This window comes from Burkholderia crassaminum (assembly GCF_964265005.1).
In the GTDB taxonomy this organism is placed as follows: domain Bacteria; phylum Pseudomonadota; class Gammaproteobacteria; order Burkholderiales; family Burkholderiaceae; genus Burkholderia.
Genome location: NZ_OZ183800.1, coordinates 1,649,666 through 1,765,008, shown reverse-complemented (window position 1 = coordinate 1,765,008; position 115,343 = coordinate 1,649,666). Strand labels below are relative to the sequence as shown.

Sequence of the window (115,343 nt, the reverse complement as noted above, 5' to 3'; positions counted from 1 at the left end):
CGGACCACGCCGCGACCGTCTCGACGGCGAGCAGCAGCAGGTTGATCGCGAGGCTGACGGCGAGGGCGCGGGACGTGGCCGTATAAACGTGGGGCGTGGCGCGCGACGTGCGCTGCATGGCGGATTCGTCTGTCGATAGCGTGGGTCAGACCCGAACGCTACCGGGCGACGGTGGCAGATCGGTGACACGGGCGGAATCGCCGAATCCGCGCGGGATGCGTATGCACGTGTCCGGGCCGCCCGCCGAAATGGCGACGCGCCGCGAAGGCGACTGGCCGCACCGTGTCCCGCGCAACCTGCCAACCTCCACCGCGCCCCCCATCGTCCGCGGCTTCTCCCTTTCGTCGAAATCGTCGATGCGGCCGCGCCCGTTTCAGCTCAAAGCGTCTCGATCGCCAGCGCGATGCCCTGGCCGCCGCCGATGCACAGCGTGACGATGCCGCGCTTGATGCCATCGCGCCGCATCGAGTGGATCAGGCGCGTCGTCAGCACCGCGCCCGTCGCGCCGATCGCATGGCCGTGCGCGATCGCGCCGCCTTCGACGTTGACGATTTCCTCGGCGATGCCGAGCTGGCCGGCCACCGCGATCGGCACGACCGCGAACGCTTCGTTGATCTCGAAACGCTCGACGTCGGCCACCGCCCAGCCCGCCCGCTCCAGCGCGATCTTCACGGCCGGCACCGGGCCGAGCCCGAACATGCCGGGCTCGACCGCGGCCACGCCGAACGCAACCAGCCGGGCGCTCGGCGCGATGCCGTGCGCATCGGCGAACGCACGATCGGCCACCAGCATCGCGGCTGCGCCGCTGTTCAGGCCCGGCGCATTGCCCGCGGTAATCGTGCCGTCCGGGCGGAACGCGGGCTTCAGTTTCGCGAGCGCTTCGAGCGTCGTGTCGGGGCGCGGCGTCTCGTCGCGCGCAAACGCGACGCGCGCCTTGCGCTGCAGGACCTCGACCGGCACGAGTTCGGCGTCGAACTTGCCGTCCGCCAGCGCGGTGGAAAAGCGCTGCTGCGAGCGGAGCGCCCAGCGATCCTGGCGGTCCCGCGAGATGTCGAGCTGGCTCGCGAGATCCTCGGTATGCCAACCCGAATGCTGGTCGGAAAACGCATCGACGAGGCCGTCGCGCAGCATGCTGTCGCGGATCGGCGCGTCGCCCATCCGGTACCCCCAGCGTGCGCCGTCGAGCAGGTACGGCGCGCGCTCCATGCTTTCCATGCCGCCGGCGATCGCTGCGTTCGCGTAACCCAGCAGGATCTCCTGCGCGGCATTGACGACCGCCTGCGCGCCGGAGCCGCAGACACGGTTGACCGTCAGCGCCGGCACCTTGACCGGCAGGCCCGCGCCGATGGCGGCTTGCCGGGCGGGGTTCATCTTGTTGCCGGCCTGGATCACGTTGCCCAGCACGACCGTGTCGATCGCCGCGCCGTCGAGGCCGCTGCGCCGCAAGGTTTCGCGCACGGCAATCGCCCCGAGTTCGGTGGCCGGGGTGTCCTTCAGGGCGCCGTTGAACGTGCCAATCGGTGTCCGGACGGGATGGCAGATGACGATTTCGCGTGTACTCATGATGCATTCCTGGATCGCGTTGCAAGCTGCGCGGACGAGTCAATTGCGAACGGGGCACGCCGCGCCATTCGCGTCGCCGGTTCGATTGCGCCGTGACGCCGGCAGGACCGCCGACGCCGCGCAACGCGGCCGCCTCCGATGCCCGGATCACGCGCCGCCATGTGACTGAACGGTATCTATGCATATGCATACTGTCAACGGGGGCTTTGCGCGCGAGATGAAGGGACAGGGCGTGTGGAGCAGGCGGAACGGCGCGTTCGCCCGTTGCCGCCGGTCGACGGCGGCAGGGCGATGTCAGTCGCCTGACGTGGCGCGGCCGGTCAGCGCTGCGCGTCCGCCGACGGCAGCAGCGCGGCGAAGCGATCCGCGAGCGTCGGGCGCGACCGCGCGGGCCAGATCGCGCTGAGTTCGAACCGCGGCAGCGCTCCGCCATCGCGGATGGTGCTGTAGGCGACGCCTTCGAACGCGAAGGTATGGATCGAATGCGGCAGCAGCGACACGCCGCACCCGGCGGCGACGCACGAGATCACGGTCAGCGTGCGGTTCACGTCGAGCACGATGTCGACCGGGTGTCCGGCCTGCCGGAATGCACTCAGGATGCCCGCGCGGATCAGCGGCAGCTGGTCGTGCGGAAACCATACGAGACCGGTGCCGGCGAGGTCCTGCAGCGTGACCGTGCCGTCGGGCTGGCGCCGGAAATCCTTCGGCAACACGGCGACGAGCGGGTCGCGCCGGATCAGCTTCTCGCGCATCCGGCCATTGACCGCGACCGGCGTATGCAGCAAGCCGATGTCGATCTCGCCGCGCTCGAGCGCGATCGCCTGTTCGGCATTGCTCATTTCGCGCATCACGAGCTCGACGTCGGGCGTGTTTTCGCGCAGCGCGCGGATCGCGCGCGGCAGCGTGTCGAACAGCGCGGCGCTGACAAACCCGATCGTCAGGCGCCCGGCGCGCTGCGCGCCGATCTCGCCGGCCCGGTGTGCGGCTGCGTCGAGGCGCGCGAGGCTCAGGCGCAGGTCGTCGACCATCGCCAGGCCGGCCGCCGTCAGCGTGGCCCCGCGCCGCGAGCGGTCGAACAGCCGCACGCCCAGCTCCTTCTCCATCCGGTTCAGCGCCTGGCTGAGCGCCGGCTGCGCAATGCCGAGCTCGTTGGCCGCGCGCGTGAAGCTACCCGTATCGACGATCGCGAGGAAGTAGCGAACGTGCCTGATTTCCATAAGCTCACGTTATGAATAATTATTCAAAACATGGTAGCGAATTATCGCCACGCTTCATAGGATGCTCATCGGGCCACAACATCCGGCGCATGACGACGGAACGACCACACGAGGAGACCTGCATTGAACTGGACCCGCGAGCTCTCGACGACCGAACGGCGCACGTTGCGCGGCTGCTTTGCCGGCTGGGCGCTCGACGGGCTCGACACGCAGATGTTCAGCCTCGTGATCCCCGCGCTGCTCACGACCTGGGGCATCGGCAAGGGGCAGGCCGGCCTGATCGGCGGCGCGACGCTCGTGGCGGGCGCGCTCGGCGGGCTGCTGGCCGGCGTGATCGCCGACCGCTACGGGCGCGTGCGTGCGCTGCAGATCACCGTGTGCTGGTTCTCGCTGTTCACGTTCCTGAGCGCATTCGCGCAAAACTTCGAGCAGTTGCTGGTGCTGAAGGCGCTGCAGGGGCTCGGGTTCGGCGGAGAGTGGACCGCCGGCGCGGTGCTGCTCGCCGAAACGGTCGGCGCGCGCCATCGCGGCAAGGCGATGGGCATCGTGCAGAGTGCCTGGGGCTTCGGCTGGGGCGGCGCCGTGCTGCTGTACATGCTGGTGTTCGCCTGGCTGCCGGCCGAATGGGCGTGGCGCGTGCTGTTCGCGATCGGCGCGCTGCCCGCGCTGCTGGTGCTGTATATCCGTCGCGCGATTCCGGAGCCGCCGCGCGCGACGCCGGCCGACGCGACGGCGCAGGCAAAGGCGAGCGCAGACGAAGGGCCGACGATCGGCATCTTCGACCGCTCCGTCGTGCGCGCGACGGTCGTCGGCGGGCTGATCGGCGTCGGTGCGCATGGCGGCTATCACGCGATTACGATCTGGCTGCCGACCTACCTGAAGACCGAGCGGCATCTGTCGGTGCTGGGCACCGGCGCGTATCTCGCGGTCGTGATCGTCGCGTTCATCTGCGGCTGCTTCCTCAGCGCGTACCTGCAGGACCGGATCGGCCGCCGCCGCAACGTGATGCTGTTCGCCGCGTGCTGCGCGGTGATGGTGAACCTGTATGTGTTCCTGCCGCTGAACGACATCGCGATGCTGCTGCTCGGTTTTCCGCTCGGGCTGTTCTCGGCCGGCATCCCGGCGACGCTCGGCACGCTCTTCAACGAGCTTTACCCGCGCAACGTGCGCGGCCGCGGCGTCGGCTTTTGCTACAACTTCGGCCGCATCGCGTCGGCCGGCTTCCCGGTGCTGGTCGGGCGGATGGGCGAGTCGCTGCCGCTCGGCACGGCACTCGGCATCGACGCGGGCATCGCGTACGGGCTGGTCGTGATCGCGGTGTGGTTCCTGCCCGAAACGCGCAGCCGGCGGCTGTCCGACGCGGCGCCGGGCGGCGAAGCGGATGCCGAAACCCGGCCGCGCGCCGAGGCGTCGCTGTAGGGTTCACCGCCTCCCGTCATCGAATCGCCCGGCGCAGCGGCCGGGCGCCTCTTGCAGACTCGTCATGGATCGCCTCGTGAATCACCTCGTCGAACAGGTTCCGGCCGCGCCGTCAGTGGACGCGTGGTACGCCGGGAACCCTGCCGTCGCCGCCATCGATGCGCATGCGCACGTGTTCACGCACGGCCTGCCGCTCGCGCCCGTGGTCCGGCATGCACCCGACTACGATGCGTCGCTCGACGCGTACGTCGCGCACCTCTCCGCGCACGGCATCACGCACGCGGTGCTGGTGCAGCCGAGCTTCCTCGGCACCGACAACACGTACTTCGTCGACGTGCTGCGCCGCTACCCGCGCCGCTTCCGCGGTGTCGCGGTGGTCGATCCGGAAATTTCGGACGGCGATCTCGACGCACTCGACCGGGCGGGCGTGGTGGGGATACGGCTGAACCTCGTCGGGCTGCCGATCCCGGATTTCTGCGCGCCCGCGTGGCGTGCGCTGTTCTCCCGCATCAATGCGCTCCGCTGGCATGTCGAGATCCATCGCGGCATCGAGGATCTGCATGCGATCACCGCGCCGTTGCTCGCGCAGTCGTGCACGCTCGTGATCGACCATTTCGGCCGCCCGTCGCCCGCGCTCGGCGAGCGCGCGCCGAGCTTCCGCCGCCTGCTGCTGCTCGCGGATACCGGCCGCGTCTGGGTCAAGCTGTCGGCCGCGTATCGCAACAGCGTGGCCGGCGACGGCGCGATCGACGCGTTCGGTGCCGCACGCGCGCTGCGCACCGCGTTCACGGCCGAGCGGCTGGTGTGGGGCAGCGACTGGCCGCACACGCAGCACCGCGAGCGCGTCGATTTCGATGCCGCGTATGCGGCGCTCGTGCGCTGGCTGCCCGACACCGGCGAGCGCATGCGCGTGTTGCGCGATGCGCCGCGAACCCTGTTTCGTTTCGACCAATGAGGCCCACTATGTCCGATCACACCGCACTTCGTCGCGCCGGCTTCCGGCGCAGCATCGCCGCCCGCCAGGGGCTGCTCGTCGCCGGCACGTTCAATGCGCTCAGCGCCCGGGTCGCGGCCGATCTCGGCTTCGGCGCGCTGTACCTGAGCGGCGCCGGCGTCACCAACATGTCGCTCGGCTTGCCCGATCTCGGCTTCGTCGGGCTCGGCGAGCTGGCCGAGCACACCGCGCGCGTGCGCGATGCGGTGGAGCTGCCGTTGATGGTCGATGCCGATACGGGTTTCGGCAATGCGCTGAACGTGCTGCACACCGTGCGCACGCTCGAGCGCAGCGGCGCCGACGCGATCCAGCTCGAGGATCAGGTGCTGCCGAAGAAATGCGGCCATTTCGCGGGCAAGGAGGTGATTCCGGCCGGCGAGATGGTCGGCAAGCTGAAGGCGGCCGTCGACGCGCGCGTGGATCCGAACCTGCTGATCGTCGCGCGCACGGATGCGGCCGCCGTCCACGGCATCGACGACGCGATCGAGCGCGCGCACCGCTACGCGGAAGCCGGCGCGGACGTGCTGTTCATCGAGGCAATGGAAACGCCGGAGGACGTCGAGCGGCTGCCGGCGCTGTTCGATACGCCGCAGCTCATCAACATCGTGATCGGCGGCAAGACCCCGACGCGCTCGCGCGACGAGCTGGCTCGCCTCGGCTACGGCGTGGTGCTGTACGCGAACGCGGCGCTGCAGGGCGCGGTGCGCGGGATGCAGGCCGCGTTGACCACGCTGCGTGATACGGGCCGGCTCGACGAGGATCCCGCACTCGTCGCGCCGTTCGCCGAACGGCAGCGGCTCGTCGACAAGGCGCGCTTCGACGCGCTCGACGCCCGCTACGGGGCCGATCGCGCGTAAGCGCGCCGGTACACGGGTACTCAGGCGGCAAGGACGGCCGCCCGACCCGTACACGCCAGAACAGAACAGGACAGGAGACAACCCGTGGCAATTTCCCCTACCGGAGCGGCCGGCGAGCCGCCGCGCATTGGTTCGATCGTCGGCGGGCTCGCCGGCAACCTGATCGAGTGGTACGACTTTCTCGCATACAGCATCTTCTCGATCTACTTCGCGCCGGCGTTCTTTCCGGCCGACCGGCCGACCGTGCAACTGATGAACACGGCGGCCATCGCGGCCGTCGGGTACATCGCGCGGCCGGCGGGGAGCTGGCTCATCGGCGTCTATGCGGACCGGCGCGGACGCAAGGCCGCGTTGACGAAGTCGGTGCTCGCGATGTGCGCGGGATCGATGCTGATCGCCGTCACGCCCGGGTATGCGACGATCGGCGTGCTCGCACCGGCGCTGCTCGTCGCCGCGCGGCTGCTGCAGGGGCTCAGCATGGGCGGCGAATACGGCACCAGCGCGACCTACCTGAGCGAGATCGCGCCGCCGAACCGGCGCGGGTTCTATGTCGGCTTCCTGCAGGTGAGCGTGGTCGCCGGCCAGCTCGTCGCGCTCGGCCTGATGCTCGCGATGCAGCGCATCTTCGCCGGCACGCACGACCTCGAGCGCTGGGGCTGGCGGATTCCGTTTTTCGTCGGCGGCTTGCTCGCGCTGTTCGCGCTCTACATGCGCCGCAACGTCGTGGAGAGCGACGCGTTCATCGCCAGCCGGGCGCGCGCGGCGAAGATACGCATGACGGCCGACCTCGCGGCCCACTGGCGCGAACTGCTGCTCGCGATCGGCATCACGGTCGGCGGCACCGTGGCGTTCTACACGTACACGGTCTACATGCAGAAATATCTCGTCAACTCGGTCGGGCTGCACAAGGAAACGGCAACGTGGATCTGCACCGCCGCACTGCTGCTGTACATGCCGCTGCAGCCGCTGTTCGGCCTCGTGTCGGACCGCGTCGGCCGCCGGCCGGTGCTGCTGTGGTTCGGGATCGGCGGCACGCTGCTGTCCGTGCCGATCTTCACGACGCTCGGGCACGTGCACGAACCGCTCGCCGCGTTCGCGCTCGTGTTCGCTGGGCTGGTCGTGCTCAGCGGCTTCACGTCGGTGCACATGCTGGTCAAGGCCGAGCTGTTTCCGCCGCAGATCCGCGCGCTGGCGGTCGGGCTGCCTTATGCGCTGACGACGGCGATCCTCGGCGGCACGACCGAATTCGTCGCGCTGCGGCTGAAGGCGAGCGGCAACGAGACGATGTTCTTCTGGTACGTCGCCGCGTGCGCGGCGATTTCGCTGCTCGTGTACTGGCGGATGCCGGAGACACACCCGGCGAAGCGCGGACGCCCGTCCCGGGCGGCAGTCGCCGCGCCGGCCCCGCGCTGAACCGCGCGGGCGCGTTACTGCGCCCGTTGCGCCACGACTGGCGCGGCAGGTGTCACAGCGTGGGCCGCGCCCGTTTCCGGCGTGCCGTCCGGCCAGGACGCGGCGCACTGCATTCCGGGTGGCGGCGCCGGCAAGCCGCCGGGCATGACGGGTTCGTTGCCGTCACGCCCGCAGCCGGGCAGCCAGCCGGACACACCGAGGCTCCAGATCAGGGTCGCGAAGAGGCGCATCGTCACGCTCCGGTGCCGGGGCAGCGATAGACGCTGCCGGTCAGCGTGACGCCGGTCTGCCGCAGGTAACCGCCTTCGCCGCCGTCGAAACTGCCGCTTTGCGCGGCGCGCTGCGTGAGGAGCACCACGACATTGCCACCGAGCGCGGCGGCGCGGTTCTTCAGGTCGTTGCGCGCGCCTGTCTCGAGCGATGTGTCCGGGATGAAACCGCCGGTCAGGAAGTTGCCCTGGCTGCCGGTCACGTCGCCAAGATGGCGGCACGTGCCGCCGGGGTCGGTCGTGACGATGCGCACGCCGCTGCCCGCGGACGAGAGCGCGAGCGGCACGCATGCCGCCAGCGCGACAGGAAGGAACAGCAGGCAGGCAGGTCTCATGTTTCCGCCGTCTCGAATGCGCACGATCGCGCGACAGCGCCACTTTAGGGACGCCGCCGCGTCGGCACATCGGGCGAAGGTCGTGCTGGAAACGCGGAAAGAATGCGACCAAAGTCGCAGACGTGGCGTATCGGTTCGGCGAAGCGTGCGCCGCGTGCGAAGCGGGAATGCGACGCGACGAGGGCGGACAGCGTGGGCGACGCCGGCCGTGCGTGGATATCAGGATTTCGGCGCCATCAGTCCTTCCCGCCACGCGAGCGCGACGGCCTGCGTGCGGTCGGACAGATGCAGCTTCGACATCACGTTGCCGAGATGCGTCTTGACGGTCTTTTCCGTAATGCCGAGCGTCGCGGCGATGCGCGCATTGCTGCCGCCTTCGGCCAGGCAGCGCAGCACTTCCAGTTCGCGCGCGGTCAGTGCGGCGAACGGGCTGCGCGGCGGCTTGCGCCACGCGCCGATCATGCGCTGCGCGATGCCGGGGTGCAGCGTCGGTTCACCGTGGACGGCCGCGTGGATCGCCTGCAGCAGACGCTCGCCGCGCATCGATTTCAGCAGGAACGAATCGGCGCCGGCATCGATCGCGGCGAGTGCAAGCGCATCGTCGTCCGACGAAGTCAGCACCATGATGTGCGTTTCGGCGCTGGCCGCCCGGATCGCACGAATGACGGCGGGCACGCCGGCGTGCCCCATGCCGGGCATCATCAGGTCGAGCAGCAGCACGTCCGGACGATGCACGCGCACCTGCTCGACCGTCGACGCGCCGTCGTCGGTTTCCGCGACGATCTCGAACGACGCATCGAGCCGCAACAGCCCGCGGATGCCTTCGCGCACGACCGCGTGATCGTCGGCAATCAGGATCGTGGTCATGCCGTCTCCATCGGATTGAAATGGACGGTCACGCGCGTGCCGTCCGCGCCCGACGCAATGTCGAGCATGCCGCCGGGCAGCGCGTCGGCGCGCCAGCGCAGGTTACCGAGCCCCATGCCGACGGGCACGGCAACCGGATCGAAACCGGTGCCGTCGTCGCGTACGGTCCATCGCCAGCGCGACGTCGACGAGCCGGACGCCGCGTGCGCGGCGCTGCCCGGTTCGCACGCGATGTCGATCCGGCGGCAGCCGCTGTGGCGCAGCGCATTCGCGGTCGCCTCGTGGGTGATCATCAGCAGTTCGTGTGCGGCCGCCGGGTGGGCGTCGAGCGCGCGCTCCGCGACTTCCGGCAGATCGAGCGACCAGTCGATGCCCGATCCGGCCAGCAGGTCGTGCACCGCCTGCGAAACGGCGGCGTGCAAGCCGTCCTCGGCAATCGCGGGCAGGCTGAAACCGGTCACCACGTTGTCGAGATCCTGCTGCAGATGATCGGCCAGGCGCCGCGCGGCGCCGACAGTCGGCAACAGATCGGGATGGCGCCGCGCCTCGTATTCCAGTTCGGTCAGCTTGAGGCCGAGCACGAAGCTGCGCTGCTTCGCGGTGTCGTGCAGGTCGCGCGCGATGCGGGTGCGCTCGACCGACACCGCGAGGGCCTTCTGCGTGCCGAACGCGCGCGCAAGCGCATCGGCCATCCGGTTGAAATGCGCGGCCAGCGCGCCGAGTTCATCGCACGAGGTATCGGCGATCCGGGCCGACAGGTCGCCGGCCGCCCAGCGGTCGGCCGCGGCCGTCATCCGCCGGACGCGGCGCACCAGCAACCAGACCAGCAGCCCCGCGAAGCTCGCGCCCATCGCGCCGAGATACAGCACGGTGCGGATCAGGTCGTAGGCCGACGCATCGTCCGCGATCTCGTAGTGGAGTTGCCAGCCGGGCCAGTAATGGACGCCGATCCGCGCGATCGCGCCGCCGGGCATCACGACGCGCGTGACGATGGCCCAGTCGTCGTCACGGCGCAGCATCGTGTCGGGTGCCGACGGATCGGCCGGCGTCGCCGCGAATGCATCGGACAGCAACGGCGACGCGGCGGGCGACGTTTCACATCCGGCGCCGTCAGGTCGCGCAATGCGCACCTGCAGCCGGCCGGCGGCGAAGAAGCCCATCATCGGCGCGAAATCCATCACGTCGCGCGCACCGATTCGCGCGATCTGCCAGAACATGGCGTCGGCCGCGGCGCGGCAGGCAACCGGGTCGCGCCAGTCGACGGCGCCGGTCGCAGCGGCGAGTGCAGGGCGGTCGACGTTGCCGAGAAAACGGCGGATATCGCTTTCGGCATGCGAGCGCCACAGCACACTCGTCAGCACCGACGACAGCACCATCGCCACGAACCCCACGACGATGAACGTCGGCACGAGCTTGACGAACAAGCCGCGGAAGGGGATCCGGAATGTGCGCAACGCGGGCTCCTCGTTCTGCTGTTTTCGTCACGGATACGCCGGATGGATGCCGACGACGCGGCAAGGCAGCCGGCTTTCAATTCCGCAATGGTGACGGTTTTCCGAGGCGGTTGCAGGGGCGTTTCTGCAGGGGGAGGATGGACGCCCGCGACGGCATTCAATAACGGTGCGGCCCCTTCACCAGCAGTCCGTCGGGTGTCCGCCGTCCGGCGTCAAGAGTCCCCAGAAGCATCGTGCGCGCGGGCGGCCCCTCCGGGTCGTTGTAATGAACGATGCGTTGCTGGATGCCCGTGATGACGATCACGTGACCGATTTCAGGCTGGTCCGGCCTGTCCAGGAAATGCCCCGCGGCCCAGATCGGACCGAAGTCCGTCAGTACCGCGGCGAGCCACTCGGGCGTAATGACCGTCGGCTGATTGAGCGGCACGAGACCTTCGACCGCGCACAAGTCGGGGATCCTTGACGGGAGAAGCCCCTGGTCGGCCCGCCATAGCTCCGGAATGCCCAGACGCGGCCCGGGGCGGTGGAAGTACGAAACCATGCACGCCGCCGCATACCAGCATGCGTTTTTCAGTGCCTTGGATCCTGACTTGGTCTTCCTGATGCCGCTCTGATCGACCATCGGCACGTTCAATCTGACGTCCACCATTTCGGGTCTCCGGGCAGGAGTGATCCCTAAGCGTATGAAGAATCGGGCACGACGACAACCATCCTGACGGGAGATTGCATCAACACAGCCGGCGTGCGCGGGGAATGCGGAAGGGGCAAACGGACGGCTGCGATTCACACGCCGTCCCGACACACATCGATCTCGACATTATAGAAATAATGTCAAATCAAAGAATAGGGATAATTGGATATCTAACGGTTTACGTTATATTATTTACGAAATCACCAACGAAACCCGCCATGTCCGATCTCGCCGCCGACGAATCCCGCCTGACCGCCGAAATCGAGCGCCTCAAGGCCGACTTCCCGAAAACCCGCGAGCTGTATCGCGAAGCGTGCGCGCTGCTGTTCTTCCGTTTCGGCATCACGCCCACCGCGAACCGGCTGTACCAGCTCGTTCGCAAGGGCAGCATGAGCACGCCGACGGCCGTCCTCGGCGAGTTCTGGGCCGAGTTGCGGGAAAAGAGTCGCGTCCGCATCGAGCATCCCGACCTGCCGGCCGATCTGCAGGCGGCCGCCGGCGAACTGGTTGCGGCGCTTTGGAATCGGTCGAGCACCGATGCGGCCGCCGCGCTCGACGCATTGCGCGCGGAAGTCGAAGCCGAACGGGCGACGGCAAAGGCGGAAGTCTCGGCGCTACAGGCTGAGCTGGCCCGCACCGAAACCGCGCTGGAGCAACGCACGGCCGCACTGCTGGCCGCGCAGGTGCGCATTCAGGAACTGGAACAGGCGAGGGCGGCCGACGACGCATCGCGGCAAGCGCTGCAAGCGGATATCGAGCGCCTGACGGCCGACAACGCGGAAGGCGACCGCGCACTCGCGCAGGCCCGCGCGGATTTCACCACCCAGCTCGACCGGCTGCGCGACGACGCCGGCCGGGCCGAGGAACGCTTGCGTGCGTCGGAGAAGCGGGCGCTTCAAGAGATCGATCGCGAGCGGCTCGCGGCCGCGCGACTGCAAAAGGAGCTCGATGCAATGACATCGCGCACGGAGCAGCGCGATGCGCAGCAGCGGAAAGACACAGCCGCGCTGCAGGCGCAACTGGGCGACGCGCTGCATCGATGCGGCATGCTTCAGGGGCAGCTCGACGGCGCGCAGACGACCGATGCGGCGCGCGGCAAGGAACTCGACGCGCTGCGGCGCGAGATGACGGTGCTCGCGCGCAGGGCGCCGCTGCGCGGTGCCAAGGCGGCACCGGCCGCGCAACGTGACGAGCGAAGGGCGCGTACGCGAAAGCGCGCAGACGAAGCGCCGCGCTGACGGCGAAACCGCAAGCGTGCTTCAGCCGATGGCAACGCACGCCGTAAGCCTTGACAGGCTGTTGAAGTTCTCCCGCGAGGGCCACCGCAGAAAATAGTCGATCTCGTAGAACGCTCTATAAGCCGCTCACGCGACCTCGGCAGGGGGCAGACGCCCCCTTGAACCGTCTGTGAGCACCCCGCGGATCAGTTTTCCACAGCCTCCCAAGCAGGCAAGCAACCGAGACCGCTATACCCCCGATCGCTCGCCCGCCCACCGACACAGATCAACTCGACACATACCGCGACGGCAGCGCCGGCGCGTCCGCCGGAATCGTGACGAGCGACGTGTTCAGCCAACCCTGCGGCGTACCGTTCGACTGCGCATAGGCACCGACGTACGGCATCATCCGCGTCGTCTGATAGACCTGCGGCGTCCACCCGGCGGGCGCGAGGAAGATCGACGTCGCGCGCTTTTCGCTATATGCGGACGCGCCGTACGTCGAGATGTTCCACAGCGTCTGCTGATACGTCGCATAGTCGGCGTTGTGCCGCGAACCGCCGGCCTGCCAGCCTTCGAGCTGGATGAACGTGTTGTACGTGCCGGCGCCCGCGAGCAGGTTGTTCACCGTGCGTCCGTACAGGAACGACAGGATCAGCCCGCAGTTCGCCGGCGCGAAATCGCTGCCGACGCTCAGGTAATAGCGACCCGTCGTGTTCAGGACCGACGCGTAGTGCGAGTTGCCGATATCCGTCGACGTCGTCAGCCCGCTCGCGCCCATGAAGCTGTCGAACGCCTGCATCGTGACACCCGCCGGCAGGTCGCTCGTCGCGCTGATCGCGACGATATGCGAGCCGGCCGCCAGCAGCGTCAGGAACGCTGAGAGTGAGCCCGCGATCCAGTTGCCCTGCGCGTCGACGAACGGAAACGCGCGATAGCCCGTCAGCGCGAACACCGCTGGATCGGAGCCCGCCTGCCACGCGATCTGCGGCACCCACATCGTCAGCGGGCCGGCGTTCGATGCGCCGGACACATACTGCTTCAGCGCATCGATCAACTGCGCATCGGCAGCGGGCAGCACGCCATACGCCGAGCCGTTCTGCCAGCGCTGCACCCATTGCGCGACGAAGCCAGCGAGCTGGCCGCCGGTGAAGTCGGCAGGCGGCACGTAGCCGAGCGGGCCCGTACTTTGGTAAGCAGACTGGATCGCCGCGGCCGTGCGCACGTTGCTGCCGAACATGCTGTTCGCGAAATCCTGGCCGTTGTTGCCCGGCGGCGTCGCGAGTTGCGCGAGCGGGACGACCCAGGCGCCGTTCGCGGTAGCGACGCCGCGATACAGCGTGAGATTCGCGACCGAATCGTGACCGGGAAACGTGGCGGCGTCGGCGCCCGACACGTAGCCGGCCGACGGCGTGACGCTGACGGTGGTCGGTTGCGACCCGAACGGATGCGTGTACGCGATCGCAAACGACGCGTCGCCGCCGGCAAGGCCGAACGATCCGGTGCAATCGCCCCAGCTGTTCGACGCGCTGACGGCGGTCGATTGCCCGGTCGAAACCTGCGATTGCGACGCCTGCGGCAGGGAGCCGCTCTGGCTCGCTGCATTGCCGTACGCAAGCGTCGTCGACGGAATCGCATTGACGACGTTGATCGTGATCGAGCGGTCGGCGATGCCGTAGCTGCGTGTGGCGGCATTTGCAGCGCCGGCGGCGGCGAACGACGACGCCGCAGTCGGGTTGCCGTCACCGCCGCAGGCAGCCAGGGTGCCGACGAGCGGCGACAGGGTCAGCGCGGCGCCGCGCTGGATGAAGCGCCGGCGGTTCGGCGCGGACGGGCGTTCGGGTTTCGAAGCGGTCATGGGCGTTCCTGGTCTCGGTTTCGGGAGGCGACAACGACGATCCGGCGTAATGCACACGTGTGCAATGCCGGTCGAAAGTGCGCAGTCGCCGGCGCATGCGCCGCGCGTATTTATGCGGGAGATCGATGAAACGCCCGCGACGAAACAAAGTCGTGCGTGTGACGCCGCGGGGAACAGGAGCGAGGAGCGCCGGCGCAACGTTTGGGCGCCTGGCGGGGATCGGGTAAAGTGCCGCTCAACATGCCGGATCGACGTTACTAGACGACCGGTCTAATCGTTGCTAACATACGCCACCATGAATGCATCTTCAGGCGCGGAAGTCCGCCAGCACATCCTGAATATCGCCAAGCCGATCATGCTCCACAAGGGGTTTTCGGCGGTCGGCCTGAACGAGATACTCGCTGCGGCGGGCATCCCGAAAGGCTCGTTCTACCATTACTTCGGTTCGAAAGAGGCATTCGGCGAAGCGCTGCTCGAATCCTATTTCGACGGCTATCTCGCGCATCTCGACAACCTGCTCAAGCTTCAGGCCGGCACGGGCGCCGAGCGCCTGATGACGTACTGGCGCAACTGGCTGCACACGCAATGCGCGGACGATCCGGAAGGCAAGTGCCTCGCGGTGAAGCTCGGCGCGGAAGTGTCGGACCTGTCTGAAGCGATGCGCGCGGTACTGCGGCACGGCACGGGCCAGATCATCGAGCGCCTCGCGGGCGGCATCGAGGCAGGTCTGACCGACGGTTCGCTGAACGGAGTCGCCGATCCGTCGCACACGGCCGCGATCCTCTACGAGCTGTGGCTCGGTGCGACGCTGCTGGAAAAGATTCACCGCAACCGCAAGCCGCTCGAAAGAGCGATGGTCGAAACGAGACGCATGCTGAACCTGCCGCCGGCCGAGCATGGCGGCGCACAGTCGTAACCCGGGCGCGCATCGGCGCGCCTTGTTTTTACCCTGACTCTAGACGACTGGTCTACTCAAACCCGCATGACGAACGTGCCACGCCGCGTTACGCTGTTCCCGATTGTTTCAAGCGCACGCACGCAGCTGCGACGGCCTGACCGCCGACGTTGCCGTGCGCGCGTCTCCCGCTGGTCCATCCCTGATCCGATCGTGCCCACGAAGCACGTCCATTCCTGTTGACGGAGGCTCACATGCCGCAAAGCAAGACCGCAAATCGCCAGATCATCCTGAATTCGCGCCCGGTCGGCGCGCCGACGCCGGGCAACTTCCGCAGCGAATCCGGTGACGTGCCGACGCCCGGCGCCGGCCAGGTGCTGCTGCGCACGGTCTGGTTGTCGCTCGACCCGTACATGCGCGGCCGGATGAGCGACGCACCGTCCTATGCGCCGCCCGCCGAGCTAGGCCAGCCGATGGTCGGCGGCACCGTCAGCCAGGTCGTCTCGTCGAACCTGCCCGCGTTCCGCGAAGGCGACCTCGTGGTCGCGGGTGCCGGCTGGCAGGACTACGCACTGTCCGACGGACGCGACCTGATTCCGCTCGGCCGCGACGTCGCGCATCCGTCGTACGCACTCGGCGTGCTCGGCATGCCGGGCTTCACCGCCTATACGGGGTTGCTGAAAATCGGCGAGCCGAAGGCCGGCGAAACAGTGGTCGTCGCGGCCGCGAGCGGCGCGGTCGGCGCGGTGGTCGGCCAGATCGCCAAGCTGAAGGGCTGCCGTGTGATCGGCGTCGCGGGCGGCGCCGACAAGTGCGCATACGTGACCGATACGCTTGGTTTCGACGCGTGCGTCGATCACCGCGACCCGGCATTCGCCGCGAAGCTGAAGGACGCGTGCCCGAACGGCATCGACGTCTATTTCGAGAACGTCGGCGGGGCCGTGTTCGACGCGGTGTGGCCGCTGCTCAACGATCACGCGCGCGTGCCGGTGTGCGGGATCATCGCGCATTACAACGACGCGGCATACGACGACACCGCTGTGTCGACCGGCCGTGACCGCGTGCCGGCGCTGATGGGCACGATCCTGCGCAAGCGCATCCGGATCCAGGGTTTCATCATCCTCGACCACTATGCGACCGGTTATGCGCCGTTCCTGAAGGAGATGAGCGAATGGGTCGCGCAGGGCAAGGTGAAGACGCTCGAGGATGTCGTTCCCGACCTGGCCGACGCGCCGCAAGCGCTGATCGGCCTGCTGGCCGGCAAGAACTTCGGCAAGGTCGTCGTGCGCGTGGGCCCGGACGAACTGGCCTGATCTCGCGGCACTGCAACACATGACGCTTGCACGCCGGCGCCGCGCGACGCCGGCTTGTGGCATGCTCGATTTCGATTCAAAAGGAGTGACAAGATGGCGCTTCACGTGATTGCTTCGCTGTTCCTGAAACCCGAACACGCGGAGGCGGCCGAGGCCGAACTGCGCAGCATGGTCGCGAAGACGCGCGCCGAGCCGGGCAACCGGCGCTACGACCTGTTCCGCGAACAGGACGGCTCGCCGAACCTGCACCTGTACGAGATCTACGACGATCAGGCCGCAGTCGACGCGCATCTCGCCAGCCCGTATTTCGGCGAATTCCGCGTGAAATCGGCGGACTGGTTCGCGTCGCCGCCGGTCATCAAGGTGCTGTCCGGCATCGACGTGGCCGAGTAACGCAGCAGAACCCACGCCGCGGCCCGCGCCGACCCGGGCCGCGCGGCACCCGTCGCATCCGGCGACGGCGACGACAACGAAAAACCCGCGCGGCGTGCGATGCGCGCCGCTTCCCCAATACACCGGCCCCGGAGGCTGAATGGTCACCCTCAACATCAACGGCGAAACCCGCTCGGTCGACGCCCCCGACGACATGCCCTTGCTCTGGGTGCTGCGCGACATCGTCGGCCTCACCGGCACGAAGTTCGGTTGCGGGATCGCGCAGTGCGGCGCATGCACCGTGCATCTCGACGGCGTCGCCGCGCGCTCGTGCGTGCTGCCGGTCGCGGCCGTCGCGGGCCGCAAGATCACGACGATCGAAGCCGTCGGCGCGACGCCGGCCGGCCACAAGGTCCAGCAGGCGTGGCGCGAGCTCGACGTCGTCCAGTGCGGCTACTGCCAGTCGGGGCAGGTGATGGCCGCCACCGCGCTGATCGCGTCGAACCCGAACCCGAGCGACGCCGACATCGACGCGGCAATGGCCGGCAACATCTGCCGCTGCGGCACGTACAACCGGATTCGCGCGGCCGTCAAGCAAGCCGCGAAGGGAGCCTGAGATGAAACAGCCCCCACGCTCACTTCGTTCGCTGCCCCTCACAGAGGTGGTCAGCTTCCTTGAAACGACTCTGCGGAGGCTGACATGTCACGCGGACTGATCGAAGCAGGTCGGGCCGGCGCGGGCGTGTCGCGCCGTTCGTTCCTCAAGTTAGGCATGTCGCTGGGCGCGGCGGCGGGCGGTGGCCTGCTGCTCGGCTTCAGCCTGCCGGCCGTCGGCGACGATGCGCGCCGTTCGGTGATCGGCGGCGACGGCGATGAAACCGCACGCGCAGGCGTGTTCGCGCCGAACGCGTTCGTGCAGATCGACCGTGCCGGCAAGGTCACGCTGGTGATGCCGAAGGTCGAGATGGGGCAAGGCGTCTACACGGCGCTGCCGATGCTGATCGCCGAGGAACTCGAAGTGCCGCTGTCGAGCGTGACGCTCGACCATGCGCCGCCGAACGAGAAGCTGTTCCTCGATCCGCTGCTCGGCGGCCAGCTCACCGGCGGCTCGACGTCGGTGCGCTACGCATGGGAACCGCTGCGCCGCGCGGGCGCGACCGCGCGCACGCTGCTGGTCGCGGCCGCCGCGAAGCAATGGAATGTCGATCCGGCATCCTGCCGCGCGGCGAACGGTGAAGTGCAGCATCCGCCGAGCGGCCGGCGTGCGTCGTACGGCCAGCTCGCCGACGCCGCGGCGAAGCTGCCCGTGCCGAAGGATGTCGCGCTGAAGAAGCCGGCGGATTTCAAGCTGATCGGCACGCCCGCGAAGCGGCTCGATTCGCCGGAGAAGGTCGACGGCACCGCGCAGTTCGGGCTCGACGTGCGCCTGCCCGGCATGCTGTACGCGGTGATCGTGAACAGCCCGGTGTTCGGCGGTACGGTCGCGAGCGTCGACGATACCGCCGCGAAGAAGATTCCCGGCGTGCGCCAGGTCGTGCGCGCGGACAACGCGGTAGCGGTGGTCGGCGATCACACCTGGGCGGCGAAGCGCGGCGCGTCGGCGCTCGTCGTGAAGTGGAACGAAGGTGCGGATGCGAAGGTGTCGATGAAGGACATCGTCGCCGATCTCGCGCAGGCCGCGGCGAACGGCAAGGGCGCGGTCGCGCGCAAGGACGGCGACGTCGGCAAGGGTTTCGCGAATGCGAAGACGCGCGTCGACGCGGTGTACGAACAGCCGTTCCTCGCGCACGCGACGATAGAGCCGGTGAACTGCACGGTGCATGTGCGCAGCGACGGTTGCGAAATCTGGGTCGGCACGCAGGTGCCGACGCGCGCGGTCGATACCGTGCAGCGGCTCACGAGCTTTCCGCCGGAGAAGATCGTCGTGCACAACCACCTGCTCGGCGGCGGCTTCGGCCGGCGCCTCGAGACGGACATGATCGGCCAGGCGGTGAAGATCGCGAAGCAGGTCAACGCGCCCGTGAAGGTGATCTGGACCCGCGAGGAAGACATCCAGCACGACATGTACCGGCCGTACTACTACGACCGGATCTCGGCCGGCCTCGACGCGAACGGCAAGCCGATCGCGTGGCAGCACCGGATCGTCGGCTCGTCGATCCTCGCGCGCTTCGCGCCGCCCGCGTTCCAGCACGGCGTCGATCCCGACGCGGTCGAGGTCGCCACCGACCTGCCGTACGACCTGCCGAACCAGCTGATCGACTACGTGCGCCAGGAGCCGCGCCACGTGCCGACCGCGTTCTGGCGCGGCGTCGGCCCGACGCGCAGCACCTTCGTGGTCGAGAGCTTCATAGACGAACTGGCTGCGCAGACCAAGACCGACCCCGTGCAATACCGCCGCGCGCTGCTGGGCAAGACGCCGCGCGCGCTCAACGTGCTCGACGTCGCGACGAAGGCGGCCGGCTGGGGTGCGTCGCTGCCGACGGGGCAAGGGCGCGGCGTATCGGTGATGCACGCGTTCGGCAGCTTCTTCTCGATCGTCGTCGACGTCGCGGTGGACGGCGGTGAGGTGCAGGTCAAGCGTGTCGTGTGCGCGGTCGATTGCGGGATGGTCGTCAACCCGAACACGATCGAGGCACAAGTGCAGGGCGGCATCATCTTCGGGATCACGGGCGCGCTGTACGGCGAGATCACGATCGAGGACGGCCGTGTCGTGCAAAGCAACTTCACCGACTACCGGATGCTGCGGATCAACGAGACGCCGCCGATCGAGGTCCATCTGGTGAAAAGCGGCGAAGCGCCGGGCGGGATCGGCGAACCAGGCACGGCCGCGACGGCCGCGGCGCTGTCGAACGCGATCTTCGCGGCGACCGGCAAGCGGCTGCGCAAGCTGCCGGTCGGCGACCAGTTGAAGACGGCTTGAGGGGAGGCGACGATCATGCGAAACCTCACCCTGACTACGCTCCGCGCGTCGCTGCTCGCGCTGTCCGCCATGCTGGCCGGCCCGACCGCGCATGCCGCGCAGGCTGCACCGGCCGACAGCGCGCTCGTCGCGCGCGGCGCGTATCTCGCGAAAGCCGGCGACTGCGTCGCGTGCCACACCGCGCCGCGTGGCACACCGTTCGCCGGCGGCCTGAAGATGGTCACGCCGATGGGCGCGATCTACACGACCAACATCACGCCCGACCCCGAGACAGGCATCGGCGGCTATACGGAAGCAGAATTCGCGAGCGCGCTGCGCGCGGGCGTCGCGAAGGACGGCCATCATCTGTATCCGGCCATGCCGTACCCGTCGTACGCGAAGCTGAAGGACGACGACGTGAAGGCGCTGTACGCGTACTTCATGCACGGCGTCGAACCGGTGAAGCAGGCGAACCGGCCGTCCGACATCCCGTGGCCGCTCAACATGCGCTGGCCGCTCGCGTTGTGGAACGCGGTGTTCCTCGATACGACGCCTTATGCCGACAAGCCGGCCAAGGACGCGATGTGGAACCGCGGCGCGTATCTCGTGCAGGGGCTCGGGCACTGCGGGTCGTGCCACACGCCGCGCGGCGTGGGCTTCCAGGAGAAGGCGCTCGACGAAGGCGGCGCGGCGTTCCTGTCGGGTGCGCCGATCGACAACTGGTTCGCATCGAACCTGACCGGCGAGCCCAACACGGGGCTCGGCCGCTGGAACGAGGCGGAAGTCGCGCAGTTCCTGAAAACCGGCGCGAACCGGCACGCCACGGCATTCGGCTCGATGGTGAGCGTGATCAACCACAGCACGCAGGCATTGACCGACGACGATCTGGCAGCGATTTCCCGTTACCTGAAATCGCTGCCGGCTGCGGGCGGCACGGGCGCGCCGCCGTACAGCTATGATCCGAAGGCGACGCAGGTGGTGCTGGGCCGGCCGGCGGCCGATCCGGGCGCGAAGGTGTATAACGCTTACTGCCTGCATTGCCACGGCGCGGACGGGCGCGGCTACGCGCCGCTGCTTGCGCCGCTCGCCGGCAATCCGAACGTGCTCGAAGCCGATGCCGCATCGCTGATCAACGTGACGCTGAACGGCAGCGAGACGCTCGTGATCGATGGCGTGCCGTCGGCGTATCCGATGCCGGCGTTCTCGAACCAGTTGAACGACCGGCAGATCGCCGACGTGCTGACGTTCATGCGCGCCGGCTGGAACAACGGCGCGCCGGCCGTGCAGGCGGCGGACGTCGCGAAACTCCGCAAGGCGACGGCGGCCGCGCGCTGAGCGCGGCCCCATGCGGAACGATGGCGGGCCGGCGTGCCTGCCGTCGACGCCGCCGGGCGCGTGCCTGCCCCGGCGGTGTGGCTTTTTCTGTCAACCGGCGCGCGGCCGTTCGCGGCAGCGCGCGTTTATCGACGCAATGTAGGGGTGTCTGGATGGCTAACGTGACTTATACGGATACGCAACTGCTGATCGACGGCGAGTGGGTCGACGCCGCGAGCGGCAAGACGATCGACGTCGTGAACCCGGCGACCGGCAAGGTAATCGGCAAGGTGGCCCACGCGGGCATCGCCGATCTCGACCGTGCGCTCGCCGCCGCGCAACGCGGCTTCGAAGCGTGGCGCAAGGTGCCCGCGCACGAACGCGCGGCGACGATGCGCAAGGCGGCCGCGCTGGTGCGCGAACGCGCCGACGCGATCGCGCAGCTGATGACGCAGGAACAGGGCAAGCCGCTCACCGAAGCGCGCGTCGAAGTGCTGTCGGCGGCGGACATCATCGAATGGTTCGCGGACGAAGGCCGCCGCGTGTACGGCCGGATCGTGCCGCCGCGCAACCTCGGCGCGCAGCAGACCGTCGTGAAGGAGCCGGTCGGCCCGGTCGCCGCCTTCACGCCGTGGAATTTCCCGGTCAACCAGGTCGTGCGCAAGCTGAGCGCCGCGCTGGCAACCGGCTGCTCGTTCCTCGTGAAGGCACCCGAAGAAACCCCGGCGTCGCCGGCCGCGCTGCTGCGCGCGTTCGTCGACGCGGGCGTGCCGTCCGGCGTGATCGGCCTCGTGTACGGCGATCCGGCGGAAATCTCGTCGTACCTGATCCCGCACCCGGTGATCCGCAAGGTCACGTTCACGGGTTCGACGCCGGTCGGCAAGCAACTCGCCGCGATGGCCGGCCTGCACATGAAGCGCGCGACGATGGAGCTGGGCGGCCACGCACCGGTGATCGTCGCCGAGGACGCCGACGTCGCGCTCGCGGTGAAGGCTGCCGGCGGCGCGAAGTTCCGCAACGCGGGGCAGGTCTGCATTTCGCCGACGCGCTTTCTCGTGCACAACAGCATCCGCGACGAATTCACGCGCGCGCTGGTCAAGCATGCGGAAAGCCTGAAGGTCGGCAACGGCCTCGAGGAAGGCACGGCGCTCGGCGCGCTCGCGAACCCGCGCCGCCTCACCGCGATGGCGTCGGTCGTCGACAACGCGCGCAAGGTCGGTGCGAGCATCGAAACCGGCGGCGAGCGGATCGGCTCGGAAGGCAACTTCTTCGCGCCGACCGTGATCGCGAACGTGCCGCTCGAAGCCGACGTGTTCAACAACGAGCCGTTCGGCCCGGTCGCGGCGATCCGCGGCTTCGACAAGCTCGAAGATGCGATCGCGGAAGCGAACCGTCTGCCGTTCGGTCTCGCCGGCTACGCGTTCACGCGTTCGTTCGCGAACGTGCACCTGCTCACGCAGCGCCTCGAAGTCGGGATGCTGTGGATCAACCAGCCGGCGACGCCGTGGCCGGAAATGCCGTTCGGCGGCGTGAAGGACTCGGGCTACGGCTCGGAAGGCGGGCCGGAAGCGCTCGAACCGTACCTCGTCACGAAGTCGGTGACGGTGATGGCCGTCTGACGGCCGATCGATCGCGTGCGCGACGCCGTCGGTGTCGTGCGCGCGATCGGTGCGGGCCGGGCCGCACTCACGTTGCGCAACCCGCAACGGCGCGCCCGGTCTCCCGCCAGCTTTTACCGTCGGCCGTGCATTCGCATGGCAACCGGACGGGAATTTCAATGCGCGTACCACTGCGAACGGATTGTTTCGATTCCGTCATCGGCAGCGACGCACGTCACACCACGCGACGCCCCCCCGGTGAACGAGCGCCGGCACCCGCTGCCGGCCCGAGCGAAACACGATTCGCTCGACACCGTTCAGGCCACGTCGTCAGCCACCTGGCAAGTACGGACTGCACCTCGTACCCGGATGTCACACTTTTTGGTATAGGTTATTCAGAACAAACCATAACAACCGGTGCGTCAGCGCCGGGCCAATCTGAGAGGACACGGATGCATCCGCGGTCGGCAGCGCCGTACTACGTTGTGCTGGCGGGGACCTTGATAGCGTGCGCGCTGATGGGCCTCTGCGTGTTGCAGTTGTTTCAGAGCCGTCACGATGCGCTCGATCGCGCGCGCGACACGTCGCGGAATCTGGCGCTCGTCGCCGAGCGCGACATCGAACGCAACATCGAGCTGTACGGCCTGTCGCTGGAGGCGGTGATCCAGGGTCTCCAGCGGCCGGACGTCATGGCGGCCTCGCCGGCCTTGCGGCGCGGCGTCCTGTTCGATCACGCGATGACGGCGAAATTTCTCGGCTCGATGCTCGTGCTGGATTCGGCCGGCAACATCATCCTCGATTCGGCGAACGACGTGCCGCGACAGGGCAATTTCGGCGACCGCAAGTACTTTACGGTTCACCGGGACAATCCGGACGCCGGGCTGTTCATCAGCGATCCCTATGCGTCGCGCCTGCGTGGCGGCTCGCTCAGCGTTGCGCTGACGCGCCGCGTGTCGAATCCGGACGGCTCGTTCGGCGGCATCGTGATGATCGCGGTCAATCTCGAGTATTTCCACACGCTGTTCGCCGGCCTCGCGCTCGGCTCGCACGGCGCGATTTCGCTGGTCGGCACGAACGGCATCATGTTCATGCGCCAGCCGTACGACGTGCACACCATCGGTCGCGACATCAGCAAGGCGGCGACGTTTCGCCACTTCCTGACGGCGCCGGAAGGCTCGTTCGTCGACACCTCGACGATCGACAACGTGCGCCGCCTTTACTACTTCAAGACGCTGCCGCACCTGCCGCTGATCATCATGGTCGCCGAGGCGGAGCAGGACATCTACGCCGCGTGGCGGCGCCGGGCCATCACGATCGGCGCGCTGGTGGCGACCTTCGGCGCGGCGTTCATCGTGCTGTCCTTTTTGCTGGGCTCACAGCTGCGGCGCAGGATGCGGGCCGAATCCGAGCTGGTCATGCTCGCGCGCACCGACGGCCTCACCGGGCTCAACAACCGCCGCTCGTTCGGGGAGGTGCTGGACCTCGAATGGCGCCGCGCACGCCGGGCCCGGTCGGTGTTTTCGCTGCTGTTCGTCGACGTCGACCGCTTCAAGTCCTACAACGACACGTATGGCCACCAGGCCGGCGACGACGCGCTGGCGGCGGTTGCGCGATGCATCGGCGACAACATCCGGCGCCCCGCGGACACCGCGGCCCGCTATGGCGGCGAGGAATTCGTCGTGATCCTGCCCGATACGCCGGCCACAGGCGCGACCGAGATCGCCGAAAGGATTCGTGCGGCCATCGACGGGCTGGCGATCGAACATGCGGAAAGCGAATTCGGGCGCGTGACCGCGAGCATCGGCGTGGCAAGCTGGGCGCCAGAGCAGGAAGGAGAGGTGGAGTCGGTGATCAAGGCGGCCGACGAAGCGTTGTACCACGCGAAGGAAACGGGGCGAAACAAGGTCGCCTCGCATGACACCTGACACCTGACACCTGACACCTGACGCCACCGCCGGCACGCATCGCCCGCTACCGGCGGCGGGCGTGACGTTCGACGCTCAATGCCGGCCGCTGCCGCGATAGCTTTCCACCTCGGCGTCGTACGCCGCCAGAAACGCCTTGCCGAACACCGACGCGAAATCGTCCTCGATCGCGAACACCGTGTCGCGATGGGTCGCCGCGTAGCGATCCCACATCCTCGCCTTGTACAGCACGGGCACGCGCTTCTCGTACCAGCGCATCGCGTCGCCGCGCTCGCGCAGGCGTTGCGGTGAAAAGCGCGTCAGCAGGTCCATCAACGCGGCGCGCATGCCGGCGACCATGCCGATCTGGTGCGCATGCAGATCCTGGAATGCATCGCTGACCGCGCTCTGCGGCGACATGAAGCCCGGCAGCGGCAGCCCGAACATCTGGCGCAGCACCGCGCCGCCGTCGGGCAGCAGCTTCAGCGGGTTGTTCTCGCGATCGAGCAGCATCGTCATGTGCGCCTTCACCTCGCGCTTCAGGATGCTGCGCGATGACAGCAGCTCGACCGTGCCGTTCGCGAACAGCGCCAGCAACTGGCCCGCGATGTACAACTGCTCGGCCGACCACTGATGCGATTCGGCGGCCGTATCGAGCCCCGCGCCTTCGAAGAACGCGCTCAGCAGTTCCTCCGGCGTCGGCGCGCGCGCCGCATGCTGCGCCGGTTCGTCGGCCGGCCGCGACTCGGTGCGCGCGGCGGCCGGTTGCACGCGCACGTGCTGCGTCCACTCGGGGGCATGGTCGGCCTGCGTCGCGGACGACGCTTCGCGATCCGCGTTGCCGCGATCTGCGTGCGCCGCCGTGCCCGCTGCGCCGATATCGCCCGACGACTGCGCGAACAGGTCGAGCGGATCGGTCGACAGCTGGTTCAGGTCGCGCTGCGACGGCGCGGTCGGTGCAGCGTGCGCAGGGGCGGGGCCGCCTGGCCGTGTAGCGGCGTCCGCCGCCTTGCCGCGCGGCGCGAGGCGATCCTGGAGGAGGCCCCACAGCCGGTTGCCGGCGCCTTTCGTATCGACATGCGAAGATGATGCGTGCGCGGGTGCCGCTGTCGCTGCCGCCCGAGCCTGCGCTGGTGCGTCGACGTGCTTGCCGGCATCGGTCGCCATGTCGATGACCGATGCATCGCCACCGTCGCCGCCGTCGTCACGTTCGGCGCGCAGCACGTACGGCCCGATCCGGATGATGTCGCCGGTGTTGAGCGGGCGCTCCTGCGCATAGCCGACGGGCTCGCGATTCACCTCGATCGTCGATACGCTGCTCAGGTTCTTCAGCAGGCAGGCGTCGTCGCCGACCTGCAGCAGTGCCTGCAGCCGCGAAATCTGCCGCGTGTCGTCGCGCAACACGAGATGGTTGTCGCTGGCCCGGCCGATGGTGCCGCCCGGCGGATGAAACACGACGGCGTCGTAGGAGTCGTTTTCGACCGGCTCGCCGGCATGTTCGATCACGATCAGTTGCATGTCATACGTCGCTCGGTGAAGCGCTCGCGTGGAAACCGGTTCGTTCAGGATGACGACGCATGCCTGCGGCGCGCGAATTCGAACGCGGGCCCCCAGATCGGATGCCCCTTCTCGGCAGGGGACAAGTCGAAGCGCGGGTTGAGGTCGAGAATTTTCGAGAACTCGGCGCGGCACGGCGTGATGCGGTTCGTCACGCAATAGCTGAACGCGAGGAGCTTGTGCGCGGCCACCTGCGTGTCGGTGTCGGCGCCGTCGATCTCCTTCGCGTGGCTCAGCAGCGCGATCGTGCGCCCGTAGTCGCCGCTGTCGTACGCGGTGCGCGCGCTATCGATCGTCGCGCGTGCAGCCGACTGTGTCGGGGACGTACTGCACCCGCCGGCCCCCAGCAACAAGGCGCCGAGGCAAATAACGAGCGATGAACGACCTTTCATTATTGAAATTAAAAATTGGCGTAATTGGAAGGTGGCACACAAGCGCTGTTGGATTCTAGTGCCAATCATCGACACCGAACCGCCTGTTACTTTTTGTTTCATTTAGTCGATCCATTTCCACCTGAATGCCGAATCGACTACGAATTTCAGTGCTTGAGAATCCGTAAAAACGGCCTATAGTTCGCTGTGTTTTTCGGATTCGTCAGTTGTTTGGTCAGCGCGCGTCAATGCACGAAAAACCGGATCGTCCGTTCGTGCAAAACGAATAGCCTGGCACACCATCAGCGTCGCGAGCGTCCCTTGCTCGGTGGCCGGCCGGCTTGCGCCCCGGGCCCGTCCGACAGGTGTCCACGCCACAGAACCGGGCCGCCAGCGGCGCGCCGGTCGGATTAACTTTTGCCATTAATTTACCAATCAAAATTCAATTGCCCATCATCTCGCCAAATCTACTTTCAAAAACCCTGAATGATACGACCCGGCTTTTCACAAGAATAATTTGCCGACATTGATTGCGATGGATGGATATGCTGGTTACACAATTACCGATCAATTAATTGTCCCTTTTTTCAATCAGATCATCCGGTTTCGCAGTCGAAAACCGGCGAGTGGTTATTGGGTGGCGAGGGTGGAATATGCAATGGCGGTCGAGCAGTTTCATCGTATGGGGATGCGTGATGCTGTTGCCGGGATGCGGCGCGACGGAGCACGCCGCGGCGGTACCGTATGCGATCACGGTTGACGTCGCGCCCGACGTCAACCCTGACATGAACCGCAAGCCGTCGCCGATCGTGCTGAAGGTGTTCCAGCTCCGCGCGGCGGCGTCGTTCGACAGCGCGGATTTCTTCTCGCTGCAGGACAAGCCGGAGAACGTGCTCGGCGCGGACCTGCTCGGCACCGACCGTGTGATCCTGCGGCCGGGCGAGTCGCGCACGCTGCACTATCGCGGCAACGTCGAGGCCGGCGCGATCGGCGTGGTCGCCGAATACCGCATGCTCGAAAAGAACCGCTGGCGTCTGACGGTGCCGCTGCCGCGCGCGAAGCAACTCAATCTCTACAAGTTCTGGCAAACGTCGCCGGGCGAGCTGAAGCTGTCGATCGCCGTACGGAATGGCGGCCTCGCACTGAACGATGCGAAGGGGCGCCCATGACCGAACCGACGATGTCCGCGACACCGGTCGCGGCGCTCCGCCAGCGGGTGGTGTGGACCGAGGGGATGTTCCTGCGGCCGCAGCATTTCCAGCAACTCGAACGGCACTGGGAACGCTACGTCGCGCTGCGCTGCCTGCCGCTGCAAGGCTTCTACTGGGGCTTCGACACGCTGGAGCTCGATCGCGAGCAACTGGCGCTCGGCAAGGTCGCGCTGCGCACCGCGTCGGGCGTGATGCGCGACGGCACGCCGTTCGACCTGTCCCATCCGGACGATCTCCCCGAACCGCTCGACGTGCCGGCCGATGCGAAGGACCAGCTCGTCGTGCTCGCGCTGCCGCTGTGGCGCGGCGGCGGCGAGGAGGTGTCGTTCGGTGCAGGCGGCGTCAATGCCGCGAACGGCGCGAACGGCAATGGCGAGGTCGCGCGCTACGTCGTGCGCGAATACGAAGTGGCCGACGCGAACGCGGTCGCGCTCGGTCCCGCACTGCTGCAGACGGGGCGCCTGAACGTACGGCTGATGCTCGAAGCCGAGCTGACCGGCGACTGGCACGCACTCGGTGTCGCACGGATCGTCGAGCGGCGCACCGATGCACGGCTGCTCGTCGACGACGGCTACATTCCGCCGCGTCTCGTCGCACAGCGCGACGCCGTGCTGCTGGCCTACGCGCGCGAGCTGCACGGACTGCTCACGCAACGCAGCGAAGCGCTCGCGGAACGGCTGTCGGAGCCCGGCCGCGGCGGCGTGTCGGAAGTGGCGGACTTCCTGCTGCTGCAGCTCGTGAACCGCTATCTCGCGCTGACCTGGCATGCGCAGCAGCACGTGTCGACGCACCCGGAAGCGCTGTTCTGCGACTGGCTGAAGCTCGCGTGCGACCTGAGCACGTTCACGGCGGCCGGACGGCGCCCGCAGTCGCTCGCCGTCTACGTGCACGACGACCTGCGCACGAGCTTCGCGGCGCTGATGACCGAACTGCGGCGGTCGCTGTCGACGGTGCTCGAGCAAAACGCGATCCAGATCGAGCTGCGCGATGCGGGCAACGGCATCCGCGTCGCGACGCTGGCCGACCCGGCGCTGCGCGACACGGCCGGCTTCGTGCTCGCGGTGCGCGCGGACGTGCCGGCCGACAGCCTGCGCGCGCGTTTTCCCGCGCAGGCGAAGCTCGGGCCGGTCGAGCGGATCCGCGATCTCGTGCAGTTGCAGCTGCCGGGCATCACGATGCGCCAGCTGCCGGTCGCGCCGCGGCAGATCCCGTATCACGCGGGCCATACGTACTTCGAGATCGACAAGGGCAGCGACCTGTGGAAGCAGCTGGCGCGCTCCGGCGGTCTCGCTTTTCATTTCGCCGGCGAATTCCCTGGACTCTCGATGGAGTTCTGGGCGATACGCGGGTGAGGGCGGGGCGACGCGATGAATTCCACCTCCGATTCGATCTCCCCCGGCGCAGGCGGTTTCGTGCCGCCGAATCCGGGCGGCATGCATCCGGCCGCGGCGGGCGCGGCCGGCCCGACCGCGACGCAGCCGCGCCCCGGGCGCTGGGCCGCGAGCGGCACGAACCCGCTCGTCGCGGCGGCGAATCCCTTGCTCAACCTCGTGCCGCAGATCCGCTCGACCGTCCATCACCCGAATCCGGCGTGGCTGCGCGAGCATCTCGTCGTCGAGATCCGGCAGTTCGAGGCACGCGCGCAGGAGGCCGGCGTGCCGTCGGAAGCGATCATCGGCGCGCGCTACTGCCTGTGCACGGCGCTCGACGAGGCGGCCGCGCTGACGCCTTGGGGCGGCAGCGTGTGGTCGTCGCACAGCCTGCTCGTGTCGTTCCACAACGAGACCTGGGGCGGAGAGAAATTCTTCCACCTGCTCGAACGCCTGTCGCAGCAGCCGCGCCAGCATCTCGACCTGCTCGAGCTGCTGTATTTCTGTCTCGCGCTCGGCTTCGAGGGCCGCTATCGCGTGCTCGACAACGGTCACGCACAGCTCGACGCGCTGCGCCACCAGCTCGCGTTGACGATCCGTTCCGTGCGCGGCGAATTCGAACCGGCGCTGTCGCCGCACTGGCGCGACATCGTCACGCGCGACGTTGCGCGCCGGTTCGTCGTGCCGCTGTGGGTGTGCCTGGTGCTCGCGCTGCTGATCGGCTTCGGCGTGTTCGTCGGGCTGCGGATCGCGCTCGCCGGGCATTCGGACCGGCTGTTCGCGTCGATCGACGCGCTGCACGTGCCGAAGCTGCAGCCCGCGCAAGCGCCGCCGCGCCCGGCGCCGGCGCCGCGCATCGCGAAGTTCCTGGAACCGGAGATCGCGGCCGGCCTCGTATCGGTGCGCGACGACGCCGATCGCAGCGTGATCGTGCTGCGCGGCGACGGGTTGTTCAAGTCCGGCTCGACGTCGGTGATCGACCGCTACGTGCCGGTGCTCGCCCGCGTGGCCGATGCGCTGAACAAGGTGCCCGGCAACGTGCGCGTGACCGGCTATACGGACGACACGCCCGTGCATACGGCGCGCTTCGCGTCGAACTGGGATCTGTCGCGCGAACGTGCGGAAGCCGTGCGCGGCATGATCGCCGCGCGGCTCGACCATCCGGAACGGCTCGCGGCGGAAGGGCGCGGCACGCTCGATCCGGTCGCGCCGAACGATTCGCCCGCGAACCGCGCGCTGAACCGGCGCGTCGAGATCACGCTGCTGCCGGCGCCCGGCAGTGCCGCCGTCGGTGCGAGCGCAACGCAGGGGGCCAACTGATATGAACCAGGCTGTCGCGCGTTTCGTCCGGCCATTGCCGTCGCGGGAGATCTGGACCTTCGCGGGTCTCGTCGTGCTCGCATGCTTCGTGTGGCTCGCGGGCCCGCTGTTCGCGTTCGCCGAAGTCCGGCCGCTCGAAAGCGGCTGGGCGCGCGGGCTGACGATCGCGGTGCTGTTCATCGTGTGGGGCGCGCGTGTCGCGTGGCGCAGCTGGCGCGCCGGCCGGCTCAATGCGCAGTTGCTGAACCAGCTGCGCGAAGCGGCGCCCGGGCCCGCCACCGCCGACGATCCGGCAAAAGCGCAGCTCGACGAGTTGCGCAGCCGCTTCGATGAAGCCGCAACGCTGCTGAAGAAGGTTCGCTTCGGGCAGGCCGACACCGTGCGCAAGGGCCTGCCGCGCTGGTTCGACCGGATGTCGCGCCAGTATCTGTATCAGTTGCCGTGGTACGTATTTATCGGCGCGCCGGGCTCGGGCAAGACCACCGCGCTCGTGAATTCCGGGCTCAGCTTTCCGCTCGCCGAGCAGTTCGGCCGCGCGGCGATTCGCGGTGTGGGCGGCACGCGGCATTGCGACTGGTGGTTCACGAACGACGCGGTACTGATCGACACGGCCGGCCGCTATACGACGCACGAGGGCAACCGTGCACTCGATGAAGCCGAGTGGAAAGGCTTCGTCGACCTGCTGAAGAGATACCGTACGCGCCAGCCGCTGAACGGCGCGATGCTGACGATCAGCGTCGCCGACCTGCTCGGCGCGTCGGAGACCGAACGCACACAGCACGCGATGGTGCTGCGCAAGCGGCTGCTCGAACTGCGCGCGCAGCTCGGCATCCGCTTTCCCGTGTACCTGCTCGTGACGAAGGCCGACCTGCTCGCGGGCTTCGCCGAGTATTTCAGCAGCTACGGCCGCACGGAATGCGCGCAGGTGTGGGGTTTCACGTTCCCGCTCGCGCAAAGCGAGGCGCCGGGTTTCGACCTGCGCGCGGCGTTCGACCGCGAATACCGGTTGCTGCACCAGCGGCTGAACGACGGGCTGCCCGAACTGCTCGCCGCGCAGACCGACGCGCGCCAGCGCGAGATGACGTACTTGTTGCCGCAGCAGATCGCCGACCTGCAGGACATGCTCGGCCAGTTCGTCGCCGAGGTGTTTTCCGTATCGAGTTACGAGCCGATGCCGATGCTGCGCGGCGTCTACCTGACGAGCGGTACGCAGGAGGGCACCGCGTTCGATCGCGTGATGAGCGGCATCAAGCGCTTCCTGAAGATCGAGGGCGTGCCGCCGGTCGCGCAGGTCGGCTCGACCGGCCGCAGCTTCTTCCTGAAGTCGCTGCTGCAGGAACACATCTTCCGCGAGGCCGCGCTCGCCGGCAGCGACCTGCGCTGGCATCAGAAGCGGCGCGTGCTGCAGATCGCCGGCTACGTGCTGCTCGCGCTGGCATGCGTGGCCGTGCTGGCCGCGTGGCTGCGCAGCTATTCGAACAATCGCGCATATCTCGACCAGATCGCCGCGCGCGTGCCGGCCGTCGATGCGCAGATCGCCGGGGCGAAATTCTCCGACGCGGCCGACGTCGCCCGCCTGCTGCCCGTGCTCGACGCACTCGGCGGCCTCGCGAATACCGGCGGCGTCGACCTGCAGCATCCGCCGCTCGCGTACCGGTGGGGGCTGTTCCAGGGAGAGAAGATCGACGAAGCCGTCGACGCCGTGTACCGGCGCGCACTCGAAGACGTGCTGCTGCCGATCGCCGCGAGCCGGATGGAGGCCGCGCTGCGCGACGCGCGGCCCGACGAGACCGAATTCGCGTATGCGGCGCTGAAGGCGTACCTGATGCTGTACGACAGCGCGCACTACGATCCGGCCTTCGTGCAGGCCGTCGTCGATCTCGAAATGGAACGCGCGCTGCCGCCCGATTTCTCGCCGGCCGAACGCACCGCGCTGCGCGCGCATCTCGCCGCGCTGTTCGGCAATCGCGTCGCGGTGTCACCGTATCCGATGAACGAGCGGCTCGTGGCCGACGTGCGCGACCGGCTGCGGCAGGTGCCGTTCTCGCAGCGGCTGTACCGGCAGCTCACGCTCACGCTGCGGCCGGCCACTTCCGCGTTCGACTTCAGCGTCGCGCGGGCAGTCGGCCCCGACGCGTCGCTGGTGTTCCGCCGCCAGGGCGGCAAGCCGCTGTCGGAAGGCGTGCCGGGCCTCTATACGCGCAACGGCTATCGCAACGTGTTCGCGCCGCGCCTGGCCAGCGAGGTCGACGCGTACGGGCGCGAGGAAGTGTGGGTGCTGAACCTCGGGCTCTCCGAGATTCCCGGGCCGAACGACGCGGCCGCGTGGGCGCGCGATATCCGCCAGCTGTACCTGAACGACTACCTGAAGATCTGGGATGACTATCTCGCAGACATCAAGCTGCAGCGCACCGCGACGCTCGCGCAGAGCATCCAGGTGGCGCGCGCGCTGTCGTCCGCCGATTCGCCGCTCACGCGGCTGATGGTCGCGCTCGCCCGCGACACGGCGCTCGGCGATGCGCCGGGCGGGGCGCGCAATCTCGCCGGGCGCGCGCAGGACAAGGTCGACGAGGCGCGCAGCTCGCTGTCGCAGATCTTCGCGAGCCAGGGCAGCGATGCGAACGCGTCCGCGGCGGCGCCCGCGAGCCCCGAGCAGATCGTCGACAGCCACTTCGCCGGGCTGCGCACGTTCGCGCCGGGCAGCGGCGACCAGGCCCAGGCGTTCAATGAGGTGCTGAAGTCGATCGATGCGCTGTACACGTACCTGACGGCCACCGACGACGCGCTGCGGAGCGGCGCACAGCCGCCGCCGTCCGACGCGCCTGCCAAGCTGCGCGCCCAGGCCGGCCGTCTGCCGACGCCGTTCCGCGAAGTGCTCGACGACCTGTCGAACGTCGCGAACGGCAGCGTGGCGACCGTCGAACAGCGCAGCGTCGCGACGCGGGCCGGCGCGAATGTGGGCGACTTCTGCCGGCAGGCGATCGCGGGGCGTTATCCGTTCGCACGCGGCTCGTCGCGTGACGTCGCGCCGGCGGATTTCGCGCAGATGTTCGCGCCCGGCGGCCTGATGGACGACTTCTTCCAGAAGAACCTGCAGTCGATCGTCGATACGACGTCGCACCCGTGGCGCTTCGCGAACCGCAATGCCGATGCCGATCCGTCGGCGGCCGCGATGCTCGCGTCGTTCGAGAAGGCCGCGGTGATCCGCGACGTCTATTTCGGCGGCGGTGCCCGCACCGCGCAGTTGAAGGTGCAGGTCCAGCCGCTCGACATGGACCCGTCGATCACGGAGATGGTGCTCGACGTCGACGGGCAGATCGTCCGCTACGCGCATGGCCCGCTCGTGCAGAGCGCGGTGGACTGGCCGGGCCCGCGCGGCAGCAACCAGGTGCGGCTGCAGGTGTCGGGGCAGGCCGGCACGACCGACGGCTTCACGACCGACGGGCCGTGGGCGCTGCACCGGCTGTTCGACCGCGCGGGCGTATCGGCCGGGCGCGGCTCCGACCAGATGATTGCGCGCTTCACGGTCGACGGCAAACCGATCGTGCTGCAAGTGAATGCGGGCAGTGTCCGCAACCCGTTCAGGCTGCCCCAGATGGAGTCCTTTACATGCCCTCCGAAGCCATGAGCCCGACACCGCCGTTCACGCGTACCGACGGCGATGCGCCGGCCTGGTACGGGAAGATTCCCGGCGCCGGCGACTTCGTGAACAGCCGGCTGCCGCATGCGCTCGCGCTGTGGTGGGAGCGCTGGCTCCAGCAGGGAATGGCCGCGATGCGCCAGCGCGGCGCGGACGAGATCGAGCGCCATTACACGGTCGCGCCGGTCTGGAATTTCCTGATCCCGGCAGGCGCCGGCGCGTCGTGCGTGCAGCCGGGCTGCCTCGCGCCGAGCTGCGACCGCGTGGGGCGCTACTACCCGGTGATCGTCACGCTGCCGATGCGCGCGGCCGATTACTGGAGCGGGCTGCCGGACGCCGCCGACACGTTCTACTGGGAGGTCGGCCAGGCGCTGCTCGACGCGATCCGCCATGCGCGCGCGCCGGGCGATCTCGAGCGGACCCTCGAACGCGTGCGGCTCGCGCCGGGTCACGACAACCACGCGGACCTCGCCGACGGCACGCCGACGCCGCTGCCGGAGCGGCCGGCACCGGCCGCGTGGCCGGGGCTGTCCGGTTACTTCGACCCGCATGGCGGCACCAGCTTCTGGTGGACCAACCGCGCGGACGGATCGCCGCTGCGCACCCACGCGCACACGGGCTCGCCCGACAACGCGCTGTTCCTGACGCTGTTCGGCGGCGGCTAGCGGCCTGGCTGAAGGACGGCGGGCCGCCGGGCGCGGCGGGCGGAAAGGACGCGGTTTCGAGAGGTGGTGGAGATGAAGGACGCTGGATCGAGAGACAACGAGCACGACACGGCGACACGCGGCGACGCATCCGAATTCACGGTGCGGCCGCTGCCGCTCGGCCATCGCCTGGGCGAACTGCAGCTCGACGAGGTGCTGGGCATCGGCGGCTTCGGGATCGTCTATCGCGCGTTCGACCGCACGTTGCGGCGCGCGGTCGCGATCAAGGAGTACATGCCGTCGATGCTGGCCACGCGCGGCGGCGACTATACGGTGTCGCTGCGCTCCGAGCGGTTCGCGCAGGCCTTCGACGCAGGGCGCGGCGCGTTCCTCAACGAGGCGCGCCTGCTCGCGCAATTCGACCATCCGGGGCTCGTCAAGGTCCTGCACTTCTGGGAAAGCCACGGCACTGCGTACATGGTGATGCCGTTCTACGAAGGGCGCACGCTCAAGCAGCTGCTCGACGGCGGGATGCGGATCAGCGAGACGCAGTTGCGCCACATCGTCGGCGCGCTGCTCGGCGCGCTCGACACGCTGCATCGCGCGCAATGCTTCCATCGCGACGTCGCGCTCGACAACGTGCTGATCCGCCCGAACGGCAGCGCGATCCTGCTCGACTTCGGTGCGGCGCGCAAACGGATCGGCGATCTGGTCGACGACGGCGCGATGATGATCAAGCCCGGTTACGCGCCGATCGAGCAGTACACCGACGATCCCGCGTTCAGCCAGGGGCCCTGGACGGATCTCTATGCGCTCGGCGCGGTGATGCACGCGATGATCACCGGCGAGTTGCCGCCCGCGGCCGTCGTGCGCAGCATCAAGGACACCTACCGGCCACTCGCGTCGCGTGAGCTGCCGGCCGGCGAGGTGTACAGCCCGGCCTTTCTCGCGGCCGTCGACCATGCGCTGCAGTTGCGGATTCCGGACCGACCCGAATCGGTCGCGGCATTCGCGGCGGAGCTCGGGTTGCGGGATTTCGACCGGACGGGTGGCGGGTATGGCGCGGCCGCCGTGCCGCGCGTGAGCGATGCGGGCAGGGGCGGGGAAAGGAAAGGGGAGGCTTCTGCCGGGGCTGGGGCTGGGGCCGGGGCTGGGGCTGGGGCCGGGGCTGGGGCCGGGGCCGGGGCTGGGGCTGGGGCCGCGTCGGCTGTCGCCGCGACTTCGACCGGCGCGGGCGGGGCTGCTTCGGGCAGCGCTGTGCCGGGTGGTCGGCCGCCGATTCAGGCAGGTGCGAGCCATGTGTCGACGCCCACGGACACGGCATCCGCATCGTCTGGTGTGTCCGGCACCAAGCTTGAAGCCGATGAGGCGTCTTCAACGTTCAACGCGGCCACGCAAGGCGCCGCCATGGCGGCTGCGGGGACGCTCGCAGCGTCTGCATCACATGGGCCCCAGCCGACTGCGAAACCGGTTGAATCCGATGCACCGAATGGAAACGTCGAACGCGCGACAGAAACGGCCGCTGCACGAACTGACTCCCACGACGAAGCCGGTATGCGATCCGCAAGTACCGACACGGACATCGGTGCGCGTGGTGCAGCAGATTCCGGCAATGCGAACGCGTCCGCGGCTGCTGGTGCTGGTGCTGGTGCTGGTGCTGGTGCTGGTGCTGGTGCTGGTGCCAGCGCTGCCAGTACGACCGCGCCGTATCCCGCCGCATCGTCATCAGGTGGTGCGTCCGTGCCGACCGGCGCCCAACGCGGCCAGGCACCCGCCGGATCGCGCAAGCGCCGGCTGCCTGTCTACGCTGGTAGCGCGGCCGTCGTGCTGATCGCCGTCGGCCTCGCCGCGACCTACCTGTCGCGTCCCGCCCGCGTGCCCGACGAACCCGCGCCCGTCGCGAGCACGCCGCAGGCCGGCACGACGCCGCCCGCGAACACGCCGGCTGCCGCGCTGGCCCAGCAGGGGCCGACACCGACCGTCGTGCCGCCGTCCAGCCTGCCGGCCGGATCGTCCGCGCAGGTGCCGCCGCCCGTCGCCGCCGAGCCTGCCAGCGCGCCCGACGTCGGGGCCGCCGCGCCCGCACCGCAGGTTGAGACCACCGTGACGAACACGGCCCCGCCGCCGGCCGGCTCCCGTTCCGCCATCGCGCCCGCCGGCAGCCTCGACGCGTCGGAGCGCGTCGTCAACGTACCGCCGTCGGAAGCCGCCGCAGCGCCGCTTTCGACACCATCCCCGGCGCCGAAGCCGCCGGAAAGCCAGACGGCCATCGCCGCCGTGAACGTGCTGCCTGCCGAGCAACAGCCGCGTCCGCCGAAGGCGCAGGAAACCGTGCAGGTGCGTTTCAACGTGCGGCCATGGGGCGACGTCTACGTGAACGGCGCGCGGCGCGGCGCGAGCCCGCCGCTGCGTTCGGTATCGCTGACACCAGGCGTCTACGTGATCGAAATCCGCAACGGCACGCTGCCGCCGTTGCACCGCACCGTGGCGATCGACTTCGGCAGCAAACCGGTCAACATCGACTATGCATTCGAATGACGTCAGCCAGGCGGCGCTGGCCGCCGCCGCATTGTCCGCGGTGCCCCCCGGCATGCCGGCGACACCGCGCGCCGGCCTGATCGGCCAGCTACTCGCGGATGTCGCGCCCGATGCGCCGTGCGGCGCGAACCTCGAATACGACGCCGAGTTCCTGCAGTTGCAGGAGCGTGCGACGCCGCGCGCCGAGCAGCAATACGGCGACACCGTGATCCCGGCCGAAGCGCCCGACTGGCGTGCGGTCGAGCGGCTCGCGCTTGCGCTGTCCGCGCGCACGAAGGACCTGCGTGTGATCGCCTGTCTCGCGCGAAGCTGGACCGAGCAGCACGGCATTCCGGGCTATGCGGATGCGCTCGCGCTCGTCGCGAACCTGCTCGAGCGCCGCTGGGAAGCCCTGCATCCGCGGCTCGACGCGGACGGCGAAGCGGACCCGACGCCACGGATGAACGCGCTCGCCGACGTGGCCGGCGCGCACGACTGCGCGCGCGCGGCGCGCCGCCAGCCGCTGTTCGAAGGCGGGCCGAGCGTGCGCGACGCCGAACGGCTGCTCGACGGCCGCGACGACACCGGCAATCCCGTGGCCGGAAACCGCGAAAGCCTGCTGGTCGCGCTGTCGGCCGCAAGCAGTGACGGCACGACGCCGCTCGACGCGGCGCGCGCGGCACTGCACGCGCTGAATGCGATCCGCGTGTGCGTGACGGACCAGTTGGGCCGCGAATGGGCACCCGACGAAGGCGATGCGGAGAAGGCGCTGCAGCGGATCGTGCGCGAAGTACCGCTGCCCGAGCCGCAACCGTTCTCCCCCGCCATGCAGCAGGCCGTTCCCGGCGACGCATCGCAGGCCGGCCCCGCACCGATCGCGCCGGCGGCGATGCCGAACGCGCACGCATGGCGCGATGCCGAGCTCACGAGCCGCGACGACGTGCGCATCGGTCTCGACAAGATGTGCCGCTATTTCGAGCAGCACGAGCCGAGCCATCCAGCGCCGCTGCTGCTGCGGCGCGCCCAGCGGCTGCTCGCGCTCGACTTCTACGAAATCATCCGCGATCTCGCGCCGGAGAGCCTGGCGAAGCTGGACCTGCTGAGCGGAGAGCGGAGCGAATGAACCAAACGGAACCAACGAAAGGCGCCGCCATGCAGGCGGCGACGGACTGCGCAACCTGATCGATGTGAAGGAGTGGACGATGACGGACAGAACCAAGGCGGCGGGCAGCGGACAGAAGTTCATCGCGCGCAATCGGGCGCCGCGCGTGCAGATCGAGTACGACGTCGAGACCTACGGCGCCGAACGCAAGGTGCAGTTGCCGTTCGTGATGGGCGTGATTTCGGACCTGGCGGGCAAGCGTGCCGAGCCGCTGCCGGACCTGCCGGAGCGCAAGTTTCTCGAGATCGATGTCGACAACTTCGACGAGCGGATGAAATCGGTCGCGCCGCGCGTCGCGTTCCAGGTGCCGAACACGCTGACGGGCGAAGGGATGCTCAACGTCGACATGACGTTCGAGCAGATCGACGATTTCTCGCCGGCCGCGATCGCGCGCAACGTCGACGCGCTGCGCCGGCTGCTGGAGGCGCGCACCGAGCTGTCGAACCTGCTGTCGTACATGGACGGCAAACACGGCGCCGAGCAGTTGATCGAGCGCGCGATCAACGATCCCGACCTGCTGAAGACGCTCGTGCGCGAACCGCACGCGCAACGGCAGGGCGGCGTCGCGACCGAACCGGAGACCCGCGATGAATGAGCCCGCCCAATCCCGCACCGACGCGCGCGAGGCCGCGCAGCCCGAGATCGCGCACGACGCGTTCGCCGCGCTGCTGCAGAAGGAGTTCAAGCCGAAGACCGCCGAGGCGCGCGAGTCGGTCGAGCGCGCGGTGCGCACGCTCGCGCAGCAGGCGCTCGAACACTCGACCGGCATGACGACCGATGCGTACGGCAGCGTCAAGCAGATCATCGCGGAGATCGACCGCAAGCTGTCCGAGCAGATCAACCAGATCCTGCATCACAACGAGTTCCAGACGCTCGAAGGCGCGTGGCGCGGGCTGCATTACCTCGTCACGCACACCGAGACCGACGAGCTGCTGAAGATCAAGGCACTGCCGGCGTCGCGCAACGAGGTCGCGCGGATGCTGAAACGCTACAAGGGCGTCGCGTGGGACCAGAGCCCGCTGTTCCGCAAGATCTACGAAGAGGAATACGGGCAGTTCGGCGGCGAGCCGTTCGGCTGCCTCGTCGGCGATTTCCATTTCAACCACAGCCCGCCCGATGTCGAGATGCTCGGCGAGTTGTCGAAGATTGCGGCGGCCGCGCATGCACCGTTCATCGCCGGCGCGTCGCCGGAGCTGATGCAGATGGATTCGTGGCAGGAACTGTCGAACCCGCGCGACCTGACGAAGATCTTCCAGAACACCGAATATGCGGCGTGGCGCAGCCTGCGGCAGTCGGAGGATTCGCGCTACATCGGGCTCGCGATGCCGCGCTTTCTCGCGCGGCTGCCGTACGGCGCGCGCACCAATCCGGTTGACGAATTCGACTTCGAGGAAGACACCGACGCGGCGAACCACGACCGCTACACGTGGGCGAACTCGGCGTACGCGATGGCCGCGAACATCAACCGCTCGTTCAAGCAGTACGGCTGGTGCTCGTCGATCCGCGGCGTCGAATCGGGCGGGGCGGTCGAAGGGCTGCCGAGCCACACGTTCCCGACCGACGACGGCGGCGTCGACCAGAAATGCCCGACCGAGATCGCGATCAGCGACCGCCGCGAGGCCGAGCTCGCGAAAAATGGCTTCATGCCGTTCGTACACCGGAAGAACTCGGATTTCGCGGCGTTCATCGGCGCGCAGTCGCTGTACCAGCCGGCCGAGTACCACGATCCCGACGCGACCGCGAACGCACGCCTGTCCGGCCGCCTGCCGTACCTGTTCGCGTGCTGCCGCTTCGCGCATTACCTGAAGTGCATCGTGCGCGACAAGATCGGCTCGTTCCGCGAACGCGACGACATGGAGCGCTGGCTGAACGACTGGATCATGAACTACGTCGACGGCGACCCCATCAACTCGTCGCAGGAAACCAAGGCGCGCAAACCGCTCGCAGCCGCGCAGGTGGTCGTCGACGCGGTCGAGGACAACCCCGGCTACTACACGTCGAAATTCTTCCTGCGCCCGCACTACCAGCTCGAAGGGCTCACCGTGTCGCTGCGGCTCATTTCGCGGCTGCCGACCGCGAAGGCGGCCAACGAGTGAGCGGCGGAGCACACGACGATCGGCATTCAACGCGGCATTCATCCTGACATCGCACTGAAACGGAGACGGCAATGGGCGTGGCAATGTTTATGAAGGTGGACGGCGTGACCGGCGAATCGGCGGACGCGCAGCACAAGGGCTGGACCGACATCCAGTCGTTCACGTGGGGCGCGAGCCAGCCGGGCGCGATGGCGAGCGGCAGCGGCGGCAACGCGGGCAAGGCGAGCTTCAACGACCTTGTCGTCGCCGCGTACATGGACAAGGGCGCGCCCGCGATCATCAAGAACTGCGCGAACGGCAAGCATCTTTCGTCGGTCGAGATCTCCGCGTGCAAGACGGGCGGCACGCAGGTCGAGTTCATGCGCGTGACGCTGCAGGAGGTACTCGTCACGTCCGCGCAGGTCGCGGGCATCGATCCGGGCGACGTCGCCGACCGGCTGATGATGCACTACGGCTTCCAGGCCGCGAAGGTGAAGAAGCAGTACTGGCAGCAGAACGACAACGGCGGCAAGGGCGCGGAGGTGACCGTCGGCTGGAACATCAAGGAAAACACCGAGATGTGACCGCGCGGAGATGACCATGGACGACCCGCGAACCCGCGACGGCCGGGAGGGCAGCCTGCGCGACCGGCTCCAGCCCGCGCTGCTCGATCGGCTCACCGACGACACGCCGCAGCGAGCGAGCGAAGCGCCCGGTGCGCAGTGGATCGGCACCGAACGCCTGCGCGCGGCCGTGCTGCGCGATCTTGCGTGGCTGCTCAATACACGCAACGCCGAGGACGGCTTCGTCGACTGGTCGGCGTTCGCGCACGCGCAGGCGTCGGTGCTCAACTACGGGATGCGGCCGCTCGTCGGCAAGCCGATGTCGGGCGTCGAGCGGATGTCGGTCGAGGCATCGATCCGCGACGCGATCGTCCGCTTCGAGCCGCGCATCGCGCCCGACAGCGTCGATGTCCGCAGCGTCATCGATGCGCCCGGCGGCCGCGCCGGCGAACGGCGCCACAACGTGTTGCTGTTCGAGATCCGCGGCACGCTGTGGTCGATCCCGCATCCGCTCGAATTCGTGCTGCGCTCCGACCTCGATCTCGAGACGGGCGCGATGTCGCTGCAATCCGTGGCGGGGGCCTGACGCGATGGATACACGCCTGCTCGACTACTACAACCGCGAACTCACGTACCTGCGCGAGCTCGGCGGTGAATTCGCACAGCAGTTCCCGAAAGTGGCCGCGCGGCTGCGGCTCAACGAATCGGGGCCGCCCGACCCGTACGTCGAGCGGCTGCTCGAAGGTTTCAGCTTTCTCACCGCACGCGTGCAGCTCAAGATGGACGCCGAGTTTCCGCGCTTCACGCAGGCTCTGCTCGATGCCGTGTATCCCGGCTATATCGCGCCGCTGCCGTCGATGGCGATCGTGCGGTTCGCGCCGATGCTGAACGAAGGCAGCCTCGCGCAAGGCTGGCGGCTGCCGGCGGGCACGGCGCTGCGCGCGCGTCCGGCGGCGTCCGAGCAAACCGCGTGCGAATTCCGCACCGCACACGACCTGACGCTGTGGCCGCTCGAACTGACCGATGCGACCGTCACCGGTGCGCCGTCGTGGCTGCCGCGTGGCGCCTTCGCCGCGCGACAGGACGTGCGCGGCGCGCTGCGCATCCGGCTGAAGGCGCGCGGCGGCGCCAAACTCTCCCAGTTGCCGCTCGAGCGCCTGACCTTCCATCTCGCGGGCCCCGAGCGCGACGCGCTGCATCTGCTCGAACTGATCGCCGCGCACGCGCTCGGCGTCGTGTGCCACGATCCGGCGCAGCCGCCGCGCTGGCTGCATACGCTCGATGCCGACGCGATCGTCCACGAGGGATTCGACCCGGCGCAGGCGATCCTGCCCGACGACGGCCGCAGCTTCCACGGCTACCGGCTGCTGCGCGAGTATTTCGCGTTTCCTGCGCGCTTCCTGTTCTTCAGCATCGGCGGACTGCGTGCCGCGCTCGCACGTGCGACCGGGGACGAGTTCGAATTGACGGTGCTGTTCGACCGCCACGATGCGGCGCTCGAAGCGGCCGTCAGCGCGCGCCACCTCGCGCTGAACTGCACGCCGGCCGTGAACCTGTTCGCGCGCCGAGCCGATCGCATTGCGCTGCAGCCGGGCGCCCGTGAACACCATGTCGTCGTCGATCGTAGCCGGCCGCTCGACTACGAGGTCTATGCGGTGCAGCGGCTCGCGAGCGAGCAGCGCGACGACGGCCAGTCACGCGAATTCCGGCCGTTTCACGCGTCGTTCGCCAGCGACGACGGCAATCATGGCGCGTACTACACGGTGCGGCGCGAGCCGAGGCTCGTCTCCGCCCAGGCGCGCGCGAACGGCACGCGCACCGGCTACGTCGGCAGCGAGACCTACGTGTCGCTCGTCGACAGCCAATGTGCACCGTACGACGAGACGATGCGCTACCTGGCCGCCGACACGCTGTGCACGAACCGCGATCTCGTGCTGCTGCAGCCGCCCGGCGACGCGAACACGTTCACGCTGCGCGTGTCGGCCCCGGTCGACAGCATCGTCGCGATTCGCGGGCCGTCGCGGCCGCGCCCGCCGATCGCCGACGCGCAAACCGCGTGGCGGCTGATCCGCCATCTTGGGCTGGCCCGCCACACGCTGACCGATCTCGACGACGACGAGGGCGCGCATGCGCTGCGCGAACTGCTCGGCCTGCATGCCGACCCGGCCGATGCCGCGATGCGCCGGCAGATCGACGGCGTGCTGCGCGTGGCGTTCTCGCCGGTGTTCCGCCGGCTGCCGGCGTCCGGCCCGCTGATGTTCGGGCGTGGCGTGCAAGTCGACGTAACCGTCGACGACCATGCGTTCTCCGGCGACAGTCCGTTCCTGCTCGGCGCGGTGCTCGAACAGTTCTTCGCGCGCCACGTGTCGATCAACGCGTTTGCCGAATGCGTGCTGACCAGCGCGCAGCGCGGCACGCTCGCACACTGGCCGGCGCGCATCGGCAGGCGGCCCGCGATATGACGCGCGACACGTCTCCGGGCGCAGGGCCGGCCGCCGAAGCCGCACGCCGCGACGCGTGGTGGGCGCGCCTGCGTGCCGCGCCGCACGGTTACGACCTGTTCCAGGCGCTGCGCTGGCTCGATGCGCTGTCGCCCGGCCGCGCGCCGCTCGGCCATGCCACGCGGCCGCGCGACGAGCCGGTGCGGCTCGGGCAGCAACCATCGCTCGCGTTCGCCGCGTCGATGCTGGCCGGCGTGAGCGACGAGGGCAGTGGCATGCCGCCGCGCATCGCGATCCACGGGTTCGGGCTGTTCGGCCCGAACGGGCCACTACCGACACACCTGACCGAATACGCGCACGAACGCGCGGCGCAGTACGACGACCCGACGTTTGCCGCGTTCGCCGACCTGTTTCATCACCGGCTGATCCTGCTGTTCTACCGCGCGTGGGCCGACGCGCAGCCGACGGTGAGCCTCGATCGCCCGGAACGTGCGCGGTTCGACGGTTATGTCGCGAGCCTGATCGGGCGGGCGGCACATGGCGACAAACCGGCCGCGCAGGCCAACGCCGACACCGACACGCTTGCACCGCATGCGCGCTATTTCCATGCGGGCCATCTGGTGCGGCACACGCGCAACCCGGAAGGGCTCGTGCAGATCCTGCGCCGGCATTTCGGTGTCGAGGCCCGCATCGTCGAGCACGTGCCGCAGTGGGTCGCGATCGAACGGTCGCAGCGCTGCACGATCCGCGCGACGCGGCCGACCTTGCGAGTGGGCGCTGTCGCGCTCGGCATCGCGGTGCGCGATGCCCAGTCGCGCTTCCGGATCGTGCTCGGCCCGCTGTCGCTCGACGCGTACCGCCGTTTCCTGCCGGGCGGCCCGCATGCCCGGCAGCTCGCGCAATGGGTGCGCGAATACGTCGGCATCGAGTTCGACTGGGACGTGCAGCTCGAACTGGCGGCCGATGCGGTACCGGCGATCGCGCTCGGCGCGCCGCAGGGCATCGGCCGCACCGCGTGGCTCGGGCAGCGGCTCGAGCCGGGCCCCGCGCGTGACCTTGTCGTCCGCTACGACGTGCGGCGCGCCGGCGCACCCCTTCATCGCGAAACCGCCTAACCGGGAACCGTCATGTCCGATATCGGCCGCGTCAACCTGTTCGGAAAGCTGAATCCGTTCCTCTACGAGACGCTCGAGCAGGCGACCGGCTTCTGCCGGCTGCGCGGCAATCCGTACGTCGAGCTCGCGCACTGGTTCAAGCAGATGCTGCAGCGGCCCGACGGCGACCTGCAGCGCGTGCTGCGCCACTTCGGGATCGACGATGCCGCGATCGACCGCGGGCTCGTTGCCGCGCTCGACAAGCTACCGCGCGGCGCGGGCTCGGTGTCGGATCTGTCCGTGCATATCGACGATGCGGTCGAACGCGCATGGGTCTATTCGACGTTGAAGTACGACGCGACGCGCATTCGCGGCGCGGTGCTGCTACTCGCGATCCTGAAGACGCCGCAATTGCGCAACGTGCTGGTGGCGATCACGCGCGAATTCGAACGCATCGTGCCGGACGTGCTCGCCGACGCGCTCGAATCGATCGTCGAAGGCTCGCCGGAAGCGCCACCGGCCGGGCAGGCTGCGCCGGGCGGCGACACGGCGATGCGCGGCGCGGCAGCCGCCGCCGACGGCTCCGCGCTCGCGCGCTTCGCCGTCGACCTGACTGCCCGCGCGCGGGCCGGCGAGATCGACCCGGTCGTCGGGCGCGACGCCGAGATTCGCCAGATCGTCGACATCCTGCTGCGGCGCCGACAGAACAACCCGCTGCTGGTCGGTGAGGCAGGCGTCGGCAAGACGGCCGTAGCGGAAGGTTTCGCGCTGCGGATCGCCGCCGGCGACGTGCCGCCGTCGCTGCGCGACGTCGCGCTGTACCTGCTCGACATCGGGCTGCTGCAGGCCGGCGCAAGCGTGAAGGGCGAGTTCGAGAGCCGGCTGCGCGGCGTGATCGACGAGGCGATGTCGTCCGAGCGGCCGGCGATCCTGTTCATCGACGAAGTCCACACGCTCGTCGGCGCGGGCGGGGCCGCCGGCACCGGCGACGCCGCGAACCTGCTGAAGCCCGCGCTCGCCCGCGGCCTGCTGCGCACCATCGGCGCAACCACGTGGTCCGAGTACAAGCAGTACATCGAGAAGGATCCGGCGCTGACGCGGCGCTTCCAGCTCGTGCACGTGCATGAACCGGAAGAAGCGGCCGCGCTGACGATGCTGCGCGGCCTGGCCGGGAAGCTCGAGGCTCACCACCGCGTGCTCGTGCTCGACGACGCGTTGCAGGCCGCCGTCACGCTGTCGCACCGTTACATTCCCGCCCGCCAGTTGCCGGACAAGGCGATCAGCCTGCTCGATACGGCCTGCGCACGCGTCGCCGTCAGCCAGCACGCGGTGCCTGCGCCGATCGAAGACGCGCGCCGCCGCATCGACAGCCTGTGCGTCGAGCAGGAGCGGATCGGACGCGAATGCGCGCTCGGCACCGGCGATATCGCGCGACGCGATGCAATCGAGCACGACATTGCCGCCGCCCGAACCGAACTCGACCGTCTCGACACCCGCTGGCAAACCGAACGCGACGCATTGACGGCGATTGTCGATGCCCGCGCGTTGCTGCTCGACGACGATCCCTCGCATGTGCTCGACGCCGATGCACGTACCGCGGCACAGACCCGTCTGTCGGCCGCGCAGCAGGCGCTGGCCGACCTGCAGGGCGATGCGCCGCTCGTGCTCCCCGCCGTCGACACGCACGCCGTGGCTGCCGTCGTCGCCGACTGGACCGGCATTCCGCTCGGCCGGATGGTGCGCGACGAAACGCAGGCCGTGCTGAAGCTCGCCGATACGCTCGGCGAACGCGTCGTCGGCCAGAAGCACGCGGTCGAACTGATCGCCGAGCGCATTCAAACCGCGCGCGCCAGGCTCGACGATCCGAAGAAGCCGCATGGCGTGTTCCTGCTGTGCGGGCCGTCCGGCGTCGGCAAGACCGAGACCGCGCTCGCGCTTGCCGACACGCTCTACGGCGGCGAACACAACGCGATCACGATCAACATGAGCGAGTTCCAGGAGGCGCATACCGTGTCGACGCTGAAGGGCGCGCCGCCCGGCTATGTCGGCTACGGGCAGGGTGGCGTGCTCACCGAGGCTGTGCGCCGGCGCCCGTACAGCGTCGTGCTGCTCGACGAGATCGAGAAGGCGCACCGCGACGTGCACGAGATTTTCTTCCAGGTGTTCGACAAGGGCTGGATGGAGGACGGCGAAGGGCGCGACATCGATTTCCGGCATACGGTGATCCTGCTGACGTCGAATGTCGGCGCCGATCGCGTGATGCAGCTGTGCCGTGACCCCGAGCGCCTGCCTGACGTGCAGACGCTCGCCGATGCACTGCGCGCGCCGCTGCTCGACGTGTTTCCCGCTGCGCTGCTCGGCCGGTTGACCGTCGTGCCGTACTACCCGCTCACCGATGCGACGCTTGCGCGGATCGTCGCATTGCAGCTGCGGCGGATCGAGCAGCGGATCGATGTACATCACGGCATCCGGCTGCATTGCACCGACGCAGCGAGCGCGCTGGTCGTCGAACGCTGCCGGACGATCGAGTCAGGCGGCCGGATGGTCGACGCGATCCTCACGCATACCGTGATGCCGCGCATCGGCCGCGCGATCCTGCAGGCTACGCTCGAAGGCCGCACGCTGTCGTCGATCGAGCTGAGCGCGGCCGGCGGCGAATTCTCATACCGGTTCGACGGGGAGGAAACGACTTGAATCGCGTATTCACACTCGACAGCCCGCACGGCGACGATCTCAAGTTCCATACGCTCGACGGCAGCGACGAACTCGGCCGCCTGTTCGAATTCCGGATCGAGGCGCTCGCCGACAGCCACAGCCTGTCGCTGAAGGACATGCTCGGCAAGCCGGTGACGGTGCGGATCGAACAGCAGGACTTGTCCACGCGCTACCTGAACGGCATCGTTGCGCGCGCGTCCTTGGCCGGCCGGCGCGCCGAGCGGTACTACGGCTACGAGTTGATCGTGCGGCCATGGTTGTGGCTCGCGACGAGACGCTCCGATTGCCGGATCTTCCAGAACAAGACCGTGCCGGAGATCGTGCAGGACGTACTGTCGACGTACGGCTTTCCGATCGAGAACCACCTCGCCGAATCATATGTGCCGCGCGACTACTGCGTGCAATATAACGAGACCGATGCCGCGTTCGTGTCCCGGCTGATGGAGTTCGAGGGGATCTACTTCTGGTTCCGGCATGCCGAGGATACGCATACGCTGATGCTGGGCGACGCAATGTCGTCGCACACCGTGCTGCCCGGCTACGAGACGATTCCGTACATCGCGCGCGACCGCACCGCGATCGCCGACGAGGAGCACATCGACGGCTGGCTGCCCGCGCAGGAAGTGAGCATCGGCCGGCACCAGACCACCGACTACGACTATACGAAGCCGCGCGCCGATCTTTCGTCGCAGAAGGTCGATCCGCGCGGGCACGATCACGACGGTTTCGCGTCGTTCGAGTGGCCCGGTGGCTATCGCGACGATGCGCCCGGTGCGCATTACAGCCGCGTGCGGCTCGAGGAACAGCAGGCTGAACATGAGCGGGCGAGTGCAGATACCGACGTGCGCGGTGTCGCGCCCGGTTACCTGTTCACGCTCGAACATTGCCCGCGCGCCGACCAGAACCGCGAGTACCTGATCGTGCGGTGCCAGTACCGCTTTCAGGAGAACGCGTATGCGAGCGACCCGGGCGCGGAGGCTGTGGTCCATCAGACGATGATGCTCGTGCAACCGTCGAGCCTGCCTTACCGGTCGCCGCGCGATACGCCGCGGCCACGGACCAACGGGCCGCAGACGGCCACTGTGGTCGGGCCGCCGGGGGAGGAAATCTGGACCGACCAGTATGGGCGCATAAAGCTGCAATTCCGCTGGGATCGGTATGGGCAAAGCAACCAGGATTCGTCGTGCTGGGTGCGGGTGTCGAGTCCTTGGGCCGGAGGTGGATTCGGGGGCGTGCAGATTCCGCGGGTGGGCGATGAGGTTGTCGTGGATTTTCTGAACGGCGATCCGGATGAGCCGATCGTCACCGGGCGGGTTTACAACGGCGAAAAGATGCCGCCGTGGGGGCTGCCGGGGAGTGCGACACAGAGCGGATTGTTGTCGCGGTCGTCACCGGGCGGGACGACTGACCATGCCAATGCGTTCCGGTTCGAGGACAAGAAGGGCGCCGAGCAACTCTGGATGCACGCGGAAAGGAATTTCGATGCGGAGACGGAGCTCGATCATTCGCTTTCGGTCGGGAACAACCACATGCATACCGTCGGGAACGACGAGACGATGCAGGTGAAGAACAACCGGCTACGGAGTGTGGGGCAGAACGAGACGGTGAATATCGGGCAGAACCGGGTCGCGCAGATCGGGGCGAACGAGACGCATGGGGTGACGGGGAATCGCAGCGTGTCTGTCGATGGCAACAGTTCGCATACGGTGACGAAGGGGAATCACAACCTGGCGGTGGTTACCGGCACGCATGACGTCTTCGTCGAGGGGAACAGCACGCACGTCGTCGGTACCGGGTCGTATGCGACGAAGGTCAATACGGGAAGCCATTCCGTCGACGTGGCCCAGGTCGCGTCATTGGCGGCAGGGAAATATATCGACTTGGGGGCGGGGGAAAGTGGCGTGTCGATCAACAAGGAGAACGTCGGGGTTTCGGTTATCGGTGAAGGCGGCGATATCGGTGTTGGCGTGACAGGTTATGGTGGTGGCGTAGCCATAGCCGGATACAACAAGGGCGTGGGAATAGTCGGCTATGTCGAAGGTGTCTCGATCTACGGCGAAAACGATCTGAATCTCGCGGGAAAAACCACTGCGAATCTTCAAGCGCCGACGGTGAACATTAATAACGGTCAGAGCAGTTGCATCGTCAATATCGATGCGACAAAGATCGTTCTGGCGACCGGTGGCGGCTCGATCACGCTCGACGGATCAGGTGTGACGATCCAAGGGACGATCGCTCACATCAATTGATTTCGACCCGCGGCCTTTCGGCTGCCCGATGGCATTCGAAGCATGGGAGACATTCGATGGAAAACGAATCGGATCAGATGATGGCTGATGAAACGCTCGAAGCGGAAACGGTCGAGGCGTTGCGCCGGTTGTTCGCCAACGATGCGACGGCGGATCGCACGCTGCCTGCAGAACGCCGTGAATCGTTGACGATGATCGGCGAAGTGACCGATACGCACCATCCCGACGCGATGGGACTTATTCGCGTGAAGTGGACATTGCAGGACGACACCCCATGCGAACGCTGGCTCGAATGCGTGGATGGCGTGAAGCCCCGCATCGGCGATCGCGTGCTGCTGCAATCGCCGGCAAACTGGCCCGAGTATCTGATCGCCGGGCTGCTGACGCGGACAGGGCATGGTGAACCGGTCGAGCCGGTGGTCGAGCCCGCGATGGCGATTTCGCTTGAGGCCGACAAGTGCGTGCAGATCGCGGATGCATCGGGCTGCCCGCTGCTGCAGGTGCGGGCCTCGCCTGACGGACCTGTCGTGACGCTGCTGAACCGGAACGTGAACATCGAAGTCGCCGGCAAGCTGCGGTTGAGTGCACAGACGCTCGAACTGGAAGGCGGGCGAGGCGGTGTCGATATCCGGACCGAAGCTGACACCGTCGTGCGCAGCCGGTACGTTCGCCTGAACTGAGAGGCAGTCGCACGCCATGCATCGCGAATTCGCCGCCATCGAATTGTCGATCGAAGCGTTCATCGATCAACCCGACGATCCAACGCTGTTGATCGAAGCAACTGACAACGACGTCGTGCCTGTTCTAAAGATGATGCAATCGCTCGACGAACGCGTCGGAGATGCGGTTTTCCTGAATTTCCCGTTTCCGTGCGACTCTGTCGATGCGTATTTGCAGACATGCATGGAGGCGCTTGCACGTCAGATCGACGAGGCAAGCAGCGCGCGTGTCGAGCGTGGCGAAACAGGCTGGCCGCCGTTGCCGTTGACATGCGTCGACCCGAGGCTCGCGCCGGCGACACGGCTGCGCGATGCCGTCATGCACGTACGCACGCTGATGCCGGAGGGCACCAAGGTCGTCTGGGCATGGTTGCCGTCACCGGTTGGCGATTTCGGCGGCTTCGCGAAGCTGGTGCTGCAATGCCTGGCGCTGAACGGCTTTGAGGAATGGATGGAAGGACATCGATTCTGTATCCGCGATGACCGGAAACATCCGTGCCTGATTCCGCTTGCGCGCGACAGAAAGGCCGAGCATGTACTAATTCTTCCAGTCGATTTCTCGTCAGAGAAGGCGATCCGCCATCTGGTCGACATTGCGAACGATGCGGCCCATCCGATCGAGCAGCGCATGGACGCCTTGATGCAGATTGCCGGGATCGACCTTGCGCACGGCAGGCTGCCCGACGCGCAGCGCAAGTACTACGCGCTCTTTTCATTTCATGCGGAGCGGAAGGATTCGACCGGTTGCGCGGTCGCATTGCACGGCCTGGGTGACGTGGCGCTGCGTCACGGGTCGCCGCGTGATGCAAAGGACTGGTACCTGCGCGCACTGCCTGCCGCGCTCGATGGCCGGAATCTGCTGGTCGTGCTCAATGCGCTGATGGCGACGGGTGGCTGTTGCAACACGCTCGGCGAGCATGCAAAGGCGACGACTTATTTCGATCTGGCGAGCGGGGCGGCAGGCAGGCTGATGCTCGTGCATACGAAGATCGAGGCGATGGAGAAGGGCGGTGTCGCGTTGCTGGCATGTGGGCAAGCGGCGGAAGCCGCGAAAAGCTGGATCGCCGCGAAGGGATTGTGCGAGCAGTTTGGCTGCGAGCGGCAGCGCATCAGCATTCTGGATCGACTCGTGTCGCTTTATGGAAATGCCGGGCTGAAAACCGAGGCGAGGGCGTATGAGCTGGAAAAGGATCCGCAGTACGTGGCCCGGTTGCGGGGAGCCATTGCGCCGGGCATACGCGACGCGACGGCTGGATACGAGAAAGTACGACCATGAGTGAAACGGTAAGCCGTTTGACGCGTGCGTCCGAACCCATCGAGACTCATACCGCGTCGTCTGAATCGAAGACGGACACAGCGTGCGATTCGCTGCTCGGTACGGTCAAGTCGACCTTCGATCCGTTCAAGCAGACGTTCTCATCGGAAGGTGGCGCATTCCACCACGTCAGTGAAGCGGTGAATGCGCTTGCTTCCGTACAGGGCATGCCGTCGCAGTTACTGAATACCGGTATTGCGAAGATCCCGCTTCTCGACAAGATGCCGGGGATGCCAGCGGCGACGATCGGCGTTCCCCATCTCGGCACGCCGCATGCGCATGCCCATCCGCCGAGCAACGGCTTTCCGTTGCCCAGTGTCGGCCTGACGATCGGCAGCGGTTGCCTGAGCGTGTTGATCGGCGGTATTCCGGCCGCCCGCGTGCTGGATATCGGCTATGCACCGACTTGCGGCGGGTTGACGCCTTATTTCGACATTCAGACGGGATCGAGCAATACGTTCATCGGCGGAATGCGTGCCGCGCGCATGGGCATCGACATGACACGGCACTGCAACCCGATGGGGCATGTCGGGAAGTCCGGTGGTGAGGCGGCGAGTGCTGCAGAGAAAAGCGAGGAGGTAGCGAGCGAGGCGACGCAGGTGACTGGCCGGGCGAAAGCGTTGGGGAGAGCAAGGAAGGCTTGGTCGGTTGGTAACGCGGCGCTCGGACCTGCGTCGGGGGTGACGACTGCGGCCGATGACGCATCGCAAGGAGAGATCGCCACGGCGGCGATGATGGCCGCGCAGACGGCCGCAGATCTCGTGTTCATGATGCTCAGCAATCTGATGGGCAAGGATCCCGGTGTCGAGCCGAGTATGGGGACATTACTGCTGGGGAATCCGACGGTGTTGATCGGTGGGTTTCCGCTGCCAGACTCCCAGATGATGTGGCATGGAGCCAAGCACGGGATCGCGAAGAAAGTCAAAACTCGAATCGCAACCAGACGAAAAGCGGCTGCTCCATGCAGGAATGGTCATCCTGTTGACGTCGTCAGAGGCACGTCGGAAAACGAATTCGTCGACTATCAAGAATCCACGCCCCCCGGATTCAGTTGGGAGCGCTTTTACTGCAGTGGTTGGCGCAACCAGAACGGTGCCATTGGTTTTGGCTTTCGCCACAGCTTCCAACATGAGTTGTACCTGTTTCGCACGCGAGCCGTGTATGTCGACTCACTGAATCGGGAATATCAGTTTCCGAGAAATCCAGATGGACACTATTCAGGCGATTCTGGAGGCTACAGGCTGGCGCAGCGGGATGACCGCAGATTTACGATATGGCATGAAGCGGCCGGAGTCCTGGACTTCGAGCGCCATGGCGCAACGGGCTCGTTGGTTCGACTGGTCAGCCATGCCAGAGGACGCGTCAGGAGCGAACACCACTACGACGTGACGGGTGTATTGAACAGCATTTCACTGACCGACGAAGACGGACAGGCATTGCGTCTGATTCGTTTCGTGTACGACGATCACGGCCACATCGTACAGATCGTGATGACGGGTACCGATGGCGTTCGTCGATGCATCACCCGGTATGCATACGATTCCCATGGGTGCCTGTCCGCGGCAACGGACCCGCTTGATGCAGCGATGTTTTACGAGTATGACAACCGGCGAAGGATGGTTCGCGAAACGGATCGAAACGGCTTTTCCTTTATCTACCGATACGATGTCGAAGATCGCTGCATCGAGACGGCAGCGCAAGACGGTTTGTGGCGGGTTACCTTCGATTATCAACCTGGACGAACCATTGCCACTCATCCGGACGGCGGAATCTGGACGTTTCAATACGACGATTCGCAAACTGTGACCTGCATCGTGGACCCCTATGGTCACGCGGTAGATCGTGTAACTGGCGCCGATGGACGCATTCTGCTCGATGTCGATGCCGTTGGACGCGAACTAAGGTGGGTCTACGACAACCTTGGTCGTAGCATAGGTCGCGTCGATCACTGGGGTAACTGCTGGCCCCCCAACTCGCAGGTACCGGTGAGGCAGAGCCCCAAAGAGCATGTGCTACCTGCCACATCGCTAGATCAGCAGTGGGGGGCAGTTGAACCTCACCGCCTGCCGGCGACGTTGCTCTTGCCGATCAGCATCGAGCGATATGCCGCGTTGCTGTTCAGAGCAACTGCATCCGATCGGGCGAGTCTCCCTGAAGAGCACGATACTGCCGGGCGAGTCATGATTCGCAGGGCGGCAACCGGTGGCATCAACCACCTGGCTCGCGATGCAGTCGGCAACGTCGTTCGGAGGCGCGATAACGGCGGTAGCGAATATCGCTACGCCATAACGTCGTGGAATCTGTACGAGAGCACAACTGACCCGCTCGGCCAAGTCACCCGGTACCGCTATACAAGCAAGGCCCAAATTTCAGCGGTCATCGATCCTGTCGGCAACGAAAGCAGATATGACCACGATTTGCGAGGGCGACTCGTTCGTGTTATCCGTCACGGCGCCATACGCGAAACCTACAAGTACGATGGCGGGGACCGGCTCGTTGAAAAGTGCGATGCAACTGGCGAATGGCTGTTGCGCTTTGAGTTCGGCGACAACGGGTTACCGAGTAAACGGCTGTTGAGAAGCGGCGAAACGCATTACTACCAGCACGATACTCAGGGGAATTTCACAAATGCATCCACCGATCGGTTCGAGGTAACCCTGAAATGGGACTCGTTCGGTCGAATGGTTTCCGACAAACGTGACGGCTTCGGTATCGAGCATCAGTACGCGAACACGAAGCGCTTAAGCACGACCTGGTTTGAACGATTTTCTGTCTCTTACGGGTCGGATGGTGCTGGCGAAACCGTGATCCGCACTCCGACGGGCAGCACACACCGGATCGCCCGTTCATCAGATGGTGATGTACTCGTGCAGTTAGGAAATGGAACAAACGTGCTGCGTCGATTCGACGCCAATGGCAAGTGTGAAGGTCGTATCGTGTGGCGTGACGAGGCTCATGAGACCATTGATGCAACACAATACACATACAGTGCGACTGGCGAGCTGCTCACTGTCACAAGCACGTCAGGGGATGCGATTGAATACCAGTACGATGCTGCACATCGACTAATCCACGAGAAGCGAGCAGGGTGGCCGGCACGCCGATTCGCTTACGATCCGTCAGGAAATCTGATATCGACTCCGGAATGTGCGTCGATCCGTTATGGCGAAGGGAACCGCCTCGCTACCGCGTCAGCAATGCAGTTTCACCATGACAACCGAAATCACATTGCTAGGCAAGTCGACGAGGGCGGCAACCACACGAACTACGCCTACAACAGCATGGATCTGTTGACACTTGTCGAGTGGAGCAACCGAGCCGACACGTGGACAGCAGACTACGATGGCCTTTGCAGGAGACTCTATCAAGCCTACGGAGGAACATGCACATTTTACTATTGGGACAATGATCGTCTGGCGGCTGAAATACAATCCGATGGGTCGGTTCGCCTCTATATTTACGGAGATGAATCGGCGATTTTGCCTTTCATGTTCATCGATTATGTTTCGATAGACGAAAAACCGGAAAATGGCGCCGAGTATTTCGTGATTTCAAACCAGGTCGGCATGCCGGAATGGATCGAAAGCGATACGGGTGAAGTCGTGTGGTACGCGGAAAGCATCGACCCATATGGCCAAATCGAAGTAAGGCCCGGAAATTCGCTTACCTATGACTTGCGGTTTGCCGGCCACCAGTATGACCAGGTAACGGGATTGCATTACAACCGGTTCCGTACTTACAGTCCAGCCTTGCGGCGTTACCTGCAATCCGACCCTATCGGTCAAGCAGGAGGGGTGAATGTCTACGCTTACACTGCGAATCCTCTTGTGCAGGTCGATGTACTCGGATTGTCATGCGATCCGTCCGCCGGAAAAGCTTCGGAAGGCCCCGAAGGTCACGCCGTAGAAGATGAGCCGGTCATCGTTGAAAAAGATGAACACGGGCAATATAAATCAACGGGAGAATTGTTCCCGAGATATCCAATACGGCCCGGTGCCTTTTTCCCAAAGGACCTCATCAATGTTCCAGAAAATGAGCGCCCCGAATTCGACAAAGTACGCAAAGAAGCAAACAAGATGAGCGAAGATTTTCACAATGCCATGGGCGAATACGACAGAAGAAATGTGACTCTTTTACCATTTATTTTTAAAAAGAAAGACGGCTCATACCACATAGGTGTTGCCGCGAGCCAGGAATGGTCAGAATTGCAGAAAGGGTTAGATAAGGATGTATTTAGCAAATTGGAAAGCATCTCCAAGGGGCATGTTATTGCATCCGGCACTGGGGATATCCCTGCGCCAGAGTCCTACTATCGAGTCGTCAACTACAAGGAACCGGAGACAACCGACCACCACGCGGAACAACGAGCACTCCGCTGGGCGGATTCGCAACCGGACATCGCAGGATGTGCTTATTTCGCGCCGACCTTGCCCGTGTGTGAGGGATGCCTGCAAGCCATCTATAACCGGATCCCCCCCGGGAAAGAACGTTTTGACCCTGACGATCCCAGCACTCCTGCCATTTCGGATAAGGGACAGAAGAGTGTTTTTTATAAAAACGATCCTCATCCCAGCAAAATCAAAAAGAACGAACCCAGCAAAAACAAGAAAAATGCCTTGCCACGGGGGATCATCGATGACAACGCCAAGGAGGAGGCTATCAATGACGTCTTTGCGGGAAATCTCGACAACAACGGGAAACCGGACAAGTCAAAGGTGCTCGATCCAACCAGACTGGGGGATATCGCAAAGAAGTGGGATCTACGAAAACCTGCGCTGAAAAACTGGGCTCAACGGGAGGGAGCGGCCCTGGAGGCTCTCGCGGGACGGACGGATGAAGAAAAGCAAAAGAAGAAGATGCCTGACAACAACGCACTTAAAGCAGCCGCAAAGACGTGGGAGGTCAAGGAAGAACAGTTGAAGACTGTAGTAAAAAAATTTCTGAAAAAACTATGATCCGATACAAACCCCTTACGGCAGCCGCAGGATGTCCAGGTCGGATGAGCCAGTCGATTCGACGGAAGCCCAGTGAAGATCGATCACCCACGCATGTTATTTTACATAACGTGAATTATCGATATGACTGGTACATTTGGAGGTGTTGCGTCCCGCGCCGCAGATCAGCCGATTCAGCGCAACACTGAACTCTGTAAATGGTACTTATCGGCGTTGCGCTAAGGTTCTATCGACATACGGCAGTCTCGTTAGAGTCATGAAGTCCAGCCGCACCGTCTTCACTCCGCCCAGAGTCTTGACGCAGTCTGAGTTACCGATTGCCCCAACGGTTGGAAGCCATGCGCAACAGCGCTGCATTGGCAGCACGCAAATCGAACAATTCCGCGTCGAAGCCGGACCCGATCCAGTTTCGACAACGCTCTGCCTTTTCACTGTCCGGCTCGTTGGATAGCGTATTCAGGAACCTCTCATAACCCGATGGCCCGCCAACGTCCTCCGGCGGACAAGCACGGGCGCCGCCAATGACTTGGGCTTCTCCCCAAGGTTGGCCCTCGATTGTTTCCATCTTCTCGACGGCGACGCTGTGATTCCAGCCGTCCCCAAAGTCGTATCGGTAAACGAAGTGCGAACCTGGCTTCAGGACCGCCTGCAGACGAATCTTTCGGTCATCCGCAGTCGTGCCCGCGTCAGCAAAGTCCACCACATCGTCGATCTCGAACATGGCGTAGGTCATGCCGTCGATCAGGAAGTCGTGGAGATGGGCGTCTTCCCACCCGAAAGCTGCTTGCAGAATGTGATGCAGCTTGCGCAGCGATTCAGTTCCTTCGACCTCGATCCGACGCCAGATGGGCGGATCGAGGTGCTGAAGCGCCACTTTGAGGGTGAAGCGCTGGAACGATTTCGGCATTCGATCTCCGGAGAACGAGAATCTGCACTATTATCGCCCTAGGATGATTCGCCAGGATCTACTTGCGAGCGAGAATCCAACATCGTTTCGGTTCGGCTTGGTTTCCGAGAATCGCTTAATTCGTTAGATTCTCTTATGTAAAATAGAAAAAGATATCTGTTCGATACCCACTCGCTCGAAATTGCCAGCTTGGCTCGCAGCACGGGCAATCAGGACATGGTCTGATCTGTCCACCGGTCAGAGCAATCTGGCCTCTCACTCCGACCAACCGTCAGGTCCAGGCGCACTGAGACCAAGCGACATTCCGGGGAGAAATCCGCCTATATGGCCGATGTCTCGGCAAAGATCAAATCCGACAAAAGGCCAGCGACATTCTCCCGTTACAGTAATCGGCAGGTGCCTGACATCATAATGGGACGCTGCGCATAGCTGCAGATATCCACCGATTGAATCGATTTCGTCCTCACGAAGAACTGCTGCAAGCGTCGTAATTGGTGCTCTCCGCCAGTTTGGGGAACCGACTTGGAATTTTTCTCGCAGCGAGAGAATGTGCTCACGGATAAATACTCTTTGATCTCCGAGAACCACGAATTTGCTGTCGCTGACGGGACACTCAGCGACATTTACAGATGCCGGGGTTTCAGGGCTGTTGAGTATCTTAAATATTCTAAATTTTTCACTCTTTATACAGAAACCAAAGATGATCAGTTCACATTTCGCGTTGGTCGGGTAATGGACGCCGATGCTCTGGATGTATTTCTCGGCCAACTTCCGTGCCAGCTCCGCGATATCGGCCAGTGTGGGCCTTCGTTCTTCGAACGTATAGTTGGGTGCATCGTAGTAATGTAACTCCTGGAGATCACCCAAAACAGTTGCAAGCATCTCCTTGACGTTGGCGCCTACAAGTGTACTGCCCGCGAACCCGAAACCGAAAGAGAGGACGCGCTTCGGTCGCCTACGTGAATAGTCACTCTTGGAGTCAAAGCAGTTGGCATGTATTGAAAAAAGCTTGGGACAATTGTCTGTCCAAACACCTCCCGCACCGGACACTCGAGAGTCGCTTACGGCCCACACACCACTGAAAAAATCTTCCTGATTCAGCCAACACACTATTGACGTCAAATCTCCCCCTCCCCTATAGCCCTATGTCCCGACGAAATCGAATCCAATCTAATGCTTGCTCATTCGATTACGACGTAGAACGGCGCTGATTTTCCATACAACCTTCCATCGCTCTTTCCAACGAGGAAAGCTTCGACGAAATGCACTCCGCGATAGCGCAGATCTTCCGTTCTGGAAAAACCTGCATCGCTACTATAGAAACCTCCACGCAACGAGTTCGCGTTATACGCTGCTTTGTCGGTATTGGTGATCCGCCATTCGACCTTATAGTTGCTCGGAAACGGAACACCGACGCTGTTCGTCGCGGTAAACCGAATGGCACGGCCGGACGTCAACGGGTCGAGTGATGTGACCTGGCCGAGATTCGTTCCGTTCCTTGATGTCAACAGTTCGGCCCCTACCTTGATGGTGATCTGCTGGGTTGCCGTACGCCACTTAGGCCGTTGTACATAAGGCAAACTAGCCATGCGTCCCGGGAGGGCTGCGTGACCTTTTTGCTTAATCAGATCAACTAGGTCGCGAATCTGGCCGGCAACGACAACGGCTGTGCTTTTTGCAACAACGGATTCGCTTATGCGTGCCGATTCCTTGGCCTCGGCGGCGGCAAACTCGTCACCGAAGACACGACGCCACTTACCGATAGACTCATCGCGATCTGCCTCGTCATATGCGTCATCGATCCAGCCGCGATAGAGATTGATTTTTTCGCGAAAGTTGGAGTACTGCGTTTGGTCCCAGACACGACTCTGCACCTCCGAGCTCAGTACGGGATTACGAATTTCGGGTAACACCTCGCGCTGCTGAAGCCAGTTATCGAGGCGGCCGACGACCGTTCTCAAGCACGTCGGCGTGTCCGCGAATGCTGCGCTGTCCTTGTCCCCATCAAAAATATGCGAACCAACCAGCGTAGTAAAAAGGAAGGACGGGCAGGTAAAGTTCGTCTTAATGTCCCGCAGATACTTCAGCAATCGTGTGACCTTCTTGAGATCGTTACCACCAGCGACGGCGTTTCGGCCCGTTACCCAGGTTGTGTACGCCAATGGCGAAGACGCCTCAAAAGTGTTCGATCCCCGATTGCAGACTTCATAAGTATTCCCACCGAGTCGCCCCTTTACACACGGAGCGATATCGATGCGACGATCGCCCGCATATTCGATGGTCACGCAGTGTGAATAGCGACGCACTTTGTCCTTGTAGGTGCTGTGCCCATCGAATAAGCCTCCCAACTTGTTAACGTAGTCTTTCGCTTCCCAGCCGGAAACGGGCTCAACGAAAACCACCAAATCAGCATCGAATTCGTCGCCCGAAAGAGGCTTGATGATGGTCCCGTGAGCCCAGGAGCCGTGCGCTGCGAAGCTTACGATCTTGGGCCCCCAGGCTGAGCCCTTGATGGCCATTTTCACCGCCTCAACACTGCCTTCAAGCAGGTCGACGCGAGTCTGATTGAGGTTGACCTCGTCGCGAAGGAAAGTATTGAATAGGTCTATGAGTTTCATGTTTTTGCTCCCTTCTCGATCACCATCTTGGCACCCTCCACCACGTTCCTGGCCGCGTGATGCGCTTGGTCTTCGCTCACTGCTCTCATGCGTTCGTACGCCCACCTGCACACAAGAGGAATTCGCCCTCTGTGCTGGTAGATGGTGTTTTACTCAACTCGACGAACGAAAGCTCAACTCCGAAAAACACCGTGATGAATAAGAGCGCCTACCATACTTGCGGCATAGGCATGCGCCCCCTCTCCTGTCAACCACATGTATCGAAACGCAATCTGCAGATGCCGGTTTCATATCTGCGCTCAAGTGGCTCGATGCGTACTGGAGGGCTACAGCCCATATACTCTGTGATGGACTTGCGACATTAGATATTCAGAGCACGACGCCGCGCTTCCCATTCAATGGTCAACGCATCATTCATTTTACTGAAAATTCGACTGGAAAGCGTAACCGCTGCAACAGACTTGGTTGATTCATACACATTGAATTGCTCTATCGCAGTTGCGTTAAAAATCGTATCACCAGGTTTATTTAAAAATAGCGAATAAAGTCTTTCGTACACCATTTCGCACCGCGATCTAAAATACTCGAGTCGAATACAGCGGACGACGATCTGCTCACCAAAGATCGTAGCCGCGGCGATTGCCGCGAAAGCCAAATCATCCTCTCTGAGCATGAAAATAAAAACAACTATCGCCGCCAAAGCTTGAACCCGCGTCCACAAACACATTTCTTTCACAATTTCCATGCTAAAAAAGCAATTTTCAAGCGTGGTAGCCGCCAATCTACTATGCCCATTAGCAAGTGGATTGTTGTAATATCCCGTGGTCGAATGCTGAGCTAGCGGCACCCCAAAACTATTCGAAAGCTGGTCTGCCGCTCGCGCCTGCGTCGCACGCGGGAAAAAATACAACCTTGCAACGACGCCTATTGAAAAACTAACAAACGCTAATACAACCAGCATCATCTGAAGAAGATTGTATAATTTAATATTACTCTCTCGACTCACCGTGACAAGGAAAATGGAAATCCCTGTCGCAAAAATAAAAATTAAATTACCCCAAAATTCCGCTCGCTCCAGGGGGCTATAATATCGCTCGCGAATAGGGTCCTGCCGATTTACGTTAGCCATACGATGGAAATTGACTCCAAAAAATGCTACGCCATTGACTTATTGCTTGATCAGCAGCCCCCAACACCCCCATAAGCCAGGCAGTATTGGCAGCATCCCGAGCCTGCACAAGTTTTCTGTAGAGTATCAAGCGATTCTCAAGGGTGACATAGTCATCGACTTGATCACCACGGTAATAGTATGGCGACAGCACTGTGCTGGACAGTACTCGAAAAAAATTTGCCAGCGCCTGCGGCAACGTCGCCAAATCTCCAGGCGCAAGTTGCTGCAGTGCGACGCACTCAATATAGTAATTGCGAAGCAAGTGCCCGTGATGCGCATTCCAGTGCTTCAAAATCTTTACAGCCTTTCTAAAGTTTTGCCCACAACTCACTGCCTGTGCGTCAATGGCATCAACATGATCCTTTGGACGAGATTTTATCCATGTCTCGGTGTTCATATCCGGAACATTCAGAAACTGAGCCTCATCGTACCTCATCCCGTCGTGGCTCGTAAAGAATACCGGCACCACGTCTACGTCGGGAAACGAAGTATATTTCAACGTGACGGCTTGGCCGTTTCGTCGAACGCTAGGCTTCGCATTCAACGCCTGACGCACCGCAAGAAGAACCTCTGACGGAAGCTTGTTATAGCAGTGCTTTCTAAAATGTAGCACCACGAATATGTCAAGATCCGCCTTCTTTAAAGCCGTGAATTTTGGAATCGATCCGCCCGCAAAGCTATCAATCACGTCAAATCGCTTTCCAAGCAATCCGACAATGTGATTCCGCCGAATTGCCGCCAACGCACGAAAATCACCTGGGAGATTGATCGTTTGATAGAAATCCGAGAACGCACCATCTACCGTGTATGTCACGCTTTCCCCACCCTTGGTGTGATTTCACCCCTTCTGTGCTGTCACCGTTCGCCCACCGCCGCACGTGTACGCCATCCTCTAGCAATTGATGCACGTGCACATATTTGTTGAGAGCGTGTAGTTCGGACCGGATGGGTCCCCCCGCCGGCCCACTCCCCAGTCAGCAACCACTCTTCGAAATATCCAAGCCACTCTACCGCCCACGCGACGTGAGTTCCTGCTAGGTCCATCTGAGGCGCCCACTCGCGGTACTGGGGCGAAAACAGACAAAGGTGGGTACCACGACCTTTGTGTCGGTAAGTGTGCGGTAGACGGCGACCAGAGGCCAAGATCGACAAATCCGGCTGCAGCACGAATACGTCTGGCGCGACATATCCTTTCCGAACCGTGAGTAAACACCGATAGAAACGTGAGAATTCGCCCGGCGCAACGGAAAAGCAATACCGCAGTTCACGCCCGGAAAAAATTTCGACGACAGCATCTGGCAACGCGAGGCGCTCAAGCTCCATTCGCCTCTGGGTGAGCGATGGGATAATCACCTGTCCGGGTCGCATCAATCACCATGGAAATTGTGGGCTCGTGCCGGCAACGTCCGCGTCGCTGCCGTCGCCGTCACTAGAGCAACCCGTCCTGCCACACGATTACTCTCTCGCGCGCTCGTCAGTTCAGCTTTCAACGTGCTCGCAGACCGTGCGCCGAACGCACTACCGACGATGCTAATCAGTACATCGTTGCCCAAGTTGCGGTCGACCGCCTCATGCAGTTTGCCCAGGTCGTGCGCCAGGACACCTATCCAACCTTCGAACGCCTCTTGCTTGCCTTGATTGTTCATAGCGCTCGCCAAGTTGTCCTTGGGGGCCGACGGATTAGGCAAATTCCACTCTTCCGCGCCATTCAGTAACGTGGTTCGATGAAACAAGTTCGGCATCATCTTGACCATATCAAGGAGCAGGTCCAGCGGACTATCGTGCTGAACCGGTGCAAGCCGCGCGTAGGCCAACGCCGCCAAGGTCGTGACGAACACCGATGTCGGTGTAAGCTTCTTCAGTTCTGCGCTGACCGAGAATTTGCTGTTCCGGTGCAGCTTGAGCAGTTGCACGAAACGACAAAGCAGCCGATTAAACACTTCGTCGGCGTTTGCGAGTGGCACAACCTCCGCCCTATCAGCAGAATCCATTGCTTTCGCGACTACGATGCGCTCTCGGAAGACTGGTGAAATCGCGGCTGCCTGATCGAAATGTTTTGCATATCCCTGCGGATTAGTCGACTCGTACTTCATCACCGCGCGATCCGGGATCAGTGCATGGGTGTCGCCAAACGGTGCCGACAAAAGCGGCGCCTCAATCACCGGCGCGATATCTGCACTCATGCCATCCGCATACCCCAACGTGACACACCTCTCCCATCGTCGGATCGTCATACCATGGTAGTCGGCATAGCCTTTTAAGGCCCAGTAAAAATCGTTGATGAGTGAAGCCGGGCCGCCGTGCGTCAAATACCGACCACGAGCGTCGGAGCTCAACAACGCAATCAGATCGACGTCGAAGCCGTCAGTTGAGGTTCGCAGCGGGCGCACCATAGTGCCAAGCTGTCGAGAACCATGCGGATGGATTTTGATCAGCAAGTCGGCAAATTCATCCCGGCTCGCGAGGAAATCGGCGGTGCCTTCGTAGGAAGACGCCAGTCGCTCAAGTTGGGTCGCAGTGGGCTCATGGTCACGCGCAATCGCATCGACCAGAAAGAAAAAGCGCCGAGACAGATCGGATGCCGCGGGACGGTGAAATCGCGCTGCCAGGGAATCGGAAATTGCGGTAGACCCAGCCATCTTCTCTCCATTTCCTTAAAAAGAGCCGGCACCCCAAAAAAATACTAGATCTAGTGTCGACTAGAATGATTCACCCCAAGTGTAGTGCCTTTTCTGGGGAGCACCATTCCAACTAAACACGAGCGGCAGTATTTTTTGTAACAAAACAACAAGCAATCGTTTGCGCGTGGTAGCCCGTGATTTCTCGTGCAAAGAGGCGGGATGAACAGGGTAAGTGCAATTTCCCACCATAATCCTTGTGGTTATGAAGGGTGGTCGACTTATGCTTGGATCGCTATAAGCGTTTAGCCGCCTAAATGCCAGGACACCATGGCAATCCCAGTGCTTCCTCGTCAATAGCTTGAATCAAAGCGGGTGTTGGCGTCCATTGACGGCGTTTTATGGCAAAGCCGGCCGACGCATCGACAACCTTCGCAGCGCCTTCCTTGTCGTCACGGTGGTCTGAGGAACCGGTACACGCGCATGCCGCTGCGCCCCGATTCCGTCGGAGACGGCGTAAATGCTCACCGTCTGAATGGCAGACCGCGCTGATGGGATCTCCCGCCGTTCGACTGCCACATCAGCCGACGGCACCACCCGCCGACGAGGACGCAGCGGTTCGACTGCCCTACCTGAATCCACGCTGGCGTGTATCGCTCCCCGTCGTGCAATTGACGGTGTCTGCAATCCAGACAGGCGGCACGGCCGATTCATCGGCGTTCGACGCACTATTGATGACCGGAGCGCACGAAGGTGCGGAGGCTAGGCGCATTTTCCAGTCGATCAGTTTTGCGAATAAATCATGCTATAGTGATAAGATTAATTATCTTTCCACATTGATAAGACGCTACAGGTACGAGGAATTTGGGAACTCTTACTTCGCGCTGCGCACTGATTGCATCATGTCCAGAGCGGTCCGGAGCGCCCTGAGACGGGCTAGCGGCGTTGACGCCGGAAGACTTTCAACACAGCGGCGACCACGCTTCCGGCAAGCAAATCGTCGAGGTCGCCTGCTCGATCTGTTGCGGGCCGCCCTTGGGCGGCCACAGTCCTTCGGCGTAGTGGCGTGCCCTCAATGTCATGCGTTCCTCGAGGCTCGCGAATCCCCAGATATGCGTGATTCGCGGCAGGCCGTCGATCGCGTACATGTTCGCGACGAGGTGAGACGTGTAGGCTTCGGCAGGCCCGACAGCTTCCTTCCATGCAGCGATCGTCGGCGCCAGCCCTGCTGGTTTGAGCCAGTAGCGGCGAAGCTCGTAGAAGCGGCCCAGTTTCATTGGCGTGATTTCGCGCAGAAAGGGAAACAGCGCGTGGCTTTCCATCGTGATGCCGACGTCGTGGCCGCCGATATTGAATGGCCCGTCACTCATCAACGCGCGACGGCGTTCCTGCTGCAACTCATCGGCATGCTCGAAGCCGCGCAACACGACGATCCGCCCCAGTTCGCCGATCTCCGAGCGCCAAGCGCCAAGGAGGCGACCCGCGGCGCCTGCATCCGACACCCAGCGATGCGCGCCAGCGGAGATGGCGTCTTGCTCCAGCAGCGGACATGACAAGGTCGTCAGCTCATATAGCATTTCGATACTCCTTCGTCCCGTGAATGAGACCCGGCCGCTTCGATGCAACGCGTCCGGCCCGCGTGCCGCATTCGAAGAATGCGCCGCTTCTGCGCAGCCCCGGAAGAGAAGCGTTCGTTGATGTACGTAGTCAACCCGCCCCAGGGAAAAGTGACCAGGAGAGGGCGGTTCGCTTAACCCCTGCTCCGGCCGTAGCAATCAGCGGGCCAAACCAGGCTGAAAATTCGATTTGACAACCGCCGCTTGCACATCGCTCGCCTACCTAAAGATTCTTTGAGCGTGGCCAAAACCTCCACTGTTCCTCGCCTCCAGAACTGGTTACCTACACCATCGGTAGCTGCCGGACCGACTTGCCGGTGAGTTGAGCGACGGCGTGTGCCACGGCTGGCGCGACCGGAGGCACGGTAATTTCACCGACTCCGGTCGGTTCGGCTGTGCTCGGGACGACATGGGTTTCGATCACTGGCGCCTCCGCCATCTTCAGCACCGGATAGTCGGGGAAGTTGGATTGAATGACCCTTCCGTCCTTGATCTCAATCTGGCTGTACAAGGCTGCGCTCAGCCCGAAGATGATCCCGCTTTCCATCTGCTGCGCGACGATACCGGGGTTGACCACCGTTCCGCAGTCCGCCACGCAGACGACGCGATGCACGCGTGGCTTGCCATCCTTGAGCGACACCTCCACCACCTGTGCCACCACTGAGCCGAATGAGTTGTGCAGCGCCAGCCCGCGCGCACGCGGTGCGCCATCGGCGGCGGGCGCGAGCGGCTGGCCCCAGCCTGCCGCCTGCGCCGCGATGTCGAGCACGTTCAGCTCACGCGGATGCGCTTTGAGCAGGTCGCGCCGCATCGCCAGCGGATCGAGCTTGGCGGCAGCCGCCACGTCGTTCAGGAAGCCTTCCAGGAAGAACCCCGCGTAGGAGTGGCCGACGCTGCGCCAGAATCCGATCGGCACCGGCAAGTCAACCACCAGATGCGCAATGTGTTCGTGCTCGATCTCGTACGGCTGGTCGAACAAGCCTTCGGCCGTATAGCGGTCGATGCCGAGCGACGGCGCACCGAACAGGCGCTCCAACTCGCCGGCCAGGATCGACTGGCCGGCACTTCGCGAGGCGATGGCCGTCACCTTGCCATTCTCGACGCGGGCCTTCAGCCGCGCGATGGCCTGTGGGCGGTAGAAGTCGTGCTTGATGTCATCTTCGCGCGCCCAGATCACCTGCACCGGGCGGCCTTCCGTCCTGGCGGCGATCGTCACCGCCTGGCCGACAAAGTCCGACTCCAACCGCCGCCCGAAACCGCCGCCGATGAGCGGGATATCGATGTGCACCTTGTCCCGGCTCACGCCTGCCGCCCGGGCCGCGACCAGTTGGGCCAGCGTGGCGACCTGCGTGGGCGCCCAAAGCTGCACCCGATCCTTGGTCACCTGCGCCGTGCAGTTGATAGGCTCCATGGCGGCATGCGCAAGGTACGGCGCACTGTATTCGGCCTCGACAATGGTCGCACCCTGTGCATTCTCAAAGGCCTTCAGCCCATCACCCGTCGAACGGTAGGTGAAGCCACCCTTGTCACTGTCCAGTGCACCGACAAGCTGTTGGTGGATGCCAGCCGAATCGAGGGTGGCATGCGGCCCGTTGTCCCACTCGGGTTCGAGCGTCACCAGGGCCTGACGTGCCTGCCAGTAATGGTCCGCGACCACGGCGACGCCAGGAGCGCCGCCCGTCGAGCCCTCAAACGGCACGACATACCGCACGCCGGGCATCACAAGGGCTGCTTTCGACTGGAAGGTCTTGAGCTTGCCGCCAAATACCGGACACATGACGACGGCCGCATACAGCATGCCGGGTGGCCTCATGTCGATGGCAAAGCGGGCACTGCCATCCGTCTTGGCGGCGATGTCGTTGCGCGGCGCAGGCTTGCCCACCAACTGGTATTGCGAAGCGGGCTTGAGCGTGACATTGGACGGCGGAGCAATCTCGCGCGCCTTCTGCGCGACGGCGCTGAAAGGCATCTGCTTGCCGCCCGGGCCAATAAGTTGCCCTTCCCGCACCGTCACCAGCGTTGACTGCACGCCCCATTCTCGCGCGGCCGCCTCCACTAGCGTGGCGCGCGCGGTTGCGGCGGCCTCGCGCACCGGTTGCCAGCCGTCGGCCATGCTGCTGCTGCCACCGGTGATGATGAGGCCGATCTCGCGCGCACTCTTGGCCATGATCCAATGCAGTGCGCGCGCCCAGATCTTGTCCGCGTCGTCCGGATGCAGCGGCAGCGAGCTGTCACCCATGGCAACGACATTACCGTAGATGCGTTCGATGGGCGACGACTCGATGCTCACCCGCGCCAGCGGAATATCAAGCTCCTCTGCGGCCAACATCGACAGCCCCGTGTGGATACCCTGCCCCATCTCGACACGCGGCATTGCCAGGATCACATTGCCTTCCGACGTGATCTTGATCCAGCCATTCAGGGCAATCTGATCAGACGTTTCGGGAAACACCGCGGGATCACCGAGCCGGCTGCGCGGAGGCATCACACCCCAGCCCACCACCAGCGCACCGCCAAGGCCAATCGCCCCCAGCAGAAATCGGCGCCGCCCGGGGCGTGCAATCGTGGTGTCGGCACTCATGCGTGACCCTCCCGCAGCGCTTTCGCCGCACGCTTGATGGCGATGCGCACGCGCGGATACGTCCCGCAACGACACAGGTTCGTGATGGCCGTGTCGATATCCGCATCACTCGGGTCAGGTTGCCTCGTCAACAAATCTGCCGCCGCCATTAGCATGCCCGACTGGCAATAGCCGCACTGCGGTACCTGTTCGTCAACCCATGCCTGCTGCAACGCATGGCGCTTGCCCGAGGATTCGGCCAGCCCTTCGATCGTGGTGATGCGCTTGCCTGCGACCGCTGCCACGGGCAGGACACAAGATCGCACCGCCGTACCATCCAAATGCACGGTACACGCGCCGCAAGCAGCGACGCCGCAGCCGAATTTCGTGCCCGTCAGGTTCAGGTGGTCACGCAGCACCCACAGCAACGGGGTGGCCGGGTCGCAATCGATGTTGACCCGTTGGTGGTTGACGTCAAGATCCATGTATTGCTTCCTTGCCTCATATCACGATGGCTTAGCCGACTACCCGCACCTTAAGGTCAAACCAAACTTTAATGTCAAGCACCCGGATGCGAATAACCTGGGTTGGCTGTCTGGTGACCAGTCAGAATACGCAATCCGCGAGAACAGCAGCCGAGCAGGCTGCGGCTCCTCTGTAACGGCAGGCCAAAGCCGGCACTGCGCGTCCCGGAAGGCGACTGTTGCGTCCAGTGTCCCTGTCACGGACAAAGCGCGTCTATCGAACACTCGGCCGATCCAAGAGAGGTTGCATAAATTTTGCTCTTTCTCCCGGTCGAGCAGTCCAATCCGAAATTCGCACGCAATCAGCGCGCAAATTTCTCCTGTGTCGCACTGCCATATACGGCATACACCGAGGCGATCAATACCGAGGTGATCAGGCCGACGGTCAGGGCAACGCGATAGAGACTGGCGATTTCGATGTAATGCTGTAGGTACGGGACGGCAAGAACACCATAGAGCCAACCGAACACCGGCAAGAAGCCGTAGAAGCTCGGTAACGCCAGAACACAGGCAATTGCAAACACGCTCCACTCCTTGACCAGCACGTCGCGCTGACGAAGCACCGCGCTTAGCAGCAGCACGGCGAAGAAAAGCTCGGAAGCGCCGTTCATCATATAGGGCGCCCCACCAGAAACGGACGTGGTTGTCGGCCCACCAAGCAGCACACTCCAGTGCAGCAGCGTCAGACCATTCACTGCTGCAAACAAGCCAAGAAGTGTGGCCAGAGCGAATACCCGATTGCGCTTATATGCCTGCCCGGACCAGAAAGCCAGATAGAACAGGATCGGCGTGATCACGCAGGCACCAATGGCTGTGATTGCATAGATCCAGCGGGAAGCGAATGCGTGACCAAGTACCCTGCTCTGGAATGCGATCAGACCTTGCGGAAGCAACGCTTTTCCGGCGGCGTATTGATCCAGCCCAGGCGCTACCAGATAGTGATTCGCCACGGTGAGTAAACCAGCAACACAGAGTGCGCCCAATGCTACGACGCCGGTGCGGGAAATCGCTCGTCCAAGTGTCGGCGGCAGCGCGGGGCGCACTTGCGTGACGGGACGCGATTGCTGCAACCACCGATTCATGCAAAGCAGCAGATACCCGAGCAGGAGGCACTGTGCGATTAATACTGCCGTCGCCGCATAGTTCGAAGTATCCTGACTGATCCCCGGATAGGTCAACGCGGCCCAGGTCCAGTCGATGCGAGTGAACGGCGCCGTCAACAAGAGACCATAGTTGATGCTCATATAGGCTTGGTGCTGCGCATATTCCCGACGGACCAGATGGAAAATCGACATCCACAAGGTAAGCGTCACTCCGATCGCGAGGAACCACAGGCCCGTTACGAAGGTGATGGTGTCGTAGATGCGCGCGACAGGTGTGCGCGCCATGTAAATCATCGACATGATCATCGCGAGCTGTGCCGTGATCATATAAAACAGGCCGGCACCACGATGCCAACGCGGATAGTTGCGACGCAGGGCTGGCCAGAATTGCAGAGCACCGAACGTCATGCACATGCCGCCCAGCATACTGTGGAACGAGAGGATGACGTTGTTGCTCCTCGGCATCTGGGCGTAGTAAACCATCGTTTCCCAGAAGCTGTTGCTGCCAAAGACGGATCGCTGTCCGGTCACGGCGGCCATCAGGTACATCCACCAACCGCTAACCGAGAACGCCTGATGCAGACTGACCACCTGTCCTGCGTCGACGGTTTGCTGAATGGCGAGCCTCTGCGACAGAAGCGACGAACTCGAGGTCGTGATCAGGTTCAGGTGCCCGGTTTCGACTGCGATCAGGCCGAAGAGGCCCATCGCAATCGCAAACAGTGTAAACAGGCCGATTACTCCGGTACGCAGCCGGCTCGAGGTGCCCGACGATTGCGCGCTGCGCGGCAGTGTTCTCGGGTAGGTTGGATTCTTCATCAATCACTCCTTTGCGGCACGGCTTGCGTGCCCGAATTCATCGTTGGGTTCAAAGCCAAGCCATGCCCTCACGCACAAGCGCGCGGGCGTCATGAAGCAAAGGTTCGCCGTGAGCGATCACCACGCGCTCGAACGGCCACTCCAGCAGCCTGTCCACGCTGGCTCGGGCTGCTGCGCGATCGCGGTACACGACGCGCAGCAGCGGATGCCAGCCGACCTGACCGAGCAGTCCGCCGAGCCGAAGGTACTGACGTGTGAGCCAGTGCGACGCCTGGTGAAAGTTCTCGACTAGATCGCTGGTAATCAGCGTGCGGGTGGCGGGATGAAAGAACACCGTCTCCCGCAGCAGGCATCCCTGGATAGTCAATGGCAGCAGTACCCCCTTCCAGTCCGGGTGCGGCGTCTCCGACAACTCGGCGCCAAACGGCAGGTCACGTCGCTTGCGCCACAAGTCGGCCGGGCCGTGTAGCAAGGCGGCAGGAAACGCGGCAACGGCTTCCGCCGCATACATGTGATGAAACAGGTTCGGGCAAACGATATGCGCGACGGGCCCCAACTCAGCAATCGCAGCTCGCGTTGCTATCGACGTCGGTACTGGCGAATGGAGCACGAGTTTTCCCGATGGCAGGCGAATCACGGTCATGCGCGTGCCGACATGAAGCCCCAGAAAGCTGTGCGGCGCCGATACAATCCAGATGCCTTCTACAAATTCCTGAAGATCGTCGTCCATGGCGAATCGATAATGTTTCCAGTGATAACATCATCGACCGTTACATCAACCAATGTAAATGAGTGTGAACCCTAGGAATCCATCATCTTCCAGCTACCACCATGGCAACCTTCGTCAGGTCGTGCTGGAAACCGGGCTGTCACTAATTGAACAAAGCGGGGAACCGGATTTTTCGGTTCGGGAACTGGCAAGCCTGATTGGCGTGACGCCTCCTGCCGTCTACCGTCATTTCGAGAACAAGGACGCGTTATTGGTCGCGCTGGCCGTTGAAGGATTCAGCCGGCTGACCGCAGCTCAAGCCGACGCCTATCGCGCCGTTACAAAGCGCGAGCGCTCGCCACGGGCAGCGTTTGTCGCAGGGGGCTCTGCCTATGTGGAGTTTGCAAAGGCGCATCCGGCGCTATTCAAACTGATGTTTGGAAAACTTGCGCTGGATCACCGCGGCGACGGACTGCTCAAAATGGCTCGGCAGGCAAACCTCGACGCGACGATTGCGGGCATCCGTGTGGTACTGGGATCCACCTCCACGGAACGGCAAGTCCGTGAATATGCGATCGCGGCATGGAGTACGGTTCATGGGCTGAGTATGCTCATGATCGATCGCCAGCTGGATGTACTTGATGGAAATGAAAGCTCGGCAAGCGCGGTAATCGAATGGGCGATGCAAGGTCTACATTCGCTCTCGATAGGCAAATAAGGAAACCTTAACAATCTGCAAAAGGTATGGTATCTCCATCGAGTTTTAGCCTCGGAAGCACTTACACCAATTGTCGGTTCACCACTACGTCGTTATATCCCAGACATTGAGTGTGTGACCCAGCTGAGCCGCGAGGTAAATGACGGTGTCAACTTCGCGGCGCCCCACGGCGATTGCATCGCGAACAACCAGTACACGCTAGGCCTCGCCGAAAAGGCGCCGGTCGCAGATGACGCCGATCTGTTCAGCATCGGCCGGCCGTTCATCGCCAACCCTGACTTGATCGACCGGCTTCGCACCGGAGCGCCGCTGTCGGCCACGACGGCGCGACAATCTCCACTACCGATCGTCGCACCCATTGGGTACATTGCAGTTTGCGCGGACTGTATCTGGGTTGAGCTCATACAGAGCTACACTCCTCGACCCAGCTCGAAATTCGAGAGGGCGGCAGATCGCGTGACCAACCGGCCAAAGCAACCGCCGCCTTGTCATGGACGAAATCCGGCACCAACCCGCACTTCCGCGTCGGCGCCTACCGCACGATCGCCGCCATCGGGACGCCCATCGTCATTTCGTCCATGATGAACGACCTAGTGTGACGTCGGGGCACTTGCGCCGACACCAGTCTGGCTGCGTACATACAGATCAAAAAACCGCTGGCGCTCCGACAAGGCCGAGTCGCTGCGATCCAACCACGAAACGACAATGGCGACGGCGAATGCGAGCGGCATCGAGAACAACGCCGGTTGCGAGTACGGAAAGATCGCATTGGCGTGCCCCAAGACATCGACCCACACAGACTTCGAGGCACAGACCAGCGCAACAGCGGATGCAAGACCTACATACCCCCCCGCCAGCGCTCCCTTCGTCGTAAGCCCTCGCCAGAACATCGAAAGAAACAGGACGGGGAAATTGGCCGAGGCCGCCACGCCGAATGCGATGGCCACCATAAACGCAACGTTCACCTTTTGGAAGACCATGCCGAGCAAGATTGCCACGATACCAAGTGCTAGCGTCGCGAGCTTCGTAAGACGCAGCTCCGTGGACTCGTCCGCTTGCCCTCGACGGATGACGTGAACATAGAAGTCACGTGCTATCGCGGACGCGCCTGCAAGCGCCAAGCCCGACACAACAGCGAGGATGGTTGCGAACGTAATCGCCGCGAGGAAGCCGAACATCAAGTCGCCGCCGACTGCATGTGCGAGATGCATCGCCACCATATTGCTACCACCCAACAACTTCCCATTGATATCGCCAGCCTCGAAAAACCTCGGATCCTTGCTAACAATAACAATCGACGCCAACCCCAATATCAACAGCACGTTGAAGAAATATCCGATGAATCCACTGGCATACAGGACGGACTTCCTCGCCTCCTTGGCATCCTTCACCGTAAAGAAGCGCATCAAAATATGAGGCATTCCCGCCGTGCCGAATATAAGGCCGAGACTTAATGAAATTGCGGCCACCGGATCTCCCAGCAATTTACCAGGCATCAACAATGCCGCTCCGCGCTTGTGAACTTCCATCGCACGAGAAACAAGCGTCTCAAAACTAAAATGGAAGCTGGAAAACGCGAGCAATGCCACTATCGTGCCCCCTATCAGCAGGAGAAATGCCTTCGTTATTTGCACCCACGTCGTAGCCACCATTCCACCGAAAATGACATACGCCATCATCAGAAAGCCAACAATGATCAGCGCCCAGTTGTAATCTAGCCCGAACAGGAGCTTGATTAATTGCCCGGCACCAACCATTTGAGCAATCAAATAGAAACAGACCACCACCAGGGATCCAATCGCGGACATGGCGCGAATCGGGCGCTGTGCGAGACGGTACGACGTCACATCGGCAAACGTAAACTTCCCGAGATTTCTCAACCGATCGGTCATCAACAGCAAGAGCACCGGCCAACCAGTAAAGAATGCGATCAAATAAATATATCCGTCGATTCCGTCCGCGTAGATGATTGCGGTGATTCCCAAAAGGGTCGATGCGGACATATAATCGCCCGCGAGCGCGAGCCCGTTCTGCAGACTGGTGATACCGCCGCCGGCACTATAGAACTCGGATGCAGATCGGGTTCGCTTCGCGGCCCATACAGTAATCGCCAGGGTAACCAGAACAAAGCAGAAAAACAACGCGATTGCGTGAACATTGAGGGGTTGGCGCGATGTTGTTCCGATTGTGACATCGGCCCAGGCTAAACGAGATGCCACGGCTCCCAGAAACAATGGGGCCATGAGTTTGACAGCGCGATTCATTGCCTTCCCCCTTTGTTCGCCTTCTCTACAATATCTCTGAGCACGGGATCGAACTTACCATTCGCAAACGATACGTAGATCGCCGAGATGATCAAAAACAGCAGAAACAAGACCAACTCGGCAGCAATCCCAAGCGTCAGTCCGGTTCCGTTGAGAAATGGTTTGGCGGCGATTGCCGGGGTAAAGCACACCACACCTATAAATCCAAAGTATCCAGTAAAAATAACAAACAGCAACAAACCGACCAGACGATTTCGACTAGAAATCAATCTTGAGAAATTTCGATTCGTGTAAATTTTCCTGAACTGCAGCGCTGTTTCCGCCGCAGAGTGACTCGCCTGGATAGGCACAAAATTGCTATCAGACACAAGTGTCTCCTGTGTTTTCAATCGACCACGAAAATATTAATCGCTCGTCGCTGCGTTCGTTTATTTTTATTATTCTATTGGACCGAATTTTCCGTCTCAGGTGAATTTCGATAGTCGCAATTCGACCGCCCTCCATCGGCCATTTCTCTGGAAAATTTCGAGTTATTTAACTTTTATTTTATACAGTGATGCCCCATCAAAGGACATCACTGCCTGCATCAGTTCGCTTCCTTCGCTTTCGCCAATTCTTTCAGGTACGTATCCTGAATATATCGCGTATGAATCTTGGCTTCTGCAAAGTCGGCGCTGCCGATCAACTGAAGGTGGAATTCACGAGTCGTTTGAACACCATCGATTTCCAGTTCGTGAAGCGCACGCTGCATCCGTGCAATCGCTTCCGCTCTGGTTTCCCCCCAACAGATGACCTTGCCCAAGAGCGAGTCGTAATATGGCGGTACGACGTAGCCGGAGAAGAGATGACTATCCATCCGAACACCGATGCCACCGGGCGGAGCATACCGCTGGATTTTTCCGGGCTTGGGCTGGAAATCCTGTGCAGGGTCTTCGGCATTGATCCGACATTCGATGGCGTGACCAGTCAGCCGCACCTCGGCCTGGAGGTGTTCGATACGCTCGCCGGACGCGATGCGAATCTGAGCCTTGACGAGGTCAATTCCGGACACCATTTCAGTGACAGGGTGCTCGACCTGGATCCGCGTGTTCATCTCCATGAAATAGAAGCTTTGCGACGCCGGATCGAGGATGCACTCGATCGTGCCCGCACTTCGATATTGCACGTGCTTGCACAAGCTGACTGCGGCATCGCCAATCTTCGCGCGCAGTGCTGCGCTTAGTACCGGAGACGGACTTTCCTCGACAAGCTTCTGATTTCGACGTTGCGTGGAACAGTCGCGCTCGCCGAGATGCAGGACGTTTTGACCATCCCCAAGCACCTGAATCTCGATATGTCGAATATCGGTCAGAAACTTTTCCAGGTACATCGCGCCATTACCGAACGCAACGGTGGCTTCACGCGACGCCTCGAGAAAAGCCTTCTCGATCATCGACGCATCGTTGACGACGCGCATTCCGCGACCGCCCCCACCCGCCGAGGCCTTCAACAGCACGGGATAACCGATCTTTTCGGCGATCGTCGCTGCTTCCGCGGCGTCGGTTACGATGCCCTTGGAACCTGGAGTGGTCGGCACACCGGCCTCCTCGGCGAGTTTCCGCGCCATTGCCTTGTCGCCCATCGCGCGAATCGAGGCGCCGGTCGGCCCCACGAAAATGAAGCCCTCCGCCTCGACGAGATCGGCAAAATCCGCGTTCTCCGAGAGAAATCCATATCCAGGGTGAATCGCATCGACATCAAGGGCCGATGCCGCCGCGAGTATGCGCTGCGGGTTCAAGTAGCTCTCTTGCGGTTTGGGGCCACCGATACACACTGCACGGTCCGCCATGCGAACTGCGAGCGAGTCTCTGTCGGCTTCGGAGAAAACCTGAACGGTTTCAATGCCCAACTCCCGACACGCTCGTATGACACGAACGGCAATTTCGCCTCGATTTGCAATCAGCAGGCGCTTGATCTTCGAACTCATTTGTGCCCTCTCAGCTCGCAGGTTCAATCACGATGAGCGGCTGCCCGTATTCGACCGTGTCACCGTCGGAGACCAGGATTTCCCGAACGACGCCCCCCGCCTCCGCGGAAAGTGCGTTCATCAACTTCATCACTTCGATGATGCACACCGTGTCATGCGCAGCAACTGCATCTCCGACGGATACGAAGGGTTTTGCGCCAGGTTCCGGTGCGCAATAAAACGTCCCGACCATTGGCGCGCGTACCGTGACGAAATGAGCAGGCCATTCGCTGCGAGCACTGGAGGCGGTGGGCGATACCGCTTTCGAAACCGCTGCGGGGACTTCGATTGCAGCTTGCCGTGTCGGCTCGACGAGCACGACCGCAGGTTCCGCGCCGAACGCCGACGATTGTGCTTGGGCGGCAACGTTCGAAAGCGGAACGGTCTTGCTCAAGGAAATTTCGATGTCGTTGTACCGCAGTCTGAACTCGCCAAACTTGTCGGCTTCCTCAACGAGCTTGATGATTTCCCTGACGTCTTCGTAAGTAAGTTGTTTATCGCTCATGTCATTTTCCTTGAGTTACTTTAGATATATCAGGATCCCGAAATATCCAATTTAAAATCGCCACGCGAAATGTGCACGCGACCAATCTTGGGACGGCGCGAAAGATTCTTGAGCAAGGCGACGATGGAGTGCTCATGCTGGTACTCGTAGGTCATCGATCCCTTCTCGCGAAGCATCTCGTCAACCTGGGAGCCGGCGAACATATAGCGCAGAAGTCGCTCATCGTCCGATGCGGACGGATACTTTTTACGAAGCGCGGCGACCGCTGGCTCCGGCGCGACCGGCTTCAATGCAATCTGCTTCGAGCCGTTCTCCACAATGCGATCGATCACGTCGGGCGCAACGGGTGCCAGAAGCTTCCCGTAGTAACCCAACGCATATTTCTTGATCTCGTTCGGCACGACACGATACCGTTCACCGTGAACGACGTTGAGCACCGCCTGAGTCCCGACCAGTTGCGCGAAAGGCGTGATCATGATCGGGTAGCCCAGTTCCTCACGGACTCTGGCGACCTCCTCGAGCAGTTGATCGAACCGATCGGAAAGCCCAGCCTCGGCCAATTGCGACTTGAAATTGCTCAGCATGCCGCCCGGCATTTGGTGCTGGTAATGAAACGCGTCGTATTCCAGTACCTCGCCGAGAGGTTTTCCTTCTGCTTCGGCGATACGCCTGAAATGCTCACCGACATGATCGACGGTAAGGTCGTCAATTGGCACGTCGAAACCCATCAACCGCAAGTTTCTCGAAACGCTTTGCGTGGCCGGTTGAGCCGCACCGTTCGCCAGTGGTGCGATCGAGGTATGCAGAAGATCCGCGCCGCACTTCACTGCTTCCAGATACACGAGCGGTGCGAGTCCGGTAAGGCAGTGGCTGTGAATTTCCAGCGGCATATCGCCGATAACCTGCTTGATCGCGGGAACAAGCGTTCGGATGCGATCCACCGTCAGAAGACCAGCTGCGTCCTTGAGCATGATCCCGTCGATGGCTTTGCTTTGGACAAGCTCGCGAGCGGTTTTAACGTACAGCTCGTCCGTATGGACCGGGCTGAGCGAGTACGACAAGGCGCCGAATGTCGTGACCCCCAAGCGTTTGGCGACGCGCGTGGACGCCAGGATGTTCTCGACGTCGTTCAGCCCGTCGAATGCGCCGACGATGCGAAAACCGTTGGCCACGGCCCGCTCGACCCAAAGCTCCAGGATATCGTCCGGCAGCGTATCGAACGTCATCAGGTTTTTGCTTCGAACGAGAAAGCGAAGCGGCGTTTGCTGGACCTTGCTACGCATCAAACGCACTCGCTCCCAGGGGTCTTCCTTGAGATAGCGCACGCTGACGTCGAATTGAATCGGGGCGACGAGGTCGATCTGAGCGAAGCCGGCCTTGTCCATGGCTTCCGCGACCGGAAGCATGTGCGCGGTCTTCATGCGCGTTGCCCAAAGGCACTGATGAGCATCACGAAGCGTGGTGTCGATGATGCCGATTTTCTTGCGTTGCACGTCCATAGCTTCCTCCGGGTTGCTCCAATTACTACATAGTAACAGCGCACGATCACGGCAATCGGTAGTGTTTTCCCTGATTCATGGAAACGTTGAATTTGACGTTAACTAAGCGATACAAGATCACATACCACGTCAATGAAATTTTATTTCACATCAAATACTATGATGTAACTGATATTTACCCAGGTGAACGTGGATTGCTTCTTGCCGACGATCGCGTGGTCGCCAAGGCACGGGCATGAGCGGGACATGGATGAAGTACAGATCGACATTACGACGCTCGGAACACGCCAACAAAGCGCTCCGTGAATCTCTCGCCGCATGTCTTTCGTTCAAGACGGCGTGGCTCATCGATCATGAGGAGTTAAGCAACCGGATTCGGCTCGGTACCGTCAAACAAGTACTGCCTCGGATCCGAAGGCACTGCGTAATCGCGCGCTTCACTGACAGGGGCGCGCCTCTCAGCGCATTGGTTGTGTTCGAAGGGGCGGCCCGTGCTCGCTGTTTTCGCGCAAGCCGGCCGCGGTCGCCCTGGGAGAATTGCGCAACGGACGCCGAATCAGATGGAGGTCGATACCTTGCATGTCGCCTCACCGAAAGGCTCTCGCATCGCCGGCATACGCGGATTCTCACGATTTGCACGTCGAGTTGTCGTACGTTCAGTGCACGTATCCCCCCCAGGTTTCTTCTCCCGGAGGGATACATGTCATTCGCCAGCGAATCCCGCTCTCTGCGTCACTGCCCGCCTTCCAGATGCAACTGAAGCTTGCTGGTCACCGACGTCACGCCCGGTACCTGACGGGCTGCATCCACTGCGGCCTTGTCTTGTGACTCGTCCGTGATCTGCCCGGCCAGCGTGACTGCTCCCGTTTTTGCGTTGGCGAACACGACAACCTGCTGGTTGCCGGCCCCGGAATTTTTCACGATCGCCTGACGAACCTTTTTCGCGAATGCCCGGTTCGCGATTCGATCGGCCTTCTTGACCGCCTTCGGCGACGTCGCCGCCGGCGCGGTTGCTTGTGCTTCAGGCGCGCTGGATTGCGCATAGCTCATTGCGGAACACAATGCGAACATGCTTGCAACGATAGTCATGCGATACGTCTTCATCACTCTCTCCTCGACAACGACAAATGAAAAAACTACGGGTTGACGAACGTCCATGTCAGACGTTCGATACTGCTGACCGATTGCATACGTACCCCCTGCGCGACAACCGGCTGCCTACATATCGGTCAAGCTCAGTGCATCTTCACTCGTCTTCAGCGCTGGCGAGAGCGTCATGCGCAAAGAATCGAGAAACGTTTTAACCTTCGCGTCCACGAACTGTCTTGACGGGTACATTGCGTAAATGCTCAGCATTGCGAGCCGATATTCCGGCAACACTCGTACCAGACGCCCGCCTCTCAGATCCTCGGCCACCGAGTACATCGCCAACGGCCCAATGCCCAAACCCGCCTTCAATGCAATCGTCATCGCTTCGGGTGAATTCGCCTGAAACGGTGCCGAAAGAATCGAATGTGTTACGACCTGACCACCCGCCCCGTGAAGCAGCCATTCGTTGCTCGGTCCCTCGAGGGTATCGAGGCACAAGCAGGTGTGATCTGCAAGATCAGCCGGTTTCGACGGGATGCCTCGCCGCGCGAGGTAGGCTTTCGACGCAACCAAAACGCTATGGCTTTCTCCGTAGCTATGCGCTACGTACGTAGAATCCGGGAGACTCGATGCGGCGACAATCGAAACGTCATACCCCTCTTCCACCAGGTTCGGTATCCGCTGCGAGTATGTGACGGTAACCGCGACCTCCGGAAAAGCTGCCTGATACGCAACGATCGATTCGACTACGTGACTCTGGCCGAGCCCCGGCATCGTATGCACTCGAAGGCGCCCGTAGGGCTGAACCAACGCATTTCGGGCCTCGGCGTTAGCCTGGTCGACATCACCGAGGATCGACAACAAGCGTTCAAAGTATCGCCGCCCACTATCGGTCAATGCGATTCTCCGGGTCGTTCGGTGCAGCAAGCGGATTTGCGTGTACTCCTCGAGACCGGATACCGCTCTCGACACCTGTGCGATAGCAACATTGGTTTGCCTGGCTACCGCAGTAAAGCTACCGGCCTGGACAACTCGCACAAATGTCCGCATGTTTTCAAGCATGTCCATTTTGATCCGTCGTCAATCACGATCTCCGCACCGGACATGAACAAGCGGCCGGCAATTCATCGCGCATTTCGATTCCGACGTTATTCCTCGCACTCGGCCGGAGCGCATACGAGCGCTCTCCCGCCTTGTCACGCGCGCGACTTGATCCGCCCCATTCCTATCGAGATCAGGTATTCAGGCGGCGCGGTAGGCTTGCCCTTCATTCGACGGGATTTCCGACGCATCGCCTCATGGCGTTGACGCGCGGACCTTATTGCGCCGTCAAAGTCACAATCTGTTGCCAGGTGCTTTTGATCGACAGATACGAACCAGTGGATCCCGGAAACACGCCATATCAATCGACCTTCTTCATACATCCGGCAAAACCATCGCCATACTTCGGCATCCTGCCTGTTTGCCAGAACGGCAGCCTGTGATCTGACTGCCTCTCCGTCGCTCGCAATCAATTACCACTCCTCGATCACTCGATCAGAAGATCCGATTTTTCTGTCGAGCATACGTCCCTATTCCAAGGCAGCATCTTCGCCGTCCGAGGCCGCCCCCCCTGGCTTGCGCCTCTCATGGACGCCGAGGGCACGACATCCGCGCCGACGCGGGCTGTTATTCATTCAGGATGAGACACCAATACACTACAGTAATGATCGAAGTAACCGGCACCCGTCGATTCGCTCGGAACGCACGCCTACATTCGTACCTTCAGGAAAGTTACCACCTCAATCCAACTTGATAGATATAGGTGGAAACACTACATCGGCAGGCCTTGATATTTTTATTACTACATAGTATTTGCGGCACTTTGCTGAGTTGTTGGCACGACATGCGATGACGTATCCGTGCATGCATCGACGAATGATGCATTTCTGGACTCACGGATTCGATAGCGGGCCATCGGGATCGCGCAGCGTTTAAGGTACCGCCCTGCAACGATTCACCTTCCCGTTTTGTCGGACATAACCAGGTCCAATGTGTGTATCGCAGACGAGCCGAAATAACCTGAAGGTTGGCGTTGATGCAGCGCCCGACAGATGGCCCGTGTTCCGCGGGTAACCGGCCTGCGCCGAAGTTTCGTCACCACCCCCTCATGAGCAGACTGGGCTTGCGGAAATGCATCGACGTGCGTACTGCTGCGATGAAACCGCTCGGCGGCGCCCTCCTGAGCGTAGCAAGATGGACGGACGAACTGGGAAATGAGATTTGAAAAGTATGGAGGAAAGGTAGATGCGGATGTCAGAAGGCCGGGTACCTCGACCGTCTCGCCAGCATATAATAATGCTACGCCCGCCAATCGAACTCAAATATATAAGCGCGGCCCGCCCGCCGGCAAATACAATTGCTGGTAGAAAATGGGCTGCCCGGTAGACGTACTGCCCATTATCTCGACATGAGTCCCATACGTTCTGTTAGAAACATCGAGATCACCTGCGATATTTTTAGGAAGTACAATCGTCCTCACCGTGTGAACCACCTTAGATGCGGATACTTTATATATGTTCTTGGTAAGTTTCACGAAATTTTCGCTTCGGAGATCATCCAGCGAAACGTTCATGAAATATGGAAAGCGGGTGACATCAGTAAAATACTGGCTGATGAATGAATACTCTTCAGCATCGATTTTTCTATCGAGGCGGACAATTACACAATCGCTGGCATCGCCAGACAACCAGCGTGCCCACGGCGCATCTGATTCGACCTGAATCCGACGCAACACGGTACTCGTCATTGGAATGAACCTGGTTCCGTCAGACGAAAGCACTTGGTAGATCCACGGCTCTCCCAAGCGCTTCTCCCTAGGGATGATAAATGTCCCCGATCCCCTCTTTCTCTGGACGAAGCCTTCGCTAACCAAAGAGCCAACCGCTTTTTGAATCGTGCCAAGGCTGAAAGGCACGGCTTCCGCCATTTCCTGCTCGGTAGGAAATTTGTCCCCGTCCTGCCAATACCCCCCTTCAATCGCGGCAACCAGGACTTCTTTCAAATATTCGTGTTTCACCGGGTTTTCGGATACCCGAGCCCGGTATAATTCGAAGAAATTATCAGATTTCATATCAACAAAACACCTCTCGCACCCGTTCCGCGCCGCAATTTATAACTCGAAATCAGCAGGTCGAAATTCCCAGGTGCCCCAGGATGGTTGATCCAGGCCGGCGTCATGGACTCTTTCATGGGCCAAATATCGATGCAGATACGTCCGATTATAGCCTCGATCATCGTTCGATCGGGGCCGAAATCCTGACGACGTCAGCAATGATGTGCAGCAGCGCCGGGTTGATCTATTGAGTTGGCAGGCTGGCACAAAAGCGGTGACCGGCCGAAAAAAACACGCTCGATCGCTTCACCTGCCACCGCGTACGATGCATGGTAGATCGGGGGCCATGTAGAAGGCCGATCCCCGCGGAGTGTTCCGAGCGGATCGTACCGCTTGACCAGGAGCCACTGTCGATACCGTCGAATGATGTAGTCCGCACGAAGCCCTGCTCAACAGAAGGAACGCAAAAAGAGCTTGACCATGGACTTAACCTGAAGGTTATGGTTTGCCATGGCTGGCGCTTCGAGCCCATAGGCAAGTTTGTGCCGCCAGGCAATGGGCGACGTCCACGGCTGTCGCTCGTGACCAATGAAGGGGTATCCAACATGACCAAACGCATACTTCACGTCGTCAGCAATGTCGCCAACTATGCGGATCAATCCGAGCCGACGGGCCTGTGGTTGTCGGAACTGACCCATGCCTGGCACGTCTTCGCCGAACATGGGTACGACCAGCGCCTCGTCAGCCCCAAGGGTGGCGAGTCCCCGCTGGAGCCCCGCTCGCTGAAATGGCCGCTCGCTGACGCCTCGGTAAAGGAATGGCTGAACGACAAGGATCGCCAGAAGCTTTTGGCGACCACGGCACGCCCCGATCAGGTCGATCCGGCGGATTTCGATGCGATCTATTTCACGGGCGGGCACGCCGTCATGTGGGACTTTCCCGACGATGCAGGGCTGCAACGGCTCACTCGAGACATCTACGAGCGCGGCGGGATCGTGTCGTCCGTGTGCCATGGCTACTGCGGCTTGCTGAATACGAGACTCACCGACGGCACCCTGCTCGTCGCCGGCCGCCGCCTCACTGGCTACTCATGGGTGGAAGAGGTGCTGGCGGGCGTCGCGAAGAAGGTGCCCTACAACGCCGAGGAAGAGATGGTGCAGCGCGGCGCACTTTACGAAAAAGCGTTGCTGCCATTCACCTCGAAAGTCGTTACTGATGGCCGCTTGGTAACAGGGCAGAATCCCCAATCCGCCAAAGCAACGGCCGAGCAGGTTGCGACTTTCCTGTAACAGCAAGCAGGCCCGGAACGCCAGCAGGCATCCTCGCCTAGCCTTTCCCGTTCGGTCGGCGGCGTCCGGCCTTGCCGGCGCCCTTCGTTCGGGCCGCGCTGTCCAGTTCCCTCGACTGCATTTGCGACAACAGGCGCGTTGCATTGGCGGTGCAATCGATCTCGTCGGGCTTGGCCTCGATCTCGGCTATCAACGAGACGAGATGCACCCTGTTCTGCGCCAGCTTGACCTGCATGACCTCGATATCCCGCACCTTGTGACGGAGCGCTTCGAGCAGCGCACCGCGCTGCCACTGCACAAGGTCGGGCGGCAGCAACATCCGGATCTCGTCCAGGCTGAAGCCGGCCTTTTGCGCTGTCGCGACCAGGCCGAGCACCACCACGGCATCCGGCGAATAGATCCGATAGCCGTTGGGTTGCCGCTCGACGGCCGTCAACAGGCCGATGCGTTCATAGAAGCGGATGCGCGACGGCGTCAGGCCGGTGCGCTCCGCCAGATCCCCTATCTTCATGTCCTGGGTGCGAAAGTGTCCAACCGGGTCGGCATGTTCAGAACCAGCTGCGCGTCCTTGACTACGTCCATGCGAAGCACGGTGGACGCCCCGAGTCCGTCAAGCAGCTGACTCAACGGCCCGCCGCGCCGCGACAGTTCGATGTCCCGCGGAAAGAGGCGCTGCGCGAACGACAGCATGTTGGTCTGCACCAGTGTCTGGTGCCACTCGCCGTCGATCCGGTTGATCATGGTTGCCGTTGCCATATGCGACTGGGACGGGACATTGCGCAACACGGGAAGCGGCGCACGCAGGGTCAGGTCCGGCTTGCCGCCGGGACCGGCGATGCTGGCATTTACGTCGGCGCCGATGTTCACGCCGATCTCCGTGCGCCATTTCGGCAACTGATATCCGTACAGTCCGCGCACTCGCGCGATTTCCGTGGTCACCGGCAGCGCAAGAACATGCGCGTGGAAGCTGCGGCGTCGCATGGAAGCGAGCAGTTCCGGAGCATGGGGCCCCCGCGCCCCCGGCCGGCGGATCACCACCGCCACGGAAACTTCGTCGTAGGGGTCGTTATCGCAAACGGAATACGAGAAGAAGGTCAACGCCACCAGTCCATGGCCCGGATACGCGTGCAGTGGCTCGAGAGGCGACGGCAACATTGCACGCAATCGATCGGCAGGCGCCAGGAACAGCAGCTGAACGTTACTGGAGCGGTAGTAGAAGTTCGGCGCCCACGTCGGACCGACTGTGGACGTGACGAGTCGCTTCGGAATCCTGCGAAAAAAGTCGATATTCCCTGCGGCAGGATCTCGCGCCACTTCGTCGAGGTCCGGGTTCATCCGGTAACGGTCGTAGTAACCGCCGGCAGGGACCTCGACCTTGTGCTCCCCAAACTCGACCTGTGTGAACCGCTTATCCATATTCGTTGACCTTTCTCGGTGATTGAACCGGCAGGCGGGCCTCGAGAGGCATACCGATTAACAGCCGGCAACAATCACTCTAAGATTGAATATGACTTTAAGGTCAAGCACTTCGCAACGAATCGGAATGAATCGATACGATTGGTCTATGCTGCGGCCACTGACTCATGCGAATCCCGAACCGAATCGGACAACGGGGGGCAGGCGCGGCGGTTGGTCAAGCCACTGACGGATCTGGAGCGGATATCCTCATCGAAGCTCTGGAAGGCAAGCACGCTTGCCGCATGGCGCGCTTTCTCGGCAGGCGCGGGGATCAGCCGGTGGGGGTACCATCGAGTTTGCCTAGATCCGGCGCAATTCCTGCTTCCCGGAGACGGTCCAGCACGCGCTTCTTATTGTCGACACATTCAATTCCGTCCGGCCTGCCCTCGATACTCTCGATCGCGACGACAAGCTGGGCCCGGGTATGGTCGAGACGCTTGCGAATGCTATCGATCTCATCCACCTTCTGCTTGAGTGCGTCCAGCAATGCGCGGTGATCCCATGCGCCCGGACCGACCGGCAGCAGCTGCCGAATCTGCTCGAGCGTAAACCCGGCCTGCTGCGCGATCGAGATCAACCCCAGGAGAATTTCCGCCTCCGGGGGATACTCCCGATAGCCATTCGCTTGGCGCTCCACCACCCTGATCAAGCCCTCTGCCTCATAGAAACGAATACGTGAGGCCGTCAGACCACTGCGCTTCGCCAACTCTCCGATTCTCACGCCACACCCCAAAAAACTATTGACATTAACGTTGACTTTAATCCTAAAGTTGGTCCATGACTACATGGCGCAGCACGATGGATTTCTGCGTACGCGGCCGCATCACGGCCGACCGCGCATCTCATATTGTCTCAATAAAAGGAGAGCGTTGTCTCACCCAGGCCCGAGCAAATGGTGACGCCGGCCTGCGCATCGACGGCAACGTGGCTGGATGCCTGCTCCATAGTCACGTTGCCGTCTCTCGTTTGTCACCATTATGAAAGGAGTCGCCCGTTACCGAGCAGCAACGATCGCCGTACACGTCACTGGTTGTCAACTTGAATATTGAAAAGGAGTGCTGATCATGGGATACGTCACAACGAAAGATGGCGTTCAGATCTTCTACAAGGACTGGGGGCCGCGCGACGCGCAGGTCATCTTCTTCCATCACGGTTGGCCGCTCAGTGCGGACGACTGGGACGCCCAGATGCTCTTTTTCCTCTCGCACGGGTACCGGGTCATCGCGCATGACCGCCGCGGTCACGGACGCTCCAGCCAGGTGTGGGACGGTCATGACATGGACCACTATGCCGATGACGTGGCGGCGGTGGTCAACCACCTCGGCGTGCAAGGCGCAGTTCATGTCGGCCACTCCACCGGCGGCGGCGAAGTCATCCACTACGTCGCTCGTCATGGCGAAGACCGTGTGTCGAAGGCCGTGCTGATCAGCGCCGTGCCGCCGCTGATGGTCAAGACCGACAAAAACCCCGGCGGCCTGCCGAAGGCCGTGTTCGACGACCTCCAGGCGCAGCTCGCAGCGAACCGCGCGCAGTTCTACTATGACGTGCCGGCCGGCCCGTTCTACGGCTACAACCGCGAAGGCTCGAAGCCGTCGCAAGGCGTGATCTGGAACTGGTGGCGCCAAGGCATGATGGGTAGCGCCAAGGCGCATTACGACGGCATCGTCGCATTCTCGCAGACCGACTTCACCGAGGACCTGAAAAGCACCACGATTCCGGTGCTCGTGATGCACGGCGAGGATGACCAGATCGTTCCTTATGAGGATGCTGGCGTCCTGTCGGCGAAGCTGGCCAGGAATAGCACGCTGAAGCTCTACAAGGGCTTCCCGCACGGCATGCCCACGTCCAACGCCGAAACGATCAACGCCGATCTGCTCGCGTTCGTGCGAGGGTAATCGCGACGAGTGCCGGGAGAGACAGACTCCCGGCACCCGCCCGCCCCCTTCCGGGGAGGCATGCTGCCTCCCCGAGAAACACCCACACATTGTTCAAGCGTCCGTTTGCACGGCGCGCCGCACACGGGATGGTTGTCCCCGGCGAGTCCTCCGTGCACGGCGTCGAACCCTCACGTCCTCACACAGAGGTGCTTATGTCGAACGAAGGGCAGTGCCCGTTCAATCACGCTGCCGGCGGCGGCACGACCAATCGCGACTGGTGGCCGAAGGAGTTGCGACTGGATCTGCTCAGCCAGCACTCGAGCAAAACCGACCCGCTCGACCCTGGCTTCAACTATGCCGAAGCCTTCCACAGCCTTGACCTCGCTGCGCTCAGAAAGGATTTGACCGCCCTGATGACCGACTCGCAGGACTGGTGGCCAGCGGACTTCGGCCACTACGGCCCGTTGTTCGTGCGGATGGCGTGGCACAGTGCCGGCACCTACCGCATGGGTGACGGCCGCGGCGGCGCCGGGCGCGGCCAGCAGCGCTTCGCGCCGCTCAACAGCTGGCCGGACAACGTGAGCCTCGACAAGGCCCGGCGCCTGCTGTGGCCGATCAAGCAGAAGTATGGCCAGAAGATCTCGTGGGCCGATCTGCTGATTCTCACCGGCGACGTTGCGCTCACTACGATGGGATTCAAGACCTTCGGCTACGCCGGTGGCCGCGAAGATACGTGGGAGCCGGATCGCGACGTGTACTGGGGCAGCGAGAAGACCTGGCTCGGCGGCGACATGCGCTACGGCAAGGGCGGTGCCTGCGAACCGCAACACGGTAGCGATTCCGGGCGCAACCTCGAGAATCCGCTTGCCGCGGTACAGATGGGCCTCATTTACGTGAATCCTGAAGGTCCGGACGGCAATCCCGATCCTGTCGCAGCGGCGTACGACATCCGCGAGGTTTTCGGACGCATGGCGATGAACGATGAAGAAACCGTGGCGCTGATTGCCGGTGGTCATGCCTTCGGCAAGACGCACGGCGCGGGCCCGGCCGACAACGTCGGTCCCGAACCCGAAGCGGCAGGTCTCGAGCAGCAAGGGCTCGGCTGGAAGAACAGCTTCGGCACCGGCAAAGGCGCGGATACGATCACGAGCGGCCTCGAAGTCACGTGGAGCGACACGCCCACGCAGTGGGGCATGGGCTTTTTCAAGAACCTTTTCGGCTACGAATGGGAGCTCACGAAAAGCCCCGCGGGCGCTCACCAGTGGGTGGCGAAAAACGCCCAACCGACGATCCCGCACGCACACGATCCGTCGAAAAAGCTGCTGCCCACGATGCTGACCACGGATCTCTCGCTGCGCTTCGACCCCGTGTACGAGAAGATCTCGCGCCACTTCATGGACAACCCCGACGTGTTCGCCGACGCGTTCGCGCGCGCGTGGTTCAAGCTCACGCACCGCGACATGGGACCGCGCGCCCGCTACCTCGGACCGGACGTACCGACCGAGGAACTGATCTGGCAGGACCCGATTCCCGCCGTCGATCACGCGCTCGTCGACGACACTGACGTTGCAGCGCTCAAGGCGAAGATCCTGACCTCGGGGCTTTCGGTGGCCGACCTCGTGTCCACCGCATGGGCCTCGGCGTCGACATTCCGCGGCTCGGACAAGCGTGGCGGCGCCAACGGCGCACGCATCCGCCTCGCGCCGCAGAAGGACTGGCCCGCCAATGAGCCCGCACAACTGTCCAAGGTTCTGAAGGTTCTCGAGCGCATTCAGGGCGAGTTCAACAGCACGCAGCCTGGCGGCAAGAAGATCTCGCTGGCCGATCTGATCGTACTGGCCGGCAGTGCCGGCATCGAGCAGGCGGCGAAGCGCGCTGGCCACGACGTGGTTGTGCCGTTCGCGCCCGGCCGTATGGACGCCTCGCAGGAACAGACCGATGCGCATTCCTTCGCCGTGCTCGAGCCGGTCGCAGACGGTTTCCGTAACTTCGTCAAGGGCAAATTCGCCGTGCCTGCCGAAGCGCTGCTGATCGACAAGGCGCAATTGCTGACGCTGACCGCCCCCGAGATGACGGCGCTCGTCGGTGGGCTGCGCGTCTTGAACGTCCACACCGGCGACGAGAAACACGGTGTTTTCACCGACCACCCCGAAACGCTGTCCGTCGATTTCTATCGCAACCTGCTCGACATGGCCACCGAATGGAAGCCGATCACCGGTGACGACACATTTGAAGGGCGTGACCGTCAGACCGGTGAACTGAAGTGGACCGGCACGCGTGTGGATCTGGTGTTTGGTTCGAATGCCGTGCTGCGGGCGTTGTCGGAAGTCTATGCGAGCGCAGACGGCGAGGCGAAGTTCATTCGTGACTTCGTTGCGGCCTGGGTCAAGGTGATGAATCTCGATCGATTCGATCTCGCCTGACAAATAGCGGTAGTACATCGATGCGAGCGGACTGCCGGGGGCAACTGGCCTGTCCGCTCGCATCCGGGGCGATGACTATCGCTGCTCGGCCCGACATGGCAAGTGCCTGGCCGTGAAGTTCGTACGCGAAGGTACAACCCGGCAATGTCGCTCTTCTGAATCAAGGTGTTGCTTCCGGCCCGGAGTCGGGCCGGCATGCAGTCGTCGGTTCTGTCCAGTCAAAAAGTGTATTGACATTCAACTTCACTTTAACCTTAAAGTCGAAACACGATCAAATGAGGTAGTTCCCATGAACGTGTTCGACAAGCTGACCCTGCCCAATGGTTCGATCATTCCGAACCGCATTGCCAAGGCCGCAATGGAAGAGAACATGGCCGACGCGGAACACGCGCCGTCCGAAAAACTGATGCGCCTTTACCAGGCGTGGGCTGACGGAGGTACCGGGCTACTCATCAGCGGCAACGTGATGGTTGACAGTCGAGCGATGACGGACGCAGGCGGCGTGGTGCTGGAAGACGACACGCAACTCGACAAGTTTCGGCGCTGGGCGAAAATCGGTCGATCCAAAGGCGCGCAATTCTGGTTGCAAATCAATCACCCCGGTCGCCAGATGCCCGCGAATCTCGGCCAACAGACGTGGGCGCCTTCGGCTATTGCGCTCGACCTGGGCAAGATGTCGAAGCATTTCGATACGCCGGGTGCGATGACGCCGCAGATCATTCACGACGTAATCCAGCGTTTTGCCCGCACCGCGCGGCTCGCGGAGCAAGCCGGGTTCACTGGCGTGGAGATCCATGCGGCTCACGGTTACCTGCTGAGCCAGTTTCTTTCGCCGCTCGCGAATCGCAGAACGGATGAATGGGGAGGTTCGCTGGAGAACCGGGCGCGCCTGCTCATCGAGATCGTCAAGGCGGTACGCGCCATGGTGTCGCCCGGATTCGCGGTGGCGGTCAAACTCAATTCCGCGGACTTCCAGCGCGGCGGCTTCAGCGCCAGCGATGCCCGGCAGGTGGTGAAGCGACTCAACGAACTGTCCGTCGATCTCGTCGAACTGTCGGGCGGGAGCTATGAAGCACCCGCCATGCAAGGCGATGCGCGTGACGGCAGAACGCTTGCCCGCGAAGCGTACTTTGTCGAGTTCGCCCGTGACATTCAGAAAGTGGCGAAGATGCCCGTGATGGTGACAGGTGGCATTCGCCGCAGGCTGGTCGCCGAGCAGGTGATCAAGCGCGGGGTGGACATGGTCGGCATCGGTACCGCGCTGGCGATCGACCCGAATTTGCCACGTGATTGGCGTCTTGGCAAAAGCAATGCGCCAGCATTGTCGCCGATCACGTGGAAGAACAAGCCACTGGCGTCCCTCGCCAACATGGCCACCGTCAAGTTTCAGTTGCGAAAACTCAGTGCGGGAAAAACAACCAACCCGAAGGTATCGCCGTTGCGTGCACTGATCCTGCAGCAGGTGACCAATCTGTTCCAAATCCGTCAGTACCGACGCTGGGTTTCGCGACGGGTGAGTGCTCGGTAGTCAGTATCCGGGGGGCGCGCCAGCATGCCCCCCATGCACGTTGCTCCTCGCTTCACCAGGAATCGATTACAGAATGGACCAGCATATGCCCCCCTCCTTCCCCGCTGCAAGACCACGGCGCATGCGTAGAAACGCTGCGCTTCGCGCGTTGATCCGCGAAACCGAAGTCAACTTGGACGACCTTGTTCTCCCGATTTTCGTCGACGAGGGAATTGACGATTACGTCGCGATCACCAGCATGCCGGGAGTCTTGCGCATTCCGGAAAACAAGCTGCCCTACGAAATTGAACGCTATGCGAATCTCGGTATTCGCGCCGTCATGACGTTCGGCATATCGCACCACAAGGATGAGGTTGGTAGCGATACCTGGCACGAAGATGGCCTAGTTACGCGTATGGTTCGCGCGTGCAAGGATACGGCTCCGGAGATGATCGTCATGTCCGACACCTGTTTCTGCGAATACACCGACCACGGTCACTGCGGTGTGCTGCACGATCATACGGTCGACAACGACACGACGCTCACGAATCTCGGCCGACAGGCGGTTCAGGCGGCTCGTGCAGGCGCCGATTTCATTGCGCCTTCGGCAGCCATGGATGGTCAGGTCATTGCGATCCGTAGTGCGCTCGACGCTGCCGGGTTTCAGGATACGTCGATCCTGTCGTATTCGACAAAGATCGCGTCAGCGCTCTATGGCCCTTTCCGCGAAGCCGGTGGATCGTCTCTGAATGGCGACCGAAAGACCTATCAGATGGATCCGATGAACCGGCGCGAAGCGCTTCGCGAGTCGCTGCTCGACGAAGCCGAAGGCGCCGACATGTTGATGGTCAAACCGGCCGGCATGAATCTCGACCTGATCCGCGATATTCGCAACGCATCGCGCTTGCCGCTTGCGTCCTATCAGGTCAGCGGTGAGTACGCGATGATCAAGTTCGCGGCGCAAGCCGGCGCGATCGACGAAGCCAAGGTGGTCCGCGAAAGCCTCGGGGCCATCAAGCGGGCCGGTGCCGACCTGATCCTGACGTATTTCGCATCTGACATTGCACAGCAAGGCTTCTGACCGGAAACACAATACTGCGCGAGTCGGTTGCATTGCCCATCAGCTACGAGGCAGCGCAACCCAACTATCCAAGGAACTGCGGCTTTTCTTTTCTTCAGCTCCCAATGCAACCGGATACCCGAATTGAAGTAGAAGGCGGTGCGACCTCATCCGCGCACGGGTATTTCCGCTCGACGTTGCGACGCGCGGCCTTCTACTCGATACGTGCAATCACTCCATATCCTTCCGAGGAATGCAATGTCTACTGACGCTTTCACACCTCCCACCGAAATGACCGCGATCGAAATCGTCCATCCCGGCGGTCCCGAGGTACTCGTTCCAACCCAACGTCCGGTGCCGCGCCCCACTGACGAACAGATCCTGATCCGCGTTCACGCCGCTGGCGTCAACGGTCCCGATGTCTTCCAGCGCAAAGGTTTCTACAATCCGCCGCCGGGTGCTTCAGACATCCCGGGCCTCGAGATCGCGGGCGAGGTCATCGACGTGGGGAGCGCCGTGAAGCGCTTCAAGAGCGGCGATGTCGTGTGCGCACTTGTTACCGGTGGTGGTTATGCGGAGTATGCCGTGGCCGACCACCGGGTCACCATGCTTCTCCCGAAAGGACTTGGCGTCGTCGAAGCCGCAGCAATGCCGGAAACGTTCATGACGGTCTGGCTCAATCTTTTTCAGCGCGGCAAACTACAAGCCGGCGAGTCGGTTCTCATCCATGGTGGCGCTTCAGGTATCGGTACCACGGCGACAATGCTTGCCAAGGCATTCGGTGCATCAAAGGTCATGACCACCGTCGGGTCGGAGCCTCATCGCGAGGCCAGCCTGCGCCTCGGGGCCAATCACGCAATCAATTACCGGGACGAGGATTTCGTCGAAAAGGTCAACGAGTTCACGAATGGAAACGGCGTCGACGTCATTCTCGACATCATCGCGGGCGATTACGTCGCACGTAACTACAAGATCGCTGCAATGAACGCCCGCATCCTGCAGGTGAGTGTATTGAAGGGCCCCGCCAAAGAGCTTGATCTGTGGCCAATGATGACGAAACGCCTAACGCACATCGGTTCGACGCTGCGCTCCCGAACGCCCAACGAGAAAGCGGAAATCATTCGTGAACTGGAGATGCATGTCTGGCCGTTGATCGAGGCCGGAATGGTCAAACCCCAGGTTTATAAGACATTCCCGTTGAAGGACGCACGCGAAGCTCACGAGTTGATCGATTCCGGCGTGCACATCGGCAAGATCGTTCTCACCACCGACGCGCTCCCGGCAGAGTGAACCCAATCGACAGATCGGGTCGATATCGGAATCGCGTTGCCATGTGGCAACGCGACGACGGCCCGAGTTCCAAAGGCCGTTTCACTGGAGTCGCAAACTGAAGGGAGTTGACGCGAGGAAAGGCGGCCTCTCGCTGGAGAGGCCGCCTCAAACTTCAGCTCTTGATGAACTTCAGAATGTCCGCATTGATGACATCCGCATTGGTCGTCAGCATCCCGTGCGGATAGCCCGGGTAGATCTTCAGCGCCGCGTTCTTGAGCAGCTTTGCGGACAGCACGCCGGCATCCTTGTATGGCACGACCTGGTCGTCATCGCCATGCAGGACCAGCGCTGGTTGCGTGATCTTCTTCAAGTCTTCGGTGAAATCCGTTTCCGAGAAAGCCTTGATGCAGTCGTACTGAGCCTTCATTCCGCCCATCATGCCCTGACGCCACCAATTACGGATGACGCCTTCGGACACCTTCGCGCCCGTCCGGTTGAAGCCGTAAAACGGGCCCGACGGAACATCGAGGTAGAACTGCGCCCGGTTGGCGGCAAGCTGCCTCCTGAAGCCGTCGAAGACTTCAATCGGCGTTCCGCCGGGGTTGCGCTCGCTCTTCACCATGACCGGCGGCACTGCGCTGACCAGAACGATCTTTGAAGTCCGTTTCATGCCATGACGCGCCACGTAGGCAGCGACTTCCCCTCCCCCGGTCGAGTGCCCGATGTGGATGGCATTTCTGATATCGAGCGCCTCGGTCAAGGCCGCAAGGTCGGCGGCGTAGTGATGCATATCATTGCCATCGGCTGTTTGCGTCGATCGTCCATGCCCACGTCGATCATGGGCAATCACTCGATATCCGTGCTCGACGAAGAACAGCATTTGAGCGTCCCAGTCATCCGCGGACAAGGGCCAACCATGACTGAAGACAATCGGCTGACCTTTTCCCCAGTCTTTGTAGAAAATCTCGACACCATCCTTCGTCGCGATCTTGTTACCCCGATCCGGGTCTCCCATCGATGGATAGAACGGATGCTTGGTTGTCGCAGCGCTCGCCGCACCGGTCGAAGAAAATAAAGGCAACGCCATCGAAGCAGCGGCTACCGCACCGGCCCCGAGCATCAGTTCACGACGTGATTGGTTGACGACGTCGACTTCTTCCTTACCGCTCATGACAGCCTCCTTTGGTAATCGAAAGCGGTTACATCGGACCACGCGATACTCGGACCGCGAACGATCGCGCTCTCCGTACCCCAGTTGCGCGGACTCATCGACAACGCGCCCCGTTCTGCTGCTTGACCTGCCCCTATCGGCTGCCGATCAATTCATCTCGTTCAGTCGCTTGACCACCGCCTCAGCAATTTCCTTGCTCGATTGCGGGTTCTGCCCGGTAATGATCCGATCAGAACTCACGACATAAGACGTAAAGGGAAGAAACGCCTTCTTGTAGAGAGCACCACGACTTACAAGCGAATCCTGCAAAAAGAAGGGCACCTGGGACTTCATACCGGATAGCGTTTCTTCCATATCGGAGAAGCCCGTGACAGGTACGCCATCGACGAGCGACTTCCCCGCCTCATCCTGCAGCGGCAATAGTGCGGAGACCCCGTGACAAACCGCCGAGACAATGCCGCCTTGGCGATAGATCTGCTCGCTGACGGACTTCAATGCCGCGCTATCCGCAAAGTCCCACAACGTTCCGTGCCCGCCGGTGAAGTAGATCGCCTTGTAGTTGGACGGGGTAACGGAGGCGGCCGGCAACGTTGCCTTCAATCGCGCCATGAAAGCGGGATCTGCCAAATGTGCGCGTGCCGAATCGTCCAGGTAGAAAGACTTCAGGCTGCGCTGGTCAATCGGAACTTCGCCGCCTGCCGGGCTCGCAAAATCCATCTGCAGTCCGGCTGCCTGGGCGACGTCGTAGAAGTGCGTCAGTTCAGTGAACCAAAGCCCGGTCGTATCCGATCGAGATGGATACTTGGCGTGATTGGTCATCACGACCAGAATCTTGCTACCCGGCTGCGCAGCACCCTCGCTCCCTCCAGAGTCTGCTGCGTAGGCGTATCCGCCAGTCAACATTGAGACGACGATGGCCAGTAGCCAGTGCCTGGTGAACCAACGCTTGAACATTTCCTAATTCCTCATATGAGTCGGTGCTGTTTCACAACACCAGTTAACCCGGGCAGCGCACACATAACAACGGCGCGAAACGTCACTGACGAAATCCTAGGATTGAAGTTAAGTTGAATGTCAAGCGCAGTTTTGACGTCGCAGATCTGCGTCGATGAGGATGTCGCTGGCTTGAGACCCATCAGGCGTTCGTCCTGTTGAATCCGTTGCACGCTTGCCACGCAAGCGTCAGACGACAATCAGAATTTAATTTAGTTAAACCAAATATTTATTTGATCCTGCGATCTACTATCACCCAATTAGAGAGATTCAATTGGCTTATCGCGCGTCGACGAGATTACATTTCGTCGGCATTTCCCCTCAGCCAAGGAACCTCATCGATATGTCACACACCGCGAATCGCTTTCTGAAGAGCATGATTGCCGCGGCCTGCGTCGCTCTGGCCTCTTCTTCGCATGCTGCTGAACTGACGCGCGACAACGGCTCGCCCGTCGGCGACAACCAGAATTCGCAGACAGCCGGACCGAACGGGCCGGTGCTTCTGCAAGACTCGCATCTCATCGAAAAGCTCCAGCGCTTCGATCGCGAACGTATCCCCGAGCGTGTCGTGCACGCCCGAGGCACCGGCGCGTTCGGTGAATTCGTGCCGAGCGCAGACCTCAGCGACCTGACGATGGCGAAGGTCTTCACGCCCGGCACGAAGACGCCCGTGTTCGTTCGCTTCTCGACGGTGATGGGTTATCGAGGCTCGCCCGAGCAGGCGCGCGATCCACGCGGTTTCGCCGTGAAGTTCTATACGGAACAGGGCAACTGGGATCTGGTCGGGATCAACCTGCCGATCTTCTTTATCCGCGACGCGATCAAGTTCCCGGACTTCGTCCATGCGAACAAGCCGAGCGCGGTCACCGGCGTGCAGGACGCGAACCTCGCGTTCGACTTCTTCGCGCACGCGCCCGAAGCAACCAGCATGCTGACCCGGCTGTATACGACCGAGGGCATGCCCGATTCGTACCGGAACATGGACGGCTACGGAGTGCACGCATTCAAGTTCGTCAACGCCGACGGCAAGTACACATACGTGAAGTTCCACTGGAAGAGCGCGCAGGGAATGCACGGGCTGCGGCCGAAGGACATCCCGGGTTCGATCGGCGCCGACTGGAACCTGATGACGAACGATCTGTACGGCGCGCTGAAGGCGGGCAACGCGCCGAAGTGGGATCTCTACATTCAGGTGCTGAAGCCGTCCGAGCTCGACACGTTCGACTTCAATCCGCTCGACGACACCAAGGTATGGACCGGCGTGCCGGAGCGCAAGGTCGGCACCCTGACGCTGAACCGCGTGCCGGACAACTACTTCGAGTCGACCGAGGAATCCGCCTTTGCCCCGTCGCGGACGGTGCCGGGCATCGAGCCGTCGGAAGACCGGATGCTGCAGGGCCGGATGTTCTCGTACGCCGATACCCAGATGTACCGCCTCGGCGCGAACTTCAACCAGTTGCCGATCAACCGTCCGCGCGTGCCCGTCACGAACAACAACCAGGACGGCACGATGAACTTCGGCGACCGCAAGGGCGAAGTGAACTACGAGCCGTCGACGCTGAACGAACTCGCGCAGAACCCGCGGTACAAGTCGGTTCAGACGCCGCTTGCCGGCACGACGCAACAGGCCGCGATCCGCAAGACGCTGAACTTCCGGCAGGCGGGCGAGTACTACCGCATGCTGCCCGCACAGGAACGGCAGGATCTGGTAGCCGCGTTGTCGGGTGACCTGAATCACGTGACGAACGACGCGAACAAGTACGCGATGCTGTCGTACTTCTACAAGGCCGATGCGGATTACGGTACGCGCCTGGCACGTGCCACGCACGCCGACCTGACCCGCGTGAAATCGCTCGCTGACAAGCTCGTCGAGAACTGATCGGGCACGCTCGCGAAGGCTGCAGGCGCGGCCTTCGCGTCCCAACCAATCAATCCGATTGCGCCGCGCGGCCACGCGCGGCGTGCATTACTGATGAAGAATCGACTCCGAACCGCCCTCTCCCGCGCGCTCGCGATCGCGGGAGCCGTCACGCTCGCGGCCTGCGCACAAGTCGCACCGCCCGCCGCCGTGCCCCATCCCGACGCGCATGCGGACCTGCGCCGCTACGACGACGCCTGGTTTGCTGCCGCACGCCTCGGCCGCATCGACATCCTGCAAGCACTCGTCGACGCGCGCTATCCGATCGACGCGACGACACGCGAAGGCTATACGGCGGTCATCCTGGCCGCCTATCGCGACCAGCCTGCAACGCTCGACTATCTGCTGCACAACGGCGCAGACCCGTGTATCGGCGATCGTCACGGCAACACTGCCCTGATGGGCGCGCTGTTCAAGGGCGAGACTGCGATCGCCAAGCGGCTGGCCGATGCGCACTGCCCGATCGACCAGACCAATCACGCCGGCGAAACGGCGCTGTCGTTCGCCGCGCTGTTCGGCCGCCTCGACATGCTGCCTGTGCTCGTCGCACATGGCGCGAACCCGGATCACGTCGATGCGCTCGGCCGCACCGCGCTGCAGAACGCGATCCTGCAAGGCAACGGCGCCGTGGTTGCCGCGCTCGAAAAGATTGGCGCGACACCGAATGCCGATGTAACGTTGAGATCGCGGCCGTAACCGCTTGACCTTGAACTTGCCTTCAAGGTTAGCCTTGTGTCCATCGTCATTCGACACAAGGTCACGAAGGTACCCGACATGCAAACGATATTGGGGGCGAACGGTCAGATCGCCACGGAACTGGCGCGGGAACTGCGCCGCCTCAACACGGGCGACATCCGCCTCGTGAGCCGCAATCCGCGCAAGGTCAACGACACCGATAGCTTGGTGTCGGCCAACCTGCTCGATGCGAGCCAGACCGCCCGGGCGGTGAAAGGCAGCAGCATCGTCTACTTCACCGCCGGCCTTCCGCCCGACACGCAACTGTGGGAAACGCAGTTTCCGGTGATGTTGAAGAACGCGCTGGATGCCTGTCGCGCGGAAGGTGCCAGGTTTGCCTATTTCGACAACACCTACATGTACCCGCAGGACAGCCGGCTTCAGACGGAGTCGACACCGTTCGCGCCGGTCGGCCGCAAGGGCAAGGTACGCGCGGCAATGGCGTCAATGGTGCTCGAAGAGATGGCCCGCGGCGACATTCCGGTCCTGATCGGGCGGGCGCCCGAGTTCTATGGCCCGGGCAAGACGCAGAGCTTTACGAATGCGCTGGTCATCGACAAGCTCAAGGAAGGCAAGAAGCCAAAGGTGCCGTTGCGTGACGATACGCGGCGCACTCTTATCTGGACGCCCGACGCGAGCCGTGCGCTCGCGACGCTCGGCAACTCGCCGGACGCGTTCGGGCAAACCTGGCATCTGCCGTGCTGCGACGACCGGCCGACCTACCGGCAGTTCGTCGAAATAGCTAGCGCCGCGCTCGGACGACCTCCCACCTACTCGGTTATTAGGAAATGGGCGTTTGTCGCTATCGGAATTTTCTCCAGCCAGGTGCGCGAGATCAGGGAGCTCCTGCCCCGCTACGAGCAGGACAACCTCTTTGATTCCACGAAGTTCAAGCACCGGTTCCCCGAGTTTGGGGTGACAACTTACCGAGAGGGTCTTGAACTGATTCGACGGGAGCTGTAGACGTTCGCGTCACCCGGATGCCGTCATCCCCTCGTTGCGCGATCCAGCGGGCCTGACCTGTTCCCCGCGTTTAGTCAGGTGACAGCGTCACGCCCACTTCGATCAAGGAACGCCAATGATGAAGCAATTCAGCGATGCGCAGATCATCGGGAAGCAGCGACTGGCATGACATTGGCAGCGTTATGTCGCAAGCGCGGCATCTCTTCTCGCTGCTTGGTCGCACAATAGACACGACCACCTCATATAGCGCGCATCCAGGGTCGGGCGTACTTGTCGATGCGTGAATTTTCTCGACGCCATGGTCGGACAACGCTACGTAGCTTATCGATGATTCGTCTTGGGTAGAAACGGAGCGAGCTCTTTACGATTTTTCAACGTGATTTGCTGTATTTTTGCTGCCTTTTCCAAGTCGTCCTCGAGCAAGCCTAACTGTTGCAGAACGTAGAACACCAGAGCTTGGCGACATTCAAGAACAGATTCGCCATCCTGCATGCCGTAGTCCAATTCGATCACCGCTCTATGGGTGCTTTCCAGTTTGGGGTGAGGCGCCAGAACCAATTTCAGCATGCGGTTCCATTCAAGATCGTCTCGACTTCGATCACGATCAGCTTCGCTGCCTTTAATTTCCAGGATTCGGGAAAGTAGAAAATCCCTAAACTCCTCTCGTTTATGACAATACGCCCGCATATGCCATCTGTAACCATCACTGACGAGCGCGTGCGGCGTGAGCGCTCTTGCCGAAGGTTCTGGCCCCGAAAACGACTGATAGCATACGTTTAAAGCACGTGCTTCGCTGATCGCCCTCACAACCTCAATCACGATCCCTGCGTCGAGTACTCGCCAAGGACGGGGAACTATCGCCACAACAGGATGCCAGCCAAGAAAGCTCCCATAGGGGACCTCTGGATTGATAGCTATCCGCAGCAAATCTTCCAAATAACGCTCTAGAGCGCTCGATGCAAATGCGGCCTGGAAAGAGGACGACGCTCGGTAGACCTTGGTGCTGGTGTCGTATTCCAGATTGCCAGGCGCACGTTTCGTGTACTCAGACAAATCCAGCGACGCTTGTGGGACAGAGATGCCAAAAAAGGCCGTCAGGTCACTGCGGTTGATTTGTCCATCCCAGCGAAGCCGGTAGTCAATGAACTCCAAGCGACGCTCCTGTCCCCAGCGGGAACTAGGTTTTGATGTAGTGGCCGCGAGGGGTTCCCCATCGATGTCATGGTTACTCGTCATGCCCGGATTTCTCATGCGTATAAAAACTAGACGCGCATACTTTTTATGCGTATAGTAAGACTACGCGAACACCCGAGAGAACGCAATGGCGAACAAGTCTCAACACGTCGTGCCCCACCAGAATGGTTGGGCTGTCAAAGGTGCCGGCAATAGCCGCGCAACCACGGTCCAACCGACTCAGCAGAAGGCGATCGACGCAGCAAAAAATATTGCCAAGAACCAGCAGGCGGAGGTTGTTATCCATGGCCGAAACGGACAAATCCGCGCCAAGGACAGCTACGGCAACGATCCCTTCCCCCCGAAGGGCTGAAGACTGCCCCTATACCTATCAACTCAGTTACCCGTGCTCTCTATAGCCCATCGATTGCGAGTTTTCACGGCGACACTAACGAGGAACCAGGTTCAATCACGATGACGACATCCCAATCCAATGCAGCAACTAACCTACCGAAGGGAATTCATCGGAGTTGGAATCTGCCTGATCCGACGCTCGGCGCACTGTGGAGCTCGATCGTTCTTGATGAAGCACGTAAAACGCAATTGCTCTCGCAAGCTGTATTAAATTTTACGGTGCGGCCGAAAGTGGATCGCAGTGTACTGCCGTTGCATGGTGTCATTCTGTTGGTAGGTCCTCCCGGAACCGGGAAAACCACGCTTGCTCGTGGCTTGGCCAACCGCGTTGCTGAATCGTTCAAAGGATCGAAGATCCAACTGCTCGAAGTCGAACCGCATTCGCTGTCCAGCTCATCCATGGGTAAGACGCAACGTGCAGTATCCGATTTATTCGCTCAATCCATTTCCGAGTCCGCAAGTGCCGGCCCTACGATTGTTCTGCTCGATGAAGTGGAAACGCTTGCTGTTGATCGTTCCAAACTCAGCTTGGAAGCCAATCCAATCGATGTCCACCGCGCCACTGACGCCGTACTCGTACAACTCGACCTCCTGGCTGAACGGCATCCCAATCTACTGTTCATGGCGACAAGCAACTTTCCGGAAGCTGTCGACGACGCCTTCATGTCTCGCTGCGACCTCATCATGGAAGTTCCGCTGCCTGGTCGCGATGCCTGCAAGCTGATCCTCCAAGACTGCCTGACGGGTTTGGGAAAGACTTTCGCCGCAGTTGCCAAACTAGCGTCGTCATCACGCTTCGACGAATGCGCAAGCGAGTGCGTCGGACTTGACGGCCGCGCGATTCGAAAAATGGTTGCAAACGCTTTGGCTGCAACGCCCACGACAGCGATGAATCCCAATGAGGTGACCATTGAGGATCTCATCACTGCAGCCAAGTATGCAAAGGAAAACCGCGTCCGGAAAGGAAACTCCAAATGAGCACAGTTGCCAGCCGCACTCTGCGAAGCTCTCCACATCGCGATGCTTCCGCGACTTGGGAGGCGATCGTAGAGCTTCTGACCCAAGGCCGGGACAGTGACGCCCGCCGCGAATTGCGCTCCGTGGCGGGCGTTGCTTCGAGTCTGATTGCTGACCAAGCTCCGAAGGAGGCACCTATCGTTGTCACCTGCGATGGGCCTCGCACCCGCATCTACTGCGTGTATCACGAGGATGCAATTGACGGCAGTGATGCGAGCGAAGACGGCTTGGGTTTCGATCCTTTGAAAGGCGATTGGGCGCTATCCCTTCCCTGCCCCAAGGATGAACTCGAGTGGGTGCAAGCCGCACTCAAGAAGCGCAGTAGCAGAATCACAGCGCGCGATCTCGAGACGGGTATCGCCACCGACGCGGCTAACACCACGACGTCCCATTCGATGACGTTAGATGTTGCGGGGTTCCTGAAATCATGAGCTCCGTTGCGACCTATTCGTATACCCACTCGGTAACCTACGTAGCAGACAACATTCTGAAAAGTTTGAAAGACATTATTCGCCTAAGCGGCCTCGATCCTTCTGGATTTGTCGACGACTGGGCGACCAATCTGCTTGCGGTAAAGACATGGCTTGACACAGAAGATCTGGAAAAAGTCATCCTCGAAATCTACAACCCCTACTCCAACAATTTGATCACTCGCTGGGACATCGATGTCGTCTACAGTTGGACTTCCGATGACGGCAGCTTCTGGACTGACACCGAGCAACTCAAGTACGCCATCCTCAAAGCGGGTGTGCTGCCGAGCCTGGCCAAGTACACATTGCTGCTAAGAACGAAACCTGGGCGCCCAGATGTTCCTGGTTGGAGTAAGGGTAGCTATCGATCCACTGAGGGCATGGTGAAGCAGAGCTTGGGGTCAACCGTGGAACACAGCGGCCTGGGAGCGCAGGCCGGGTATTGGAGACAGCGCTGATGCTGACAATCGATGAAGCCTTTCGCAAGTTCAAGTCACGACTCGAATTGAACGACCGCGAACAGAAGAACGCGTCGCAGCGTCAAACCGAAGTGCGCGAATATTTGGAAACGAAGTTCGGTATCCAGCGCAGTTTCTTGACCGGGTCCTATGCTCGCCACACCAAGACAAAGCCGTTGAAGGACATCGATATTTTTTTTGTTCTTAAGGATTCGGAAAAGCACTATCACACCAAGGGTGCATCAGTCGTACTCGACGATTTCTACACGGCCCTAGTGGAGAAATACGGAGCAGATTCTGTACGCAAGCAGGCCCGTTCGGTGAATGTGGACTTTGGTGTCTACATCGACGCAGAGGACAACACCGACTACCGCGTCGTCAGTGTGGATGCAGTGCCGGCGTTCGACACAGGTTCCGAGTATGAGATACCAGATTCGGCATCCGGAAAATGGATCAAAACTGATCCCGAGATCCATAAGGAAAAAGCGACCGCTGCGCATCAGGCGTATGGGAACGAGTGGAAGGGCTTGGTCCGCATGGTGAAATACTGGAACAACAATCCAAAGCATGGCGACCAGAAACCAGTAAAACCGTCGTTCTTGATCGAAGTCATGGCCCTCGAATGTTTGCATGGTGGATGGGGGGGGGCATTCGATCGAGAAATCCAGTCTTTTTTCGCAACGTTGGCGGACCGCATACACGATGTGTGGCCTGATCCCGCGGGGTTAGGGCCGGCAATCAGCAACGACATGGACACAGTCCGCAAGCAGCGAGCACAGCAACTCCTGACCCAAGCCAGTCGCGATGCAACAATCGCTATTGACCATGCTCGTCGTGGGCGCAACGGGGAAGCGTTGCGGGCGTGGCGGGCAATATTCGGTCAGAAGTTCCCTTTGTCATGATCCTCCGCCCTGAACGGTAACGTACACCGAGGTATTACATGTCTCAATGGTCGCTTTCTCAACTACTATCTTCCCTGCACGAGGACATTCAGCAGCGCTTGTCGGTGGTGCGCAAGACGTTCGGGCATCCGGGTACCAAAGGCGATGCCAGCGAAAACGTCTGGATCAGCATGCTGGACACGTATCTTCCGAAGCGCTACCAAGCCGCGAAAGCACACGTTGTAGATAGCCAAGGTAACTTCAGCCAACAGATCGATGTCGTGGTTTTTGATCGGCAGTACTCTCCCTTCATCTTTACCTACGAAAACGAGACAATAATCCCGGCTGAGAGTGTCTACGCGGTCTTTGAGGCCAAGCAGACGGCCGATGCAAACCTCGTTGCATATGCTCAAGAAAAGGTGGCGAGCGTGCGCAAGCTGCATCGGACTACCCTGCCAATTCCTCACGCGGGCGGAACTTATCCGGCCAAGCCACTAATTCCAATTCTCGGTGGACTGCTCACCTTTGAAAGCGAGTGGAGCCCGGCCCTCGGACCATCGCTCGACAAGGCGCTGAATGCTGATCTTGCAGATGGGCGTCTAGACATCGGATGCGTAGCAGCTCATGGCCACTTCTTCTATGATCGAGCGGCAAGTAAATACAATTACGTTGACGAGAATAAACCGGCCACCGCGTTTCTCTTCAAGTTGATAGCACAACTACAGTTTAGTGGAACGGTACCGATGATAGATGTAGAGGCGTACGGCCAGTGGCTGACGAAATAGCAAGGCGTCGACCTGCCCCATCTAGGCGAGTGTCGAAAGCTCTTGCTCGATGCCCCCGAACTACGAAATGGCTCTGGTCCCGCAGCGGAAGCTACTTCTCTCCCGAAAGGAGCATCAAATGTTGTATTGCCCCTTCTTTCAGACGCTGCACGATGACACGCGACCAGTAGGCAACCTTGGTCGAGGAACTCACTACTCTGTCCTTCGCGCGCCGGTGTGGCACGACGAGATTCTGAATCGACTCGATCGATGTGCCTTCCTCGATTTCGCGGTCATCTGGGATGAAGATCACGACGACCGTGTGATCGATGCAATCATGATGTTCTACGTTGCTGGCCTGCTCTCCCCGATCCGGTACATTGGGGAAAGAAGAGGCACTCTGTCAGTGATTCTTGCGCCCGACACCGGCCGAGATTGGGAGCCGGCAAAGCTGGATCAGTATCGCGACGAGATCGACGACATCTGCCAATGCCTAGAGGATCCGTATTCAGTGCACTTCGACGACGTCGATGGTCAACAGCACTCGATCATCCAAGACTCTCCAGAAAAGGTTGCCATATATCTAAAGAATATCGACATGCTGTGGCAACTAGGCGTGAACCCCCAAACCCGGGTCGCGTAGGTCAAACGCAACACGGGGACTGGCTGGGACACCAGATGGGTCGCATTCCTGTTGCGTTACCCCGCACCCAACAGCGCAACAAATGACCTTGATTTGAACACGCAACGCAAAACAGCCTCAAAAGTGGATATTCTGTGGATAACTCGGCCGCCTTCCGGTTGAAATACAACAAAACCAGGAAAAACAACCCGACGCAACACCCCACCATAGGTACCAAGATTCGGCGGTTTGTGTTGTAGTGGCTAGATTGAAATGTCCGCTTTTGGCTACATAGAAATGTCCGCTTTCGTGCCACGTAAGCTGTCCGGCCGCCGGGTGTCCGGCGCCGGAGGCTGCGATGGCTGCAACGGAGCGGATCACGATGACGATGCGCGAGCTGGACAGGTTCAAGGTCATTCAAGACGTGGCGGACGGCAAGCTCAAGCCATGGCGTGCAGCGGAACGGCTGGAATTGACGACACGACAGATTCGCCGACTGGTCGCCCGGCTGCGTGAGCACGGTCCGGCGGGTTTGGTGTCGGGACACCGCGCGAAGCCCGGCAACCGCCGTCTGGACCCAGGAGACGCCGACCGGGCGCTGTCGATCATCCGCGATCGCTACGCCGATTTCGGACCGACACTGGCCTGCGAGAAGCTCTGGGAATGTCACGGCATTCGGCTGGCCAAGGAGACGGTCAGGAAGCTGATGACGGAGGCAGGTTTATGGGTGCCGCGCCGGCAGCGTCCGCCGAAGGTTTATCAGCCGCGAGCGCGCCGGGCGTGTCTGGGCGAGCTGATCCAGATCGACGGCAGCGACCATCGATGGTTCGAGCAACGCGCGGCGGCCTGCACGCTGCTGGTGTACGTGGACGACGCGACGAGCCGGCTGATGATGCTGCACTTCACGCAAACAGAATCGACCTTCAGTTACTTCGAGGCAACGCGAGCGTACATCGAACGTCACGGCAAGCCGGGGGCGTTTTACAGCGACAAGGCCAGCGTGTTTCGCAACGTGAAGCCAGGCAAGACTGGCAATCGCGTGACACCGTTCGGCCGCGCGATGTACGAGCTGAACATCGACACGTTCTGCGCGAACAGCAGCTCGGCCAAGGGGCGTGTCGAGCGAGCGCACCTGACGTTGCAAGACCGATTGGTCAAGGAGATGCGATTGCGCGGGATCAACACGGTGGCCGACGCCAACGCTTACGCGCCCTCCTTCATGGCCGCCTACAACGCGCGCTTCGCGAAGCCGCCGAAGAGTGACTTCAATGCGCATCGGACGCTACGGGCCAACGAGAGTCTGGACTTGGTGCTGACGTGGCGTGAGCCGCGGAAAGTGACGAAGTCGCTGACGGTACAGTACGACCGGGTGATGTACTTGCTGGACGACACGTCGGAGAACCGGAAGCTGATCGACCGGCAGATTGAGGTGTGGGAGTACCCGGATGGACGAATCGAGCTCCGGGCTGACGATCGCGTGCTGCGCTGCCGGCAGTACGATCGTTTGGCTGAAATCGATCAGGGTGCCGTCGTCGAGCACAAGCGTTTGAGCCATGTGCTGCAGGTCGCGCAAGCGCTTCAGGCGCAACGCGATAACAGCCGAATCGGTAAAGCGCCGTCACGCACACATCGCGGCGACTCAACCCGGACCGACCGAAACGAACCCCAAGCGGGCAAGAAGAAGCAACGCAAGATCACGCAGGCCGACGTCGAGCATGTGATCGTGGATCTGGCGCAACGTCGGCAAACCGCAAAGCCGCCAAACAAACCTGGCCGTCGGTCTGCAAAAGCTGAAGATACAAACGCAAGCGCCCTGCCCGTTCAGGCACCGACCTTCGACACTGCGTAATGGTTAAAGCGAGGAAAGAGACGCAGCAAAACCGACCTTAAAACCGGACATCTCTAAATGGCTGGAAGGTGGACATCTGAATCCGGCTATGACATGTGTGTAAGAGCAAAGTAGTAATGTCGCATCTGGGGGTGCGGCGGAATTCTTGGACTGGGTTATGTCGTCAGCCCGAGACTCTCCCGGTACTCAATCGGACTGAGTGCGCCAAGCGAGATCTTGATCCGTTTCTCGTTGTACCAGCGAATGTACGTGTCGACGACCTCGATGAATTGGTCGGTGCTGATGGTCTGCCAGTCCCGAGAGTAAAACAGTTCCGTTTTCAGACGTCCAAAGAAGCCTTCGCACGCCGCGTTATCGGGCGAGCAGCCCTTGCGCGACATTGAACGGATCAGATTGGCCTCCCGTATCCGGGTAAGCCAGCCTGGCCAGCGATAGTGCGCACCGCGATCTGAATGGATCACACACCGGACAGGCTCCTCAACATATCTGCAAACAGGCTCGCCGCACGGGTTCGGCCGGTTCTTTTCGACCACAGCAGGCCCAGATCACGCGACAACTCCGGGCCCGTTATGCGCAACAGATTGACGTGTTCGAAGCGCGCTCCGGCGCTTTCCGGGACGATGGCGGCGAGCTGCCCTTCGGCCGCGACGGCGAGAAGCGACTCGGCGGTATCCATTTCCACCGCGACCTGCAGACACGCGCCGACATCCCTGAACGTCTCCTCGATCAGGATGCGCGTCGAAAATCTCGACGTGAGCAGTGCCAGCGGGATCGCATCAAGCGCTTTCCACTGGATCCGGCGCTTCTTCGCGAGAGGATGACTTCGGCCGACCGCCAGTACCAGGCGCTCCGTGAACAGATACTCCGATTCGACATCGTCCCGCGACGCGGGATGAAACGCGATGCCGAGATCAAGCGCGCCCAATGCGAGGTTTTCCTCCAGCTCCGCGGCCAGGAGATCCCGAACCGCGATCCGCACTTTCGGGTAGCGCTGATTGAAAGCCGCGACCGCACCGGGCAGAAATGAAATCGGAAACACCGGGATGGCACCGAGGGCAAAGACACCTGCCTCGAGTGCGTTGAGCTCCTGCACGGCCCGTTTGGCGTGCATCGCTTCGTTGCATGCCCGCGCGGCATAGTCGCGAAAAATGCGCCCTGCCTGCGTGAGCCGAATGCTGCGCCCCACCCTGTCGAACAGCGGCGTGCCCAATTCCTCTTCGAGCTGATGCAGCGCGTGCGACAGCGTGGATTGCGCGACGTACATCGTTTCGGCGGCCCGCGACAGGTTGTTCAATTCAGCGATGGCCAGAAAATAGCGAAGGTGCCGCAGTTCCATAGGTACCTGACGTGGTTTCTTCACGATGCTGCCCGGTCACGCTCGAGCGAGCGTGAAAGTCGATTGCGCCAGCGTAGCGACATCGATCGATGCTGTCGAACGGTTTCATCTAATTAATTCACTTTTTAGATCGTCGACGGCCACTTATCATCCGGCCTGTTACCGGTCGCTGACGCATGCGGCACACGATCGACTTGGCTGACGTTGCCTGAAACCGTGAGATCCAACCCGGAGCCTGAAATGAACGATGCCATCTTGCGACACCCGACGCCCCTGTCCATCAAGGAATCCTGGGCTCGGGAATTCTCGGAGGCGATCGAAGTTCCCTCGGGTGCAAAAACCATTACGTTGAGCGGCGTCGGCGCATTGCCGTTCAACCGGGAAGCCGGGCCGCGTACGATCGAATACTTCGGCGACATCCAAACGCAGACAAGAAGCGTACTGGACCAGATTCGGCAGATCCTGGAAGCCAAGGGCTATGCACTTGGCGATATCGTCACGGTACAGGCGCTGTTCGTCGCTGATCCAGCGAATGACGACATGCCGAACTTCGACGCTTTTTCCACGGTCTATCGCGACTATTTCGGGTCGACGGCGCAGCCGAATTTGCCCACTCGCACGCGCGCCCAGGTGGTGCGGCTGGTCGAGCCCGGCTGGCTGGTCGAAGTTACCGTGACCGCGGCAAAGGTTGTCAACACCTGAAGCGCCCAACGCCGGTACGCAATGCGTGAAGATGCAGCGCTTCAATGCAGTATGGATTGCTGCATCGAAGCGTGATCGCGTCGAAGCCTGTCAGTTCAACTCCCGGTCATCATCAGGATTCCAAATCACATCAAATGCTCTCGAGGGTGAACCGGCAGAGCCGAAGATCGCAAAACTGACAGCGGCCAGCAGCCATGCAGCGAGGCCACCGTAAAGCATGACCGAGCCGAAGCCATGTACGAGCGCGGCGTGGGCAACACCGCCGGACGGATCGAGTGTCGACACCGCAGGGGCAAACCGTCCAAGGCCGGCAAGATTGCCGGTGGCGATGAAACCCGCCAGCGCGCGTAATTGAGACGCATCGAAGACGGTCGACCAGGCGCTTTTCAGATACGAAAAAATGCTTTGAGAAAGGATCGATCCCATCAATGCAATATTGATCGCGAACGTGATCAACCGTGCACTCATGTCGATACCTGCCGCCATGCCTGCGCGGTCGCTCGAAATCGCGCCCGTGACTGTATTGGTGACGGTCGTGTTGGTGAAACCCAGCCCGCACCCCGCCACCAGGCAGCCGGGAATCACGGTCAGCCAACCTGCATTGGCCATGCCGCTCCCGATCCTGATCATGAACAAGCCCAGGCCGATGGTGAACAGCCCGACGGGGATGATCAGGCGCGGGTGGTATCGGAGCATCAGGCGTTCCGCAAGCGGCGGCATCACCAGCGTGGGAAGCGTATAGGCGAGCAGGCAGGCACCGGCGACGACAGGCGTGTAACCGAGTGCGCCCTGAAAATAGATCGGCAGGTAGATATTGAACGGCCAGAAGCTGACGTTCATCGCGATGGAGCCGATGAGCGCGCCCGAAAGCGGACGTATCCTGAAGACGGAAAAGTCAAACATCGGATGAGGATGTCGGGATTCGACCACGATGAATGCAACGAGGCTGATCGTTGCCGCAAGCAAGACACCGATACCGCCGAACGAGCCGGCAGACGATCCTTGCGTAATGAAATAGGTCACGCCGAGAACGGCGAACGACAGTGTGAACAGCCCCGCGAGATCGAGCGTCGTTGCGTCGCGATTCCTCGATTCGGTGACATGGTTGGCAACGAGTACGCCGGTCAGCACGGCGAGCGGTACGTGAACCAGGAAGATCCATCGCCAACTCGAAAGCGCCACGATCAGGCCGCCGATGAGCGGCCCCAGGCCGAGGCCAATGCCAAAGACCAGCCCCCAGATGGCAAACGCGCGGCTACGTGCCCTGCCCGTCTGGAATTGATGCGACAGCACGGCAATCTGCGAAATGATCATCGCTCCGCCTCCCAGGCCCTGGAGAAATCGGCTGACGATCAGGAAGGACATGCTTTGCGCGAGGCCGCACATCAGGGACGTCACCGCAAACCACGCGAGACTCACGATGAAGACGCGTTTGCGCCCGTAGCGATCCGCCAGCGTGCCCGTCACCATCAGGACGGTCGTGCAGGCGATGGTATAGGCGTTCATGACCCACTGCATGGACCTGAAGTCGCCGTGCAGGACGGTCTCCAGCGTGGAGAGGATGACCGGCACGCTGGATATTTCCAGGTGAAACATGACGCCGGCGAGACTGACCGCCGTCAGTACGACGGCACGCTTGCGGATATCGGAGAGGGGCATGGCTTGCTCGTGTCGGATGGATAGGCTGGGCTGAGTCGTCGCGAAACAAATCAAGTTCGCCAAGCCATGCTACAAGCCGAGTTTTCGCCGATAAACAGGACACGATTCCATACAGAATGAACCGGCCGGTCCGGAATCCCTCACACACCGATGATGAATAACCTGAATTGGGTGCAGTCGTTCGTGCAGGTTGCCGATACCCGCAGCTTTGTCGCTGCCGCACGGTATTTGGGCGTTTCGGCATCCGCGGTCGGCAAGAACGTGGCCCGACTGGAAGCGCACCTCGGCGTCCGGCTGTTTCATCGCAGTACCCGCAGCGTGGCGCTGACGCCCGAGGGCGCCATTTTTCTGGAACGGTGTCGCCGCATCCTCGGCGAACTGGATCTTGCGGAAGTCGAGCTTCAGCAGCGCGCCGGCGCGCCCCGCGGCAAGTTACGGGTCAGCCTGCCGCTTACCAGCGTGGTGACCCCGCAACGGCTCGCCGGGTTTCATCGACGTTACCCGGAGATCGAACTGGAGGTGGATTACTCCGATCGGCTGGTCGATGTGATCGAAGACGGCTTCGACGTCGTCGTGCGTACAGGCCAGCCGCGGGATTCGCGTTTGATTGCGCGCGTGCTGGGATCCTGCCGCCGTATCATCGTCGGGTCACCGGACTATTTCGACCGGTACGGCATACCTGAGCGTCCTCTGGATCTCGAGCATCACGTGGTGCTGCTATATCGCTATCCGAGTACCGGGAAAATCCAGCCGTGGCCGTTCCCTGATGGAACGCCGATGGCCGAGATCAAGCTGAGAGCGGCCGCCGTCTCGAACATGAGCCCGTCGCTGCTCACCATGGCGTGCGATGGCGCTGGCATCGCATGCCTGCTGGACCATGAGGTCGAAGACAGACTCCGCGATGGATCGTTGCGCTCCGTCCTGGATGGGGATGCCCCGCCTTCCGTGACCTACCGGATTCTCTGGCCGCCGAGCCGGCAGCACTCGCCGAAAGTGAGAGCGTTCGTCGACTGCATGATGGAAGAGGCAGCGTTTCACTAGCAGCCGTCCATGTCTGCCCGGAAAGGTCCATCGTTCCAGTCTCGGCGCTTTTCCGGCTCAGGATGCCGTCGCGGACTTGCACGTCATCCAGCCGAGTTCCGGCAGACTACAAAGCACGCGAATCCGCAATTTTCTTGCGCTGCTCCACTAGGAAACTGATAGGCGCCCTGATCCTGGCCAGCATCCGTGCACGGGGCGATGATGCGTTTCATCACTGTCCGGAGGCTGTCGATCATCCGCGATCTCTACGCCGATTTCGCCCCGACGCGTCAAACCAGATACGCCGCCACTTCCTCCGGCGTCAGGAAACGCACCAGTGTCACGGACGGGTTCTGCGCCGGATGGCACACACCGTTGAAGCCGTCCCAGCTCCTCCGGATACCCTCTTCCGTCTCCAGCGCGATCAGCACGCATTTGCCGTGCTTGCGGTGGCTGCGCAACGACGCTTCGCCCCATGCGAGCGCCAGGTTGTCGACCAGCACGCCGTTCGCGTACGCATGCCCCCGCAGCCAGTGAAACTCCGAAGTGTCCTGCTCTTCGTCGCCGCTCCTCGGCGCGATCGGCTTGCCCACGCGCAGCGTCCGCGCATGCTCACCGATCAGGCGCTGCAGCAGCGTGAACGCGTGGAACGTGTTGTTGACCGCATGCGCGCTGGCGACGAAGCCCGTGCCGGAAGCCGGCAGCACGACGACACACTCCGGTTCGTAGCTCAATGCCGACGCGGCGCACAGAAAGTGCAACTGCTCGAACGGCAAACTGTCGTTGTCGGCCATCCGGTCCAGCAACGCCTGCAGCGCAGTGTCGGCGACAAGATCTCGGTGATTGTCGCGATCGCGCATCAGCATCGCCATCAGCGGCAGGACGAGCGTATCGACCGCATCCCGCAGCGCGTCGACTTCCCGGCCCTGTCGCCCGTCGAGTGCATCGAGCCGCTGCCGGGCCGCGTGCCAGTCGCGCCGTTCGTCGTCGGTGGCTTCATCGTCGTCATCCTCGACTGCCCTTGCGCAATACGGCGCAAGTTCAGGCAGCCACGCGCCAAGCCGCGCCAGCGCGGCCGGAAACAGGATGCGCGGATCGGCCCCGCTCTCGACGATCGCGCCACCGAGCAACGCCAGCAACGCCGCACGATTCGGATGCAGCACCGGCAGCTCGGCCGCACACGCGTGCAGGATGGCATCGGCGTGGGTACGGTCCTGCGCCTGCGCACGCAATTCGTCGACTTCGGTCAGCTCGAAGAAATCGTCCAGCGTGAAGAGATCGGCTTCGTCGAGTACGGGCCGGTGCAGGACGGCAAGGAGTTCGGGGGGCAGTTGCGTCATGGTTGGCGCTGCAGGAACGGAAGAATGTGCGATATCGGCATAGCCGAGGCGGACGGTCGGGCGGCTTGAAGACGCGCGGTTGAGTCGGTCATTCAAATTCGAAGCCTTTGTTCGGCGCGTGCTCCTCGTCGATATACGTGCCCTGAAAATCCACGTCGCTGCCGTGGCCGAGCACGCTCCCGCACCGACCGCGCTGTTCGACTTCCATCTGCGCGCCGTGAATGGCGAAATCGAGCTGGCAGCCGTCGGCGCCAACGTGGAATGCCTTGCCGTCGGCCCGCACGACGGCGTCGGCCTTGTATTCCCTTCCGCTGTTTTCGCCGTTCCATGATGATGCGTTGAATGTCAGCCGTGCTGCATCGGCATACGGATTGACAAGAATCATGATGATTCCGCCGCGGTTGCGCGGCAACGGCTTGGACGAAATCTCCAGGAGCGTCCAGGTTTGCGACCAATGGAAATCGTTGATGTCGCGCACGATGTCGGGGTTGGTCTGGGAAAGCTGCTGCAGCCGCCGGAGATAGCTGGTGCGCAGGCAGTCGACGTCTTGTCCGCAGGCATCCCGCTGGGTTCGCCAGCCACGCTGATAGCTCTTCAATTCATTGAGGCCGGAGTCGCCGTGCGACCGGTCAACGCGTTGCGGCGCAAGCGACCACGCGATCGCGAGCTGATCGTCGAGTTTCGACAACTCCGGGACCGCGCATATCGTTTGCTCCGTCGGGTGTCTGGCCAGATGGCAATTGAAGGAGGCGGCGTGTACGGCGCCGGCGAACCAGAAGGACGCCGGCAGGAGTGCAAGGCGGGCCAGCATCCGGAGGGTAATCGTTGTCTTCATGTCGGATTCGATGAGGGTGAAGGGTCACGCGTTACTCGCGCATCCCCTCCAGATCGCGGATCAACTCGCTCGCCGAGATCTCGTCGAGGGTCGACAGCGCATCCGGCTCGCGAATGCTGCCCCAGTTCGACGGCGCACCGGCCTGCAACACGCCAAGTTCCTGATCCGGATTCATGTCGACCGCACCGACGAAGATCCCCGGATCCAGCGACAGCTCGATCACCTTGCCCGCGCCGAGCGGCTTCGTGAAATACCAGATGCAGCCGGCATCCTCCACCTGGCCGCGCCGCCAGCCCTTGTTGACGAGCCCGAGCACGCGCCCGGTCGGCACCTTGACGCCCTTCCAGCGCTCGAGCTTGCGCCCGTCGCGCTCATCGTCGGTCAGCCGGTACACGTCGCGACCGAGCTGCGCGAACGGCTGCAGCAGCTCGTAGTCGGCGAACACCTGCCCGAACGCGGCGGCATCGGCCGGCGCGATTTCCAGCGCATGCGGCACCCCGACGCGGATCGTCGCGCCTTCCGGCAACGTGAACGCGTCGTCGTCGGCGGTCGCCGCGGTACCGTCTTCCGCCACGCGGAAGCAGGCCTTCAGCGTGCCGCCGAAGTTGCCGCCATCGTCGACTTCGTACACCCCCCACACGAGGCGCTGGACCAGGTGGCGCACCAGCGGATGCTCGGCGAGAAACGCGCGAAACACCTCGGGCGTCCAGCGGCGGCGCCCGCACATCGCCACCTCGAGCCGCGCGACCTGCTGGCTCGCGATGGTGCGTGCATCCTTCTTCAGCAGCTTGAAGCGCTCGACCGCTTCCTTGCCCTTCACGGGATCGTCGGTCTTCTTCGGCTTCGGCAGGTCCGCGAGCCGCGCGCCGGCCACGCCGTCGGCGCCGGTCTCGCGCACATACGGCTTGAGCGTCTCGTCGAAGCCGACCCGGAATGCGCGCGGGCCGAAGTCGAGCAGCATCGTGCCGTGTGCGTCGAGCCCGAGATCCGGCGCGAGACGGTCCTCCAGTTCCTCGGACGACAGCCCGCGTGCGTCCGCGATCGCATCGATCTTCTCGCGTGCGCGGTCCTGCAGCGCGCGGAACTTGACCTTCTGCGCAATGCCGTTGAGCAGCATCAGCGCGACGTCGCTGCCGATCGAGGCCAGCACATCGAGGCCGGTCGCCGCGCGTGCATGCGCCGATTCGCCGGGCCACGTGCGGATCAACGGCGTCAGCTTGCGTGCGGTGTCGTCGTTGCCGAACAGGCCCAACGCGGTGAGCGCCCAGCCCTCCTTGCCCGGCGCGCCGGCATCGAGCCATGCGTTGAAGCAGTCCCACGCGAAGTCGGACAGCGACTCGGCTGTGCACGCGTCCTTCACGACGTCGATGCCGCCGTAGATCTCTTCGCTGGTCGGGAACGTCAGCATCTGGCCGAGATGGTCGAGCGCGTCGTCCGGCAACGCCTTGCCGTTCTTCAGCACCGGCCGGCGCCAGCCGCGCGGCTGCCAGAAGTCGGGCAGCTTGCTGCGCTTGGTCGGGAAACGGTCGAGCGGGCTCTCGTCGAGCACGGCGCGCACCGCCTGCGGCACCGCGTCGTCGGCATAGCGCGCGGCGACGTCCATCAGCAACGCCTCGTGGCCGTTCGCCTGCAGCAAACGCAGCGCCGCGCCGGCGCAGTCGCGCGCTTCGCCCGGCTTGCCGAGCGACGGCGCGATCAGGCCGCTGGCCGCATGCTCCGGAAACTTCAGCAACCAAGTACGGCCGTCGTCGCGCAAGGTCTTCAGCTTCACGAACGCGCGGGCCGCGATCGGCGCGCATTCGACGGCGCCGTAATTCAGCGCGTAACCGAAATTCTCGGTCGGCTTGTTGCGCACGGTTGCGATGAGGCCGGGCAACGCGGGCAGTCCGAAGGTCGCCATCAGCAGGTTCACGCCCGCCGTGCTGTATTCGCCCGCCACCGCGTTCCAGAT

Annotated in this window: 92 protein-coding genes and 1 pseudogene (2 of these 93 running past the window's edge); 52 read left to right on the top strand and 41 right to left on the bottom strand. The window is 62.5% G+C overall.

The window, feature by feature from the left end:
- The 3 genes from ACPTTF_RS24915 to ACPTTF_RS24905 all read right to left on the bottom strand — a co-directional run.
- On the bottom strand, positions 1-118 hold the 5' end (the start) of the coding sequence (locus ACPTTF_RS24915; protein WP_423368635.1) for a cation diffusion facilitator family transporter. 548 nt of this gene lie to the left of the window's left edge; the window shows 118 of its 666 coding nt (coding positions 1-118); its start codon is at positions 116-118; the stop codon falls past the left edge of the window.
- 260 nt (positions 119-378) lie between these two features.
- Positions 379-1,563, bottom strand: a complete 1,185-nt coding sequence (locus ACPTTF_RS24910) for a thiolase family protein (protein ID WP_423368634.1) — start codon at positions 1,561-1,563, stop codon at positions 379-381.
- Positions 1,564-1,883: 320 nt separating this feature from the next.
- Positions 1,884-2,780 (bottom strand): LysR family transcriptional regulator, encoded by an 897-nt coding sequence (locus ACPTTF_RS24905; protein ID WP_423368633.1) that lies wholly within the window; start codon positions 2,778-2,780, stop codon positions 1,884-1,886.
- Between the two features lie 123 nt (positions 2,781-2,903).
- Between ACPTTF_RS24905 and ACPTTF_RS24900 the strand changes: the two genes are divergently transcribed.
- From ACPTTF_RS24900 to ACPTTF_RS24885, 4 genes are all read left to right on the top strand, one after another.
- Positions 2,904-4,199 (top strand): MFS transporter, encoded by a 1,296-nt coding sequence (locus ACPTTF_RS24900; protein ID WP_423368632.1) that lies wholly within the window; start codon positions 2,904-2,906, stop codon positions 4,197-4,199.
- Positions 4,200-4,263: 64 nt separating this feature from the next.
- Positions 4,264-5,154 carry an amidohydrolase family protein gene (locus tag ACPTTF_RS24895; protein WP_423368631.1) on the top strand — a complete coding sequence of 297 codons (891 nt, stop codon included), beginning with the start codon at positions 4,264-4,266 and terminating at the stop codon, positions 5,152-5,154.
- A gap of 8 nt (positions 5,155-5,162) precedes the next feature.
- Positions 5,163-6,050, top strand: a complete 888-nt coding sequence (locus ACPTTF_RS24890; RefSeq protein ID WP_423368630.1) for an isocitrate lyase/PEP mutase family protein — start codon at positions 5,163-5,165, stop codon at positions 6,048-6,050.
- Between the two features lie 84 nt (positions 6,051-6,134).
- Positions 6,135-7,463, top strand: coding sequence for an MFS transporter (locus ACPTTF_RS24885; protein WP_423368629.1), 1,329 nt, complete (start codon positions 6,135-6,137; stop codon positions 7,461-7,463).
- Between the two features lie 232 nt (positions 7,464-7,695).
- Here the strand turns inward: ACPTTF_RS24885 and ACPTTF_RS24880 are convergent, their stop codons facing one another.
- The 4 genes from ACPTTF_RS24880 to ACPTTF_RS24865 form a co-directional block, all read right to left on the bottom strand.
- A complete protein-coding gene (locus ACPTTF_RS24880) occupies positions 7,696-8,067 on the bottom strand; it encodes a DUF4156 domain-containing protein (RefSeq protein ID WP_423368628.1) in 372 nt (123 codons plus the stop codon).
- 219 nt (positions 8,068-8,286) lie between these two features.
- A complete protein-coding gene (locus tag ACPTTF_RS24875; protein WP_423368627.1) occupies positions 8,287-8,934 on the bottom strand; it encodes a response regulator in 648 nt (215 codons plus the stop codon).
- Positions 8,931-10,388: a HAMP domain-containing sensor histidine kinase gene (locus tag ACPTTF_RS24870; RefSeq protein ID WP_423368626.1), complete on the bottom strand. Its 1,458-nt coding sequence runs from the start codon at positions 10,386-10,388 to the stop codon at positions 8,931-8,933. Before ACPTTF_RS24870 ends, ACPTTF_RS24875 begins: the two co-directional genes overlap by 4 nt.
- Positions 10,389-10,545: 157 nt before the next feature.
- The gene (locus ACPTTF_RS24865) at positions 10,546-11,037 is read right to left on the bottom strand and encodes a papain-like cysteine protease family protein (protein WP_166952597.1); all 492 of its coding nucleotides are present in this window, start codon (positions 11,035-11,037) and stop codon (positions 10,546-10,548) included.
- A gap of 260 nt (positions 11,038-11,297) precedes the next feature.
- On the opposite strand from ACPTTF_RS24865, the gene ACPTTF_RS24860 reads away from it, so the two are divergent.
- Positions 11,298-12,317, top strand: a complete 1,020-nt coding sequence (locus tag ACPTTF_RS24860; protein WP_423369873.1) for a DNA-binding protein — start codon at positions 11,298-11,300, stop codon at positions 12,315-12,317.
- Between the two features lie 265 nt (positions 12,318-12,582).
- On the opposite strand, the gene ACPTTF_RS24855 is transcribed toward ACPTTF_RS24860, so the two are convergent.
- Positions 12,583-14,154, bottom strand: a complete 1,572-nt coding sequence (locus tag ACPTTF_RS24855; protein ID WP_423368625.1) for a hypothetical protein — start codon at positions 14,152-14,154, stop codon at positions 12,583-12,585.
- Positions 14,155-14,449: 295 nt separating this feature from the next.
- Between ACPTTF_RS24855 and ACPTTF_RS24850 the strand changes: the two genes are divergently transcribed.
- The 8 genes from ACPTTF_RS24850 to ACPTTF_RS24815 all read left to right on the top strand — a co-directional run bounded on the left by ACPTTF_RS24850 (position 14,450) and on the right by ACPTTF_RS24815 (position 24,470).
- Positions 14,450-15,070 carry a TetR/AcrR family transcriptional regulator gene (locus ACPTTF_RS24850; protein WP_423368624.1) on the top strand — a complete coding sequence of 207 codons (621 nt, stop codon included), beginning with the start codon at positions 14,450-14,452 and terminating at the stop codon, positions 15,068-15,070.
- Positions 15,071-15,303: 233 nt separating this feature from the next.
- Positions 15,304-16,362 (top strand): NADP-dependent oxidoreductase, encoded by a 1,059-nt coding sequence (locus tag ACPTTF_RS24845; protein ID WP_423368623.1) that lies wholly within the window; start codon positions 15,304-15,306, stop codon positions 16,360-16,362.
- A 93-nt stretch (positions 16,363-16,455) separates the two neighbouring features.
- The gene (locus ACPTTF_RS24840; RefSeq protein WP_166952587.1) at positions 16,456-16,755 is read left to right on the top strand and encodes a putative quinol monooxygenase; all 300 of its coding nucleotides are present in this window, start codon (positions 16,456-16,458) and stop codon (positions 16,753-16,755) included.
- 139 nt (positions 16,756-16,894) lie between these two features.
- Entirely contained in the window at positions 16,895-17,350 is a 456-nt protein-coding gene (locus ACPTTF_RS24835) for a (2Fe-2S)-binding protein (RefSeq protein WP_423368622.1), read from the top strand.
- 84 nt (positions 17,351-17,434) lie between these two features.
- The gene (locus ACPTTF_RS24830; RefSeq protein WP_423368621.1) at positions 17,435-19,654 is read left to right on the top strand and encodes a molybdopterin cofactor-binding domain-containing protein; all 2,220 of its coding nucleotides are present in this window, start codon (positions 17,435-17,437) and stop codon (positions 19,652-19,654) included.
- Between the two features lie 15 nt (positions 19,655-19,669).
- A complete protein-coding gene (locus ACPTTF_RS24825; RefSeq protein WP_423368620.1) occupies positions 19,670-20,968 on the top strand; it encodes a c-type cytochrome in 1,299 nt (432 codons plus the stop codon).
- A gap of 152 nt (positions 20,969-21,120) precedes the next feature.
- The gene (locus ACPTTF_RS24820; RefSeq protein WP_166952577.1) at positions 21,121-22,566 is read left to right on the top strand and encodes an NAD-dependent succinate-semialdehyde dehydrogenase; all 1,446 of its coding nucleotides are present in this window, start codon (positions 21,121-21,123) and stop codon (positions 22,564-22,566) included.
- 431 nt (positions 22,567-22,997) lie between these two features.
- Positions 22,998-24,470, top strand: coding sequence for a sensor domain-containing diguanylate cyclase (locus tag ACPTTF_RS24815; RefSeq protein WP_423369872.1), 1,473 nt, complete (start codon positions 22,998-23,000; stop codon positions 24,468-24,470).
- A gap of 75 nt (positions 24,471-24,545) precedes the next feature.
- Here ACPTTF_RS24815 and tagH read toward each other — a convergent pair whose 3' ends face one another.
- Positions 24,546-25,967, bottom strand: coding sequence for a type VI secretion system-associated FHA domain protein TagH (gene tagH, locus ACPTTF_RS24810; protein ID WP_423368619.1), 1,422 nt, complete (start codon positions 25,965-25,967; stop codon positions 24,546-24,548).
- 44 nt (positions 25,968-26,011) lie between these two features.
- Positions 26,012-26,398 carry a TssQ family T6SS-associated lipoprotein gene (locus ACPTTF_RS24805; RefSeq protein ID WP_166954112.1) on the bottom strand — a complete coding sequence of 129 codons (387 nt, stop codon included), beginning with the start codon at positions 26,396-26,398 and terminating at the stop codon, positions 26,012-26,014.
- Positions 26,399-26,894: 496 nt separating this feature from the next.
- Here ACPTTF_RS24805 and ACPTTF_RS24800 point away from each other — a divergent pair, with 496 nt between their 5' ends.
- From ACPTTF_RS24800 to ACPTTF_RS24710, 19 genes are all read left to right on the top strand, one after another.
- Entirely contained in the window at positions 26,895-27,137 is a 243-nt protein-coding gene (locus ACPTTF_RS24800) for a hypothetical protein (protein ID WP_423369932.1), read from the top strand.
- On the top strand, positions 27,031-27,546 hold the full coding sequence (gene tssJ / locus ACPTTF_RS24795; protein ID WP_166952572.1) for a type VI secretion system lipoprotein TssJ: 516 nt from the start codon (positions 27,031-27,033) through the stop codon (positions 27,544-27,546). Before ACPTTF_RS24800 ends, tssJ begins: the two co-directional genes overlap by 107 nt.
- A complete protein-coding gene (gene tssK, locus ACPTTF_RS24790) occupies positions 27,543-28,940 on the top strand; it encodes a type VI secretion system baseplate subunit TssK (RefSeq protein ID WP_423368618.1) in 1,398 nt (465 codons plus the stop codon). Before tssJ ends, tssK begins: the two co-directional genes overlap by 4 nt.
- 15 nt (positions 28,941-28,955) lie before the next feature.
- Entirely contained in the window at positions 28,956-30,278 is a 1,323-nt protein-coding gene (locus ACPTTF_RS24785) for a DotU family type VI secretion system protein (RefSeq protein WP_423368617.1), read from the top strand.
- A 1-nt stretch (position 30,279) separates the two neighbouring features.
- Complete coding sequence (gene tssM / locus ACPTTF_RS24780; protein ID WP_423368616.1) at positions 30,280-33,906, top strand: type VI secretion system membrane subunit TssM; 3,627 nt, start codon at positions 30,280-30,282, stop codon at positions 33,904-33,906.
- Positions 33,888-34,583, top strand: coding sequence for a type VI secretion system-associated protein TagF (gene tagF, locus ACPTTF_RS24775; protein ID WP_423368615.1), 696 nt, complete (start codon positions 33,888-33,890; stop codon positions 34,581-34,583). Before tssM ends, tagF begins: the two co-directional genes overlap by 19 nt.
- Before the next feature lie 72 nt (positions 34,584-34,655).
- Entirely contained in the window at positions 34,656-37,100 is a 2,445-nt protein-coding gene (locus ACPTTF_RS24770) for a protein kinase domain-containing protein (protein WP_423391183.1), read from the top strand.
- A 52-nt stretch (positions 37,101-37,152) separates the two neighbouring features.
- Entirely contained in the window at positions 37,153-38,202 is a 1,050-nt protein-coding gene (tssA, locus tag ACPTTF_RS24765) for a type VI secretion system protein TssA (protein WP_423369871.1), read from the top strand.
- A gap of 79 nt (positions 38,203-38,281) precedes the next feature.
- Entirely contained in the window at positions 38,282-38,836 is a 555-nt protein-coding gene (gene tssB, locus ACPTTF_RS24760; RefSeq protein WP_423368613.1) for a type VI secretion system contractile sheath small subunit, read from the top strand.
- Positions 38,829-40,337 (top strand): type VI secretion system contractile sheath large subunit, encoded by a 1,509-nt coding sequence (gene tssC, locus ACPTTF_RS24755; RefSeq protein WP_166952548.1) that lies wholly within the window; start codon positions 38,829-38,831, stop codon positions 40,335-40,337. Before tssB ends, tssC begins: the two co-directional genes overlap by 8 nt.
- A 71-nt stretch (positions 40,338-40,408) precedes the next feature.
- Positions 40,409-40,900, top strand: coding sequence for an Hcp family type VI secretion system effector (locus ACPTTF_RS24750; RefSeq protein ID WP_027791618.1), 492 nt, complete (start codon positions 40,409-40,411; stop codon positions 40,898-40,900).
- 16 nt (positions 40,901-40,916) lie between these two features.
- Positions 40,917-41,465, top strand: a complete 549-nt coding sequence (gene tssE, locus ACPTTF_RS24745; protein ID WP_166952545.1) for a type VI secretion system baseplate subunit TssE — start codon at positions 40,917-40,919, stop codon at positions 41,463-41,465.
- A gap of 4 nt (positions 41,466-41,469) precedes the next feature.
- Positions 41,470-43,341: a type VI secretion system baseplate subunit TssF gene (tssF, locus tag ACPTTF_RS24740; RefSeq protein ID WP_423368612.1), complete on the top strand. Its 1,872-nt coding sequence runs from the start codon at positions 41,470-41,472 to the stop codon at positions 43,339-43,341.
- On the top strand, positions 43,266-44,435 hold the full coding sequence (gene tssG / locus ACPTTF_RS24735; protein WP_423368611.1) for a type VI secretion system baseplate subunit TssG: 1,170 nt from the start codon (positions 43,266-43,268) through the stop codon (positions 44,433-44,435). Before tssF ends, tssG begins: the two co-directional genes overlap by 76 nt.
- 12 nt (positions 44,436-44,447) lie before the next feature.
- A complete protein-coding gene (gene tssH / locus ACPTTF_RS24730; protein WP_423368610.1) occupies positions 44,448-47,108 on the top strand; it encodes a type VI secretion system ATPase TssH in 2,661 nt (886 codons plus the stop codon).
- Complete coding sequence (tssI, locus tag ACPTTF_RS24725; protein WP_423368609.1) at positions 47,105-49,378, top strand: type VI secretion system tip protein TssI/VgrG; 2,274 nt, start codon at positions 47,105-47,107, stop codon at positions 49,376-49,378. Before tssH ends, tssI begins: the two co-directional genes overlap by 4 nt.
- A 56-nt stretch (positions 49,379-49,434) precedes the next feature.
- Entirely contained in the window at positions 49,435-50,058 is a 624-nt protein-coding gene (locus ACPTTF_RS24720) for a hypothetical protein (protein ID WP_423368608.1), read from the top strand.
- A gap of 16 nt (positions 50,059-50,074) precedes the next feature.
- The gene (locus ACPTTF_RS24715) at positions 50,075-51,373 is read left to right on the top strand and encodes a hypothetical protein (RefSeq protein WP_423368607.1); all 1,299 of its coding nucleotides are present in this window, start codon (positions 50,075-50,077) and stop codon (positions 51,371-51,373) included.
- Complete coding sequence (locus ACPTTF_RS24710) at positions 51,370-56,367, top strand: RHS repeat-associated core domain-containing protein (RefSeq protein ID WP_423368606.1); 4,998 nt, start codon at positions 51,370-51,372, stop codon at positions 56,365-56,367. Before ACPTTF_RS24715 ends, ACPTTF_RS24710 begins: the two co-directional genes overlap by 4 nt.
- A gap of 310 nt (positions 56,368-56,677) precedes the next feature.
- On the opposite strand, the gene ACPTTF_RS24705 is transcribed toward ACPTTF_RS24710, so the two are convergent.
- From ACPTTF_RS24705 to ACPTTF_RS24655, 11 genes are all read right to left on the bottom strand, one after another.
- On the bottom strand, positions 56,678-57,274 hold the full coding sequence (locus tag ACPTTF_RS24705) for a plasmid pRiA4b ORF-3 family protein (RefSeq protein ID WP_423368605.1): 597 nt from the start codon (positions 57,272-57,274) through the stop codon (positions 56,678-56,680).
- Positions 57,275-57,529: 255 nt separating this feature from the next.
- Positions 57,530-58,156 carry a hypothetical protein gene (locus ACPTTF_RS24700; protein ID WP_423368604.1) on the bottom strand — a complete coding sequence of 209 codons (627 nt, stop codon included), beginning with the start codon at positions 58,154-58,156 and terminating at the stop codon, positions 57,530-57,532.
- A 299-nt stretch (positions 58,157-58,455) separates the two neighbouring features.
- Positions 58,456-59,892: an SMODS domain-containing nucleotidyltransferase gene (locus ACPTTF_RS24695; RefSeq protein WP_423368603.1), complete on the bottom strand. Its 1,437-nt coding sequence runs from the start codon at positions 59,890-59,892 to the stop codon at positions 58,456-58,458.
- Between the two features lie 361 nt (positions 59,893-60,253).
- Complete coding sequence (locus tag ACPTTF_RS24690) at positions 60,254-61,021, bottom strand: hypothetical protein (RefSeq protein WP_423368602.1); 768 nt, start codon at positions 61,019-61,021, stop codon at positions 60,254-60,256.
- Positions 61,014-61,877, bottom strand: coding sequence for an SMODS domain-containing nucleotidyltransferase (locus tag ACPTTF_RS24685; protein ID WP_423368601.1), 864 nt, complete (start codon positions 61,875-61,877; stop codon positions 61,014-61,016). The genes ACPTTF_RS24690 and ACPTTF_RS24685 overlap by 8 nt, the downstream gene beginning before the upstream one ends.
- Before the next feature lie 553 nt (positions 61,878-62,430).
- Positions 62,431-63,702, bottom strand: a complete 1,272-nt coding sequence (locus tag ACPTTF_RS24680) for a nucleotidyltransferase domain-containing protein (RefSeq protein ID WP_423368600.1) — start codon at positions 63,700-63,702, stop codon at positions 62,431-62,433.
- Positions 63,703-64,643: 941 nt separating this feature from the next.
- Entirely contained in the window at positions 64,644-65,258 is a 615-nt protein-coding gene (locus tag ACPTTF_RS24675; RefSeq protein WP_423368599.1) for an NIPSNAP family protein, read from the bottom strand.
- 322 nt (positions 65,259-65,580) lie between these two features.
- Positions 65,581-67,878 carry a molybdopterin cofactor-binding domain-containing protein gene (locus ACPTTF_RS24670; protein WP_423368598.1) on the bottom strand — a complete coding sequence of 766 codons (2,298 nt, stop codon included), beginning with the start codon at positions 67,876-67,878 and terminating at the stop codon, positions 65,581-65,583.
- Positions 67,875-68,342 carry a (2Fe-2S)-binding protein gene (locus tag ACPTTF_RS24665; RefSeq protein WP_126369818.1) on the bottom strand — a complete coding sequence of 156 codons (468 nt, stop codon included), beginning with the start codon at positions 68,340-68,342 and terminating at the stop codon, positions 67,875-67,877. Before ACPTTF_RS24665 ends, ACPTTF_RS24670 begins: the two co-directional genes overlap by 4 nt.
- Positions 68,343-68,683: 341 nt before the next feature.
- The gene (locus ACPTTF_RS24660) at positions 68,684-70,303 is read right to left on the bottom strand and encodes a DUF2306 domain-containing protein (protein WP_423368597.1); all 1,620 of its coding nucleotides are present in this window, start codon (positions 70,301-70,303) and stop codon (positions 68,684-68,686) included.
- Positions 70,304-70,352: 49 nt separating this feature from the next.
- Positions 70,353-71,033, bottom strand: coding sequence for a DUF4336 domain-containing protein (locus tag ACPTTF_RS24655; RefSeq protein ID WP_423368596.1), 681 nt, complete (start codon positions 71,031-71,033; stop codon positions 70,353-70,355).
- Positions 71,034-71,091: 58 nt separating this feature from the next.
- On the opposite strand from ACPTTF_RS24655, the gene ACPTTF_RS24650 reads away from it, so the two are divergent.
- Positions 71,092-71,730, top strand: coding sequence for a TetR/AcrR family transcriptional regulator (locus ACPTTF_RS24650; protein ID WP_423368595.1), 639 nt, complete (start codon positions 71,092-71,094; stop codon positions 71,728-71,730).
- A 590-nt stretch (positions 71,731-72,320) separates the two neighbouring features.
- Here ACPTTF_RS24650 and ACPTTF_RS24645 read toward each other — a convergent pair.
- The 8 genes from ACPTTF_RS24645 to ACPTTF_RS24610 all read right to left on the bottom strand — a co-directional run bounded on the left by ACPTTF_RS24645 (position 72,321) and on the right by ACPTTF_RS24610 (position 82,150).
- Positions 72,321-73,994, bottom strand: a complete 1,674-nt coding sequence (locus tag ACPTTF_RS24645; protein ID WP_423368594.1) for a cation acetate symporter — start codon at positions 73,992-73,994, stop codon at positions 72,321-72,323.
- Positions 73,991-74,362: a DUF485 domain-containing protein gene (locus ACPTTF_RS24640; RefSeq protein ID WP_423368593.1), complete on the bottom strand. Its 372-nt coding sequence runs from the start codon at positions 74,360-74,362 to the stop codon at positions 73,991-73,993. The genes ACPTTF_RS24645 and ACPTTF_RS24640 overlap by 4 nt, the downstream gene beginning before the upstream one ends.
- A 218-nt stretch (positions 74,363-74,580) precedes the next feature.
- Positions 74,581-75,960, bottom strand: a complete 1,380-nt coding sequence (gene accC / locus ACPTTF_RS24635) for an acetyl-CoA carboxylase biotin carboxylase subunit (protein ID WP_423368592.1) — start codon at positions 75,958-75,960, stop codon at positions 74,581-74,583.
- A gap of 10 nt (positions 75,961-75,970) precedes the next feature.
- On the bottom strand, positions 75,971-76,504 hold the full coding sequence (gene accB, locus ACPTTF_RS24630; protein WP_423368591.1) for an acetyl-CoA carboxylase biotin carboxyl carrier protein: 534 nt from the start codon (positions 76,502-76,504) through the stop codon (positions 75,971-75,973).
- A gap of 29 nt (positions 76,505-76,533) precedes the next feature.
- Positions 76,534-78,003: a pyruvate carboxylase subunit B gene (locus ACPTTF_RS24625; protein ID WP_423368590.1), complete on the bottom strand. Its 1,470-nt coding sequence runs from the start codon at positions 78,001-78,003 to the stop codon at positions 76,534-76,536.
- Between the two features lie 732 nt (positions 78,004-78,735).
- A complete protein-coding gene (locus ACPTTF_RS24620; protein ID WP_423368589.1) occupies positions 78,736-79,107 on the bottom strand; it encodes a BON domain-containing protein in 372 nt (123 codons plus the stop codon).
- A 114-nt stretch (positions 79,108-79,221) separates the two neighbouring features.
- Positions 79,222-80,160: a LysR family transcriptional regulator gene (locus ACPTTF_RS24615; protein WP_423368588.1), complete on the bottom strand. Its 939-nt coding sequence runs from the start codon at positions 80,158-80,160 to the stop codon at positions 79,222-79,224.
- 1,291 nt (positions 80,161-81,451) lie between these two features.
- Entirely contained in the window at positions 81,452-82,150 is a 699-nt protein-coding gene (locus tag ACPTTF_RS24610) for a GntR family transcriptional regulator (protein WP_423368587.1), read from the bottom strand.
- A 641-nt stretch (positions 82,151-82,791) separates the two neighbouring features.
- Here ACPTTF_RS24610 and ACPTTF_RS24605 point away from each other — a divergent pair.
- Entirely contained in the window at positions 82,792-83,475 is a 684-nt protein-coding gene (locus ACPTTF_RS24605; RefSeq protein WP_423368586.1) for a type 1 glutamine amidotransferase domain-containing protein, read from the top strand.
- A gap of 37 nt (positions 83,476-83,512) precedes the next feature.
- Here the strand turns inward: ACPTTF_RS24605 and ACPTTF_RS24600 are convergent, their stop codons facing one another.
- The 3 genes from ACPTTF_RS24600 to ACPTTF_RS24590 form a co-directional block, all read right to left on the bottom strand.
- A complete protein-coding gene (locus ACPTTF_RS24600; RefSeq protein ID WP_126369793.1) occupies positions 83,513-83,986 on the bottom strand; it encodes a MerR family transcriptional regulator in 474 nt (157 codons plus the stop codon).
- Complete coding sequence (locus tag ACPTTF_RS24595; RefSeq protein ID WP_126369791.1) at positions 83,983-84,891, bottom strand: acetoacetate decarboxylase; 909 nt, start codon at positions 84,889-84,891, stop codon at positions 83,983-83,985. The genes ACPTTF_RS24600 and ACPTTF_RS24595 overlap by 4 nt, the downstream gene beginning before the upstream one ends.
- A 313-nt stretch (positions 84,892-85,204) precedes the next feature.
- Complete coding sequence (locus tag ACPTTF_RS24590) at positions 85,205-85,654, bottom strand: MerR family transcriptional regulator (RefSeq protein ID WP_423368585.1); 450 nt, start codon at positions 85,652-85,654, stop codon at positions 85,205-85,207.
- Positions 85,655-85,997: 343 nt separating this feature from the next.
- On the opposite strand from ACPTTF_RS24590, the gene ACPTTF_RS24585 reads away from it, so the two are divergent.
- From ACPTTF_RS24585 to ACPTTF_RS24565, 5 genes are all read left to right on the top strand, one after another.
- Positions 85,998-86,828 (top strand): alpha/beta fold hydrolase, encoded by an 831-nt coding sequence (locus ACPTTF_RS24585; RefSeq protein ID WP_423368584.1) that lies wholly within the window; start codon positions 85,998-86,000, stop codon positions 86,826-86,828.
- A 194-nt stretch (positions 86,829-87,022) separates the two neighbouring features.
- Entirely contained in the window at positions 87,023-89,233 is a 2,211-nt protein-coding gene (katG, locus tag ACPTTF_RS24580; RefSeq protein WP_423368583.1) for a catalase/peroxidase HPI, read from the top strand.
- 289 nt (positions 89,234-89,522) lie between these two features.
- Positions 89,523-90,761 (top strand): NADH:flavin oxidoreductase/NADH oxidase family protein, encoded by a 1,239-nt coding sequence (locus ACPTTF_RS24575; RefSeq protein WP_126369784.1) that lies wholly within the window; start codon positions 89,523-89,525, stop codon positions 90,759-90,761.
- 73 nt (positions 90,762-90,834) lie between these two features.
- Positions 90,835-91,821 carry a porphobilinogen synthase gene (gene hemB / locus ACPTTF_RS24570; protein ID WP_423368582.1) on the top strand — a complete coding sequence of 329 codons (987 nt, stop codon included), beginning with the start codon at positions 90,835-90,837 and terminating at the stop codon, positions 91,819-91,821.
- 237 nt (positions 91,822-92,058) lie between these two features.
- Positions 92,059-93,090, top strand: coding sequence for an NAD(P)H-quinone oxidoreductase (locus tag ACPTTF_RS24565; protein WP_423368581.1), 1,032 nt, complete (start codon positions 92,059-92,061; stop codon positions 93,088-93,090).
- A 154-nt stretch (positions 93,091-93,244) separates the two neighbouring features.
- On the opposite strand, the gene ACPTTF_RS24560 is transcribed toward ACPTTF_RS24565, so the two are convergent.
- Together ACPTTF_RS24560 and ACPTTF_RS24555 are read right to left on the bottom strand one after the other, a co-directional pair.
- Positions 93,245-94,243, bottom strand: coding sequence for an alpha/beta fold hydrolase (locus ACPTTF_RS24560; protein WP_423368580.1), 999 nt, complete (start codon positions 94,241-94,243; stop codon positions 93,245-93,247).
- Between the two features lie 147 nt (positions 94,244-94,390).
- Positions 94,391-95,197: a type 1 glutamine amidotransferase domain-containing protein gene (locus tag ACPTTF_RS24555; protein WP_126369778.1), complete on the bottom strand. Its 807-nt coding sequence runs from the start codon at positions 95,195-95,197 to the stop codon at positions 94,391-94,393.
- Positions 95,198-95,612: 415 nt separating this feature from the next.
- Here ACPTTF_RS24555 and ACPTTF_RS24550 point away from each other — a divergent pair, with 415 nt between their 5' ends.
- The 3 genes from ACPTTF_RS24550 to ACPTTF_RS24540 all read left to right on the top strand — a co-directional run bounded on the left by ACPTTF_RS24550 (position 95,613) and on the right by ACPTTF_RS24540 (position 98,852).
- Entirely contained in the window at positions 95,613-97,115 is a 1,503-nt protein-coding gene (locus tag ACPTTF_RS24550) for a catalase (protein ID WP_423369870.1), read from the top strand.
- Positions 97,116-97,208: 93 nt separating this feature from the next.
- Entirely contained in the window at positions 97,209-97,850 is a 642-nt protein-coding gene (locus tag ACPTTF_RS24545) for an ankyrin repeat domain-containing protein (RefSeq protein ID WP_423368579.1), read from the top strand.
- Positions 97,851-97,928: 78 nt separating this feature from the next.
- Positions 97,929-98,852, top strand: coding sequence for an SDR family oxidoreductase (locus ACPTTF_RS24540; protein ID WP_423369869.1), 924 nt, complete (start codon positions 97,929-97,931; stop codon positions 98,850-98,852).
- Between the two features lie 321 nt (positions 98,853-99,173).
- On the opposite strand, the gene ACPTTF_RS24535 is transcribed toward ACPTTF_RS24540, so the two are convergent.
- Positions 99,174-100,004, bottom strand: a complete 831-nt coding sequence (locus ACPTTF_RS24535; protein ID WP_423391182.1) for a helix-turn-helix transcriptional regulator — start codon at positions 100,002-100,004, stop codon at positions 99,174-99,176.
- A gap of 169 nt (positions 100,005-100,173) precedes the next feature.
- Here ACPTTF_RS24535 and ACPTTF_RS24530 point away from each other — a divergent pair, with 169 nt between their 5' ends.
- The 8 genes from ACPTTF_RS24530 (at position 100,174) to ACPTTF_RS24495 (ending at position 106,500) form a co-directional block, all read left to right on the top strand.
- The gene (locus ACPTTF_RS24530; protein ID WP_083214442.1) at positions 100,174-100,398 is read left to right on the top strand and encodes a DUF2188 domain-containing protein; all 225 of its coding nucleotides are present in this window, start codon (positions 100,174-100,176) and stop codon (positions 100,396-100,398) included.
- A 101-nt stretch (positions 100,399-100,499) separates the two neighbouring features.
- Positions 100,500-101,417 carry an AAA family ATPase gene (locus tag ACPTTF_RS24525; RefSeq protein ID WP_423368577.1) on the top strand — a complete coding sequence of 306 codons (918 nt, stop codon included), beginning with the start codon at positions 100,500-100,502 and terminating at the stop codon, positions 101,415-101,417.
- The gene (locus ACPTTF_RS24520; protein WP_423368576.1) at positions 101,414-101,887 is read left to right on the top strand and encodes a hypothetical protein; all 474 of its coding nucleotides are present in this window, start codon (positions 101,414-101,416) and stop codon (positions 101,885-101,887) included. Before ACPTTF_RS24525 ends, ACPTTF_RS24520 begins: the two co-directional genes overlap by 4 nt.
- A complete protein-coding gene (locus ACPTTF_RS24515; protein ID WP_065502004.1) occupies positions 101,884-102,384 on the top strand; it encodes an HORMA domain containing protein in 501 nt (166 codons plus the stop codon). Before ACPTTF_RS24520 ends, ACPTTF_RS24515 begins: the two co-directional genes overlap by 4 nt.
- A complete protein-coding gene (locus ACPTTF_RS24510) occupies positions 102,384-103,286 on the top strand; it encodes a CBASS oligonucleotide cyclase (protein ID WP_423368575.1) in 903 nt (300 codons plus the stop codon). The genes ACPTTF_RS24515 and ACPTTF_RS24510 overlap by 1 nt, the downstream gene beginning before the upstream one ends.
- Positions 103,287-103,324: 38 nt before the next feature.
- Positions 103,325-104,050, top strand: coding sequence for a CBASS effector endonuclease NucC (gene nucC / locus ACPTTF_RS24505; RefSeq protein ID WP_423368574.1), 726 nt, complete (start codon positions 103,325-103,327; stop codon positions 104,048-104,050).
- Between the two features lie 67 nt (positions 104,051-104,117).
- On the top strand, positions 104,118-104,672 hold the full coding sequence (locus tag ACPTTF_RS24500; protein ID WP_423368573.1) for a hypothetical protein: 555 nt from the start codon (positions 104,118-104,120) through the stop codon (positions 104,670-104,672).
- 337 nt (positions 104,673-105,009) lie between these two features.
- Complete coding sequence (locus tag ACPTTF_RS24495) at positions 105,010-106,500, top strand: ISNCY family transposase (RefSeq protein WP_423368572.1); 1,491 nt, start codon at positions 105,010-105,012, stop codon at positions 106,498-106,500.
- 155 nt (positions 106,501-106,655) lie between these two features.
- Here the strand turns inward: ACPTTF_RS24495 and ACPTTF_RS24490 are convergent.
- Both ACPTTF_RS24490 and ACPTTF_RS24485 read right to left on the bottom strand, forming a co-directional pair.
- A pseudogene (locus ACPTTF_RS24490) lies at positions 106,656-106,967 on the bottom strand (transposase); the annotation flags it as partial.
- Positions 106,958-107,836: a LysR substrate-binding domain-containing protein gene (locus ACPTTF_RS24485; protein ID WP_423368571.1), complete on the bottom strand. Its 879-nt coding sequence runs from the start codon at positions 107,834-107,836 to the stop codon at positions 106,958-106,960. The gene ACPTTF_RS24485 and the pseudogene ACPTTF_RS24490, both read right to left, overlap by 10 nt.
- Before the next feature lie 240 nt (positions 107,837-108,076).
- On the opposite strand from ACPTTF_RS24485, the gene ACPTTF_RS24480 reads away from it, so the two are divergent.
- Positions 108,077-108,538, top strand: coding sequence for a RidA family protein (locus tag ACPTTF_RS24480; protein WP_423368570.1), 462 nt, complete (start codon positions 108,077-108,079; stop codon positions 108,536-108,538).
- Positions 108,539-108,628: 90 nt separating this feature from the next.
- Here ACPTTF_RS24480 and ACPTTF_RS24475 read toward each other — a convergent pair whose 3' ends face one another.
- Positions 108,629-110,197 (bottom strand): MFS transporter, encoded by a 1,569-nt coding sequence (locus tag ACPTTF_RS24475; RefSeq protein ID WP_423368569.1) that lies wholly within the window; start codon positions 110,195-110,197, stop codon positions 108,629-108,631.
- Positions 110,198-110,350: 153 nt separating this feature from the next.
- Here ACPTTF_RS24475 and ACPTTF_RS24470 point away from each other — a divergent pair, with 153 nt between their 5' ends.
- Positions 110,351-111,238: a LysR family transcriptional regulator gene (locus ACPTTF_RS24470; RefSeq protein ID WP_423369868.1), complete on the top strand. Its 888-nt coding sequence runs from the start codon at positions 110,351-110,353 to the stop codon at positions 111,236-111,238.
- A gap of 269 nt (positions 111,239-111,507) precedes the next feature.
- On the opposite strand, the gene ACPTTF_RS24465 is transcribed toward ACPTTF_RS24470, so the two are convergent.
- The 3 genes from ACPTTF_RS24465 to ACPTTF_RS24455 all read right to left on the bottom strand — a co-directional run.
- Positions 111,508-112,557, bottom strand: coding sequence for a hypothetical protein (locus ACPTTF_RS24465; protein ID WP_423368568.1), 1,050 nt, complete (start codon positions 112,555-112,557; stop codon positions 111,508-111,510).
- 88 nt (positions 112,558-112,645) lie between these two features.
- Complete coding sequence (locus tag ACPTTF_RS24460; protein WP_423368567.1) at positions 112,646-113,392, bottom strand: lysozyme inhibitor LprI family protein; 747 nt, start codon at positions 113,390-113,392, stop codon at positions 112,646-112,648.
- A gap of 31 nt (positions 113,393-113,423) precedes the next feature.
- Positions 113,424-115,343: the 3' end of a WGR and DUF4132 domain-containing protein gene (locus ACPTTF_RS24455; RefSeq protein ID WP_423368566.1), read on the bottom strand. Its footprint extends 2,355 nt past the window's final position; only the last 1,920 of its 4,275 coding nucleotides appear in the window; its start codon lies beyond the right edge, outside the window; it ends in the stop codon at positions 113,424-113,426.

Coding starts and splice junctions, on each gene's coding strand:
- tssH (WP_423368610.1), top strand. CDS start 44,448: ATGTCCGATATCGGCCGCGTCAACCTGTTCGGAAAGCTGAATCCGTTC.
- ACPTTF_RS24575 (WP_126369784.1), top strand. CDS start 89,523: ATGAACGTGTTCGACAAGCTGACCCTGCCCAATGGTTCGATCATTCCG.
- accB (WP_423368591.1), bottom strand. CDS start 76,504: ATGAGCGATAAACAACTTACTTACGAAGACGTCAGGGAAATCATCAAG.
- ACPTTF_RS24520 (WP_423368576.1), top strand. CDS start 101,414: ATGAGCACAGTTGCCAGCCGCACTCTGCGAAGCTCTCCACATCGCGAT.
- ACPTTF_RS24710 (WP_423368606.1), top strand. CDS start 51,370: ATGAGTGAAACGGTAAGCCGTTTGACGCGTGCGTCCGAACCCATCGAG.
- ACPTTF_RS24835 (WP_423368622.1), top strand. CDS start 16,895: ATGGTCACCCTCAACATCAACGGCGAAACCCGCTCGGTCGACGCCCCC.
- ACPTTF_RS24480 (WP_423368570.1), top strand. CDS start 108,077: ATGAACGATGCCATCTTGCGACACCCGACGCCCCTGTCCATCAAGGAA.
- tagH (WP_423368619.1), bottom strand. CDS start 25,967: ATGCAACTGATCGTGATCGAACATGCCGGCGAGCCGGTCGAAAACGAC.
- ACPTTF_RS24895 (WP_423368631.1), top strand. CDS start 4,264: ATGGATCGCCTCGTGAATCACCTCGTCGAACAGGTTCCGGCCGCGCCG.
- tssM (WP_423368616.1), top strand. CDS start 30,280: ATGAACCAGGCTGTCGCGCGTTTCGTCCGGCCATTGCCGTCGCGGGAG.
- ACPTTF_RS24655 (WP_423368596.1), bottom strand. CDS start 71,033: ATGGACGACGATCTTCAGGAATTTGTAGAAGGCATCTGGATTGTATCG.
- ACPTTF_RS24605 (WP_423368586.1), top strand. CDS start 82,792: ATGACCAAACGCATACTTCACGTCGTCAGCAATGTCGCCAACTATGCG.
- tssJ (WP_166952572.1), top strand. CDS start 27,031: ATGCAATGGCGGTCGAGCAGTTTCATCGTATGGGGATGCGTGATGCTG.
- ACPTTF_RS24465 (WP_423368568.1), bottom strand. CDS start 112,557: ATGACGCAACTGCCCCCCGAACTCCTTGCCGTCCTGCACCGGCCCGTA.
- tssC (WP_166952548.1), top strand. CDS start 38,829: ATGAATGAGCCCGCCCAATCCCGCACCGACGCGCGCGAGGCCGCGCAG.
- nucC (WP_423368574.1), top strand. CDS start 103,325: ATGTCTCAATGGTCGCTTTCTCAACTACTATCTTCCCTGCACGAGGAC.
- tssE (WP_166952545.1), top strand. CDS start 40,917: ATGGACGACCCGCGAACCCGCGACGGCCGGGAGGGCAGCCTGCGCGAC.
- ACPTTF_RS24860 (WP_423369873.1), top strand. CDS start 11,298: ATGTCCGATCTCGCCGCCGACGAATCCCGCCTGACCGCCGAAATCGAG.
- ACPTTF_RS24820 (WP_166952577.1), top strand. CDS start 21,121: ATGGCTAACGTGACTTATACGGATACGCAACTGCTGATCGACGGCGAG.
- ACPTTF_RS24615 (WP_423368588.1), bottom strand. CDS start 80,160: ATGGACATGCTTGAAAACATGCGGACATTTGTGCGAGTTGTCCAGGCC.
- ACPTTF_RS24485 (WP_423368571.1), bottom strand. CDS start 107,836: ATGGAACTGCGGCACCTTCGCTATTTTCTGGCCATCGCTGAATTGAAC.
- ACPTTF_RS24880 (WP_423368628.1), bottom strand. CDS start 8,067: ATGAGACCTGCCTGCCTGCTGTTCCTTCCTGTCGCGCTGGCGGCATGC.
- ACPTTF_RS24700 (WP_423368604.1), bottom strand. CDS start 58,156: ATGCTTGCAACTGTTTTGGGTGATCTCCAGGAGTTACATTACTACGAT.
- ACPTTF_RS24675 (WP_423368599.1), bottom strand. CDS start 65,258: ATGCTATATGAGCTGACGACCTTGTCATGTCCGCTGCTGGAGCAAGAC.
- ACPTTF_RS24650 (WP_423368595.1), top strand. CDS start 71,092: ATGAGTGTGAACCCTAGGAATCCATCATCTTCCAGCTACCACCATGGC.
- ACPTTF_RS24850 (WP_423368624.1), top strand. CDS start 14,450: ATGAATGCATCTTCAGGCGCGGAAGTCCGCCAGCACATCCTGAATATC.
- ACPTTF_RS24585 (WP_423368584.1), top strand. CDS start 85,998: ATGGGATACGTCACAACGAAAGATGGCGTTCAGATCTTCTACAAGGAC.
- ACPTTF_RS24865 (WP_166952597.1), bottom strand. CDS start 11,037: ATGGTGGACGTCAGATTGAACGTGCCGATGGTCGATCAGAGCGGCATC.
- ACPTTF_RS24555 (WP_126369778.1), bottom strand. CDS start 95,197: ATGTTCAAGCGTTGGTTCACCAGGCACTGGCTACTGGCCATCGTCGTC.
- ACPTTF_RS24670 (WP_423368598.1), bottom strand. CDS start 67,878: ATGAGTGCCGACACCACGATTGCACGCCCCGGGCGGCGCCGATTTCTG.
- ACPTTF_RS24645 (WP_423368594.1), bottom strand. CDS start 73,994: ATGAATCGCGCTGTCAAACTCATGGCCCCATTGTTTCTGGGAGCCGTG.
- tssG (WP_423368611.1), top strand. CDS start 43,266: ATGCGTGCTGACCAGCGCGCAGCGCGGCACGCTCGCACACTGGCCGGC.
- ACPTTF_RS24495 (WP_423368572.1), top strand. CDS start 105,010: ATGGCTGCAACGGAGCGGATCACGATGACGATGCGCGAGCTGGACAGG.
- ACPTTF_RS24875 (WP_423368627.1), bottom strand. CDS start 8,934: ATGACCACGATCCTGATTGCCGACGATCACGCGGTCGTGCGCGAAGGC.
- ACPTTF_RS24750 (WP_027791618.1), top strand. CDS start 40,409: ATGGGCGTGGCAATGTTTATGAAGGTGGACGGCGTGACCGGCGAATCG.
- hemB (WP_423368582.1), top strand. CDS start 90,835: ATGGACCAGCATATGCCCCCCTCCTTCCCCGCTGCAAGACCACGGCGC.
- ACPTTF_RS24690 (WP_423368602.1), bottom strand. CDS start 61,021: ATGGCTAACGTAAATCGGCAGGACCCTATTCGCGAGCGATATTATAGC.
- tssA (WP_423369871.1), top strand. CDS start 37,153: ATGCCGGCGACACCGCGCGCCGGCCTGATCGGCCAGCTACTCGCGGAT.
- ACPTTF_RS24660 (WP_423368597.1), bottom strand. CDS start 70,303: ATGAAGAATCCAACCTACCCGAGAACACTGCCGCGCAGCGCGCAATCG.
- ACPTTF_RS24470 (WP_423369868.1), top strand. CDS start 110,351: ATGAATAACCTGAATTGGGTGCAGTCGTTCGTGCAGGTTGCCGATACC.
- ACPTTF_RS24825 (WP_423368620.1), top strand. CDS start 19,670: ATGCGAAACCTCACCCTGACTACGCTCCGCGCGTCGCTGCTCGCGCTG.
- ACPTTF_RS24550 (WP_423369870.1), top strand. CDS start 95,613: ATGATTGCCGCGGCCTGCGTCGCTCTGGCCTCTTCTTCGCATGCTGCT.
- ACPTTF_RS24545 (WP_423368579.1), top strand. CDS start 97,209: ATGAAGAATCGACTCCGAACCGCCCTCTCCCGCGCGCTCGCGATCGCG.
- ACPTTF_RS24720 (WP_423368608.1), top strand. CDS start 49,435: ATGGAAAACGAATCGGATCAGATGATGGCTGATGAAACGCTCGAAGCG.
- ACPTTF_RS24770 (WP_423391183.1), top strand. CDS start 34,656: ATGAAGGACGCTGGATCGAGAGACAACGAGCACGACACGGCGACACGC.
- ACPTTF_RS24530 (WP_083214442.1), top strand. CDS start 100,174: ATGGCGAACAAGTCTCAACACGTCGTGCCCCACCAGAATGGTTGGGCT.
- ACPTTF_RS24815 (WP_423369872.1), top strand. CDS start 22,998: ATGCATCCGCGGTCGGCAGCGCCGTACTACGTTGTGCTGGCGGGGACC.
- ACPTTF_RS24475 (WP_423368569.1), bottom strand. CDS start 110,197: ATGCCCCTCTCCGATATCCGCAAGCGTGCCGTCGTACTGACGGCGGTC.
- ACPTTF_RS24525 (WP_423368577.1), top strand. CDS start 100,500: ATGACGACATCCCAATCCAATGCAGCAACTAACCTACCGAAGGGAATT.
- ACPTTF_RS24715 (WP_423368607.1), top strand. CDS start 50,075: ATGCATCGCGAATTCGCCGCCATCGAATTGTCGATCGAAGCGTTCATC.
- ACPTTF_RS24845 (WP_423368623.1), top strand. CDS start 15,304: ATGCCGCAAAGCAAGACCGCAAATCGCCAGATCATCCTGAATTCGCGC.
- ACPTTF_RS24625 (WP_423368590.1), bottom strand. CDS start 78,003: ATGGACGTGCAACGCAAGAAAATCGGCATCATCGACACCACGCTTCGT.
- ACPTTF_RS24540 (WP_423369869.1), top strand. CDS start 97,929: ATGCAAACGATATTGGGGGCGAACGGTCAGATCGCCACGGAACTGGCG.
- ACPTTF_RS24515 (WP_065502004.1), top strand. CDS start 101,884: ATGAGCTCCGTTGCGACCTATTCGTATACCCACTCGGTAACCTACGTA.
- ACPTTF_RS24785 (WP_423368617.1), top strand. CDS start 28,956: ATGAATTCCACCTCCGATTCGATCTCCCCCGGCGCAGGCGGTTTCGTG.
- ACPTTF_RS24595 (WP_126369791.1), bottom strand. CDS start 84,891: ATGGATAAGCGGTTCACACAGGTCGAGTTTGGGGAGCACAAGGTCGAG.
- ACPTTF_RS24910 (WP_423368634.1), bottom strand. CDS start 1,563: ATGAGTACACGCGAAATCGTCATCTGCCATCCCGTCCGGACACCGATT.
- ACPTTF_RS24840 (WP_166952587.1), top strand. CDS start 16,456: ATGGCGCTTCACGTGATTGCTTCGCTGTTCCTGAAACCCGAACACGCG.
- ACPTTF_RS24695 (WP_423368603.1), bottom strand. CDS start 59,892: ATGAAACTCATAGACCTATTCAATACTTTCCTTCGCGACGAGGTCAAC.
- tssB (WP_423368613.1), top strand. CDS start 38,282: ATGACGGACAGAACCAAGGCGGCGGGCAGCGGACAGAAGTTCATCGCG.
- ACPTTF_RS24855 (WP_423368625.1), bottom strand. CDS start 14,154: ATGACCGCTTCGAAACCCGAACGCCCGTCCGCGCCGAACCGCCGGCGC.
- ACPTTF_RS24600 (WP_126369793.1), bottom strand. CDS start 83,986: ATGAAGATAGGGGATCTGGCGGAGCGCACCGGCCTGACGCCGTCGCGC.
- ACPTTF_RS24620 (WP_423368589.1), bottom strand. CDS start 79,107: ATGAAGACGTATCGCATGACTATCGTTGCAAGCATGTTCGCATTGTGT.
- ACPTTF_RS24830 (WP_423368621.1), top strand. CDS start 17,435: ATGTCACGCGGACTGATCGAAGCAGGTCGGGCCGGCGCGGGCGTGTCG.
- ACPTTF_RS24665 (WP_126369818.1), bottom strand. CDS start 68,342: ATGGATCTTGACGTCAACCACCAACGGGTCAACATCGATTGCGACCCG.
- ACPTTF_RS24680 (WP_423368600.1), bottom strand. CDS start 63,702: ATGGCTGGGTCTACCGCAATTTCCGATTCCCTGGCAGCGCGATTTCAC.
- ACPTTF_RS24805 (WP_166954112.1), bottom strand. CDS start 26,398: ATGAAAGGTCGTTCATCGCTCGTTATTTGCCTCGGCGCCTTGTTGCTG.
- ACPTTF_RS24565 (WP_423368581.1), top strand. CDS start 92,059: ATGTCTACTGACGCTTTCACACCTCCCACCGAAATGACCGCGATCGAA.
- ACPTTF_RS24905 (WP_423368633.1), bottom strand. CDS start 2,780: ATGGAAATCAGGCACGTTCGCTACTTCCTCGCGATCGTCGATACGGGT.
- tssF (WP_423368612.1), top strand. CDS start 41,470: ATGGATACACGCCTGCTCGACTACTACAACCGCGAACTCACGTACCTG.
- ACPTTF_RS24510 (WP_423368575.1), top strand. CDS start 102,384: ATGCTGACAATCGATGAAGCCTTTCGCAAGTTCAAGTCACGACTCGAA.
- ACPTTF_RS24500 (WP_423368573.1), top strand. CDS start 104,118: ATGGCTCTGGTCCCGCAGCGGAAGCTACTTCTCTCCCGAAAGGAGCAT.
- ACPTTF_RS24705 (WP_423368605.1), bottom strand. CDS start 57,274: ATGCCGAAATCGTTCCAGCGCTTCACCCTCAAAGTGGCGCTTCAGCAC.
- tssK (WP_423368618.1), top strand. CDS start 27,543: ATGACCGAACCGACGATGTCCGCGACACCGGTCGCGGCGCTCCGCCAG.
- ACPTTF_RS24890 (WP_423368630.1), top strand. CDS start 5,163: ATGTCCGATCACACCGCACTTCGTCGCGCCGGCTTCCGGCGCAGCATC.
- katG (WP_423368583.1), top strand. CDS start 87,023: ATGTCGAACGAAGGGCAGTGCCCGTTCAATCACGCTGCCGGCGGCGGC.
- ACPTTF_RS24560 (WP_423368580.1), bottom strand. CDS start 94,243: ATGAGCGGTAAGGAAGAAGTCGACGTCGTCAACCAATCACGTCGTGAA.
- ACPTTF_RS24460 (WP_423368567.1), bottom strand. CDS start 113,392: ATGAAGACAACGATTACCCTCCGGATGCTGGCCCGCCTTGCACTCCTG.
- accC (WP_423368592.1), bottom strand. CDS start 75,960: ATGAGTTCGAAGATCAAGCGCCTGCTGATTGCAAATCGAGGCGAAATT.
- tagF (WP_423368615.1), top strand. CDS start 33,888: ATGCCCTCCGAAGCCATGAGCCCGACACCGCCGTTCACGCGTACCGAC.